This is a genomic window from Streptomyces sp. NPDC001822 (genome assembly GCF_042892135.1).
In the GTDB taxonomy this organism is placed as follows: Bacteria; Actinomycetota; Actinomycetes; order Streptomycetales; family Streptomycetaceae; genus Streptomyces.
On sequence record NZ_JBIATW010000002.1, the window covers coordinates 133,453 to 245,019 of the forward strand.

A 111,567-nucleotide genomic window follows, 5' to 3' on the forward strand; every position below is an offset into this window, starting at 1 on the left:
GGACGTCACTTACACGAAGGTCATCGGTACGGGTTGGGGTTCGATGACGAATCTTGCCGTGGGTGATGTGACGGGTGACCGCAAGGCGGATGTGGTCGCGAACCGTGCGGATTCAGGTGAGTTGAATCTGTATGCGAGCACCGGCAGTGATGTGAATTTCACGAAGCAGATCGGTTCGAGTTTTCACCTGATGAATCGCCTCACGCTTGCCGATGTCAATGCGGACGGCAAGGCCGATGTCGTGGCGACGGGGCGTACGACAGGTGATCTGAACCTCTACACGAGCAGTGGTGACGACATCACCGGTGCCGGCGTCATCGGCCACGGTTGGAACACCGTCAAGCACCTCATCTGAGCGGGCTGCGGAGACTACGAAGTGCCGGCCGGGCTCCGGCCAGCACTTCGAGCGGGCTCGAAGCAAGGGGGCTCTTCACGCGCGCTCGGCGAACCGGTCCAGGGCGGCCAGCACCGCCCGCGAGGTCGCCGCGCCGCCGAGGTGGCCCGCGTCGGGGATCACGGTCAGCTCCGCGCCGGGCCAGGCCCCGGCCAGTTCCCACGCGGTGCCGAGCGGACCTCCCAGGTCGAGGCGGCCGTGCACCAGGACGCCGGGAATGCCCGCCAAGCGGCCCGCGTCGCGGATCAGTTGGCCCTCCTCCAGCCAGGCGCCGTGCGAGAAGTAGTGCGCGCAGATCCGGACGAACGCCTGCCGGGCGCGGTCCGGTCTGCCGCTGTACGGCGCCGGGCCGGTGTACGTCTCCGCGGACAGCACCGCGTCCTCCCAGGCGCACCAGTCGGCCGTGGCCCTGGCCCGCACCCGGGGGTCCGGGCTCTCCATCCGCCGGGCGTACGCGGTGACGAGCGCGTGCGGGCCCTCGGCTTCCGGGACACCCGCGCGGAACAGGTCCCAGGCCTCGGGGAAGATCTGCCCGACGCCCCGGTACAGCCAGTCGATCTCGCTGCGCCGGGTCGTCGTCACCGCCGCGATCACGATCTCGGAGACCCTGCCCGGGTGCTCCTCGGCGTACGCCAGGATGAGGGTGGAGCCCCACGAACCCCCGTACAGCAGCCAGGTGTCGATACCGAGGTGGATGCGCAGGCGCTCCATGTCGGCGATCAGGTGGGCCGTCGTGTTGTGCCGCATGTCCGCGGCGGGGTCGCTCGCGTGCGGGGTGGAGCGGCCGCAGTTGCGCTGGTCGAAGAGCACGACGCGGTAGAGGTCCGGGTCGAAGTACTGCCGGGGCCGTGCGGTGCACCCCGAGCCGGGGCCGCCGTGCACGACGAGCGCGGGCTTGCCGGCCGGGTTCCCGCAGACCTCCCAGTACACGAGGTTGCCGTCGCCGACATCCAGCATCCCGCGGTCGTAGGGCTCGGCCGGCGGGTACTTCTCGTCGGGTTTCCGGTCCATGGCGCCGGAGCCTACGGGGCGATGGGCAGCCGGCGCTTGTGGTCGGTGAGGCGGAAGCGGGCGAGGATCGTCTCGAAGGCCTGGTCGTCGACCGGCTTGCCTTCGAGGAAGTCGTCGATGGTGTCGTAGGTGACGCCGAGGGCGTGCTCGTCGGCCTTGCCCGGGTCGAGCGTCTCCAGGTCGGCCGTCGGCACCTTGCCCACGAGCTCGGCGGGCGCGCCCAGCGCCTCGGCGACCGCGCGCACCCGGCGCTTGGTCAGGCCGGTCAGCGGGACCAGGTCGGCGGCGCCGTCCCCGAACTTGGTGAAGAAGCCGGAGACCGCCTCGGCGGCGTGGTCCGTGCCGACGACCAGGCCGTCGTGCGCCCCGGCCACCGCGTACTGGGCGATCATGCGCTGCCGCGCCTTGATGTTGCCGAGCACGAAGTCCTCGTGGTGGGAGTCGCGGAAGCTGACGTCGGCGGCGAGCGCGGCCGCGAGAGCGGCGTCGCTCGCGGGCTTGACGTCCACGGTCAGCACCTTGTCGGCGCGGATGAAGGAGAGGGCGAGCTGGGCGTCGTGCTCGTCGGCCTGGACGCCGTAGGGGAGCCGCATCGCGTAGAACCGCGACTCGTGGCCGGCGGCGCGTGCCCGCTCGACGGCGAGCTGGCACATCCGGCCGGCGGTGGTGGAGTCGACCCCGCCGCTGATGCCGAGCACCAGGGAACGCAGACCCGAGGACGTCAGCCGCTCGGTGAGGAACGCCACACGGCGCTCGATCTCCTTCTCGGCCTCGAAGGTCTCCGCGACCTCGAGCTCGCGGGCGATCTCCTGCTGCAGGGCGATGGCCGCCGACTCGCTCACGTCTGCTCCCGGTTCAGGTTCACGATGGGTGTCGCGCCCACCCTACCCAGGGGCTCCACCGCCTCCGGGGCCGGTCCGCCGGGGCCCCCGGCCGCTCCCGCGAGGTGCCGTACGGTCAGCCCCTGACGGCCACGTGGTACGCCGACGCCCACAGGGTCGCCGCGGCTGCGAGGCCCACCACCGCCTGCACACCGCCGTCCGGCAGTCCGGCCGCGGCGAGCGCGAGTCCCACGACCGCGACGGCGCTCAGCACGCCCGCCGTCACCCTGTACTGCCACTGGTCGTAGAGCCGGGCGAGGGGGAAGAAGTGCAGGCCCACCACGAGTGCGACGGCCGGCGGGACGAACCCGGGGTGGCCCGAGGCGTTGGACACCGCGACGGCTGCGAAGACCGCCGCCAGCTCGACGACGTTGACGACACCGACGGACCGCGCCCAGTTCCGCGGCAGGCTCACCACGCGGGGCGAGGGTGCGGCCCCCTTGCGGTAGGCGAGGAGGACGGCCGCCACGGCGAGCGGCACGGCGGCGGTCTCGATCGTCAGGGCAAGGGCCGGGGAGGTCAGGCCGGACGCCCCGGCGAAGGCCCACACGAGGGCGAACACGGACAGGACGACGGTGCCGCGGCGGCGCAGGGTGCGGGTGAGTGCCACGCACTCGGCGTCCGGGGCCGTGGGGGTCGACGGCGCGGGGGTCGAGGGCGTGGGCTGGGTCATCCGGCCGACGGTACAGCGCTCACCGGGCCGGTCAGGCGGTTTCCGCAGGGCGGGGCGACGCCTCCACTTCCGGAGGCGGCCCATCCACCCCGGCCTGCGGGTTCGGGGTGCCGGGAGCGCCGTTCCCGTATGCCGCCTTCGGCGGGCGGGTGGCGGCCGCCCCCGTCCCGCAACCGCGGGGGAGTTACCCTCCGAAGGTGAGGACGCCCCGCGACGTGCGCGGGCCACTCGTGGGCAGGACCGGAGGAAGAAGGACCATGTCGACCCGTACACCGGCGCACTCCGGCCGGGCCCGCGAGGCCCGTGGGCGGTTCGGGGAGGTGGCCGCGTGAACGCCACGCCTGAGGTGCTCGCCGTCCTGGACGAGATCCTGTCTTCCGCCGCGCCCGGCGAACGCGGAGCCCTGTGGCATCTTGCCGAACAGGGGCGGGAGTTGGACGCCAACGTCGTCCGTCTGCCGCCGGACGCCTCGGTGGGCGAGCACCAGGAGGACGTCCTGGACGTGCTCCTCGTCGTCCTCGCGGGCGGCGGCGGTCTGCGTACCGGCGGCCGCACCCTCGACCTCGTACCGACCGCGGTCCTGTGGCTGCCCCGCACCTCGCGCCGTGCTCTGGAGGCGGGGCCGGACGGGCTGACCTACCTCACGGTGCACCGCCGTCGCCCCGGCCTCGCCGTCAAGCCCGCTGTGCGGACTCCGGCGTACGAGGGCGGCGAGGGCCCCTGCATGCTCGACCTGGTGTGCCCGGAGTGCGGGCGGCTGTCCGCGGACCGCGCGCCGAGGTTCTGCAGCGCCTGCGGTGAGGCGTTCCCGCGGGGCTAGAGGGCCGGTCCGGCGGGTCGGCGCGCAGGGGCACGGTTGCTTCACGTCTTCCTGGCCGCCGTGGTCCCCGTGGTGTGGTCGTTGATGTTGGTTGTCATCCGGCGGGCGAGGTCCTGGAGTGTGGTGACTTCGTCGTGGGTGAGTCCGGCGGCTTCTCCGATGGCGGGTGGGACGCTGGAGAGGCGGCTGTGCAGGTCGGTGCCTTGTTCGGTGAGTGCGACGTGGACGATGCGTTCGTCGTCGGCCTGGCGGCTGCGGGTGAGGAGGCCGTTGGCCTCCAGGCGCTTGATCAGCGGGGTGACGGTCCCGTAGTCCAGTTGGAGGAGGGCCACCAGCTCCTTGACGGTCAGGGACCCGTGTTCCCCGAGGGTGATCATGACCAGGTACTGCGGATAGGTCAGGCCCAGGGGTTCGAGCAGGGGCCGGTACACGCCGGTGATGGCGCGTGAGGCCGCGTACAGGGTGAAGCACAGGTGCTTGTCCAGCAGCGGCATGGCATCGCGCGACTCGGTCGCGGGGCTCTGGTCACTCATCTCTCGACTCGTCCTTCCATCGGTGCGCCCCTGCTCCGCAGGAGGCGTGTGCCTGGGTCGTCACGCGTGTTGCTGACATGACCACATCTTCTACAGCCCACCATACGCTCGTCTTCGCTTGTCTCGCGCACAAGTAACTTGCGCACGAGATGAAAGCTCGCTAAGTTTCTGGTTGTCGCCAACCGGACGGGGTCACCCGGACGGAGACACCACCTGGTGGGCGACAGCCGAAGCCGCACAGTCACAAGGAGATCCGCCATGAACGCCCAGAACGTCTTCCCCCTCAACAGCAAGCGCGTCGCGGGTGCCGAGGCCGGGAGTGCGGCGCTGTCCGTCGCCGCGGACGCGGACCGTCCTTCGGGCGACAAGCCGACGGTCGTCCTGGTGCACGGCGCCTTCGCGGACTCCTCCAGCTGGAACGGTGTGATCCAGCGGCTGCGCCACGACGGATATCCCGTCGTCGCCCCCGCCAACCCGCTCCGCGGCCTCACCAGCGACGCCGACTACCTCCACAGCTTCCTCAAGAGCGTCAAGGGCCCCGTCGTCCTCGCCGGCCACTCCTACGGCGGCGCCGTGATGAGCCGGGCAGCCGCCGACGCACCCAACGTGAAGGCCCTCGTCTACATAGCCGCCTTCGCCCCCGACAAGGGCGAGACCGCCCTGGCGCTCTCCAACAAGTTCCCCGGCAGCACCCTCGGCGACGTCCTGAACCCGGTCTCCTTCCCCCTCGCCGGAGGCGGCACCGGCACCGACCTCTACATCAAGGCGGACGCATTCCAGCGGCAGTTCGCCGCCGACGTCCCCACGGCGACGGCGGACCTGATGGCCGCCACCCAGCGCCCGGTGGCTGTGTCCGCGCTGGAGGAAGAGGCCACCGAGGCCGCCTGGAAGACCATCCCCTCCTGGAACCTGGTCACCACCCAGGACCTCAACATCCCCGTCGCCGCACAGCGCTTCATGGCCGAGCGCGCCCAGTCGCACACCACGGAGATCGACGCGTCCCACGCGGTCACGGTCTCCCGCCCGGACGCCGTGGCGGATCTGATCGTGCAGGCCGCGCGCTCCACCGCCCGCCGCTGAGCCCCGCGCAGGCCCGTACGGGCGCCGCGGCCGCCCGGGCTCGCCCGCACGCCGGCGTCGCCCGGGATCAACGGGACGCGGCGACGCTCCGGATCATCCGGACGCCGGTGCCGCTCAGGCCAGGGAGAGGAAGAGCTTCTCCAGGCGGGCGCGCATCCGGTCCTTGTCGGCGGGGGACTGCCCCTCCTCCGCCAGGCACTGTTCGAGTCCCGTCGCGATGATGGAGAACCCCGCCCGGTCCAGCGCGCGGGACGCCGCGGCCAGTTGTGTGACGACCTCCTCGCAGTCCCGGCCCTCCTCGATCATCCTGATCACCCCGGCGATCTGCCCCTGGGCCCGGCGAAGCCGGTTGAGGACGGACTTCAGCTCGTCGGCCGCCATGTCGAGTCGCACGGTTCCTCCCGCGTTCGATGCATACCCCTGGGGGTATGTTACGGGGCGCCCCGTCCCCGTGGAGGCGAGACGCGGGTACCCCGGCCTCGGGTGGGCGCTGTGGGCCCCCACCCGCCAGGGGCACCTACGCCGGCTTCTCCCAGACCGAGACGTGCCGCCCGCTCTCGTTCGTGAACGGCTCCCGTCCCCAGTCCTCCCAGCGCTCGCGCAGCCGCAAGCCCGCGATCCGGGCCATCAGGTCCAGCTCCGCGGGCCACACGTAGCGGAAGGGAATCGACCGGAAGGAGCCCCGGCCGTCCTCGACCTCGATGTAGTTGGAGCTCATGGCCTGGGTGGCCACGTCGTACAGGTCGTACGCCCAGCGCGTCGGGGTCATCCGGAACGGCACCGCGGTCTGGCCGGGCGGCAGCTTGCGCAGTTCGGGGACCACCACCTCGACGACGAAGCGGCCACCGGGGGCGAGGTGTGCGGCGACGTTGCGGAAGCAGTCGACCTGCGCGTCCTGGGACGTGAGATTCATGATCGTGTTGAAGACCAGGTAGGCGAGGGAGAACTCCCCGTCGACCCTCGTCGTCGCGAAGTCGCCGATGGTGACGCCGATGTCGTCCGCGCCGCCGCCCGGCTTGGCCCGCAGCCTCCGCACCATCGCCCGCGACAGGTCGATGCCGTGGACCGGTACGCCGCGTGCCGCGAGCGGCAGGGCGATGCGGCCCGTCCCGATGCCCAGTTCCAGGGCCCTTCCGTCGCCCGCCAGTTCGGCCAGGAAGTCCGCGGCCGCGTTCACGGCGCCGGGCCGGAACATCTCCCCCTCGGACTCGTCGTACGTCGCCGCTGTCTGTTCTCCGAAGTATCCGTCCTCGTCGTCCACCGCAGGACCGTACTGCCGGGTGCCGCCCGGGCGCGCCCGGATTTCGCCGGGCCGGGGTCGGATCGAAGGTGCGCGCCCGAGCGGTCCGACCGCCGGTGACCCGTACCGGCGAACGGTGAGTGCGCTCGCGCCTACTGGAGCATCAGCGACGCGCCCACCACGACGAGGACAGCGCCGGCTCCGCCGGCCCGGCCCGGAGGCGCGGGGGCGGCTTCCTCACCGCCTGCCGTCACGGCCTGCGGGCGCCACCTCACGAGCGCCACCTCGCGAGCACTACCTCACGAGCGACATCTCCACCCGCGAGCCGACAGGTGCCGAGCGCTGTTACCACCTACGGGTTCACCGGGGTGCACAACTTGACCCTCTCTGTACACGACAGTGCGCAGTCGGCCTGTGACGCTGGTCACGGTGCGTGTTCGCCGCCAGGCTTCTTCCATGGATCAGAGAAGTTCACTGGACCCGGCACCCTGCTGGGTTCCCGTGTCCGGGCATGCGCTCCGGCACACCGGTGTCCACTTCGACGCCGTGCGCATCGCCGGACCGGCCGGCGACGAAGTGGCGTACGAGCTGATGCAGGTGACCGACTTCCGCGCGGGTCCGATCGTGTGTTCCGGGGTCGGGGAGCCGAGCACCTGTTTCCTCCTCGCCCCCCACAGCGCCGGCGCGTACCGTTGGCCGCCCGGGGCGCGGCTGGTGGGGCGGGACGTGCGGTGCGACGCGTTCGTGGGGATTCCCGCACTGGAGGGGAGGACGTGGCCGCTGGTCTGGCGCTCGCGGCCCACGGAGAAGTCGCCGTTCGTCGACACGGCCCTGCTGCACGAGGTGGCAGTAGCGGTCCTGGCGGGCGGAGTTGACGCATGACCGCACCGGGGGCGGGCGGGAAACGGGAGCCCGTGCGGTGCGGTACCGTGATCGCGTCATTACGTTCCGTGCGCGCACCGTGCGCGGGCGGCCCCCGGGGGTGCTACCAACACCGACCCGAGGGCCTTCACCCACGAGTGGATGGACCTCCACCGAGATGCTTCGGCATGTTATCGCGCCCTCCCGGCGCTATACGAAGGCTTCGCACGACGTCGTACGCCATACGCGGCTGAACAGCGACGCGAAGATTCTGCTCCTGGCCGTCCAGGGGCTCCCCGACGGGCAGGCCGCCCAGGCGCTGAGCGAACACGCGCGGAAACTCGGCATCACGGGGCGGGCGTACCAGAAGTCCAAGGCGCTGCTGATCGCGCACGGTTACGTCCACGAGTGGCGCGGTCAGGGGGTCCGGGGGCGCTGGGCCACGGAGCAGTTGTTCTCCAGCGTGCCCCTCACGCCCGAGGAGGCGGCCCTCCTGCGCCAGGGGCTGTCCGAGGGGCGACCGAGTGCGCGGGAACCGGCGGTCGGTCGTCCGGCCGCTCGGGTGACCGGTCGTCAACTACCGGTGGAGGAAGAACAGGGGAAGACCATTCCCCACCCACCCACCGAAGCGGAGCCCGGCGCCGAGCCGGGACCGGAGGTCGCGGAGGGGGAGCGGGTCCTGCTCTCGCTGCGGCATGTCAGGCGTGAGCTGTACCTCGGGGCGAAGGATGCCCGGTCCCTGGCGGAACCGGCCGCCCGCTGGCTGCTGCGCGGGGTGTCGGCCGACGAGCTGCGCAGCGTGCTGACCAGCGACCTTCCGGGTGACGGCGTGCGGTCGGCAGTCGGATTCCTGCGCTTCAGGCTGCTGCACGGGATGCCGCCGGAATCGCCTCCCGGGGCGTCTTTGGACCCCGTCGCGCCGTCGCCCGTGGCGGAGTTGAGGACCTGCACGGCTCAGGGGACGGAGGAGCACGTCTTCCGGCCGCTCGCCGACGAGACCGAGTGCGGGGAGTGCCGCAGGCAGGCGGCGAGGGCGCACTGGGAGGCCCGGCGGGCGGAGGCCGAGGCCGACCCGGGCGGCCCACAGCCCTGGCGCGAGCGCTTCGCGCGCCTGGGGGAGGCTGCCGTACCGGGGTGAGATGCGGGCCGGTGCGTGCCGCCGGGTCGCCCGCCCGCTCGGAGCCCGCCCGCTCGGAGACTCAGAGGCGTTTCAGCACGGCCTGCTTGGCCGTGGTGAACTCCTCGTCGGTGAGGATGCCCGCCCCGTGCAGTTCGCCGAGCTCGCGCAGCCGTCGCAGCAGGACGTCGTGGTCGTCGGCGGCCGGGGCGTCGGCCGGGACGAGCGCCGGGACTTCCTGCGGGGCCCCGGGTGCGAGCGCCCGGCCGGGCGAGTGCAGCCGCACGAGCACGGCGGCCGCGACGAGCACGGCGGTGTACTCCCGCTTGGACAGCCCCCACAGGTCCAGGGAATACGGGTCGTACTTCGGCTGCGAGGTCGCGGTGACTCCCGCGCGGTCGAAGCGCAGGGAGCCGTTCTCCAGTCCGATGGCCGGTATCCAGCGCACTCCCGTGACGTCCGACAGCGGGAGGGCGACGGCGCCCCCGGTGGTCTTCGACTCCTCGGCCTTCCAGTTCCAGACGAGGCGGACGGTGTGCCCGTCGAAGGACGCGGTGCCGTCGCCGCCTCCGCCCGACACCGGAACCGACGGTCCCGGCAGCAGGAAGCGGTCCACCGGCCCGTCCGGTACCTGCTCGATCAGCAGGGCGTCGCGGATCTCGTCGACGAGGTATTCGGCCACGCCCGTGCGGTCCTTCTCCACCAGCAGCTGATACGGGTCGGCCGCGTCGCGCAGCCGTCCGTCGGCGGCCCGCAGGACCGGGCAGGCACCGGTGCGCAGCCGGAGCCGCAGGCGGCCGCCCTTGCGGTCGGGTTCGAAGGAGGCGCCCGCCACCGCTTCGAGGGGCACGGCGAGTTCGCCGAGATCCTGCCGGACGGGGTGCACCTTGCTGCCGGGGACGATGCGCACCGTCTCCCCGTCGAAGCTCCATGTGCCGTCGCGCGTGATGATGTCCGCCATGCGGCGGATTCTGCCAGCCGCGCTCCTGTCCGCCGAGGGGCTGGAGGCGCGGGCCGCCGGGTGCCGGGTGCTCCGGGCCCCTTCGGGCTCGCTTCCGACGGCGGCTGTACTGATGTGCGAGCGCTCACCGGTCCTGGCGGTCTATGGGCCCGGCGGCGTGCCGAGGGGTGCGCACGGCCGGACGAACCAGGACAATGGCGCACGCGCCATCCAGAGGCGACCGAGCCCCCACCGGCCCGCGCGGACCCGCTCAACCGCAGCCGCGAGCACCGGAGATGTGGCAGACGAAGGAGGACCCGTGGTGGATGTCCCGGTGGACCAACTGACCGGAGCGGTCGACGGCAGGCGCACCCGGGCACGTGCGCAACTCCTCGAAGCGGGCCTGGAACTGTTCGGTGTGTACGGCTACGCGGCCACGTCGGAGCAGGCCCTGTGCGAGGTGGCCGGGGTCCCGGAGGAAATGCTCTGGGAGGAGTTCGGCTCCCGCGAGGGCGTGCTCATGGCCCTCCACAACCAGATCACGACCAGTGGGCTGCGCGCGGCCGAACAGGCCCTGCTGTCCGAGGGCATGGACGACTGTCCGGTCGCGGAGCGTTTCCGGCGGCTCTTCGACGCCTACGTGTCGGCCGTGACGCGGGACCTGCGCGAGGCGCGGATCACCTTCGTCGAGGTGCTGGGCGTGAGCCCCGCCGTCGACGCCCACTGCAAGAAGTGGCGCGACCTGTGGGGCGACTTCCTCACCGGTGAGGCCGAGCGCGCGGCGGTGCGCGGCGAGGCGGAGGAGCGCGACCACCGTGTGGTGGTGATGGTGATGGTCGGGACGGTCCACGAGCTCATGGCCCACCACGCCCGCCGCCCGCGCAGGGCCAGGCCCGACGAGGTGTCCGAGGAACTGACCAAGCTGGGACTCGCCATGCTGGGCGTCGAGTTGGTCGGCTGACCTGGGGGACCCACCGGTGTGTGCGCGGGTCACAGGTGTATGCGGGCCGCTATCGGGAGGTGGTCGCTCCCGGTCGCGGGCAGCGGCCGGATACGGGTGACGTGCGCCGACCGGGTCAGCACCTGGTCGATCCTGGCCACCGGAAGCCGGGCGGGCCAGCTGAACGCGAAGCCCGGCCCCGGTGGCTCCATCAGCGAGGTGACCGGGTCCAGACCCCGGTCGTCCAGCGTGCTGTTGAGGTCACCGAGGAGGATCACCCGGTCCACGGGCTCGGCGGCCACGGCCGCGCCGAGGAGCCTCGCGCTCTCGTCCCGCCTGCCGGAGGCGAGCCCGCTCGACGGGCTGATGCGCACCGAGGGCAGATGGGCGACGTACACCGCGATCTCACCATGGGGTGTACGCGCGGTCGCCCGCAGGCCCCGGTTCCAGCCGGCGCCCACGCCCTTCGGCCGGATGTCCACGGGACGTACCGCGGTCAGGGGGTACTTCGACCAGAGTCCCACCGTGCCGCTCGTCGCGTGGTGGGGGTAACGGGGCGCCAGGACCTCCTCGTACGCGGGCAGGGCGGGGGCCGTCAGCTCCTCCAGCGCGATGAGGTCGGCGTCCGCACCGGCCAGCGCGTCCGCCGTGGCGGCGGGGTCCGGGTTCACGTCGCTGACGTTGTGCTGGACGACGGTGAGGCCGCCCTCCGGCACGTTCACCGGGAGCAGTTGGCCGCCGAAGAGGACCAGCCAGGCCAGGGCGGGCATCAGCAGCGAGACCGCGGCGAACCGGGACCGGCGCAGGAGCGCAGGGACCAGCAGTGCGGGCACGGCCAGGCCGAGCCAGGGCAGGAAGGTCTCCAGGAGACTGCCCGCGTGCCCAGGGGTGTTGGGGACCACCCCGGGGAGGACCAGCAGGAGGGTCACCAGGACCGCGAGCGCGGCGACCGCACGGCCGCGGGCCCGGCGCCCGTGCGGGCCGCCGCGGTCACCGCCCTGCGCGTCGCCGTCCACCGCCGCGCCGCCCGGATTCCTCGTCGCCCGCCCGTACGTCACTCGCCCGTGCTCCAGTCCAGTTCCGGACAACCCGCGTCGCCCCGTACGGGACGAGGACGCGGGGCCGGAGCCGCGTGGTTCCGGGCGCTCCGGCGCGCGGCCGGGCGGTCAGGCCGCTGCCAGGGCTCCCGCGTACGCGCCGCCCACGCCCCAGGACTGGTGCATGGCGTCGGCGAAGGCGGCGGCCAGCTTGTGCTCGCCGGTGGGGCCGGGGTGGGTGCCGTCGTAGGTGTCCGTGCGGATGTCGTAGCCCACCGGGTGCGGGGCCAGCAGGACCGGGGAAGCGGGGGTGTGCAGGTCGGCGACGGCCTTCGTGAGCAGGACGTTGAAGCGGTCGCACTCCGCCGCGAAGGGGGCGTCGGACTCGGCCCGCACATTGGGGATCACGGGGAGCAGCACCAGCCTGATCCGAGGGTTCGCCGCGCGGGCCGCGGTGACGAAGGCCCGTGCGTTGGCGGCCGTCTGCTCGCTGTTCGTGTAGAAGCCGAGGTCTATCAGGCCCAGCGAGACCAGCAGGACGTCGGCGCGGGTCACCGTGACCGTGTCCGCGATGACGGGTGCCATGTGGAGCCAGCCCTCGCCCCAGCCGGCGAGGTGGCGGCGCGCGGGGGCGGGGAACGCCGGATCGCCGTAGGTGTGGGAGAGCGGGGCGTTCGCCTCGGTGTCGTACAACTCGGTGCGCGGACCCGTGATCGCGTAGCCGTCGCGGCCGACGGTCGCCTCCAGGTGCTGCCACATCCGGTAGCGCCAGGTGAAGTCGCCGGAACGCCCGATGGTCATGGAGTCGCCGACGAAGAGAAAACGCATGGCGACATCATGGCGGATCACCGCTCCGGCCTGCGACGTGACAGTGGACACTTGTGCCATGAGATCGCTGCTGACCTTCTCCGCCGCCGCTGCCCTGCTGTTCCTCACGGGGGCGACACCCGCCGTCGCGGACGAGGGGGACGGAGCGGACCGCACCTTCACCATCGAGGACCCCCGGATCACCGAGTCCAGCGGCCTGGCCGCCAGCCGGATCCACCCGGGCGTCTACTGGACGCACAACGACAGCGAGGACGGGCCGTACGTCTACGCCGTCGACTCCCGGACCGGGAAGACCGTCGCGACGATCACCATGAAGGGCGTCGGGGAGCCCCGCGACGTCGAGGCGATCTCGCTCGGGCCCGACGGGAACCTGTACGTCGGTGACATCGGTGACAACCTCGACGGCTCCTGGGACCACGTCTGGATCTACCGCTTCCCGGAGCCGGAGAAGCTCGCGGACGCCACGGTGCGGGCCACGCAGTTCGACGTGAAGTACGCCGACGGGGCGCGCAACGCCGAGGCGATGATGGTGCACCCCGTGACGGGGAGGGTGTACATCGCCTCGAAGAGGGAAGGCGGCGGCGGGCTCTACGAGGGCCCCGAGAAGCTGACGGCCGGCGGGACCAACGTGTTCCGGCCGGTCGGTGAGGTGCCGTGGGTGACGGACGGCGCGTTCTCCCCGGACGGCAAGGAGCTGGTGCTGCGCTCCTACTTCAGTGCCCGGCGCTACGCCTTCGACAAGGGCCGGCTCGGCGCCGACCACGCGGTGAGCGTGCCGCTGCAGGGACAGGCGGAGTCGGTGACCTACACGGCGGACGGCTCGGCGATGATGTTCGGCTCCGAGGGCGAGCGGAGTGAGGTGCTGCGCGTCGACGTGGAGGGTGGCGGCAAGGCTGCCTCGCCGAACAGCGGTGGCGGCGGGACGTCCTCGGGGGACGGCGATGACGGCGGTCCGGGGAAGAGCACCGTGACGGGCGGGGCCGTCGCGGTCGTCGTCGCCGTGCTGGCCGTGTTCATGGCCAAGCGCAGGCGCGGCTGAGGGCGGGACAGCCCTTGGACCCGCGCCACGCCTCATCCGTCCCGTCGCGCGGCCCGTCGTGCCGCCCTGTTCGCGCGTGGACGGCCGCCTCCGCGGGGTCTCTCGGGCGGCGCTCTTCGGCGACCTGATTGCTCCGAGCTGATAGGACCAGGCTCCCACCGCAGGTGAGAGTGCCCTTCGGATGGTTCGCGGACAGGAATCCCGGCGGCTTTCGAGGAATGTCCTGGACTGGTCAACTGGTTGACAGGGGCGCTGGTCGCAACCGACCGGTCCGCTCACCCCTTGGAGTCCGTCAATGAGTACCCCCACCCAGAAGGTCGCCGTCATCACCGGCGCGTCGCAGGGCATCGGCGCCGGCCTGGTCGACGCCTACCGCAAGCTCGGCTACGCCGTCGTCGCCACCTCCCGCAGCATTGAGCCCTCCCAGGACCCGGACGTCCTCACCGTGCGGGGTGACATCGCCGACCCCGCCACCGCCGAGCGCGTGGCCAGTGCCGCGATGGAGCGTTTCGGCCGTATCGACACGCTGGTCAACAACGCGGGCATATTCGTCGCCAAGCCGTTCACCGAGTACACGCTGGACGACTACGCGGCCGTCACCGGCATCAACCTGAGCGGCTTCTTCCGCCTCACCCAGCTCGCGCTGGAGCAGATGCTCGTCCAGGGCGGTGGGCACGTCGTGCAGATCACCACCAGCCTGGTCGACCACGCCAACTCCTCCGTCACGTCGGTCCTGGCCTCGCTGACCAAGGGTGGTCTGCAGTCCGCGACCAAGGCCCTGGCCATCGAGTACGCGAGCCGCGGCATCCGCAGCAACGCCGTGTCCCTCGGTGTCATCAAGACGCCGATGCACAGCGAAGAGCACCACGAGACGTTCGCCGCGCTCCACCCGGTCGGCCGGATGGGCGAGGTCAGCGACATCGTCGACGCGGTCGTCTACCTGGAGAACGCCCCGTTCGTGACCGGTGAGATCCTGCACGTCGACGGCGGCCAGAGCGCCGGTCACTGACCCGCGCCGGTCCGCCATGAGGGACGGGCTCCGTCGCACCGCACACGGAGCCCGTCCCCCTTCCGTCTTTCGCGGTCCTGCCGGAAACGCGTCGCGTCCTCGCCGAACCGCGGTGACGGCGCCGGTCATGCGGGCCGACGGCCCCCTCGTGTCACGAGGGGGCCGCACCCGCGGTCGCCGGATCACTCCGTCCGCAGGCCCTCCGGCCTCATCATCCGCAGCAGCGGCGGGATGCTGAGCAGCGTCACTGCCGCGACGACCGCCGCGCCCGCGCCGACCATGGCCAGCACCGCTCCCCAGTCGACGGCCACGGCTGTGGCCGTCATCTTCAGCAGGACCGCGCCCAGTGCCAGGCCGACCACCGTGGCCAGGGCCAGCCCCAGCAGGACGGGAATCGCGGTCTGCCAGAGCACGGACATGCTCAGCGTCCGGCGGCGGGTGCCGAAGGCGACCAGCGCCGACAGCAGCTTCTTGCGCTCACGCAGCTGCTCCAGCTGCGTGACCAGCAGGCTGAGTCCGATCAGGGCCAGCACACACGCCGCCCCGACCAGCAGTCCCGACCGGATGCCGGCGTACGTTCCGTCGATTCCCGAGCCCCGGCGCACGGTGGTGACCGCCCGCGGATCGATGGTGGCCACGGTGTTCCGCACCAGTTCGCCCGCGTCCTTCACCGAACCGTCCACGCGGACGTAGGTGTGCCCGGTCATGGTCGACACGGCGTCGTCCGGCAGTGCCGCGCGGGTGATCAGGATGCCGCCCGACTCCCATGTTCCCGCCAGACCGGACCGGGGCTGCCCGGTCTTGACGGTCTTGGGCAGTGACCAGGAGGCCGCCTTCGAGGTGTGTGGGGTACCGGGGAAGGCCGGATCGAAGTACACCCGCTTCCCCGGCTTCGCCAGCTCCGCCGCGTCGGGCGAGGCGAACTCGGTGTGCCCGGGAGCGAGGAGGAAGGCATCGCCGGGCCGGCACGAAGGGAGCGTGGCGATCTCCCGCAGGTCCGCGCAGTCGCCCACCGAGACCTGTGCGTAGCGGCTCGGATTGTCGGCGCGGTCGCCGACGTTGCCCTCGCTGAGGCTGACCACGGCCTTGACGCCCTCGGTCGCGCGCAGCTTCTGCGTGGCCGGTGCGAGCGGCACGTCGCCGGGCACGGTGACTTCCATCTGCGCACGCGAGGTGTCCAGCCCGGTCGAGTGCGTGTAGGAGGCCTCGACCCCGCCGAAGAGCATCTGCAGCGCGATGGCTCCGGCCACGGCCACGGCGATGCCGTTGACCATGTTGGTCGCCGCGCCGCTGTTCATCTGGAGGCGCCGAACGGCCAGTTGCTGTGCGACACCACCGGAACCGAGCCGGGCGACGACCGCTCCGACGACCCACGGCAGCAGCGCCGTCACACCGATCAGCAGCAGGATGACGCCGAACCCGGTCCGCGGTCCGCTGAACTGCCCGTTGTCCTTGCCCTGGCCCATCATCGGCGCCAGGAGGGCCAGACCGATCAGCGACGGCAGCAGCCGCCACCACAGCTTTCCCTTCGACTGCCGGCCCGAACGCACCACACCGAGCGGCTCGATGGCGACGTTACGCAGGGCGAGCACCGTCACCGCGACGGCTGCCACCGGCACGGCCACCACCACCAGCAGCGCCAGGAAGGGCGAGGGGGACAGATAGTCCGGGAAGACACTGATGTTGCGGATCTCGAGGGAGCCTGCCGCCTGGCGGCCCACCACGAAGAACCCGGCGCCGACGAGGAGCCCCAACAGCGCACCCACCAGAGCCTCTCCGGCCGCGACCCGCCGGACACTGTGACTGTCCGAGCCCACGAGCCGCAGGGCCGCGAGCCGCCGGTCACGTCGCTCGCTGCCGAAGCGCACGGCCGTGGCGATGAAGACCGCCACGGGCATGAGCAGGACCACGAGCATGACGAGAATCAGCAGGGCCTGGATCGGATCGAGCTTCTGCGCGTCCGGGGACGGGTTGCCGAACTCCTTGATCCGGTGGACGCTATCGCCGTCGATGTGAGAGGCCAGCCCCTCGGCACCACGGTAGAAGGCGAGTTCACGCGGACCGGCCAGACCGTTGTCGCCGATCGTGGCGACGATCCGGCCGGGCAGCCGCTTGCGCAGCAGCGCACCGGAGTCCGATGTCAGCAGGTCCTTCAGCGCGGGGGAGACCACCATCTCGCCCTGCGCCGGGAACTTCGCCACACCAGGCGGCAGAGGCGCGCCCGGTCCCTCGGCCTCCAGCTCACGGCCCCTGACGCCGTGACTGCGGAATTCGGTGTCGACAGTCGCGACCACCACCGTGGCATTCGACTTGTGCACCGTGGACGACGTGCTGATGTCGGCCCGCGCGTTCTCGTGCGCGTCCCGCAGTTCGAGCGCGTGCGGAATCGCGGTCGTGAGCAGCAGCATGGCCACACCCAGACCGACGCCGACAGCCGTCAGCAGAGCCCGCACCCAGCCCTCACGCCCGCCGGACACCGCGAAGCGGACGCCCATGGTGAGGTCGCGGGCCCATACGCGGGCGGTCATACCGCACGCTCCATGTCCCGTGCCCGGCCGTCACGGACGACGACCTCCCGGTCGGAGTACGCGGCCACACGCGACTCGTGGGTGACCAGCACGACGGCCGCGTTGGTGGATCGCGCGGCTTCCGTCAGCAGCTCCATCACGCGCTCGCCGTTGAGGGAGTCCAGTGCACCGGTCGGCTCGTCGGCGAAGATGACCCTGGCTCCGGTGACCAGGGAGCGTGCCACCGCGACGCGCTGACCCTGACCGCCGGAGACCTCACCGGGACGCTTGCGGGCGAGACCTTCGACCTCCAGGCGCTCCATCCAGCTCAGTGCCGTCTGCTCGGCCGTCTTGCGCGGAGTGCCGTTCAGACGAAGGGGCAGCGCGACGTTCTCGACGCAGGTGAGTTCCGGCACGAGCTGGCCGAACTGGAACACGAACCCGAACTCGCTGCGCCGCAGTGCACTGCGCTGTGAGTCGCTCATCGCGGACAGCTCGCGTCCGTCGTAGCGGATGGTTCCGGAGTCGGGGGTCACGATGCCCGCGAGGCATTGCAGCAGCGTCGACTTGCCGGAGCCGGACGGGCCCATCACGGCGACGACCTCGCCGGGGTGGATGGAGAATTCGGCGCCGTCGAGCGCGGCGGTGGGGCCGTAGGCCTTGTGCAGGTCTTCGGCCGCCAGCAGTGAACCAGCGGGGGGAGTCATCGGACTACCGTCTTTCGGAGATGGTCGAGGCGTGCGGCGGTGAGCTCCAGCCAGCGCAGGTCGGCCTCCATGTGGAACAGGGCGTGATCGCAGATGAGCTGGTCGGCCAGGTCACCGTCGCGCTTGCGTCCGGTGAGCACGCGCATGCCGCGCAGGTGCTCCGAACGCTGGGTGTCCAGGACGCCGGCGGCGTCGCGGTCGGTGAGAAGGGCGAGGACGACCTTGGTGTACAGCGTCGACTGCAGGTAGGTCTCGGGCGTCTCGGGTGTGGAGAGCCACTGCTCGACGTCGGTGATCCCCGCGTCGGTTATCGCGTACCGCTTCCGCTCCGGACCCGCGCCCGTCTCGACGCCGTCGACGACGACGAGGCCGTTCTTCAGCAGCCGGGACATCGTCGAGTAGACCTGGCCGTAGTGCAGCGGCCGGTCCTGGCCGAACCTCGCGTCGAAGGACCGCTTCAGGTCGTAACCATGGGACGGCCCCGACTCCAGTAGGCCGAGGAGTGTGTGACTGATAGACATGGGGTGACTATACATGGCATGTATACGTGTTGTGTATACGCGACGTGTATAGACGCCCGGAGTGTGCTGCGCGATCACGGTTTGTAGATCTTGCCCGGCTCGGCCTTGCCGGGGGCGAGCAGCTGGGGCACGGTGACGAACGTGTAGCCCTTGGCCTTCAGCTGGTCGATGATGCCGGGGACCGCGGGCACGGTGTTCTTGTAGATGTCGTGGAGCAGGATGATGGAGTCACGCTTCGCGTGCTGCACGGCGCGCTCGGTGATGGTGGCGCTCGGCGGCACCTTGTAGTCCTTCGTGGTGACGTCCCACAGTATTTGCGCCAGGCCCTCCTCCTTGGCGAGTTCGCCGACGTGGTTGTCCGTGCGTCCCTGGGGCGGCCGCATGAGCGTGGGGCGCTTGCCCGTCAGCTTCTCCACCGCGTCGTCGGTGCGCTTGAACTCGTCGCGGACCTCCGCGTCGCTGATGTCGGTGAGGATCTTGTGGTCCCACGTGTGGCTGGCCAGCTCGTGGCCCTCCCGGGCCATCCGCTTCACCAGGTCGGGGTGCTTGTCTATGTGGCCCTTGCCGAGCAGGAAGAACGTGGCGTGCACCTTCTCCGCCTTGAGGATGTCCAGGAGGCGGGGGCTGTTCTCGCTCGGTCCCGCGTCGAAGGTGAGGGCGATGCACTTGGCTTCGCGGCAGTCGACCGCGCCGGCGGCGTTGGCGGCGGACGCGCCCTTGGTGCCGGACGTGCCGGAGGTGGCGGCCTTGGCGGCCTTGCGTACGTCGCTCGGCTTGCTGGTGTCGTAGTGCGTGCACCCGGTGAGGCCCAGGAGCAGGGCTCCGGCCGCCGACAGGGTCGCTATCGCGCGGACACCTTTGGTGATCTTTGTTGTTGTGTCAAATATTGCGGGCATGGAGGGAACTGTACATGGCGTGTATACACGGCGCGTATGTCGATGTTCACGCCGGAGGGCGTGAACCGCGCAGGGGTGTCCGACCGTGCTGCGGCCGGCCCGTTCCGGCCCTGTGTGCGCCCCGGGCTCCGGCCGCGAACGCGGTCAGTCGTCCGGTGTGACCGGGCGCAGCTCGTAGTGCAGGGTCCGGTCCCGCTTCAGCCGGTGGGCGAGGGGGACGACCACTCCGTGCAGGGCGGGGTACTTCCGGGAGAGCGTGCGGGCGGCGTGCAGGTTCTCCTTCGACCCCGGCTGCAGGAGCCGGGCCCACGCCTTCATGGGCGGCCCCGTCGGCGCGCCGCGCACGGTGCACGGGGCGACCTCCACCACCGGGTGGTTGCGCATCCGGTCCACCTTCCACGCCGACGAGAACGTGCGGACGTAGGCGTGGTCGCCCTCGACGGCGATGCTGACGGGGGTGCGGGCGGCGGATCCGTCCGGCCTGCGGCTGCTGAGCAGGACGGTGTACTGCCTCACGAAGGGCTCCAGTTCACGGATCGTGCTCATGTATTCCATGGTGCACCCCGCATGCCCCCGAAAGCACTGAAAGCGGACGCGGCGGCAGGAGTGCGCAGAGGGACGCCGCCGGGTACCCCGCCCGGGGGCCGGCGACCGGCGTAGGCTCCGCCGCATGTACGCCGACGGCGCCCCCGAGCCCTTCTCCACCGCCCGCCTGGACGCACTCCCGCTGGACGTGGCGCACGCGCGGGAGATGGCGGCGGTCCTCTCCGATCCCGCCCTGCACACCTACACGGGGGGCGCCCCGGAGGGCTTGGACGCGCTGCGCGCCCGCTACGAACGCCAGAGCGCCGGCTCCCCCGACCCCGCCGAGCTCTGGTGGAACTGGGTGCTCCGGGTGCGGGCCGAGGGGTGCCTGGCCGGGTACGTGCAGGCCACCCTGCGCGACGGCCGGGCGGAAGTGGCCTGGGTGCTCGGCACCCCGTGGCAGGGCCGGGGTTACGCGACGGAGGCGGCGGCGGGACTGGTCCGCCACCTGCTGGGGCGGCGGACCGTCCGGAGCGTCGTCGCCCACATCCACCCGGACCACGCCGCGTCCGCGGCCGTCGCGGCAGCGGCCGGGCTGACCGCCACGGACGAGTGGGAGGACGGCGAGGTGAGGTGGCGGCGGGACGTCTCGCGTGAGGCCGTGCCGGGCTCCGCGGACCGGCTCTGATCACGACATCACCGTGTTTGTCTTATACCTTCGAAGAGCGGCGTACGTGCGCCGGGGCTCCGGCCACCACCTCTACGAAAGGCCCCCTGGTGGGCGAACTGGGGAGGATGGAAGCCCTGCGGCTCGCAGGGCTCACAGCGGCGGCCGATCCCGGCATGGAGCGGTTCGCACGCCTCGTCACGCGCTTCCTGCGCGTCCCCGTCTCCCTGGTCTCCCTGCTGGAGGCCGACCGTCAGGTCTTCCCCGGCATGGTCGGCCTCGCCGAGCCCTGGGCCACACAGCGAGGAACCCCGCTCAGCCACTCCTTCTGCCAGCACGTCGTCGCCACCGGACGACCGCTGATCCTGACCGACACGCGGCTGGACTCGCTCACCTGCGCCAGCCTGGCCATCCCCGACCTCCAGGTCATCGCCTACGCGGGAATGCCGCTGACCGACGCCGACGGGCACGTCCTCGGGTCGCTCTGCGCCATCGACCACCGCCCCCGGGACTGGACGGCGGACGAGCTGCGGGACCTGGAGGACCTCGCCGCCGCCTGCTCGGTGGAACTGCGGCTGAGGATCGCCAGCGAGCGGACCCGCCGGGACCGCGACCACGCCCGCCTGCTGCTGCGCGCCTCGGTCGAACTGGGACACTCCCACGACCTGACGGACCTGGCCCGCCGCCTGCGCAGTCTGTTCCACGGCCCCACCGAACCGTCCTACGTCGGCCTGCTGCTCGCTGACGGCCGGGGCCTGTGGCGCGTGGTGGATCCCGAGCACGTCCGGGCGGTCGAGGTGTCGATCGACCGGCTGGACATGGACGCCGACTTCCCCAGCACGAAGGCCATGAGGGAGCAGCGCACCGTCTTCGTGCCGGACCGCGACGCGCTCGTGGCGGGCTTCAGTCCCGAAGCCGTCGCCGGATACGACTCGTTGGGCCTGCGGTCCGCCCTGTGCGTGCCGCTGATGCTGGGCCGCGGGGTGCTGATGTGGTGCTGGCCGGACGCCCACCTCCTGGAGGTGACCGAGGAAGCCGTCCTCACCGCGGTCGGCGGATACGCGAGCCAGGCCGTGGAGCGCACCCTGTTCGTCGAGAACCGGCTGAGCACCGCCGAACAGCTCCAGGCCGCGATGCTGACCGAACTGCCTTCCGTGCCGGGCCTGGACATGGCGGCCCTCTACCTTCCGGCCACCGACCAGGACATGGTGGGCGGCGACTGGTACGACGCCTACCGGCTGCAGCACCCCGCGGCCTCCGGACACTGGTCCCTGATGCTGTCCATCGGTGACGTCATCGGGCACGACGTCCAGGCCGCCGCAGTGATGGGCCAGGTCCGCAGCATGCTCCGACAGGCCACCCTCGCGCGCGCCGCACACTCGCCCGCCGCCGCACTGAAGGCGGTCGACAGTGCCTTCGAGGCACTGCCCCTGGGCCCCGGTGCCACAGCGGTCCACGCCCGCCTGGACCAGCGCGATGGCCGGTGGCTGCTCACCTGGTCCAACGCGGGCCACCCGCCACCCCTGGTGCGTACGCCCGACGGCGACGTCTCGACGCTCGGCGAGCACGACCTGATGCTCCTCGGTGCCCCGGACGGTGTCGCCCGCCACGACCTGGAACGCCGGCTCCCCCGGGGAAGCGTGCTCCTGCTGTACACCGACGGGCTGGTCGAGCGCCGGGACAACGACATCGACGAGAGCGTCCGGGAGACCGCCGCCACGCTCTCGGCCGTCGGAGACCGCCCGTTGCCGATGGTCCTGGAGACGCTCGCCCACCGGCTGGACGACGTGCCGCAGCGCGACGACGTGGCGGTGCTCGTCGTCCGCGTGACCTGAGGAACGCCCCTCGCGGCGGTCTTGGCGGGTGTCCTTCCGAAAACCGCCCCCGGCCGCCGCCACCGCACTACAGTGCCGGACCGTGACCGACACGCTGGATTTCCTGCACACCACCCGGGCGTCGTACGACGCCATCGCCGGCGACTACTCCTCGCTCTTCCGGGACGAGTTGGGCACCAAGCCGCTCGACCGGGCCATGGTGACGGCCTTCGCCGAACTCGTCCTGGCCGACGGAGGAGGGCCCGTGGCCGACGTCGGCTGCGGCACCGGGCGGGTGACCGGATACCTGCACGGACTGGGCGTCGACGTCTTCGGTGTCGACCTCTCGCCGCAGATGCTGGCGGAGGCCCGGCGGGACCACCCCGGCCTGCGGTTCGACGAGGGCTCCATGCTCGGGCTCGACCTCGCGGACGGGGATCTCGGCGGGCTGCTGGCCTGGTACTCGACCATCCATGTCCCGGACGAACAACTTCCTCTGGTCTTCGCCGAGTTCTTCCGTGTGCTGAAGCCCGGTGGCTACATTCTCCTGGGGTTCCAGGTGGGTGACGACGTGCTGCGCCGGGACGAGGCCTTCGGCAAGGACATCGCGCTCGACTTCCGCCGCCGGCGGCCCGAACGGGTCGCGGAGCTCCTGAAGGCGGCCGGGCTGGCCATGCTGGCCCGGACGGTGCGGGAGACCGACACCGAGGGCCCCTTCCCGGAGAGGACGCCCCAGGCGTTCCTGCTCGCCCGGAAGCCGACTGTCAGTGGTGGGCGGCAGGATGGGGGCACCGGCTGAGGAAGGGGGTCCCGTGGGGACCTGGGGGATGGGCCATTTCGACAGCGACACCGCGGCGGACTTCGCGGGGGGTCTCGACGACGCGCGGCCCGGACGGCGCGAGGAGATCATCCGGGAGGCGCTCGCCCTCGCCGCCCGCACGGGCGCGGACGACCACCTCGACGCCGACGACGGTGTGGTGGCCGTCGCCGCGGCGGCCCTGCTCGCCGCCCAGCGCCCGGGAGGCACGCCGGTGGATTCGGTCTACGGCCCCGACGACCCCCTGCCCCCGCTTGCACCCGAGCTGTGCGGCCTCGCCGTCACCGCCCTCGACCGGGTGGTGGCGGGGGAGTCCGAGCTGCTGGAGCTCTGGGCGGACGCGGGTGAGGGGGAGCGGTGGAGCGCGGGGGTGCGGGAGCTCCGCGCCGTGCTGGCCGGAGTCATGGCCCCGCCCGCGGGTCAGGGAGCCGGGTAGGAACCCGTCGCCCCGTCGATCAGCTCACGGACGATGTCCATGTGTCCGGCGTGCCGCAGCACGTCCTCGATCATGTGGATGAGGACCCAGCGCATGGACACCGTGTTGCCGTTCCAGGAGGTCCCGGTGGTGTCCAGCCCGGTCTCCTCGATCGACCGGTCGGCGGCGGCGCGGGCGCGGGCGTAGAACGCGAGGATCCGTTCCGTCGACTCGTCGGGTGCGACGGTCATGTCGTCCTTGGACGTGTCGAACCAGAAATCCTCGGTCGCGTGACCGAACGCGGCGCAGAACCAGCCGTACTCGACGGTGGCCAGGTGCTTCACGATGCCCAGCAGGTTCGTCCCCGTCGGGGTCATGGGGCGGCGCAGCTGCTCGTCGTCCAGGCCTTCGAGCTTCCAGAGCACCACGTCCCGGTGCCGGTCCAGGCTCGTGTGCAGGGACTCCTTCTCGCTCCCGGTGTACGGGACTTGGGCTGTCGAGGAGATCATGCCGCGAACAGTAGCGGCCCGCGCTCTCAGCGCTTGGGGCGGCCCGCCTTCACCAGCTCGGCGACGTCCAAGGACACCTCGGTGCCCAGGACGGAGGGGAGGGGAGCCTCCTGGCCGGGGGCGTACACCTCGTGACGGTCGTAGCCGGAGGGCAGCGGCTCGGTCAGCACGTGGATCCGGCTGTGCTTTCGGTCGACGACGACGTACACGGGGATCTTTGCCTGGGCGTACGCGGTGACCTTGTTGCGCATGTCGTTCTGGTAGTTCCCGGAGGTGACCTCCAGGACCAGGCGAAAGCAGGCGGGGTCGTAGCAGTTGTTCTCGATGAGGTGCTCGTCGAGGTCGGCGTCGACGATGGCCAGGTCCGGGATGGCGTAGTCCTCGGGGCCGGAGGGAAGCCACAGGCCGATTCCCTGGAGGACCTCCGTCTCGCCGTCGTCGAGTCCCGCGGCGATAAAGGGCCGCATCAGCTTGGTGAGCGCGCGGGCGTGCGGGCCGTGCGGGGGTGGTGCCACGGTGATGACGCCTCCGATGATCTCGACGCGATAACCCGGAAGCTGTTCCATCAGCCGGTTGGCTGTTTCGAGCTGCGTCTCCGGCTCATCGTCACAGGGGTGCTCGACTGCTGCTGCAGACATTGCGGTCCTCCTGGAATGGCTGGCGTCGAGAGCATCCTCGTAGGCCGGGACGTGCCCCCGTGCTCCGCAGGACCGTGCTTCACCCGGCCGGGTGACACGGAAGCGGCCCGGCACACAGGACGTGTGCCGGGCCGCTTCCGCGTGCCTGCCTACAGCTTGTCGATCACGTAGTCGATGCACGCCGTCAGTGCCTGGACGTCCGCCGGATCGATGGCCGGGAACATCGCCACGCGCAGCTGGTTGCGGCCCAGCTTGCGGTAGGGCTCCGTGTCGACGATGCCGTTGGCGCGGAGCACCTTGGCGACCGCGGCGGCGTCGACGCCGTCCTCGAAGTCGATCGTGCCGATGACCTGCGAGCGCTTCGCCGGGTCGGTGACGAACGGGGTGGCGTACTTGGAATCCTCGGCCCAGCCGTACAGGTTCCGGGCGGAGGCGGCGGTGCGGCCCGTGGTGAAGTCCAGGCCGCCCTGGGTGTTCATCCACTTCAGCTGCTCGTTCAGCAGGAACAGGGTGGCCAGCGCCGGGGTGTTGTACGTCTGGTTCTTCAGGGAGTTGTCGATCGCCGTGGGCAGCGAGAAGAACTCCGGGATGTGCCGGCCGGAGGCGTGGACGCGGGCGGCGCGCTCCAGGGCCGCCGGGGAGAACACGCCGATCCACAGGCCGCCGTCGGAGGCGAAGGACTTCTGCGGGGCGAAGTAGTAGACGTCGGTCTCGGTGATGTCGACCGGGAGGCCGCCCGCACCGGACGTGGCGTCCACGAGGACGAGCGAGCCCTCGTCGGCGCCCGCCACCCGCTTCACCGGGGCCGCGACACCCGTCGAGGTCTCGTTGTGGGTGAAGGCGTAGACGTCGACGCCGGCCTCGGCACGCGGGTCCGGGTGGGTGCCCGGGTCCGAGGCGATGACGGTCGGGTCGGCCAGCCACGGCGCGAGCTTGGCGGCCTTCGCGAACTTCGACGAGAACTCGCCGAAGTTCAGGTGCTGCGACTTCGACTCGATCAGGCCGTGTGTCGCGACGTCCCAGAAGGCGGTGGAGCCGCCGTTGCCCAGGATGACCTCGTAACCCTCGGGAAGGGAGAAGAGGCTGCGCACACCTTCACGTACCTCGCCGACCAGGTTCTTGACCGGGGCCTGGCGGTGGGATGTTCCGAGCAGGGAGGTGCCGGTCGCGGCCAGCGCGTCGACCGCCTCCGTCCGCACCTTGGAGGGGCCGGCGCCGAAACGTCCGTCGGCGGGCTTGAGGTCAGCGGGAATCTGGATGTCAGCCACGATCCGGAGCGTAGCCCCTCGGGGAAGCGGTCAGGGAGCCCTGTCCGTCCGGTGAGACGCACGCTCCGGATCGCGGACGACCCATACGGCTGGAAAGCGATGCCGTGGATCAGCCGAGGTCGACCGGCAGCTCGTGGAGGTCGTTCTGGGTGACGATCGGCTTGTTCCGCAGGTCCTCGGCGGGTACCGCCAGGTCCAGGTCGGGGAAGCGCTCGTACAGCGCGGGCAGTGCGACCCCCGCCTCCAGACGGGACAGCGCGGCGCCCGGGCAGACGTGCGGACCATGGCCGAAAGCGATGTGACGGTTGGGGGACCGGGTGATGTCGAACTCACCTGCGGTCGGCCCGTGCTGCTTCTCGTCACGGCCGAGCGCCCCGAAGGAGACGATCAGGGCCTCACCCTTGGGCAGGACCTTGTCGCCGACCTCGATGTCCTCCGTCGCGAAACGGATCAGCACGTGCGAGGTGGGGGTGTTCCAGCGCAGGGTCTCCTCGATCACGTTCTCCCACGGCACCTCCCCGTTCAACACGCGCTTGCGCTGCTCGGGGTGGGTCTGGAGGGCCTCGACGACGTTGACGACCAGGCTGATCGTCGTCTCGTGGCCGGCCGCGATGATCAGCTGCAGCGTGTTGACGATCTCCTCGTTGGTGAGGTGGTCGCCGTCATCGGAGGCCGCGATGAGGGCGCTCGTCAGGTCGTCGCCGGGGTTCGCGCGCTTGCCGTCGACGATCTTCGTGAACAGCTCGCCGAGGTCCGCCATCATCTGCGGGACCTCCTCCGGCGGGGTCTGCGTCGAGAAGAACTTCTCGAACAGCTCCTTGAGCCGGGGGTGGTCGGCCGAGTCCACGCCCATCAGCTCGCTGATGACGTTCATCGGCAGCGGATAGGCGAACTCCGCCTTCAGGTCGACCGCTTCACCCTTGGGGTGCGCCGCGAGCCGGTCCAGGGACGCGTTGGTCAGCGCCTCGATGCCGGACCGCAGCCGCTCCACCCGCTTCACGGTCAGGGCCTGCGCGACGAGGGTGCGCAGCCTGCGGTGGTCGGCGCCGTCGACGGTCAGCATCGAGCGGCCCGGGTTGGCGAGACCGATCAGCGGCCAGTCCATCGGGATCTCGCCGCGCTGCCAGGCGTTCCAGACGTTGATGTCCTTGACGACGCGGCTGTCGGTGAGCAGCTGGCGGGCCTCGGCGTGGTGCGTCACCGCGTAGCAGTGCACCCCGCCGGGGAGCTCCACCTCGGCCAGCGGTCCGGCGGCGCGCAGCGCGGCGCTCTCGCCGTCGAGGTCTGCGACGAGGGGATCGAGGACGATCCGGGTCATTTCTGGCCTCCAAGAGCGGGGGTGGGAGTGAAGTGCACCGGCAGGTCCGTCAGGCCGCGCAGCCACGGGGACGGACGCCGGGTCAGCTTGTCCGCGGGGACGGCGAGGTCGACGTCCGGGAGCCGGTCCAGGAGCACCTCGATCCCCGTACGTGCGATGACCTCCGCGGTCTCCTGGGCCGGGAACGGGCAGCGGTGCTCGCCGTGGCCGAAGGAGAGGAAGGCGTTGTTGCCGCCGGTCAGGGCCGAGCCGTCGGTGCGCACCTGCGGGTCGCCGTTGGCTGCCGCGATGCCGAGGAGCAGCAGGTCCCCGGCGCGGATGTGCTGTCCGCCGAGGTGGGTGTCGCGGGACGCCCAGCGGCCTGCCACGTTCTGGGTGGGGGTGTCCTCCCAGAGCACCTCGTTCATGGCCTCGGCGACGCTGTGCCGGCCGCCGGAGAGCGACGCGGCGAAGCGGTCGTCCGTCAGCATCAGCCGCAGGGAGTTGCCCATCCAGTCCGCGGTCGGCTGGTGGCCCGCGGCCATCATCACCATGAGGTCCTGGACGACCTCCTCGTCGGTGAAGCCGCCGGGGTCCTGGAGCATCCTGGTCGCGACGTCGTCGCCGGGCTCGGCGTGCTTGTCGATGAGGAGCTGGAACATCGACGCACCCAGGTGCTGCTGTCCGGCCAGGGCCCTCTCGCGGCCGTCGATCATGTCGTTGAGCGCGCCGACGAGCGTCCCGCCGACCTCGTCGCTGAACCCGTAGATCTTCGCGAGCACCCGTGCGGGCAGCAGCATCGCGTACTCGGCGATGATGTCGGTCCGGCCGGAGGAGCAGAAGCGGTCGATGAGGTCGTCCGCGAACTCCTCGGCGTACCGCTTGAGCGCGAAGGGGTCCACGGCCTCCAGCGCGTCGCTGATCATGCCGGCGCGCACGGTGTGCCGCTCGCCGACCGTGTAGAGGATCGACGGCTGCTTGCGCCCGATCATCGGGAGCAGCGGCCAGTCGTCCGGGATGTTCTCCCACTGGTTCCACAGGTCGGAGTCCCGGCTGAAGAGGACCGGGTCGTTGGTGACCTGGTGCAGTTCGCGGTACCCGAGGATCAGCCACGCGGGTATGTCGCCGTCGAGCACCACCGGGGCCACGGAGCCCTGGTCGCGGCGCATCTCGCGGTACAGCTGCACGGGGTCCGTCTGGAAGCGCGGGCCGGACAGCGGGGTGGCGGTCCCGTTCACGGGGCACTTGGTCACAGCGTGGGCTCCGGGGTCATCGCCGGGGCGGCGGGACCGCCCGCCAGTGCGGCGTCGGCGTTCTTCTCACGCGCGAGGGACAGCGCGTAGAGGTGCTCGACGAGCGTGATCAGGACGTACTTGCTGGAGGACCGGTCTCGGGCGTCGCACTCCACGAGCGGGACGTCGGGGGAGAGGTCGAGCGCCTCGCGGATCTGCTGCTCGGTGTGCAGCGGACCGCCGAAGTCGTTGCACGCCACGATGAACGGCGTGCCGTGGTGCTCCAGGCGGTCGATCGCGTACCAGGAGTCGGCCAGCCGCCGGGTGTCGACGAGGACGACGGCGCCCAGGGTGCCGGAGAAGAGCCGGTCCCACAGGAACCAGAAGCGCTCCTGTCCGGGCGCGCCGAAGAGGTAGAGGACCGATCGCGCGTCGAGCGTGATCCGGCCGAAGTCGAAGGCGACCGTGGTGGACGTCTTGGAGTGCACACCTTCGAGGTCGTCGACGGCCTCGCCCGCGCGTGTCATGGTCTCTTCCGTGTTGAGCGGACGGATCTCGCTCACGGATCGCACCATGGTGGTCTTGCCGACCCCGAAGCCGCCGACGACGACGATCTTCAGTCCGTTGTCGGCCGTCGCCTGCAGGGCGGCACGGTCAGAGGTTGCGGAGTCCAACGAGCACCTGTTCCAGGGTGTCGGTGTCGGGGAGCCGGTCCTCGACACGTGCAGTACGGGGGTGGCGGGCGCTGATCCGGCCGGTGTCGAGCAGGTCGCACAGCATGATGCGCACGATGCTGACGGGCAGGTTCAGGGTGGCCGAGATCTCGACGACCGCGGTGGGGAGTTGGCACATCCGCAGGATCGCGACGTGCTCCGACTGCATCCCTGGGGTGGGATCGCACTCGGCGACGACGAGCGTCACCAGGTCGAACGCGGCCGAGTCCGACCGGCTGCGGCCACCCGTCAGGGTGTACAGCCGGTCCGGATCGTCGTCGCGTCCCGGGCGGGGGCGCGGTACGGACGTCATACGTCCGCTGTTTCCGCCGCCGGGGCCGATGCCTCGCGCGGCGGTGCCACGAGGTACTCGCCCAGCTGCTCGACGAGTTCACTCATGTTGTGGCCGACGAGACCGACGTCGGAGTCCTCGGCGGCCACGACCGCCAGGTGGGCGCCCGCGCCCGCCTCCACGATGAACAGCACGCCGCCGTAGAACTCGGTCATCGCGGACCGTACGCCGCCGGTGCCGTCGCCGAACTCGATGGACGCGCCGTGCGACAGGCTCTGGATGCCCGCCGAGATCGCGGCCAGCTGGTCCGCCTGGTCGACGGAGAGCTCGGGGGTGCGGCACAGCTTGAGACCGTCCCTGGACAGCACGAGGGCGTGCCGGGCGCCGGGCGTCCGGTCGAGCAGCCCCTCCAGCAGCCAGTTGAGCTTCTCGTCGGTGGTCGCGCTCATCGGGTGTTGCCTTCCGGGTGCGGGGAGTTGGCTCGTACCGCCTGGCTGAAGGTGCTGAAGCGGGCTGCTTGGACCTTCGGGTCGGTGGCACGGGGCCTGGGGGAATCGGCTCCGCCTGGTTCGGCATTGCCGGTACGGGCTTCGGCGGCGGCGAGGGTGCGGCCGCGGCGGCGCTTGGGGAGGCCGCTGTCACCGAACTGGGGGAGGGAACCGGTGGTCTCCGACTCGGACCCCGCCGTCTGCGGCTGGGTGCCGTCGCGCCGCGCGTGCTCGGAGCCGTCCGCGCGCGCCGGCTCGGCGGCCGTCCGGTCGGTGCCGGGCATCGCGTGGTCCGGCTCCGGCTCGGGCGGTCCCACGGGCTCGGGGGCGGGCGCGGGCAGGAGGGCCGGCGTACGGGAGATGAGCTCCTGCGGGAGCATCAGCAGCGCGCCCGTGCCACCGCGCGCCGAAGGCCGGAAGGAGACGGTCAGGCCGTGCTTGCGGGCCAGCCTGCCGACGACGGCGAGGCCGAGCCGGGTGCCGGAGATGGCGGTGAGGTCCTGGTTCTCCGCGGACACGGCCCGCTCGGCGCGGCGCAGCTGCACGTCGCTCATCACCAGACCGCTGTCCTCGACGGTGACCACGATGCCCGCCGGGACCTCCTCGACGTACACGTGCACCTCGGCCGTGGGCGGCGAGAAGTTGGCAGCGTTGTCAAGCAGCTCCGCCAGGGCGTGCATGACGCCTTCGGCGGCGTGGCCGGCGATGGCCACGTCGCTGGTCGAGTGGAGGCGGATGCGCTGGTAGCCGCCGATGCGGCCCATCGCCCCGCGCAGGATCGACTCCATGACGATCGGCTTGGCCCAGCGGCGACCGGAGCGCGCGCCGGTCAGTACGGCGATGGAGTCGGCGAGGCGGCCCGCCTGGGCGGTGCGGTGGTCCAGGTGCAGCAGGTCGCCCAGCACGTCCTCGCCGGTGTGCCGGTGCTCCATCTCGCGGAGGTCGGCCAGCATGCTCGTGGACAGTGCCTGCATGCGGCCCGCGGCGTTGGCGCACGCCGCGATCGCCGCGGAGCGTTCGGTCTCGCTGCGCCGGGCGCGGGCGGTGAGCCGCGCGGTCTCGGCGGTGAGGCGCTCATGCTGCTCGGCGGCCTCGGAGGTGGCGCGTGCGACCCGCTCGTCGGCCTCCGCGGTGGTCCGCGCGACCTCGGCGGCGGCGGTGGATCTGATCCGGGCGGTCTCGGCCGTGAAGCGCTGCGCCTCGGCGGCCGAGGTCGAGACGAGGCGTGAGGTCTCGGCCGTGAAGCGTTCGGCGTCCGCGGCCCGCAGGGCCCGCAGGTTGCGTGAAGTGGCGAGGGTGTAGACGGTGACGGCGACCGCGACGCTCACCACGAGTGCGGCGCCGCCGGCTCCCCAGGACAGCGGGGTCCGTACCGAGGCGGGGGCGGCGGCGATCGCCCAGAGGCACAGGGCGCCGGTGGCGGCTGCCGAGACCAGCAGGGCGAGCGCGGTCGGCCGGAGTGAAGGGCGCAATCGGAGTCCTCGGGACGGACGGTGCAGGGAAAGGGACAATCCGGATCTTCCGGTGCGGTGTCGGTGAAAGAACCACAACTGGAGCTGATTGTTCCCGATCAAGTCGAGGCAACTATAGGAGAATTGGCGACTTGTTTGGGGATTCCTTGTGGCCACTTCTGTTTGAAATCTGGCTTGAAGTGATTCCTTCAGTGGCTTGAGGGCGCCGTCAACTCCGGTGTCCGGTGGTGCGTGTGGGCAACTGGAGGCGAATGTGACGTTATGTCCCCCAGGGGGGCCGTGATTTGCCTCGATCGTCGCCCGTAGGCCGGTGGGCGGCTAGTGTGAGCGCTCCGGTGCAGACGGCCTCCCAGGTCGGCACTGCCGTAAGACACGCCGCGCGCCTTGAAGGGGGAGGCGCCGCGGGGCCCCGACGGAGGACGCAGCAACCGTGGACGCGCAAGGCCGTGGGCGGGACGAGGGCATCGACCCCGCAGACCAGTGGGTACTGAACCCGGACACCGGTGATTACGAACTGCGACTGACCCCCTCCTCAGGGCGATCAGCCGCACCGGCCGGCCCCGGCGCCCCCCGCTCGTCCGGAGCCAGAGCGGCCGGCCCGCGCCGTAAGCCGGAGCCCGAGACCCCGCCGCAGGGCGAACGGGCCTCGGTGCCCGGCCAGCGCGGCGGGCGCAGGGGCGCCGGCGGCGGCCGCGGAGGCAAGGACGAGCCGCGCAGGCAGGGCGGCCGGGCCGCCGCGCCGGCCACCGGACGCCGCAAGGTGAAGGCCAAGTCCGGCAAGAAGAAGGCGCTGATCTGGACGGGCGGTGTGCTCGCCTTCCTCCTCGTGGGCGTCGGCACCGCGGGCTACGTCGCCTACCAGCACTTCAACGGCAACATCACCGCCGTGTCCACGGACGGCGCCGGTACCGGCGGGTTCAGCAAGGACCGGGCGATCAACGTCCTGGTGATCGGCACGGACAAGCGGACCGGCGAGGGCAACGAGGGCTACGGCGACAAGGGGAGTGTCGGCCACGCCGACACGAACATCCTTTTCCACGTCTCCAAGGACCGCACGAACGCCACCGCGCTGAGCATCCCGCGCGACCTGATAACGGACATCCCGGAGTGCCCGACCCAGCTGGAGGACGGCACCGAGAAGGACATCCCCGGGACGACCGGCGGGCGCTTCAACACCAGCCTGGGACAGTCGGAGCGCACCCCCAGCTGCACGATGCGGACCGTCACCGAGCTCACCGGCCTCAAGGTCGACCACTTCATGGTGGCCGACTTCAACGCCGTCAAGAGCCTGACCAGCGCCGTCGAGGGGGTGGAGGTCTGTCTGGCCAAGGACATCAACGACAAGGACTCGCACCTGAAGCTGTCCAAGGGCAAGCACACCATCGAGGGCGAGCAGGCACTCTCCTTCCTGCGCACCCGGCACTCCGTCGGCTTCGGCAGCGACCTGAGCCGGATCGAGATCCAGCAGCAGTTCCTGGGTTCGCTCATGCGGAAGCTGAAGTCCAACGACACGCTGACCAGCCCCACCAAGATGTTCAAGCTCGCGGACGCGGCGACCAAGGCGCTCACCGTCGACGACAAGATCGACGACATCAACAAGCTGCGCAAGCTGGGCATGGAACTGGCGTCCGTCGACCCGAAGAACATCACGTTCACCACGGTGCCCGTGCTGGACAACCCCGACGACAAGGCGACCGTCATCCTCGACGAGTCCAAGGCGCCCCAGGTCTTCTCGATGATGCGTGAGGACGTCTCCTTCACCGCCGTGGCGAAGCAGGAGAAGGCCGAGGAGAAGGCCGCCGAGGCCGCGAAGCTGAAGGGCCCCAAGGCCGACCCGGCGGACGTCCGCGTCGACGTGTTCAACGGCGGCGCCCCGCCCGGTTCCGCCCAGGCCGCACTGGACTGGCTGCAGAACGAGAAGAACGTGCTGAAGTCCACCAACAAGGCGAACGCCCCCCAGGACGTGAAGAAGACCCAGCTCGTCTACGGCCCCAACCAGGCCGACCAGGCGCGCAGCCTGGCCGAGATGATGGGCATGTCGGCCTCGGCCCTCAAGCCGACGACCACGGACGCCGCCGACATGGAGCCGATGGTGCTGACCCTGGGCCCGGACTTCAAGCAGGCGGGCAGCGCGCTCTCCGCCCCGCAGAAGGCGCCGGAGAACATCCAGCGTGTCGAGGCGGACAAGGCGGTCTGCGCCAAGTAGCCCCGGCCTCCGCGACTGCACGCGAGAGCCCCCGCATGCCGTCCGGCGCGCGGGGGCTCTCCGCGTACCGGGCCGGAACGGGGCGTTGCCCGACAGGGAGTGCGCGTTGCGCGACGGGCCGAGCGGGGCTCCGGTCCGGCATGCTGGCCCCATGCCCGACCCGCACCCGCATCCCGGTCTCGTCCGGGCCCTGGCCCGCGCCGTCCGGGGCGACGTGGAGTCCGACGCCACCGCCCGCGCGCTGACGACCATGGACGCGTCCAACTACCGCCGCGTCCCGGTGGCCGTCGTGGCCCCCCGCGACGCCGAGGACGTCGCCGAGACCCTGCGCGTCTGCCGGGAGCACGGGGTGCCGGTCGTGCCCCGGGGCGGCGGCACCTCCATCGCGGGCCAGGCCACCGGCACCGGTGTCGTCCTGGACTTCACCCGCCACATGCGCAGGATCACCGCGCTCGACCCGGCATCCCGCACCGCCGTCGTCGAGCCCGGTGTCGTGCTGGACGACCTGCGGGCCGCCGCCGCCCCGCACGGGCTGACGTTCGGCCCCGACCCGTCCACCCACAGCCGCTGCACGCTCGGCGGGATGATCGGCAACAACTCCTGCGGCGCGCACTCCGTGGCCTGGGGCACCACCGCCGACAACGTGCGCAGCCTGCGCGTCCTGCGCTATGGCGGCGGTTCGCCCCTGCACCTCGGAAGGGATCTGCCCGACACACCCCCCGGACTCGGGGACTTCGCCGGGGCCCACCTGGCGCTGCTGCGCACCGGCTTCCCCGAACTCCCGCGCCGCATCTCCGGATACGCCCTCGACGCCCTGCTCCCCGAGAACGGCCCGGACCACGCCCGCGCGCTGTGCGGCAGCGAGGGGACCCTGGCCGTCGTCACCGAGGCGACCGTCCGCCTGGTCGAGACCCCGGCCGCCCGGGCGCTCGCCGTCCTCGGGTACGCCGACGAGTCCGCCGCCGCCGAAGCCGCCCCCGGCCTCCTCCCGTTCGGGCCGCTCACCGTCGAGGGCATGGCCGCCGACCTCGTACGGGAACCGGCCGGCCTGCCGCGCGGCGGTGCCTGGCTGTTCGTGGAGACGGGCGGCGCGACCCCCGCCGAGGCCCGCGCGCACGCCGAACGGATCGTGCGGGCGGCCGACGCCCTGGACGGCACCGTCGTCACCGACCCCGCCGGCATGCGCGTCCTGTGGCGCATCCGCGAGGACGCCGCGGGGACGGCGACCCGGATGCCGGACGGCGGGGGAGAGGCGTGGCCCGGCTGGGAGGACTGCGCCGTGCCGCCCGCCCGACTCGGGCCCTACCTGCGCGACTTCCGCGCCCTGCTCGCCGGACACGGTCTGCGCGGCACCCCGTACGGGCACTTCGGCGACGGCTGCATCCACGTACGCATCGACTTCGACCTGCTCACCGCCCGGGGCGTCGCCCGCTTCCGCCGGTTCTCCGAGGAACAGGCCGCCCTCGTCGTCGCACACGGCGGGTCGCTGAGCGGCGAACACGGCGACGGGCAGGCGAGGGCCGAGCTGCTGCCCCGGATGTACGGGGACGAGATGGTGGGCCTGTTCACCCGGTTCAAGGACCTCTGGGACCCGGACGGCGGCCTGAACCCCGGCATCCTCGCCCGTCCCGCGCGCCTCGACGAGAACCTGCGCTTCGCGGTGCTCCCCGGCCGCCCGGTGGACGTCACCTTCGGCTACCCGCAGGACGAGGGCGACTTCTCCGCCGCTGTACGCCGCTGCGTCGGCGTCGCCAAGTGCCGTACGTCCGGGCCGGGGACGGGCCCGGACGTCATGTGCCCGTCCTTCCGGGCGACGGGCGAGGAGGCGCACTCCACGCGGGGCCGGGCCCGGCTGCTCCACGAGATGCTCGCCGGCGAGGTGATCACGGACGGCTGGCGCTCCACCGAGGTGAGGGACGCGCTCGACCTGTGCCTGTCCTGCAAGGGCTGCCGCACCGACTGCCCGGTCGGCGTCGACATGGCCACGTACAAGGCCGAGTTCCTCCACCACCACTATCGGGGCCGGCTGCGCCCCGCCTCCCACTACGCGATGGGCGGGCTGCCGCGCTGGCTGCGGACGGCGGCCCCCTTCGCCCGCGCGCTCAACGCCCTGGCCCGGACCGCCCCGGTCGCGGCCCTCGTCAGACGCCTCGGCGGCATCGCCCCGCAACGCGCGCTCCCCGTGCTCGCGCCGCGGACCTTCCGGTCCTGGGCCCGCGCGCGACGGGTTCCCGCGGCGGGTCCCGCCGTCACCCTGTGGCCGGACACCTTCACCGACCACCTCTCGCCCGGTGTCGGCCGGGCAGCGGTCCGGGTCCTGGAGGCGGCGGGCCGCACACCGGTCCTGCCCGGTCGTGCGGTGTGCTGCGGGCTCACCTACGTGTCGACGGGACGGCTCGGCGCCGCCCGCGCCGTCATGCGCCGCACCCTCGACCGGATGGGGCCGCTCCTCGGTGGCCCGGTCGTCGTCCTGGAACCGAGCTGCGCCGCCACGCTCAGGACGGACCTGCCCGAGCTGCTGGCAGACGACCCGCGCGCGGCCGCCCTGGCCGCGTCGGTGCGCACCCTCGCCCAGTACCTGGAGGAGTACGCCCCCGACTGGACGCCGCCCCGGCTCGACCGGCCGGTCGCGGGCCAGACCCACTGCCACCAGCACGCGGTCCTGGGCGACGCGGCCGAGCGCAGGCTGCGGGACAGAGCGGGCCTGACCGGGGAGCTGAGCGGCGGCTGCTGCGGGCTGGCGGGCAACTTCGGCTTCGAGAAGGGGCACTGGGACGTCTCGGTGGCCTGCGCCGAGGACCGGCTGCTGCCCGCCGTGCGCGCGGCGCCGCCCGGCACGGAACTCCTGGCCGACGGCTTCTCCTGCCGCACCCAGCTGGACCAGCTGGCCGGCCGGCGGGCGCGGCATCTGGCGGAGGTGCTGGCTGAGGGGCTGGACGGGCCGTAGTCCCGGGCGGCATCCCCCGATAGCCGCCGCGGCCGGGGGCCCCTCCGCTGATCCGCACGAGAAGCTCCGGCGGTCTCCCGCCCGGCCGCCGGACCGGAGGCCGGGCGGGACACGCGTCCGATGAGGCCTCACATCTCCGCGACGGCCCTGCTCACGGCCGCGGAGAGGCGCTCGTTCTCCGGTGCGGCGCCGCCCGGAAGGGCGAAGCGGCGGCGGGTGTAGCCGTAGGCCACACCGTGAGCGGGGTCGGCGTACGCCTGCGATCCCGCGGCGCCCGCGTGGCCGAAGGCGCCGTCGCCCAGGGCCGGATAGAGCGTTCCCACCGCCTCGAAGCCCTGCGCGAAGTTGTCGATCGCACCGGTGACCAGGTCCGTTCCCTTCCAGTGCACCCGCCCCACCTCGGCGAGCGTGTCCGGCCGGAGCAGGGGCGGCCTCCCGTCGACCTCGGAGATCGCCGCCGCGTACATCCCCGCGAGGCCACGCGCCGAGCCGACCCCGCCGACCGACGTGGGGCCGAGCGCGCGTACCACCCGGGTGTTGACGAAGGCGACCATGTCGAGCGGAGGGTCCTGCGCGAAGCCGAACGCGAGGGCCCTCGGGCTCGCCGGGTCCAGGGGCTCGGCCTCGACGGCCTGGCCGGGGGCGGGGACGCCCGGGCGGATGTCCACGTAGCGGGGTTCGAGTTCCTCGGGCAGGCCCAGGTGGAGATCGAGGCCGTAGGGCGCGCGCACCCGCTCCTCGAAGATCTCCTGGATCGACCTCCCGGTGACCCGGCGGACCACCTCGCCGGTGAGGGCGCCGATCACCAGGGCGTGGTAGCCGTACTCCGCTCCCGGCGTCCAGCGGGGCCGCGCGCCCGCCAGCCGCCGTGCGATGACCCGGTCGTCGGCCAGCTCGTCGACGGTGAACCCGCCGTCCGCCCAGATCAGGCCGGCGCGGTGCGCCAGCAGTTCACGTACCGTCAGCCCGTCCTTGCCCTCCGCGGCGAACTCGGGCCAGTAGGAGGCCACCGTGCGGTCCGGGTCGATGACCCCGTCCTGGATGAGCAGGGCGACCACGAGGTGGGCGGCGCCCTTGGTGGAGGAGTAGACGGCGGGCAGCGAGTCCCCGGCGACACCCTCCCCGGCCCACAGGTCCACCGCGAGGCGCCCGTGGCGGTACACGGCGAGCTGGCTGCCGGGTTCGGTGTGGTCGTCGGCCAGTACGGCGGCGAACTCCTCCCGCACGCCCTCGAAACCGGGCGCGACCGTGCCGTGCACGGTGATGGTCCCGTTCGTTCCTGTCATGACGCTGACTCCCCCTGGAATGATCGGCGAACGGCCCGGTGCGTGACCGGCCCGATCGGTATACCTCCCCCAACTCCCGTACTCACACGCGGCATTCCCGCTAACGGGCGGTGGCCGGGGGTGGCCGGTGCCCGTCCCCGACGATCTCCCGGGCGAGCGCCGCCAGGCGGGGCAGGGCGGGATGGCCGGGGCCGTCCCTGCGGGCGAGCAGCACGGGCAGCGGCGGGGCGTCGTCCAGCGGCACGTAGGCGACCCCGGCGTGCGGGTGCATTCCGACGGTGGACGCTCCCGACACCCCGCTGCCGCGTCCGGCCGCGATGGCGGTGAGCCAGTCGTCGGTGTTCGCGACCGTGACGGTGGCCTCGGGCCGGATCTGCGGCGGCCACAGGCCGAGCGTGGTCGCTCCCGAGACGGTGTTCAGGACGACGGGGCCGTCCGCCAGGTCGGCCAGCGACAGCGAGGCGCGGGCCGCGAGCGGCCCGTCGGCGGCGACTGCCGCCACCCGCTCCTCCGTGAACAGGACCTCGGTGACGAGTCCCGGTGTGTCCACCGGCCCGCGCAGCAGTGCCGCGTCGACCTCACCGCGGGTGAGCCCGGCCGTGCGGTCGTCGATCCGCAGGAGTTCCAGCGGGGTACCCGGATGGCGTTGCTGCCAGGTGCGCAGCAGCGGTGTGGTGTAGGGGCCGAACGCCGACCAGGCGTGTCCGAGCCGCAGCGGCCGATGGCGCAGCCGCCCCGGGGTGAGCGCCTCGTCGAACGCGCCGACCGCGTGGGCGGCCTTGTCGCGGAAGGCGACGCCCTCGGGGGTGAGGGCGAGGTGGTGGGTCGAGCGGTCGACGAGGCGGACCCCCAGGTGCCGCTCCAGGGCGGCCAGGGTGCGCGAGACGACGGGCTGGGTGACCCGGAGCATGGCGGCCGCGCGGGTGACGCTGCCCTCCTCGGCGATGGCGAGGAAGGCGCGCAGATGCCGGATCTCGATACCGCGCCCGGTGGTCCCGGCGCCCTGTCCAGTGCTCATGCCTGCGGAGCATAACGGGAGCACAATCGGCATTTCACGGGAGGCGCGCAGGTCTCTACCGTGGGGACGTGTCCGGCCCCGGAGCGGTGCCGTACTCTCGACTGCGTAGTGCATTGCATTGGACTGTGGCACGGACTGTGGCACTGAAGGAAAGGTTTCCCGGTGAGCGACCCGCGCGCTGCAGCGGACTCGGCCGCGGCCGTCGCCCTGCCCGAGGCCGTGTCCGCGCTCGACGAGGCCGGCCGGGACGGTTCCGGGCCGCGGCGCGCACTCGGCCCGGTCGCGCTGGTGGTGGCGGGCGGGCTCTCCGTCCAGTTCGGCGCGGCGGTGGCCGTCCTGCTGATGCCGAGGGCGGGAGCGCTGGGCGTCGTCACCCTGCGTCTCACCGCGGCGGCGCTCGTCCTGCTCGTCGTGTGCCGGCCGAAGCTGCGGGGGCACTCGCGCGCCGACTGGGGCACCGTCGTGGCGTTCGGCATCGCGATGGGCGGGATGAACACGCTCTTCTACCAGGCCGTCGACCGCATCCCGCTGGGCCCCGCCGTCACCCTGGAGGTGCTGGGGCCGCTCGCCCTGTCCGTCGTGGCGTCCCGCCGCCTGGTCAACCTCGTCTGGGCGGGCCTGGCCCTCTGCGGCGTCGTCCTGCTCAGCGGCGGGGGCTTCGACCGGCTCGACCCGGCCGGAGCGGCGTACGCCCTGGGCGCGGGCGCCATGTGGGCGGCCTACATCATCTTCAGCGCCCGCACCGGCAGGCGTTTCCCGCAGGCGGACGGCCTGGCGCTGGCCATGGTCGTGGCGGCGGTCCTCTCGCTGCCCCTCGGGATCATGCAGGCGGGCTCGAAGCTCCTGGTCCCGAGCACGCTGGGGCTCGGCGCGGCGGTGGCGCTGCTGAGCTCGGTCCTTCCCTACACCCTCGAACTCATGGCGCTGCGCCGGCTGCCCGCGCCCACCTTCGCCATCCTGATGAGCCTGGAACCGGCCATCGCGGCCACGGCGGGTTTCCTCGTCCTGGACCAGGCGCTCTCCACGACCGACGCCCTGGCCATCGCCCTGGTCATCGGGGCGAGCATGGGAGCTGTGCGCAGCCAGGCGGCCCGCACCGCGTCACCGCGCCGGGATCGGGCGCGCGGGGCACGATGGAGGGGAACCCAGGAAGGAGGCCCGCGCATGGGATCCGCCAAGGAAACCGACGGGTACGAGGGGCTGTACTCGCACACCCCCTCGCAGGCCGAGGGCGAACGCGAGGAGCCGGCCGTGCGCGGCAAGGCCCCCGAGACGCACCCCGACGTCCCCCGGACCGAACCCTCGCAGGCCGAGGGCGAACGCGTGGAGTAGGGCCGGGCGTGCGGCTCAGCCGTCGACGGGCAGGATCCTGAACGCCGTGAGGCCGGGCGTCAGGGGCGTGATCGCCCGGAAGTCCCGCTGGTCGAGGGTGAAGATGCGGTCGGTCCTGTACCGGTCCGCGAGGGCGACGCCCACCGCGTCCGCGAGGTCCAGCCGGAGCCCGGGTGGCACGCGGGGGAGTCGTCGGCCGCCTGCTACGTTCGCTCCCATGATCGACGGCGTGTACGTGGGCCGCGCGGCAGCGGACGCGGCGCTGGACCACGGCTGGCTGCTGGGCCACTTCAAGGACCCGTCCGACCCGCGCCACAGCGAGGCCCTGGAGATCAAGTGGGGCGTCCATCCCCGGGGCGACGAACGCGCCCGGTGGGTGAGGGGCGAGGAGCGCACCGCCCTGCTCGTCCTGGTCAGCGGCCGGTTCCGCCTTCGCTTCCCCCGGCGTGACGTGCTGCTGGAGCGCCAGGGCGACTACGTCGTGTGGGGCCCGGGCGTCGACCACTCCTGGTGCGCGGAGGAGGATTCCGTCGTGATGACCGTGCGGTGGCCCTCCGCCCCCGGCTACCGGGCCGCCCCCCACGACTGATCCCCGCTCCGCGCGGGCGCGCGGAGCCCGGGCGGAGCGCGCGGCCAAAAAATCATGCAAGCACGCTTGCTTGTTTTGTGGGGCGCTGGCAGGCTCCGGGGCACACCGCCACGCCCCGAGGGGAGCGCACCGTGCCCGATGCATCGGCCGTGACCGCCGCCGTGCTCGACGACCTGCGTCAGGAGAGCGACGAACTCGACCTGCTGGTAGCGGGGTTGAGCGTGCGGGAGTGGGCCTCGCCGACACCCGCCGAGCGGTGGACCGTCGCCCATCAGATCGCCCACCTCACCTGGACGGACGAGGTGGCGCTGACAGCGGCGACCGAGCCCGACGCCTTCGCCGCCGAGGTCGAGAGGGCGCTCGCCGCTCCCGGCACGTTCGTCGACGAGGCGGCCGGGGAGGCGGTGGCCGCACTGGCCCCCGAGGCGCTGCTGGTGGAGTGGCGGGAGGGCCGGGCGCGGCTCCAGGAAGCCCTGCGCGCGGCCCCGGCCGGGACGAAACTGCCCTGGTACGGCCCGCCGATGAGCGTCGCCTCGATGGGGACGGCGCGGCTCATGGAGACCTGGGCGCACGGCCAGGACGTCGCCGACGCGCTCGGTGTGACGCGGAAGCCGACCGGACGCCTGCGGCACGTCGCCAGGATCGGCGTGCGCGCCCGCGACTACGCCTACTTCGTACGCGGTCTGCAGCCCCCCGGCGAGCAGTTCCGGATCGAACTCCACGGCGAGGAAGGTGAGTCGGTGGTCCACGGACCCGAGGACGCCGCCCAGCGGGTCACCGGGCCGCTCCTCGACTTCTGCCTGCTCGTCACCCAGCGCGCGCACCGCGACGACCTCGCCGTCGAGGCGACGGGACCGGACGCGGACCGCTGGCTGGACATCGCGCAGGCCTTCGCCGGACCGCCCGGAGCCGGACGGCCCCCGAAGGCGGACCGGTGACGCGCCCCCTGCGCATCGGCAACGCCTCCGGCTTCTACGGCGACCGCTTCGACGCGGTGCGCGAGATGCTCACCGGCGGCCCGCTGGACGTCCTGACCGGGGACTACCTCGCCGAACTCACCATGCTGATCCTGGGGCGCAGCCGCCTCAAGGACCCGAAGCGCGGATACGCCACGACGTTTCTGCGGCAGCTGGAGGACGGCCTCGGGCTCGCCCACGAGCGCGGCGTGAAGATCGTCACCAACGCCGGCGGGCTCAACCCGGCCGGACTCGCCGACGCCGTACGCGAGTTGGCCGACCGGACCGGTGTGCCGGTGCGTGTGGCGCACGTCGAGGGCGACAGCCGCCCCGTGCCGGACGGCCACCTCACCGCCAACGCCTACCTGGGCGGCGGAGGCATCGCCGCGTGCCTGCGGGCCGGGGCCGACATCGTCGTCACCGGCCGCGTCACCGACGCCGCACTCGTGACCGGCCCCGCCGCCGCCCACTTCGGCTGGTCACCCGGCGACCACGACGCCCTCGCGGGGGCCGTCGTCGCCGGGCACGTCCTGGAGTGCGGGACCCAGGCCACCGGCGGGAACTACGCCTTCTTCCGGCAGCACGACGTGCGACGGCCCGGCTTCCCCCTCGCGGAGATCCACGAGGACGGAAGCAGCGTCATCACCAAGCACGACGGCACGGGCGGCGTCGTCGACGTCGGCACGGTCACCGCACAGCTGCTGTACGAGACCGGCGGGGCCCGCTACGCCGGACCCGACGTCACCGCCCGCCTGGACACCGCGCGCCTGGCGCAGGACGGGCCCGACCGGGTGCGGATCAGCGGAGTGCGCGGCGAGGCCCCGCCGCCCACGCTGAAGGTGGGGCTCAACCGGCTCGGCGGGTGGCGCAACGAGGTCGTCTTCGTGCTGACCGGTCTCGACATCGAGGCCAAGTCCCGCCTCGTGCAGGGGCAGTTCGCCGACGCCCTGGACCGTTCGGGCACGAAGCCCGCCGAGGTGCGGTGGGAGCTCGCCCGCACGGACCGGGCCGACGCCGGCACCGAGGAGACCGCGAGCGCCCTGCTCCGGCTCGTCGTGCGTGACCCGGACGCGGAGGCCGTCGGCCGCGCGGTGTCCGGGGCCGCCGTCGAGCTGGCGCTCGGCAGCTATCCGGGCTTCCACGTGACCGCCCCGCCCGGGAAGGGCGCGCCGTACGGCGTGTTCGAGGCCGCGTACGTACCGGCCGGGGACGTCGCCCATGTGGCGGTGCTGCCCGACGGGACGCGGCAGGACGTCCCGGCCACCGGGCCGTACCAGGAGCTCGCCGACGTGCCGGAGCCGGTGCTGCCCGAGCCGCTGCCTGACGGGCCCACCCGCACCCTGCCCCTCGGACGCGTCGCCGGTGCCCGCAGCGGCGACAAGGGCGGCGACGCCAACGTCGGCGTGTGGGTCCGCACCGACGACGCGTGGCGGTGGCTGGCGCACGAGCTGACCGTGGCCCGGTTCAAGGAACTGCTGCCGGAGACCGCCGGGCTCACCGTCGAGCGCCATGTCCTGCCCGGGCTGCGGTCCCTCAACTTCGTCGTCCGCGGCCTCCTCGGCGAAGGCGTCGCCGCGCAGGCCCGCTTCGATCCGCAGGCCAAGGCGGTGGGGGAGTGGCTGCGCTCCCGCCACGTCGACGTACCCGTGCAGCTGACGGACGAACCGGAGGCGAATGCATGACCGTCCTGCCCACCGCACTGGACACCGCGGGCCCCGAATACGCCGCGCACCGCGCAGCCATGCTCGCCAAGCTCGCCGAACTCGACGCCGAGCACGCCAAGGCCCTCGCGGGCGGCGGCGAGAAGTACGTGACGCGCCACCGGGGGCGCGGCAAGCTCCTCGCCCGTGAGCGGATCGAGCTGCTGGTCGACCCGGACACGCCGTTTCTGGAACTGTCCCCGCTGGCGGCCTGGGGCAGCGATTACGCAGTGGGTGCCTCGCTCGTCACCGGCATCGGGATCGTCTCCGGCGTGGAGTGCCTGATCACCGCCAACGACCCGACCGTGCGGGGCGGCGCCTCCAACCCGTGGACGCTGAAGAAGGCCCTGCGCGCCAACGAGATCGCCTTCGCCAACCGGCTGCCCTGCATCTCCCTCGTGGAGTCCGGCGGCGCCGACCTGCCGTCCCAGAAGGAGATCTTCATCCCGGGCGGCGCCCTGTTCCGCGACCTCACCCGGCTGTCCGCCGCCGGAATCCCGACCGTGGCCGTCGTGTTCGGGAACTCGACCGCGGGCGGCGCGTACGTGCCGGGCATGTCCGACCACACCGTGATGATCAAGGAACAGTCCAAGGTCTTCCTGGGCGGCCCGCCCCTCGTGAAGATGGCCACCGGTGAGGAGAGCGACGACGAATCGCTCGGCGGCGCCGGGATGCACGCCCGCACCTCCGGACTCGCCGACCACTTCGCCGTCGACGAGCACGACGCGCTGCGCCAGGCCCGGCGGATCGTCGCGCGCTTCAACTGGCGCAAGGCGCACGCCGACCCGGGACCCGCCGAGCCGCCGAAGTACGACGAGGACGAGCTGATCGGCATCGTCCCCGGGGACCTGAAGACGCCCTTCGACCCCCGCGAGGTCATCGCCCGGCTCGTCGACGGATCGGACTTCGACGCCTTCAAGCCGCTGTACGGCACCAGCCTCGTCACCGGCTGGGCCCGGCTGCACGGCTATCCCGTCGGCATCCTCGCCAACGCCCAGGGCGTGCTGTTCAGCGAGGAGTCGCAGAAGGCCGCGCAGTTCATCCAGCTCGCCAACCAGCGCGACATCCCGCTGCTGTTCCTCCACAACACCACCGGCTACATGGTCGGCAAGGAGTACGAGCAGGGCGGCATCATCAAGCACGGCGCGATGATGATCAACGCGGTGTCGAACTCCCGGGTCCCGCACCTCTCCGTGCTGATGGGCGCCTCCTACGGGGCCGGGCACTACGGCATGTGCGGACGCGCCTACGACCCCCGCTTCCTCTTCGCCTGGCCCAGCAGCAAGTCCGCCGTCATGGGCCCGCAGCAGCTCGCCGGCGTCCTCTCGATCGTCGCGCGCGCCTCCTCCGCCGCGAGGGGCCTGCCCTACGACGACGAGGCCGACGCCGGGCTGCGCGCCATGGTCGAGCAGCAGATCGAGTCGGAGTCCCTGCCGATGTTCCTCTCGGGGCGGCTCTACGACGACGGGGTCATCGACCCGCGCGACACCAGGACCGTCCTCGGGATGTGCCTGTCCGCGATCCATACGGCCCCGGTCGAAGGCGCCCGCGGCTTCGGCGTCTTCCGGATGTGAGGAATCGGATGATCACCGCACTGCTTGTCGCCAACCGGGGCGAGATCGCCTGCCGGATCTTCCGCACCTGCCGTGAGCTGGGCATCGCCACCGTCGCCGTGTACTCGGACGCCGACGCGGGGGCCCTGCACGTGCGGGAGGCCGACACCGCCGTACGCCTGCCGGGCGCCGCGCCCGGCGACACCTATCTGCGCGGCGACCTGGTCGTCGCGGCAGCGCTGGCCGCGGGCGCCGACGCCGTCCACCCGGGGTACGGCTTCCTCTCGGAGAACGCCGGCTTCGCCCGGGCCGTCCAGGACGCGGGCCTCCTCTGGGTGGGGCCTCCGCCCAAGGCCATCGAGCTGATGGCCTCCAAGACCCGCGCCAAGGAGCTGATGGCCGCCGCCGGCGTGCCCCTCCTGGCCCCCGTCGACCCCGCTGCCGCCACCGTGGCCGACCTGCCGCTGCTGCTGAAGGCGGCGGCGGGCGGCGGCGGCCGGGGGATGCGCGTCGTACGCGAACTGGATTCTCTGCCTGCGGAGTTGACCGCTGCCTCGGCTGAAGCTGCCGGTGCCTTCGGGGACGGCGAGGTCTTCGCCGAGCCGTACGTCGAGGGCGGCCGGCACGTCGAGGTCCAGGTCATGGCTGACGGACAGGGCACCGTGTGGGCGCTCGGCACCCGCGACTGCTCCCTCCAGCGCCGCCACCAGAAGGTCATCGAGGAGGCCCCCGCGCCGGGCCTCGACGAGGCGCTGCGCGGACGGCTGCACGATGCGGCGGTCGCCGCAGCGCTGGCGGTCGGCTACCGGGGCGCGGGGACCGTCGAGTTCCTCGTGTCGGCCGACGGGCGCCCCTTCTTCCTGGAGATGAACACCCGGCTCCAGGTCGAACACCCCGTCACCGAAGCCGTGTTCGGCCTCGACCTCGTCGCCCTGCAACTGCGCGTCGCGGAGGGCGAACCCCTTCCCGCCGACGCGCCCCCCGAGCCGTCCGGGCACGCCGTCGAGGCCCGCCTCTACGCCGAGGACCCGGCCCGTGACTGGCAGCCGCAGACCGGAGCACTGCTCGCGCTCGACGTGCCCGGCGCACCCGGCATCCGCCTCGACACCGGATACACCGGCGGAGACACCATCGGGGTCCACTACGACCCCATGCTCGCCAAGGTCATCGCCCACGCCCCCACCCGCGCCGAGGCCGTCCGCCTCCTGGCCCGCACCCTCGAACGCTCCCGCGTCCACGGCCCGGTCACCAACCGGGAGCTGCTCGTACGCTCCCTGCGTCACCCGGACTTCACCGCCGGACGCCTCGACACCGGCTTCTACGACCGGCACCTCGCCGAACTCACCGTCCCCGGCGCCCCGGCGGACCAGCGCCTCGCCGCCACGGCCGCCGCCCTCGCAGCGGCGACGGGCGCCCGGGCCGGACGGGACGCGACGGGCCCCGCCCGCTTCGGGGCCTGGCGCAACCTCGCCTCCGCGCCGCAGACCAGGCGCTATGTCGCCGAGCCCGACGGCACCGCGTACGAGATCGCCTACCGCACCGGCCGCGACGGCACCCCGCTGCCCGAGTCGGGGGAGCGGACCGTCACCGTCCGCCCCGGCCTCGTCGTCCTCGAAACCGGCGGTGTGACCCGGCGCTTCACGGTCACCACGCACGGCGCCCGCACCTATGTGGACACGGCGTCCGGCGCCTACGCCTTCACCTCCCTGCCCCGCTTCACCGACCCCGCCGACCGCACGGAACCCGGCTCCCTGCTCGCCCCCATGCCGGGCACCGTCGTCCGGCTCGCCGACGGGCTCGCCCCGGGTGCGTCCGTCGAAGCCGGGCAGCCGCTGATCTGGCTGGAGGCGATGAAGATGGAGCACCGCATCCTCGCGCCGGCCTCCGGCACCCTCACCGCGCTCCACGCCGCCCCCGGCCTCCAGGTCGAGGTCGGTGCCCTGCTCGCCGTCGTACAGGACGCACCCGAGCACGCACCCGTGCACGCGCCCGAGCACGCACCTGAGCAGGCACCCGTGCACGCATCCGCGCACCAGGAGGAGACGACCCCATGAGCACCGTCCTCGAAACCCAGGAGCACAAGGACCTCCGCGCCGCCGTCGCCGCCCTCGGCAGACGGTTCGGCCGCGACTACACGACCGCCCTCGCCCGCAAGGGCGAGCACCCCCGCGAACTGTGGGACGAGGCGGGCAAGCTCGGCTACCTCGGCGTCAACCTCCCCGAGGAGTACGGCGGCGGGGGCGGCGGCATGGCCGAACTCTCCATCGTCCTGGAGGAGCTGGGCGCGGCCGGCAGCCCGCTGCTGATGCTGGTCGTCTCCCCTGCGATCTGCGGCACCGTCATCGCCCGCTTCGGCACCGAGGCCCAGAAGCGCACCTGGCTGCCCGGGCTGTCCGACGGCAGCCTGACCATGTCCTTCGGCATCACCGAGCCCGACGCGGGCTCCAACTCCCACCGTATCACCACGACCGCCCGCCGAGACGGCGGGGAGTGGGTCCTCAGCGGCCGCAAGGTCTTCATATCCGGCGTCGACATCTCCGACGCGACGCTCGTCGTCGGACGCACCGAGGACGCCAGGTCCGGAAAGCTCAAGCCCTGCCTCTTCATCGTCCCCCGGGACGCCCCCGGCTTCACCCGCACCCGGATCGACATGGAACTCCAGGCGGCCGAGAAGCAGTTCGAGCTGGTCCTCGACGAGGTGCGGCTGCCCGCGGACGCACTCGTCGGCGAGGAGGCGGACACCGGACTGCTCCAGCTCTTCGCCGGGCTGAACCCGGAGCGCATCATGGGCGCCGCCTTCGCCATCGGCATGGGCCGCTACGCCCTCGAACGCGCCGTGGACTACGCGAAGACCCGCACCGTCTGGAAGGGCGCGCCCATCGGCGCTCACCAGGCCATCGCCCACCCGCTCGCCCAGGCGCACATCGAGCTGGAACTCGCCCGGCTCATGATGCAGAAGGCCGCGAATCTCGTCGACGACGGCGACGACATCGGCGCCGGCGAGGCCGCCAACATGGCGAAGTACGCCGCCGCCGAGGCCTGCGTCAGGGCCGTCGACCAGGCCGTCCACACCCTCGGCGGCAACGGCCTCACCCGTGAGTACGGGCTCGCCTCCCTGATCACCGCTGCGCGTGTCGCCCGTATCGCCCCCGTCAGCCGGGAAATGATCCTCAACTACGTCTCCCACCAGACCCTGGGCCTGCCGAAGTCGTACTGAGGCCTCAGGCCTCAGCGCCGATTCCGGTCGCTCCCGGGTCTCCCCATCCGCCCCCGCAGGGGCGATTCTGGCTCTCCACCCGCGTCGAAGGGGACCGCCATGGTGTTCCACAGCGAGTACGCAGACGTCCAGCCCCTCGAAAGACCCATCCACGAAGCCGTCCTCGGAAGCGCGGCGGACTTCGGTGACACGCCCGCCCTGATCGACGGCACCAACGGCATGAGCGTGACGTACGCCCAGCTCGACACCTTCCACCGGCGCATCGCGGCGTACCTCGCCGCGGCCGGGCTGCGCAAGGGCGACGTGCTCGCCCTGCACAGCCCCAACACGATCGCCTACCCGCCCGTCTTCTACGGCGCGACCCGGGCGGGCGCCACCGTCACCACGATCCACCCGCTGGCCACCCCCGAGGAGTTCGCCAAGCAGCTCCAGGACTCCGCCGCGCGCTGGATCGTCACCGTCTCCCCGCTCCTGGACGTCGCCCGCCGTGCGGCGGAGATCGCCGGAGGCATCGAGCAGATCTACGTCTGCGACCAGGCCGAGGGGCACACGTCGGTCCTGGAGATGCTCGGCTCCACGGCGCCCGAACCGGAGATCGCGTTCGACCCGGTGGAGGACGTCGCCGTGCTCCCGTACTCCTCCGGGACCACCGGCACCCCCAAGGGCGTCATGCTCACGCACCGCTCCATCGCCACCAACCTGGAGCAGCTGCGGCCCTTCGTCCCCCTCGGGCAGCGCGACCGCATCCTGGCCGTGCTGCCCTTCTTCCACATCTACGGGCTGACCGCCCTCATGAACGGGCCGCTGCGCTACGGCGCCACGGTCGTCGTCCTGCCCCGCTTCGACCTCGCGCAGTTCCTGGAGACGATCCAGGAGCACCGGATCACCGGCCTGTACGTCGCACCGCCCATCGTGCTGGCCCTCGCGAAGCACCCGCTGGTGGGCGACTACGACCTGTCGTCGCTGGAGTACATCGTCAGCGCGGCCGCCCCGCTGGACGCCGAACTCGCGGCGGCCTGCTCGGCGCGGCTCGGCCTGCCCGCCGTGCGGCAGGCGTACGGCATGACGGAACTCTCGCCCGGGACCCACGTCGTGCCCCTCGACGCGGAGAACCCGCCGCCCGGGGCCGTCGGAAAGCTGCTGCCCGGCACGGAGATGCGGATCATCTCGCTCACCGACCCCGGCACCGACGTCGGCTCCGGCAGCGACGGCGAGATCCTGATCCGGGGCCCGCAGGTGATGAAGGGGTACCTCGGCCGCCCCGACGCGACCGACGCCATGATCGACGCCGAGGGCTGGCTGCACACCGGGGACGTCGGCCGGGTCGACGCGAACGGCTGGCTGTACGTCGTCGACCGGGTGAAGGAACTCATCAAGTACAAGGGCTACCAGGTGGCACCCGCCGACCTGGAGGCGCTGTTGCTGACCCACGCCGGGATCGCCGACGCCGCCGTCATCGGGGTCCACGACGCCGACGGCAACGAGGTCCCCAAGGCGTTCCTGGTGCGGCAGCCCGTGGCGGGGGGCCTCACCGAGGAGGACGTCATCGCGTACGTCGCCGAGCGGGTCTCCCCGTACAAGAAGGTCAGACAGGTGGAGTTCATCGAGGCCGTGCCCCGCGCGGTGTCCGGCAAGATCCTGCGGCGCGAGCTGCGCGACCGGGAGAAGCAGCGATGACCCTGGCACCCGTGGCCCACGGCCGTGGCGTCACCACGCTCACCCTCGACTCGCCGGCCAACCGCAACGCGCTCTCCGCGCGCCTGGTCGGCGAACTGTCCGAGGCGCTGGCGGCATGCGCGGAGGACGACTCGGTGCGGGCCGTCGTCCTCACGCACACCGGCAACACGTTCTGCGCGGGCGCCGACCTGACCGCACCCCCCGAACCGGCCGCGTTCGTCGGGCTGATGCGCGCGATCGTGGCGCTGCCCAAACCCGTCGTGGCCCGGGTCACCGGCCACGTCAGGGCCGGCGGTCTCGGGCTCCTCGGCGCCTGCGACATCTCGGCGGCGGGACCGGACGCGACCTTCGCCCTCACCGAGTCACGGCTGGGCCTCGCGCCCGCCGTGATCTCGCTGCCCCTGCTGCCACGCCTCGACCCGCGGGCCGCTTCCCGCTACTACCTCACCGGGGAGCGGTTCGACGCGGCGGAGGCCGCCCGCATCGGCCTGGTGAGCATCGCGGACGAGGACGTGGACAAGGCGCTCGTACCGGTACTGGACGGGCTCCGCAGGGCCGCCCCGCAGGGGCTGGCCGCCTCGAAGGAGCTGGTCACGGCTAGTGTGCTGAGGAGTTTCGACAGTCACGCCGAAGACCTCATCGCCCGCTCGGCCGCGCTCTTCGCCTCCGACGACGCACGGGAGGGGATGACGGCCTTCCTGGAACGACGGGACCCCTCATGGGTGCTGTGACACCCCCCAGAACCCCCGCCGCGAAGTCCCCCAAGCAGGACCGCAGCCGCGCCACCCGCCAACGGCTGCTCGAAGCCGCGGTCGCCTGCCTCGCCGAACACGGCTGGGCGGGCTCCACGGTCTCCGTGGTCGCGGAACGCGCCGGGGTCTCCCGGGGCGCGGCGCAGCACCACTTCCCGACCCGCGAGGACCTGTTCACGGGCGCCGTCGAGTACGTCGCCGAGGAACGCTCCGCCGCCCTGCGCGCCCTCCCCGTCCAGGGCCGCACGGCGGTGGTCGCCGCGCTGGTCGACCTCTACACCGGCCCGCTCTTCCGCGCGGCTCTCCAGCTCTGGGTCGCGGCCTCCAACGAGGACCAGCTCCGGCCCCGCGTCACCGAACTGGAGGCGCGGGTCGGCCGCGAGACCCACCGCATCGCCGTCGAACTCCTCGGCGCCGACGAGGAGCGCCCCGGCGTCCGTGAGACCGTCCAGGGCCTGCTCGACATGGCCCGCGGCCTGGGCCTCGCCAACGTGCTCACGGACGACCGGGCACGGCGGGAGAGGGTCGTCGCGCAGTGGGCGCGGCTGCTGGACGAGACCCTGGGCTGAGCGGGGCGCACGGGGCGCGCTCAGCGGGACCTGAGCAGATCCCGGACGTGGCCCGCGCGGGCGCGGACGTCGGATTCGCCGAGCGAACCGGCGGGAGAGCCGACGTGCTGCGACGCGTCGGGGCGGCCGCAGGGCCCGCAGAGCCCGTCGGGAAGGGCCTCGGGACGGCCGGGCACACCGCACTTGGTGCACTCCATCATTGCGCGGCGGACGGTCTCGCCGGGGGCGGGAGGTACTGCCGCCTCGGGGACGTACGGCGGGATCTTGTCGACGAGACGGCGGCGGACCAGCCCGACGGGCGACCCGACCCGAGCGGGCAGCCCCGAGGTGAGGGCGTGCGTCAGGTAGTCGACGGTCACGCCCCTGGCCAACCACTCGGCGGCCCGCGCCTCCAGGACCGCGCAGTCGGCGGCCGACAGGGCCAGGCGCGGATCGGTACGACCGAGCTGCGCCAGGGCCAGATAGGCGGGCGAGGGGATACCGTCCGCAACGGGTGCGGGCTCCGGGGCCCGCTGCTGCGGCACGACAGGCGATACGGGCGCTTCGGCCGCCGGGGCCGGGTCCTCCGAGGGCGTGCAGGACGACGGCGGCTGTACGGCGGAGGACGGCGCCGCCTCTCGCCGCTCCGGGGCGAGGCGGGAGCCCCACCACTCGTTGTCGCGCGCGGTACGGGACCAGAACGTGCGGAAGACCCATCGGACCTGGTCGCCCTCACCGACCAGGCAGCGCACGCGACGCAGATACCCGGCGACGGACAGGGTCCGCAGGGCCGAACCGACCGCCTGCTGGCCGTAGAGCGGCAACTGCTTGGCCAGGCTCTTGACGTCCATGGACGCGCCGTCGGGAAGGTGGTCGATGAACCCGGCGATGCAGCGCTCGCGCGGCGGCAGGAGGGTGAAGTCGTCGGCGCACGCGGGGGACTGGTCGGGCATGGACCGCTTGCCGTAACCGGGATTGGCCATCGGGTACGGGCGGGAGAGTGCGGGGGTGCGGGGGTCGGCACTAAGGTGCTGGACAGCCACGGGATCGTCCTCGTTCTTGCGATCTTGCGGTGAGACCCCGGCCGGTGCTGCTAACACCGCGTCGGGGTCGTTCGTTTGGTCGCACCGTAAGCAGTCGTGACGCTTCGCCGCAAGCTGGTCACGATTAGTCATACTTGCTGGCCGTGACGGGGAGGGGAGGTGGGGGAGGTTTCCCAAAACCCTTCTTTTCCCTACCGGTTACAAGAAGGCGCTCGAACCCCGGCGCCCGAGTCCCGTCCCTCGGATCCCGAAGCCCGAGCTTCGGGTGGAGCCTCGATCTCGTACACCCTCAAGAGTGAACCGGTCGTTCCCGGGGCTCGGGGCTCGGGACGCGAGATCCGGGCGTCGGGGGCGAGCGGAAGGAGCGGTCACGCTCCGAAGGAGCCGGACCTGACGGCTTCGACGAAGGCCGACCAGCTCGCCACGGACATCACCACGGCCGGACCGTGGGCGACCTTGCTGTCCCGGACGGGGACGGCGTCGTGGCCGCGGGCGACTTCGAGGCATTCGCCTTGGCTACCGCCGCTGTAGCTGGACTTGGTCCACCCCCCGAGGGTGGAGGCGTCGGAGACGGTGTGCTCAGTGCTGGCCATTGGCGTGTTCCTCCGCTGCCGCCCGGACGGCGGTCAATGATTCCCGGCGCGACATCGCGTCACTCAGCGAAAGAGCGTAGGCGGTCTGGCTGGCACTCACCAGAGACGGATCGTCGAGAAGGTTTCCGGAGAGGAAGCCTTCGACGTAGGCCACGGGTGCGGAGTCCTGGAAGCTCATGAGGGTGAGCAGCCCTTCCTGGAGTGCGTATGCGCCTGCTCCGAAAGGCAGCACGTGCAACCGAAGGCGGCCTGACTCGGCCATGTCCGCGATCCTGCCGAGTTGCTCTGCCATGACCCGAGGCCCACCGACCTGGCGCCGGAGTACGGCTTCGTCGAGGACGGTCCAGACGACGGGCTTGAACGGGCCGTCAAGGATCTGGGCACGCTCCGTTCGGATGACAACGGCCCTGTCAAGTTCCGCAGGCTGGTGGTTCGGCTTGTAGGCGCTGAACAGTGCACGGGCGTAGCTCTCGGTCTGGAGGAGTCCTGGGACGAGGGCGGGGGCGAACTGCCGGATCTCCGTGGCCTGTCGTTCCAGTTCCGCCACCGCCGCGAAGTGGTCGACGAACTTGGTGTCCAGATCCTCCAGCCACCGCGCGAAGAAGCCGTCCGTGTCCAGCGCCCGGTCGATCCGCTGGGCGTCGTCCGGATTCGGCAGACGGCGGCCCGCCTCGAAGTGGCTGATGAGCGTCGGCGAGCACACGATCTGCTCGCTCAGCGCCTCCTGGGTCAGGCCTGCCGAGGTGCGCCTGAGCCGCAGCTCCTCGCCGTACTTCGCTCGTGCCGTACGTGGCCTGTGATGCGACGCCATGCGACCAACTCCCCCGGGATGACAGGCGCGCTGTCAGGTGCGAACCCCTGGAAGCGTAGCGACGAGCGGCCCCAATCTGTGAAGAGTTGAGGACGGAGCGTAGCCGCACCCGAGGAAAGCAGGAAGACATGAGCAACCGCCCGTACCAGCCACCCGCGCACGGACGGGGTGCCGCGGCGTGAGGACGAGCTCCGGAAGTGCGCGGTTGCTCCCGTGGACGACGGCGAGCGGTGATCCCTGCTATCTCCTCGGGGACGGGGCGGGCAAGGTGTCCCGGATGGCCGACCGGGTCGAGGGCGCCCAGTTGTCCATGGCCGACGAACTGCTCGGCCACGCGGCGGACATGCTCGCCGACCGGCGGTCGACGAGTGCCCAGGTGCACTATCTCGCCTGCCGCCTGGCCGAGTCGCTGCACGACGTGCGGCGCGTGGCCGAGAGCCGGGGCCGACGGCTGGGTGGCACTGTGAAGAATCAATAGCCGTGCCGTGAACGGTGGTTCAGGGCCGGCCGACCGTTCAGCGGTCGGCCGGTGGCCCGTGTACCACCGGCATGCGCTGCCGCACGCCCGGCGCGCTCCGCCAAAGGGTTGATACCACGTCAATTCGCTTGGTGAGAGCTCACTCCGATGGGTCAATTCAGGTATCCGCCCCCACGGGCGACGGCCCGTCGAGGCCCCGCGGGAAGTCGCGCTCCCGGGCTGACTCATCTCGTCCGAACGGGCCTTCGTGGATCACATCTGCCGTCGGCCGAACGCGTCGGCCTGGGCCGGTTCGGGACGTCCGCGCACCCGAACACCCGGTCGCCGCTCGGAGTAGGCGTCCGAGTGAGAGGAAACCGTCATGCCCATCAGCCCCAACCAAGGCTCCACCGGCGGTGGAACGACCATCACCATCACCGGCGTGAATCTGTCCGGCGCCACCGCCGTCCACTTCGGGTCCCGTACGGCCACGATCACCGCGAACACCCCGACCTCGATCACCGTCATCACCCCCGCGGGCTGCGGCGTCGTCGATGTCAGCGTGACGACCGCGGGAGGGACCAGCAACTCGCTCGCCTTCTTCTACATCAGCCCGCCGATCGCGGTGTCCGTCAGCCCGGATTCCGGTCCCACCGCAGGCGGCAACACGGTCACCGTCGACGGCTACGGCCTCTCCACTGCCACCACCGTGTCCTTCGGCTCCAACAGCGCGACCCCAACGGTCGTCTCGGACAGCCGGCTGTCGGTGGTCGTCCCGGCCGGCGGCTCCAGCGGTTCCGTCGACGTCACCGTCACCACCACGGGTGGCACGACCGCTCCGCTCACCTACGCCTATGCCGACGCGCCGACACAGAGCTCGCTCACACCCGCCTCCGGACCGGCGTCCGGCGGCACCTCGGTGACCGTCAGCGGCACCGGCCTGGCATCGACCACGGCCGTCACCTTCGGCGGCGTCACCGCGTCCTTCGCGGTGCTGAACAGCTCCACGCTGGTGGCTGTCGCACCGCCCGGCACCGTGGGCTCCGCCGATGTCGTCGTGACCACCGACGGCGGCAGTGCAACGGCCGTCGCAGGCTTCACCTACGTGTCCGGTCCCGGCATCTGACGGCGTCTCGCCGGCACAGCCCCCCCCCGCACGGATCGGTGTCCTCCCGGCCCACCGGCCCGTGCCCAGCGGAAGCGGTGGGAGCCCGCCTACGCCCGCCCGCATCGCTTCCGTGCCCCAGCCCGCGGCCCAGCCAGGCCGACCACACCCCCCTGGAGTCACCGTGGCCCCTCCCGTCCTCACCTCGGTCGCACCCAACACGGGTCCGGCGGCGGGCACCAATCCCGTGACCCTCAACGGAAGCCAGTTCACGGGCGCCATCGCCGTCATGTTCGGATCCGCGGCCGCCCTGTCGTACACGGTCAGCACCCCGTCGACGATCACGGCGACCGTCCCGCCCGGAACCGGCACGGTGAACGTCACCGTGCGCACACCGGCCGGGCTCAGCAACACGGTCGCCTACACCTACGCGCCCACCCCTTCTCTGAGCGCGATCGCGCCGAACCAGGGCCCGACGTCCGGCGGTACCGGCGTGGTCCTCACGGGTACGGGCCTGACGGGGGCCACCGCCGTGACCTTCGGCAGCACCCCCGCGACCTCTTACACCGTCAACTCGGCCACCCAGATCACCGCCGTCACCCCGGCGGGCACCGGCGCCGTGGCGGTCACCGCGACCACCCTCGGCGGCACCTCGGGACCGGTGTTCTTCTACTACGTCAACGCGCCCTCGCTGCTGTCCGTCTCGCCCGCCGAGGGTCCGGCGTCCGGCGGTACCGGCGTGGTCCTCACCGGTGCCGGCCTGACGGGGGCTACCGCCGTGACCTTCGGCAGCACCCCCGCGACCTCCTACACCGTCGACTCGGCCACCCGGATCACCGCCGTCACCCCGCCCGGCACCGGCTCCGTCGCGTGCACCGTCACCGGTCCCGGCGGCATCAGCAACTCCGTGATCTACACCTATCTGGCGGCGCCCACGCTCACCGCGCTCTCTCCCGCGCAGGGGCCGACGGATGCCGGCACCTCGGTGACCCTGACGGGCACCGGACTGAGCACGGCATTCGCGGTCCGCTTCGGTACCGCGCCGGCGGCCTTCACCGTGGTGTCGGACACGACTGCGGTCGCGATCGCCCCGGCAGGTCCGGCGGGTCCGGTGCCGGTGAGCGTCACGACGTCGGGGGGCACCAGCAACTCGCTCGCCTACCAGCGCGTCGCTCCTCCCGCGATCTAGCCTTCGGCACCGGCCCTACCCGCCCGCGTCACCCGCCCGCGTCACCGGCCCGCTCCGGCCCATTCGAGGGAGCCGGTGACTCGGGTGGGTTCGCCGGTACCCGCGCCTCCCGCCCAAGCCGTGAGAAGCGACCTAAGGTCACGGTCCGAAGCGTCGGGCGAACCCCCGCCCGACGATCAGACCGGGGAGGCACTCTCAGTGAAATCGTGTCTGGCGCGCAAAATCGGAGTCGTGATCGCCGTGGCGGCGGCCACGGTGCTGTCCCTCGCTCCCTCGGCCGCGGCCGCCGATCCGTCGTCGACCACGGTCCAGGCCACGCCCTCCTCGGCGGCGACCGGGCAGCTGGTGACCCTCGACGCGACGGTGACCTGCGGCTCCGACCCGAGCGGCGGCCTCGGCGTGTCGTTCTTCGACGGTCCGGACCTCCTGGCGACCGCCCCCGTCTCCGCCGACGGGCACTCGACGCTGACCACCGGTTTCACGACCACCGGCACACACACCATCACCGCCGCCTACAACGGCGACGACAGTTGCGACGCTTCGAACGGCACCACCACCGTCACCGTGTCCCAGGCGCCGTCTCCGCCGTCCGGCAACCCGGGCTGCCTGCTGTGCGGGCTGATCGGCTTCCACGTCGGGGACGTCCGCAACGAGGTCAACGTCAACAGCCAGAACGTGACGCGCATCCACAAGTGAGCCCGGCCCGCCGGGCGCTGGACGGGGGCGGGGGACGCCACGTGCCGTGGTGCCCCCCGCCGCCTCGCCACTCCCGTCAGTTCGCCAGGTCCGCCAGCTGGTCGTAGCCGGGGATCGAGCGCGGGTCGCGGGTGCCCGGGCCGACGTACGTCGCCGAGGGGCGCACCAGACGGCCCGTCCGCTTCTGCTCCAGGATGTGCGCCGACCAGCCGGCGGTGCGGGCACAGCTGAACATCGACGTGAACATGTGCGCCGGGACCTCGGCGAAGTCCAGGACGATCGCCGCCCAGAACTCCACGTTCGTCGCCAGGACGCGGTCCGGGCGGCGGGCGTGCAGTTCCTCCAGGGCCGCCTTCTCCAGGGCCTCCGCCACCTCGAAGCGCGGGGCGGCCAGTTCGCGCGCCGTACGCCGCAGGACGCGGGCGCGCGGGTCCTCGGCCCGGTAGACGCGGTGGCCGAAGCCCATCAGGCGCTCGCCCTTGTCCAGCGCCTGCTTCACGTACGCCGTGGCGTCTCCGGTCCGCTCGATCTCCTCGATCATGCCGAGGACCCGGGACGGGGCGCCGCCGTGCAGCGGGCCCGACATCGCGCCCACCGCGCCGGAGAGGGCGGCCGACACGTCCGCGCCCGTGGACGCGATGACGCGGGCGGTGAAGGTCGAGGCGTTCATGCCGTGCTCGGCGGCCGAGGTCCAGTAGGCGTCGACGGCCTTCACGTGCTTCGGGTCCGGCTCCCCGCGCCAGCGGATCATGAACCGCTCGACCACGGACTCCGCCTTGTCGATCTCGCTCTGCGGAACCATCGGCAGGCCCTGGCCGCGGGCCGACTGCGCCACGTACGACAGGGCCATCACGGCGGCCCGCGCCAGGTCGTCGCGCGCGGTCTGCTCGTCGATGTCGAGCAGCGGTTTCAGACCCCACACCGGGGCCAGCATGGCGAGGGCGGACTGGACGTCGACGCGGATGTCGCCGGAGTGGACGGGGATCGGGAACGGCTCGGCGGGCGGCAGGCCGGGGTTGAACGCCCCGTCGACCAGCAGACCCCAGACGTTGCCGAACGACACGTGTCCGACGAGGTCTTCGATGTCGACGCCGCGGTAACGGAGCGAGCCGCCCTCCTTGTCGGGCTCGGCGATCTCCGTCTCGAACGCGACGACTCCTTCAAGTCCGGGTACGAAGTCGGACATCGGGCGGCTCCCTCGGCTCGGCGGCTGATGACGGCCACGAAGGCCTGTCCACGATACTGGCGGGTACCCACGACCGCGGGGAAGGGTGACGTCCGGCACAGCCTCCCGGCCCGCCCTCCGGCGATCTCGCCCCTGTCCGCCGGGAACACCGATCCGCTGCGGCAGGATGGCCCCGTGCCCACAGCTGATGCCACTCCGTCCTCCGCTTCCGCCTCCTCTCGCGCCTCTGCATCCGATTGCACCACCGATCCGGCCGTGATGCGCGAGCAGTACCGTTCCGAGGACTTCACCGAGAAGGACCTCGCGGCCGACCCCATGGACCAGTTCGCCCGCTGGTTCGGCGAGGTCGCCCGGGGCGGTGTGCTCCACGAGCCGAACGCGATGGTCGTCTCCACCGCCGCCCCCGACGGCAGGCCGTCCTCCCGCACGGTGCTGCTGAAGCAGTACGACGGCCGCGGTTTCGTCTTCTTCACCAACTACGGGTCCCGCAAGGGCCGCGAACTGACCGCGAACCCGTACGTCTCGCTGCTCTTCCCCTGGCACCCGCTGGCCCGCCAGGTCGTCGTCACCGGCACCGCGGCCCGGGTCGGCCGCGAGGAGACCGTCGCCTACTTCCGCACCCGCCCGCACGGCTCGCAGCTCGGCGCCTGGGCGAGCGAGCAGTCGTCGGTGATCGGCTCCCGCCAGGAGCTCGTCGAGCGGTACGACGAGCTGGCGGCGCGCTACCCCGAGGGCGAGAAGGTCCCGGCGCCGCCGCAGTGGGGCGGTTTCCGGGTCGTGCCGGACTCGATCGAGTTCTGGCAGGGCCACACGAACCGGCTGCACGACCGGCTGCGGTACGTGCGGGAGGACGCCGGGTGGCGGGTGGAGCGCCTGAGCCCCTGAGGTGCGCTCCCGGTCCGGGGGCCCGCTCCCGTCCCGGAGCGGGCCGGGAGCGCGCCGGGAGCGGCAACGCAGAAACCCGCAGGCTCTGGTCCCTCCTTGCGGAGGAGCCGGCCGGACTTACCGGCGAGCCTGCGGGTCGGTGACTGCTTGGGTTTCGGCAGACAGCCTGCCGAGGTGCACAGTGTGCGACGACGGGCTGTCAGCCCGCAGCCACCTCACGAATCCGATAAGACTGCACTTTTCGGATCACCTCCTTTCAACGTGTACGCACAGCCTAGGAACCTCCCTGCGGCCGCACAAGCGATTTATCCGGGGCCGCGTCCTTACACCTCCCGTCGCCGGTGGACACCGGATTTCCGGGAAGTGGCTGTGTGGTGGCTCACGTTCGAGTTCAATGGTCTGACGTGCGGCAATGCGGAACACGGCGCGGAACACGCCCTGTGGGAGGTGCGGAGTGAGTGCTTCCAGGAGCACCGGGACCACCGACGCGCTCGGTCCCGACGAGGATCCGGAGCGGGAGCCCTCCGCGGCGCCGATCCCGGGGTCGCGACTGCTCGCCGCGCTCCTCGACGGCATGGACGCCGCCCTCTGCGCCTTCGACGCGCAGGGCGCCGTCACCCACTGGAACCGTGAGGCCGAGCGCATCCTCGGCTGGTCCGCGGCCGAGGCCGTCGGGCGTCGGGGGTTCGCGGGCTGGGCCGTGCGGAGCGCGGACGCGGGCGACGTGCAGAAGCGGCTGATGTCGGCCATGGACGCCCCGGGACGGCAGGTCCACGAGTTCGCCCTGCTGCGCAAGGACGGCGGGCGGGTCCTCGTGCGGACCCAGTCGTCGCGGGTGCGCGGCGAGGACGGCAGGCCGGCCGGGGTCTACTGCGCGTTCAGCGAGGTGCACGCACAGATCGACCTGGAGCGGTCCATCGCGCTCAGCGAGGCCCTCTTCGAGGACGCGTCCTGGGGTGTGGTCCTGGTCGACGTGGACCTGCGGCCCACCGTGGTCAACGCCTACGCGGCCCGCGCGCTGGGCGGCGGGCGCATCACCCCGCTGGGGCGTCCGCTGGGCGAGCTGGTCGTCCAGGGCGTCGAGGACCTGGAGGGCGCCCTGCAGCACGTCCTCGCCGAGGGCGCCCCGTCCTCCCCGGCCGAACTCTGGGTGACCCTGCGGACCGCGGACGGCGACCGGCGGCGCTGCTGGCGCAGCGGGTTCCTGAGGCTTGCCTCGCCGCTGGCGGAGGAACCCGTGCCGCTCGGGGTCGGCTGGCTGTTCCGGGACGTCACCGCGTCGAAGCTCGCGGCGCAGGAGGCGGACCGGGTGCGGTTCCGGGCGAACCAGCTGCACCGGGCCGCCCGCCAGGCGGCCGAGTGCGAGGACCCGATGGAGGCGGCGACCACGTCGCTGGACTACGCGCTGGCGGGATTCGCCGACCACGTGGTCGTGGACCTGCTGAAGGACCACGCGTCGGGGGAGCGGCTCGTGCGGGCCGCCGCCACGCCGTCGGACGCCCCCGGCCCGTGCCTGCCCGTCTCCGGCGGGTCGATCCCGGTGCGGTACGGCACGGGGCACCCCGCTCTCCAGGCGGTGGAGCGCACGGGGTCGGTCCGTGCCGCGGCTCCGGCCGGGGCGGGCGAGTCGTGGGCGGCGGAGCACCGGTGGCCCCGCGACTCGGTGCACGCCCTGAGCGCGGTGCTGCGCAGCCGGGGGCGGACGCTGGGCGTGGTGACGTTCCTGCGCGCCGCGAACCGCAGCGCCTTCGAGCGCCCCGACGTGATGTACGCGGAGAGCGTGGCCGTGCGGGTCGCCTCGGCCGTGGACCTGGCCCTGCTGACCGCCGGGACGGACGCGGACCGGGAGACGCCGTAGGCCGTACGCGGCCCGGGCCCGGGTCAGGCCCGGGGTCTCAGTGGCGGTAGAAGATCCTGTCCCCGTACTCCTGCATCACGCGGCCGTTCCACTCGTGTCCGCCGTCGACGTTGCCGGAGCGCAGCAGGGGCGGTTCGATTCCCCGGGCGACGAGCTCCTCCGCCGCGGTGGCCATCATGGCCTGCATGAGTGCGCTGGTCACGACCGTCGACGCGGGTGCGAAGGGGGCCTCGACACCGTCCGCCGTCAGCTCCGCGTCACCGATCGCGATCTTGCTGTCCAGCACGATGTCGCAGTGGTCCCGCAGGAACCCGCCCGAGGCGTGCCGCGACTTCGTGCCCGTCGTGTAGGCGACCGAGGTGACACCGACGACCGTGAGCCCCAGTGCGCGGGCGTTCTGGGCCATCTCCACGGGCAGGGCGTTGCGGCCGGACAGCGAGATGATCACGAGGAGGTCGCCGGACCGGGCGGGGCTGGAGTCGAGCACGGCGCCCGCCAGACCGTCGACCCGCTCCAGCGCGGAGCCCAGCGTGGCCGGCATGACGTCGACCCCCAGCGTGCCCGGCACGGCGAGCAGGTTCATGAGGGCGAGGCCGCCCGCCCTGTAGACGACGTCCTGCGCGGCGAGCGAGGAGTGCCCGGCGCCGAAGGCGAACAGCCGGCCGCCCGAGGCGACGGTGTCGGCGATCGCGGCACCGGCGGCCGCGACGGCTCCGGCCTCCTCGTCACGCACCCGCTCCAGCAGGCCGATCGCTGCGTCGAAGAACTGACCGGCGAGCTTGCTGTCGCTCATCGAGGAGGCCTTTCCAGCGGAGGGTGGGGTCCGTGCGGCGCCCGTGTCGCGGATCACGTTGCGGTCTGGACCAGTGGACTGTCAATAGGGCTCGGGGCCCGTCCGCTGCACGGGCTTGCGACGGCGAGGCACGGTTGTCGGCCGTATGCGTCAGAATTGGTAAGGGCCATCGCACGACGACTTCATGTCACAGCATCGAGGGGCACGTATGTCCGGACTGATCGACACAACGGAGATGTATCTCCGCACCATCCTCGAGCTCGAAGAGGAAGGCGTGGTCCCCATGCGCGCCCGGATCGCCGAACGGCTGGACCAGAGCGGTCCGACGGTCAGCCAGACGGTGGCGCGCATGGAGCGGGACGGCCTGGTCCAGGTCGCGGGCGACCGCCATCTGGAACTGACGGAGGAGGGGCGCCGCCTGGCGACGCGGGTGATGCGCAAGCACCGTCTCGCCGAGTGCCTGCTCGTCGACGTGATCGGCCTGGAGTGGGAGCAGGTCCACGCCGAGGCGTGCCGCTGGGAGCACGTGATGAGCGAGGCGGTGGAGCGCCGCGTGCTGGAGCTGCTGCGCCACCCGACGGAGTCTCCCTACGGGAACCCGATCCCGGGCCTGGAGGAGCTGGGCGAGAAGGCCGAGGCCGATCCGTTCCTGGACGAGGGCATGGTCAGCCTGTCCGAGCTCGACCCCGGCGCGGAGGGCAAGACCGTGGTGGTGCGCCGGATCGGTGAGCCGATCCAGACGGACGCCCAGCTGATGTACACGCTGCGGAGGGCGGGCGTGCAGCCCGGTTCCGTCGTCAGCGTCACGGAATCGGCCGGTGGCGTGCTGGTCGGGTCGAGCGGCGAAGCGGCCGAACTGAATGCCGAAGTCGCCTCCCACGTCTTCGTCGCAAAGCGCTGACCAGCGTCGACATGAGCACCGGCAGTCTGGCGGCACATGCAGGCGCCGGTGCGGATGCACGTGCAGATGTGAACCGGTAAGCCCGCTTTCTGTTTTCCGCCCGGAATCGCAGCGCCCGGGCGAAACGCGTGCCAGGCTGTGGCCAGGCATATGACCTGAGGGTGCCGGCGGAGTCTGCCGCGCGGTCGGGGAGGGAGCGGGGAATGCGCCCGTCACACTGGCATGTGCGCCGCGAGGCGACTGCCGGGCTTCCCGGTGCCCACGGGGTCGTACGGGCCCTTCCCGGTGCCCATGCGGCGGTGCGGGCCCTTCCCGCCGCTCCGGGCGGCCCCCGGCCCCGCCCGCGAGGGGCACTCGCCGCAGCCCGCGCCGTCGCGCCCGGTGTGTCCATGGCGAGGCGATCCGCCGTGCCCGGCCCGAGGGGGCCCGTCCCCGGGTGTCCCGGAACAACGGAAAGCCCCGGCGCCCATGGGCGCCGGGGCCGGTCCTCCCCTGCGCTGACCCGGAGCCCCGAGCTCTCGAGGTCAGTCCCCGCGAACCCCTGTCCCCGAGTGGTCCGCTTCCCGCTGGAGGTCTCCCCGGGGCGGCGGGCGTCAATCCTGAACTGCTGTCACTCAAACGTGGGATGTTGCGAGCCGAACCCGAGTTTTCGAATAAAGGTTCGATAGCCTGGCGCGCACGACCACACGGTGATCGAGGACCAGAAGGAGGTGCCAGAGCCTATGGCGCGGCGCATCGACGTGACCGGGAACGACGGCGTACGCCTCGCGGCCTGGGAGTTCGCGGATCAGCCCAAAGGCCGTGCCGAGGCCGGTCACGGCGCCGGGATCTTAATGCTGCACGGCCTGATGGGCCGGGCCGCCCACTGGGCCTCCACCGCACGCTGGCTCTCCGAACGCCACCGCCCGGTCGGTCTCGACCAGCGGGGCCACGGCCGCAGCGAGAAGCCGGCGGACGGCCCGTACACCCGGGACGCCTACGTCGCCGACGCCGAGGCCGCGATCGAACAGCTCGGCCTCGCCCCCGTCACGCTGATCGGGCACTCGATGGGCGCGCTCACCGCCTGGCAGCTCGCCGCGAAGCGCCCCGACCTGGTCAAGGCCCTGATCATCTGCGACATGCGGGCCTCCGCCCTCGGAGCCGCCTCGCAGCGCGAGTGGGAGGACTGGTTCAACGCCTGGCCGCTGCCCTTCGCGACCCTCGCCGAGGTGCGGAAGTGGTTCGGCGAGGACGATCCCTGGGTGGAGCGGCCCAATCCCTCGCGGGGCGAGTTCTTCGCCGAGGTGATGGCGGAGAGCCGGGACGGCTGGCGGCCGGTGTTCTCGCGGGAGCAGATGCTCACGTCACGGGCCACATGGGTCCACGACGCCCACTGGGAGGAACTGGCGCAGGTGCGCTGCCCCACCCTGGTCCTGCGCGGCATCGACGGCGAGCTGGGCAGGGCCGAGGCGCAGGAGATGGTCCGCGTCCTGCCGCGCGGGCAGTACGCCGAGGTCGCGGACGCGGGCCACCTCGTCCACTACGACCAGCCGGACGGCTGGCGGAGCGCGGTGGAGCCGTTTCTGGAACAGCTCGCCGAGGACGTCCGGGAACACGTCAGCCCCTGACGGCCGCCGGCCGGGCGCAGGGGCACGGCCCCGGCCGGCGGCGTCACGCGTGGCGCCGGGCCTCAGCCCTTGCTGACCGCGGTCAGGATCTCCGGGAGCCGGTCCGCCGTGCGCGGCGCGGCCAGCCGCACGCCGAGCCATCCGATGAACGTCCCGTACACCGCGCCGACCGGCAGCAGCAGCCACAGCCAGTCATGACGGCCCCCGAGGTGCAGCCAGACCGTGAGCCCGATCACGGGCGCGCTCAGCACGGCCGCCGACACCATGCCCCCCAGGATGGAGATCCAGGCCAGCCCCGCCTGGCCGGGCACGACGTTCTTGAACGCGCCGTCCTGCGGGATCGAGTACGGGAACAGCGCCGACGCCACGGCGCCCGTCGCCAGAATCGCCCCGAGCAGGGCGAACGACAGCCCCATGACCCCGGGCAGCGCCGCCCAGTCACCGAGCACCGCGGCCGTCACCACCGTCACCAGAACCGTGTACGGCAGGGTGATCAGCAGCAACGCCAGCGCCCGCGCCCGCAGTTCGGCGTACGCGTCCCTGGCGGACGAGATCGTCAGCGCCACCATCCAGAAGGCGGAGGTGTCCTGGCCGAACTGGTTGTACATCTGCATGCCGAGCATCCCGGCCGCGAAACACGCGACGTAGAGCGACCCGGCCCCCTGCGCCGCGTTGAGCACCGGCACGATCAGCCCGATCGCCAGTGCCGTCACCCAGGACGCCTTCGTCTTCGGGTCCCGCACGACATACCGCAGGCTGCGCTCGACGACGGTGCCCGTGCGCCCCTCCGGAAGCATCCCGAAGAACCCCGTGCGGCCGGGGCCGGAACGCGTCCCGGACGGTTCCGCGGCGGCGATCGTCGAGCCGTCCGGCGACGTCATCAGCTTCACCAGGCTCCGCTGCCACAGACCCATGAGGACACCCAGCGCGAGCAGCGAGACGAGCAGCTGGGCGAGGGCCGTGCCGTACGCCCCGTCGGACGCCGACCCCACCGCGCCGAGCGCCGAGGCCGGGGGCAGCCAGCGCACCAGGTCCGCCGCCGGTTCGAGCGAGGACAGCCCGCCGGCGGCGCCCAGCCGCTGGGCGCCGAAGTTGACGAACTGGATGCCCACCGCGATCACCAGGCCGCTCAGCACGGCGAGGTCGCGGCCCTTGCGCGAGGTCAGCAGCCGGACGTTGGCCGTGGCGACGGACCGCGCCAGCGCCACGCACACCAGCAGCGTCAGCGGGACGGCGACCACCCCGAACACGGCCGCCACCGTCCCGTGCGCCACCGCGATCACGGAGCCGACGGCCAGGGCGAGCGTGAAGAGCGGCCCGATGCCGATCAGCGAGGCCGCAAGCAGCGCCCCGATCAGCGGCCGGGGACGCAGCGGCAGCATGACCAGCCGGCTCGGGTCCAGGGTCTCGTCGCCGCTCGGGAAGAACAGGGGCATCACCGCCCAGCCCACGGCGACCACGACGGCCAGCAGCACCACCAGCGTGCCCGCCTGCGCGTGCCCGCGCAGCAGGACGAGACCGGTCACCTGCCCGGCCGCGAGCAGCAGCGCGGCGACGAGCGACGCGATGTACGCCGCCCGGCGGCCGGACGACTGGCGCAGCCCGTTGCGCAGCAGGGACAGCTTCAGCCGCACGAAGACCGGGACGAGGCCCCGGCCGCGTACCGCCGGGACCGTGGTTCCCGCAGGAGCGTCCAGCACGGTCATCGGGCACCGCCCAGCCAGTCCAGGGACTCCCCGGTGTCGCGCGCGCCCGCCCCGACCAGTTCGAGGAAGGCGTCCTGCAGCGAGGGGGAGTCCCCGCGGACCTCGGCGAGCGTGCCATGGGCCCGGATCCGGCCGCCCGCCATGACGGCCACCCAGTCGCAGAGCGACTCGACGAGCTCCATCACGTGGCTGGAGAAGACCACGGTGGCCCCGGAGCGGGTGTAGCGCTCCAGCACGCCGCGGATCGTCTGCGCCGACACCGGGTCGACGCCCTCGAACGGCTCGTCCAGGAAGAGGACTTCGGGGTTGTGCAGCAGGGCCGAGGCCAGCCCGATCTTCTTGCGCATCCCGGTCGAGTAGTCCACGACCAGCTTGTGCTGGGACCCCGCCAGGTCGAGGACGTCGAGGAGTTGCGTGGCCCGCTTGTCCACCTCCGCGCCCGGAAGCCCCCGCAGCCGGCCCGTGTAGGCCAGGAGTTCACGGCCCGAGAGGCGCTCGAACAGCCGCAGCCCCTCGGGGAGCACGCCGATCCGGGCCTTCACCTCGACGGGGTCGCGCCACACGTCGTGTCCGGCGACCTCGATGCGGCCCATGTCGGGCCTGAGGAGCCCGGTCACCATTGAGAGCGTGGTGGTCTTCCCCGCGCCGTTGGGGCCCACCAGGCCGATGAACTGCCCTGCGGGCAGCTCCAGATCGATCCCGCCGACCGCGATCTGCTCCCCGAACCGCTTCCACAGCCCCTCGACCCGGACGGCGGGCGGTGGCGTGGAAGCCCCGTCCGCCGTGCCCGTCCCGTCCGCGATGTCCACCTGGTCCGGCATCGGCACTGCCTTTCGCTATCCCCGCGTGTGGGGACCAGCCTACGAAAGGCGTGTCCTGGCGTCCGCCGCCTCGCGCGCACAGGCGTAGGCGAGCGGGCTGATCAGCTCCTCCGCCTCGGGCAGCCACAGGTTGGCGCGGGACGGGCGGCGTGCCCACTGCACGACACCACGGGCCGTCCGGGTCGGCGGCCCGGCGATGTACTCGCCCTCGCCGCGCCCCACGAGGCCGATCACCCGGGCGTCCCAGCCGAGCTGCCGCACCAGTTCGGGCGCCTTGCCCGCGGCGCCGGGGAGGGCGAGGAAGAGCATCCGCCGCTCCGGGGTGCGGGTCACCGGTCCGATCGTGAGCCCCATGCGCTCCATCCGGGCCAGGGCCAGGAACCCGGCGGACTCCGGGACGTCGAGGGCGTCGAAGGTCCGGCCGGCCGGCAGCAGCACCGACGACCCGGGCTGCCGTGCCCACATCCGGCGGGCGGCCGCCGCGCTGCCCGTCGCCTGGCCCGCCCAGTCGGCCCGGGTGGGATGGGCCCCGGGTGCGCCGCAGCCGGCGTCACCGCACGAGCACCGCTCCGTCCCGCCGACGGGTTCGAGCCAGGTGCCCGGGAACACGTCCCAGTGCCGCTCCTGGGCGTACCAGGCAGCGGCCTCCAGTAGCTGTTCACCCCGCTGCTTGGGTACCTCTGCGGCTTCCGTCACTCCGATGGGCTCTTCCACGCACCTCTCAACTACCGGCGCGACCTGGGGTTACGGGCGCACGGCCACCCTTGGCGACGGATCGATCCTGCACACGGGGCGCACGGAGGCATGGGCAGGGGCGCGCGCGAGGCTGCGCACCGATCGGCGGGTAACCACTTCCAGGACTGTGCCAACTCACCACTGCCCGTACCCAATACAGATGAATATGCGCATTTCTTGTGTCGTGCCGGGCAGTGTTCCCAATCACCGGTCACTGCGGTCCCAGGGGGAAAACATGGCAGCCAGGCCTCTCGTCGCCCGCCAGCCGAACGAACGGCTCCAGACGCTCATCCAGGAGGCGGCCTGCTCCAACGCCGGTCTCGCCCGACGCGTGAACATGGTGGGGGCCGAGCGCGGCCTGGACCTGCGGTACGACAAGACGTCGGTGGCCCGGTGGCTGCGCGGCCAGCAGCCGCGCGGCCGGGCGCCGGGCATCATCGCGGAGGCGATCGGCCGCAAACTCGGCCGGACGGTCACGATCGACGAGATCGGCATGGCCAACGGCAAGAGCCTGGCCTCGGGCGTGGGACTGCAGTTCGCCCCCACGGTCCTCGGCGCGATCGAGCAGGTCTGCGAGCTGTGGCGCAGCGACGTGGGCCGCCGTGACCTGCTGTCCGGGTCGGCCGTGGCCGCCTCCGCCCTGGTCGAGCCCAGCCGCGACTGGCTGATCACCGGTGCGGACCCGCAGGTGGCGAGGTCGGCCGGGAGCAGGGTGGGCATGCCGGACGTGGAGGCGGTGCGCGCCATGACCGCCGCACTGGTCGACCTGGACCACCGCTTCGGCAGCGGACACGTGCGCCCCGTCCTGGTGCACTACCTCAACAGCGTGGTGTCCGGGCTGCTTTCGGGGGCGTACCGCGAATCGGTCGGCCGTGAGCTCTTCGGAGCCGTGGCGCGGCTGACCGAACTCGCCGGCTACATGGCCGTGGACACCGGTCAGCCGGGCCTCGCCCAGCGGTACTACATCCAGGCGCTGCGCCTGGCCCAGGCCGCGGGCGACCGGGCCTACGGCGGATACGTGCTGGCGGCGTCCATGAGCCACCTCGCCGCGCAGCTGGGCAACCCGCGCGAGATCGCCCAGCTCGCGCGGGCCGCCCAGGAGGGCGCGCGGGGACGGGTGACCCCGCGCGCGGAGGCGATGTTCCACGCCGCGGAGGCGCGGGGCCACGCGCTGATGGGCGACGCCCGTACCTGCCAGGTGTCCGCGTCCCGGGCGCTCGCCGCCCTGGAGCAGGCGGACCCGGACACCGGGGACGACCCCGCCTGGATCTCCCACTTCGACGCGGGCTACCTCGCGGACGAGCTGGCGCACTGCCACCGCGACCTGGGGCAGGCCGAGCCCGCCGCCCGCCGGGCGAAGGAGGCCCTGGCGGCCCTCCCGGAGTCCCGGGCCCGGCGCCGCGGCATCGGTCTCGTGCTGCTGGCCACGGCGCAGGTGCAGCAGCGCGAGGTGGAACAGGCGTGCCACACGGGCCTGCGGGCGATGGAACTGCTGGGGACGGTGCGCTCCAGCCGGGGTGCCGAATATCTCGACGACCTCCAGCAGAGGCTGGAGCCGTTCGGGAGCGAGCCCTCGGTCCGCGAATTCGGCGCCAGGCTCGAACTCCAGGCCGCCTGAACCCGCCCCGAGGGCGCGTCGCCCGAGAACAGCGTCGCGGGCGTGCGGCGCGTCACCCGCCGTGTGAAGGGGTGGTGAGCGCTCACGGGCACTTGGCGCCCGGCGGCAGCCACCCGGTAGCGTGAGCCGACGATTCCATAGGTTGACACGTAGGAGTCCCGGTGACGCAGAGCGGACAGGGTGACGAGCAGCAGCTCCCTGCTGTACGGCCCGCGCACGAAGGTGTCGTGCTGCCCGCAGAGGGTGGTGCCCCCTGGACCCCGGGGGGCACCGGGGGCGGGCAGCCGGAACAGGCCGCCCCCGCGGGCGGGCAGCCGTGGGGCAGCCCCTGGGGGCCCGGCGGGTCCCAGGACGGCCACGCGGCGCCGGGTCAGCTTCCACCGGAGCAGCCCCAGCAGGGCTACGCGCAGCAGCACGACCCGTACCAGCAGCAGTACGCGCCCCGGCACGACGCGTACCAGCAGTACGCGCAGCCCCTGCCGCCCGAGGCCGGGCACGGCCCCGGGCAGGGCGGGGACGCCGACGCCACGCAGTTCATCGCGCCCGTCCCCGGCGGCCAGGGGCCGGGCGGGATGCCGCCCGAGCGCGCGGCTGAGTCCACGCAGTACCTGCCGCCCACGCAGCCGGGCGACGCCGACGCGACCCAGTACATACCCCCGGTGCCCGGCGGTGCCCCCTATGGCATACGTCCCGGGGCGCCCGGCGACCGCCAGCCCCCCGCGGAGTTCGACAGCCTCTTCCGCAGCGACGAGCCCGCGGCCGGGACGCAGCAGATACCGCGCTACGACCAGGGTCAGCAGCAGCGACCCCAGCAGGCCTACCAGGGCGGTCCGGCGCAGCCGCAGCCGCAGGGCGGGCAGCCCTACCAGTCGGGTCTCCAGGGCCTCCACGGCAGGCAGGAGCCGGAGGACCAGGACCGCGGCCCGCAGCGCAAGCGCTCCGCGCACATCCCGCTGATCGCCGCCGTCGTCATCGGCTGCGCCGTCATCGGCCTCGGCGCGGGCGCGCTGATGAGCGGTGGCGACGACCCCGAGGACGCCAAACAGCCGGTCGCCTCACAGAGTTCGGCAGGGAGCCGGCCTTCCACGCAGGCAGCCGACGACCCGGCGAAGCCGCAGGCGGAGGCACTGGACAAGCTCCTCGCCGACAGCAACAACAGTCGTGCGGCCGTGATCGGCGCGGTGGAGAAGACCAAGAACTGCCGTGCCCTCGACCAGGCGGCCGCCGATCTCTCGGGTGCGGCCGGCCAGCGCCGTGACCTGGTGGCCCGGCTGGAGGCGCTCAGCGTGGACAAGCTCCCCGCGAACGCCGAGCTCAAGGCCTCCCTGACCAAGGCGTGGCAGGCGTCGGCCGAGGCCGACGACGGCTATGCCGCCTGGGCCGGGCAGGCGAAGAACGACAAGAAGGTCTGCAAGGGCGGCCACGCCCGTTCCACCGACGAGAAGGGCAAGGCCGACGCGGCCAGCGGCGAGGCCACGACGGCCAAGCGCGAGGCCTCGAAGCTCTGGAACTCCATCGCGCAGAAGTACGGACTGACCAAGCGCGCCCCCACGCAGCTCTGACACCGGATCGTGCGGGAGAGCCTCCGGCGCCGGGACCGCCGGAGGCCGGCGCCGGAGGAGTGACGGAAGGTCAGCCTGCGTCGAGGAGGGTGTCCGTGACGTCGACGAACCCCTTCTTCGCCGAGGTCAGGCGGCCGTTCCGGACCATCTGGAACGTCACCCGGCCGTTGACGACGCGGGAGTGGTCCCGCGAGCCGACCCCGTCCCGGAAGCGCCAGCGCAGGGGCGGCGTGAGGCCGCCGGTGTCCACCCGGGTGCCGCGGTTCAGATTCACGGAGACACCGCCCGCCCAGATGTCCGGCCGGTCCATGGCCTCGACGACCGCCTCCAGCACGGTGTACGCGATCCAGGTGGTCTGCACCCCGGTGTCCTCGGGGTCCACCCTGTTGTCGCCGAAGGCGTACTTCTGGATCACTCCGCGCATCTTGTTCCAGCGCGCGTCGCCCGGAGCCGGGTACCAGCCGGTGACGTAGGCGCCCTCGAAGGGACTGGAGGGGCCGCCGGTACGGTTGATGAGCGGCTGGCCGACACTGCCGGCGACGGAGGAGATCCGTACGCCGCTGTCCTCGTCCCCGAGCCGGCGGAACGAGTCGAAGAACGTCTCGGTGCCTTCGCCGAGCACCGCCGTCACGCACCCGTCGCCGCCCGCCTCCTCGATGGCCTCGGCCGCCTGGACGTCGTACGACGTGGCCTCCTCGGGCGCGCGTATGTCGTGCGCCTTCGGCAGTCGCCGCGCGCCGAGGCTCGCGTCGAGCAGTCCGGGCAGGCTGTCGCCGACGAGGGTGCCGGGCCGCACGAGGGCCACCCGCCCGCAGTCGTCCGCCAGTTGCTCGCCGTTGCCGGCGACGAGCGCCGCCAGGCCGCCGTTGACCGGGTAGGAGAGATAGCTGGTGAACTCCTCGGCCGAGGCGCCGTACCCGCCGATGTACGGGATCCCGGCGGCCTCCAGCGGCGCGAGGAACGCCCGCCCGTGCCGGCTGTACGAGCCGACGACCGCGGCCACCTTTTTGTCGGCGGCCAGGCGTGCGCACTTCGAGGCGCCCTCGGGGGTGTCCTGCTCGTTGCAGGTGAGCACCCGCAGCTCGTGGCCGTCGATCCCGCCGCGCTCGCCGGTCCAGCGGGCGTAGGCCCGGGCCATGGCCGGCATGCCCGCCATGTTCACCGAGTCGGCCCCGGAGGTGTCCGGGGCCCAGGTCATCACCGTGACCGGCTTGCGGGAGCTCTCGGAGGCCCCGGGGAGGGAACCGCATCCCGACATCAGCAGCACTCCCGCCACCGCCGATGTGAGGAGTCTGTAGGGGCGGTGTGGGCTGAGGCGTCGCCGTCCGGTCATGGGCAAGAACTTTTGCCGCCCACGGACAACGCCGCAGTGTGAGGGGGTCGACACGGAGTGACGCGACGGTGAATTGCGGGGGGCCGTGCGGGCCCGCCGGAAGGGAACGTACGATCGGCAACCGTGCAGCAAGGTTCGGAGAACACTTCCCGTCGCGGCCGTCGCTCCTCCACCATGGGCGGCATGCCGCTCAACGACATGCCGTGGTGGCGCTGGCGCAGCAATGTGCGCTCGGCGCTGCACATGCTCTCCGACCCCGTCTTCCACCACGAGTGCTGGCTGGCCGGCCGGGAGGGGTACGGGGACGTCACCGACGCCGTGTACCGCCTGGTCGAGGACACCTGGCTGGACAACTGGTCCGCCGAGAAGTACGTGGGGACGATCTTCCGCGACTCCGCCGAGGCCGCCCTCGTGGACGTCGCCGCCCTGCGGGTGCTGCGCATCATGCACCAGATAGGCGCCGACGCCCCCGTCTCCGCCTATCTGGAGCATCAGGGCTGGCCGGACGCCGTCCAGGCGGCCCGCGAGGCGCATGTGATGCTCGCCACCAACGACGCCGAGGACCCCGACGTCCCGCCGCGGTCGCTGGACGTGCTCCGCATCATGACCGGATCGGCGTGAGCACGGGGCGGTGTGGCACCCTACGGGGATGACCGCGCCGCAGCCCGCCGAATCCGTGTCCGCTGCCTCGGACGGCCCCGCCGAGCAGTACGTCCTCACGCTCTCCTGCCCCGACAAGCAGGGCATCGTGCACGCCGTGTCGAGCTACCTCTACGTGACCGGCTGCAACATCGAGGACAGCCAGCAGTTCGGCGACCACGACACCGGTCTCTTCTTCATGCGCGTCCACTTCTCGGCGGGCACGGCGGCCGACGTCGAGAAGCTGCGGGCCGGCTTCGCCGCGATCGGCGACTCGTTCCGGATGGAGTGGCAGATACACCGGGCGTCCGAGCGCATGCGGGTCGTGCTGCTGGTGAGCAGGTTCGGGCACTGCCTCAACGACCTGCTCTTCCGGTCCGGCACCGGAGCACTGCCCGTCGAGATCGTGGCCGTCGTCTCCAACCACACGGACTTCGCCGAGCTCGTCGCCTCCTACGGCATCCCGTTCCGGCACATCCCCGTGACCCGGGAGAACAAGCCGGAGGCCGAGGCGCAGCTGCTGGAGCTGGTGCGCGGGGAGAACGTCGAACTGGTCGTCCTGGCCCGGTACATGCAGGTGCTGTCGGACGACCTCTGCAAGCAGCTGAGCGGGCGGATCATCAACATCCACCACTCCTTCCTGCCGAGCTTCAAGGGCGCGAAGCCCTACCACCAGGCCCACGCGCGCGGTGTGAAGCTGATCGGCGCGACGGCGCACTACGTGACCGCCGACCTCGACGAGGGGCCGATCATCGAGCAGGAGGTCGAGCGGGTCGGGCACGGCGTCACGCCGGACCAGCTCGTCGCGATCGGACGTGACGTGGAGTGCCAGGCACTGGCCCGCGCCGTCAAGTGGCACGCCGAGCGCCGCATCATGCTCAACGGCCGCCGCACGGTCGTCTTCCCGTAGTCCGGGCCGCCGCAGGGACTTTCCGCAGTCCGTCCCCCGGAGGCCCTACAGCCTGCTGAGCGAGGCCGCGGCGAACAGCACGTCGCGGATCGCCTCGCGGTCGCCCTCCTGCCCGGCGGCGGCCTCCGCGGGCGGCACGTGTCCCGCGACCAGCCGGCAGAACTCCACGCCGTCGAGCGCCACCTGCGCCACCGCGTGGTCGGGGGAGCCGAGGGCGGCCGGCGAGTCCAGCGCGATGTACCAGTCGCCGCCGCCGCGGCCCTCGACCTCCAGGTGGAGGGAACGGCCCGGTGCCCCGGCGCTGACGAGGTGCCTGGCCGGCGCCGCCAGACCGGCGCGACGGCGCCCGGCCAGGGTGGCGGGCAGCAGCCGTGCCGCCAGGTCGATCATCCGGTGGAGGTGGGCGGCCGCCGGCGGCTCGTACGGATAGTCCACGGCGTCCGCGATGTCCCCGCCGTGGACCCAGCACTCGAAGGCCCGCTCCAGGAGCGAGTCCTGCAGCGGAAGGGCGAAGCCCCCGTACGGCACGGAGAGCTCGGCGACGCCGCGGCCCGCGAAGGAGACGGTGCGCACCAGGGCGTGACTCTGGTCGCGCCACGGCTCCCGCACGGTCCGGGTGGGCGGGCGCTGTGCGGCCGACCAGTGCGTCTCGGTGCGCTCGGTCGGTGACAGCGGCACGTCTCCGCCGCCGAGCGGGTCGTCCAGGCCGAGCGCCCTGGACACCAGGCCGTCGACCGCCATCAGGTGGCTGATGACTCCGGCGACCGTCGTCTTCCGGTTCACCTGGCGGTCTTCCTCGAACCACTTCAGCCGTACCGGTGCGTGCCACTCGGAGTCGCCGATGTCCCGGAGCAGCGCGTCGAGCCTGGCCGTCTCCGCGTCGTACGGGGCGGCCCACTCCGGGACGGGGATGCGGGCCGGACGGCGTCCCAGGCAGCCTTCGAGGACCCGGGAGCGCAGCATCGGGTCCAGGTCCAGCGTGCCGTCGGAGTGCAGCAGTCCCACGGCGTCGCGCAGCCGCAGGGCCTCGTCCGCGCACCGGGCGCAGCCCGTGAGGTGCTCCTCGACGGCCGCGGTCTCCTCGGCGGAGCAGGCCGCCAGGGCCCAGGCGCCGAGCAGCGACTTGAGCACGCGGTGGGGGAGCACCGGAGGGAAGGGCACGGGCGTCGCCCGTGTCTCCGCCGGCGGCAGGAACTCGCGGTCGTCCGCGGCGGGCCTCGGGCCGGGTATGCGCCGTTCGGCGGGCACCCGCCCGTCGCGGTCGTCGCCGCCGTCGGCCCCGGTCATGACGCGGGACCGTGTCCGGGCGGTGACGACCCGGCCGGTGTCCGGGCGTCGGCGGTGGACAGCAGCTGCAGTCCGAGCCGCAGCCGGCGCCTGGCCTCGTCCCCGGTGACGCCGAGGTCGGCTGCCGTCTGGCGGTAGTCGCGGCGCTGGATGTAGGCGAGTTCCAGGGCCGCGCGCAGCGGCGCGGGCATCGAGGCGACGATGTAGTCGGCGCGGGCGGCGGCGGTCGCGTGGAGCACCCGCTGTTCCAGTTCCTCGTCCCGCTCGTCCGTGCCGGTTCCGCCCCGGGCGGCCCGGAGCCTGCGCACGGCCTCGCGGTGTGTGAGCCGCGCCACCCAGGAGCGCATCGAGCCGTTCCGGGGGTCGTACGCCTCGGGGTGCTCCCAGACCTGGCCGAAGACCTCGCGGGTCACCTGGTCCGCGGCGTCCTCGTCCTCCAGCATGCGGTGGGCCTGGCTGTGCACGAGCGCGGCGAACCGGTCGTAGAGCTCGCCGAGGGCCGCCGCCTCGCCGCGCGCCAGCCGCTGCTGCATCCGGCGGTCCCAGCGCGGTGGTGCGTCCTTCACCATCCAGCCCCCAGCCCTGTTCCCCGCGTCACGTCGAATGTAGTCCGCGCCCTGGTCCGAGCACGCGTGTTTCCGGCAAGTACGTCCCCCGACTGGCCTCGGATGATAGGGAATACTCCACGCTTTGCCGCTTGTTGATCGAGCAAACGGACTGCAACTGATCGGTTCTGATTGGATCCGGTGTCCGGCCCGAGGGACGAAATGGGGGTTTCGCTCTCGGCCGAACGGGCAGCCGCGAGGAGGAACGGAAACTTCCGGATCCTCCGGAACCCCCGGAACGAGAGGCCGAGGCGCGTGACGCTGAAGGTGTACGAGACCGAGAAGGACGCGTGGACCGTGCTGCGGATCCGCGGCGAGCTCGACCTCGTCAGCTCACCCGTCGTGCGCCAGTCCGTGCACGGGGCGGTCGCCGCGGGCCGCCACGACGTGGTCCTCGACCTCTCCGGCGTCCTCTTCTGCGATTCCAGCGGTGTCAACGTGCTGATCGCCTCCCGCCGCCTCATGAAGTCCTGCGGCGGCCGTCTGCGGCTGATCCTCCCGGACCGCGGCGCGGTGGACGGCTCGCACGTCAACAAGGTGCTCGGAGCCCTCGGCGTGCGCCGCCTGTTCGACTGCTACCCGGACGCGGACGCCGCGACCGACGAGGAGTCCCGGCCGCTCATCGCCTGACGGGGCTGGACGGCCGGGGGGCCGTCACACCTCAGGGGGGATTCGGTGACACGCGACGTCGTCCGGCGTCGTACGCTCCCCGCATGGACAGCGCAGAGTACGAGCGCAAGATCGCGCACCGTTTCGCCGCCTTCGACCAGGACGGCAACGGCTACATCGATCGCGCCGATTTCAACGCCGCGGCGGCCCGCCTCCTCACCGAGTTCGGGACGACGGCCCGTTGCGACAGAGGCCAGGCCCTCTATTCGGGTGCCGAGGCGTTCTGGCAGGGCATGGCAGGCATCGCCGACGTGGACGGGGACCAGCGGGTCACCCGGGGGGAGTTCGTCGGAGGGGCCGTGAAGCGGCTGCGCGACAACCCCGACCGCTTCGCCGAGATCGCGCGTCCCTTCCTGCGCGCGGCGCTGGCCGTGGCGGCCGGGACGGACCCCCAGGGTGCGGCGGGAGCCTCCGCCCCGGTCGCCTCGGTGGAACGCGCCCTGCGGGTGCTCGGCGCGGCCGACGACATCGCGAGCGTCGCCGCCCGGAGCCTGGACACCGACCGGGACGGCCGGATCGCCGAGGACGAGGCGGTCGCCGCGCTCTCCGGGTACTTCACCGTGATCGAACCCGACGCGTAACGAGCGCGCTCAACACGCCCAACCCAGCGAGCAGTTCGCTTCCATCCCCGGGTCGGGTCCGGCCGCCGGCCGACCCGGCCCGAGGCGTCCCTCCGGCGGCGAAGTGGCTGACGGGGGGCCTACGGAACGTCATCGGCGGGTGACGCGGGGCGTCCGGAGCGCGATCCGGTCCCGGGCGCCGGCGGTCACCGGGCGGAGTCGTCGGGCGCCGCTCGGGTACGCTCGGCTGGATGCGAGTGGTACTGGAGCCCGAGGTTCCGGGCGTGGCCCCTGCGGTCGGCCCGGCCGGCGAAGGATGCCCTGCTCGCGGCCCACGCGGCTGCGCCGGATCGGCCGGGGGTCCGCTTCCCCGGGCGCGGAGGCGCGGCTGTTCGACTCTCCGCAGCACGCGTCGCACAGTATGCACCACGCGTACTCCTTCGCGCTGGAATATGCCCGAAGCGCTTGTTGCGGTGACTGTACGTCAACCATGCTGTGTCGCAGGGGAGTCACGTTCCGTGACCCTGAGGAGGCGCGAGGCGATGTGTCCGCCGGTTCGGATGGTGTGAGCGGTGCAGGTGCTTCAGGTGCAACTTGAGGTCGGCGCGGATCCCGCGGAAGTGGGCCGGGCCCGCAGATGGGCGCGCTCCCGGCTGATCGGGTCCGGGCTGGAGGACGACGAGCCCCTCGCGGAGACGCTCATCCTGCTGATCTCGGAGCTCGTCACCAACGCGGTCGTCCACACAGGCTGTCCGGCCGTGCTGCGGATGCTGTTCGGTTCCACGGGTTCCTCGGAGACGGTCCGGGTCGAGGTGGCCGACACCAGTTGCCGGCCGCCGCAGCCGCGTCACGCGCGGGGCGAGGACACCGGGGGCCGCGGCCTGGAGCTCGTGGACGGCCTGGCGGACCGCTGGGGCTGGCAGCCGGAAGGCGCCGGGAAGCGGATCTGGTGCGAGGTGGACCGCGGCGGCCCCGTGATGGTCCCGGTGATCCAGGAGCAGCCCGGTGACCGGGCGCGCTTCTGAAGGGCTGTCCCGCGCGCAGGCGTGGCCCCGTCGTCTCCCGGCCGCGTCGTCTCCCGGTCCTCAGCGCCCGGTCCCTCAGCGCCCGGCCGTCGTCGACCGGAACGTCCGCCGGTAGACCGTGGGTGACACCCCCAGCGCCGCCTGCACATGCTGCCGCAGAGAGGTGGCCGTGCCGAACCCGGCCTCCCGCGCCACCTGGTCGACCGACAGGTCGGAGCACTCCAGCAGGTGCCGCGCCCGCTCGACCCGCTGCTGGGTGATCCACTGCCCGGGGCTGACGCCCACCTCGTCGCGGAAGCGGCGGGTGAAGGTGCGCACGCTCATCGACTCCTGCCGTGCGAGGTCGCGCAGCAGGATCGGCTGTTCCAGCCGCCCGAGCGCCCACGCCCGCGCGGCCGTCGTCGCGGCGGACCCCCGCTCGGGGACGGGCCGCCGGATGTACTGCGCCTGACCGCCGTCCCGGTGCGGGGGCACGACGGTGCTGCGAGCCACCGCGTTGGCGACGGCGGTGCCGTGGTCGCGGCGCACGAGATGCAGACAGAGATCGATCCCGGCGGCCACCCCGGCCGAGGTCAGGACGTCGCCGTCGTCGATGAACAGCACGTCGGGGTCGACGCGGACCTCGGGGAACAGCCGCTGGAAGTGTTCCGCGGACGACCAGTGGGTGGTGGCGGGCCGGCCGTCGAGGAGCCCGGCCGCGGCGAGGACGTAACCCCCCGTGCAGATGGCGACCAGCCGAGTGCCGGGCCTGATGTACGCCAGCGCCGAGGCGAGCTCCCCGGTCAGTACGCCCTCGTCCTGCACGGGGCCGAGTTCGTACGAGGCGGGTATGACGACCGTGTCGGCGGTGGCCAGGACCTCCGGCCCGTGCTCGACCAGGATGCTGAAGTCGGCATCGGTGCGGACCGGTCCGGGCGGGCGGACCGAACACGTCACGACCTCGTACAGGGCGCGGCCCTCGTCGAGCGGACCGGCGCCCAGCGCGCTGCCGAAGATCCGCTGCGGGATGCCCAGTTCGAAGGGCAGGATTCCGTCCAGGGCGAGGACGACGACCCGGTGCGGCATGCGGTCTCCTGGATCTCGTCGGACTGGCCACCGGCCGCTCCGGGCTGATAGACGTCGTGCCATGAAGGTGAAGCCGGTGGGCCGTCCGTTCATTCCCGCTCCGTCGGCGCACCGCGCGGCGGCCGCGACCGCCGCCCTCGTGACGGTGGCCGCGGGGCTCGGCGTCCGGGCGCTGGCGGGCGGGGACTTCGCGAAGTACGCGGGCGACGCGCTCTACACCGTGCTGGTCCACACGGTCGTGGTGTGCCTCGCCCCGAGGGTGCGCCCCCGGGTGGCGGCCGGTACCGCGCTGGCGTTCAGCTGGGCGGTGGAACTGGCCCAGCTCACGGGCGTACCGGCGGAGTTGTCCCGCGGGAGCGTGGTGGCGCGGCTGGTGCTCGGCTCGACGTTCAACGCCCCGGACCTCCTCTGGTACGCGGTGGGCGCCGGGCTCGCCTGGGCCGTGCACGCCCGGCTGGTGTCCCGGCGCCCCGAGGCGCGGCCGTGACCCGCTTGGCCCGATCCCTGCGAAGGGTGTCTGTCCGGCCACTCGTCGGCGCGGCGCACCGGGCCCGATGCTGGGCCGCGTGACTCAGACAACCGACAGCGCGGCCGCCGCCGGCACCCCGCAGGGGCTCCCCGGCCGACGACGTGTCCACCGGGCGTGGATCGTCGCGGCCGTCACCTTCGTGACGATCATCGGCGGCGCGGCCTTCAACTCCCTTCCCGGGCTGCTCATCGACCCCCTCCACACGGAGTTCGGCTGGTCGCGGGGCGAGATCGGTCTCGCGGTCTCCATCGACATGGCGCTGTACGGGCTGACCGCGCCGTTCGCCGCCGCGCTCATGGACCGGTTCGGCATCCGCAAGGTCGTGGTCGTCGCGCTGAGCGCGGTCGCGGCCGGGGCGCTGGCGAGCGTCTGGATGACGGCGTCCTGGCAACTGATGCTCTACTGGGGACTGCTCGTCGGCCTGGGCACCGGATCGATGGCGCTGGCCTTCTCGGCGACCGTCACCAACCGCTGGTTCGTCGCCCGCCGGGGGCTCGTCACCGGCATCCTGACCGCGGCCGGGGCGTCCGGCCAACTGGTCTTCCTGCCGCTGTGCGCCTGGATCGTGGAGGAACACGGCTGGCGCCCGGCCTCGGTGACCGTGGCCCTCGCCGCGGTCGTCGTCGTGCCGTTCGTCTGGTTCCTGATGCGCGACCACCCCGCAGACGTCGGTCTCGCCCCGTACGGCGGCCCCTTCGTGGAGAAGCCGGCCCCCGCGACCGGGGCCGCGACCCGCACCGTGCGCGTCCTGCTGGACGCGGCCCGCACCGGCCCGTTCTGGCTGCTGGCGGGCTCGTTCGCGATCTGCGGCGCCTCCACGAACGGTCTGATCCGCACGCACTTCGTGCCCTCGGCCCACGACCACGGCATGGCGATCACCGCGGCGGCCTCGCTGCTCGCCGTCATCGGTGTCTTCGACATCATCGGCACGGTCTTCAGCGGCTGGCTCACGGACCGCTTCGACGCCCGCCGCCTGCTGGCCGTCTACTACGCGCTGCGCGGTGTGTCGCTGCTGTTCCTGCCGATGCTGATGGCACCGGCGGTGCATCCGCCGATGGTGTTCTTCATCGTCTTCTACGGTCTGGACTGGGTGGCCACGGTCCCGCCGACGCTGGCCCTGTGCCGCGAGCAGTACGGCGAGGACAGCGCGATCGTCTTCGGCTGGGTCCTGGCCTCGCACCAGGTGGGGGCGGCCCTGGTGGCCTTTCTCGGAGGCGTGGCGCGTGATGCGACGGGCTCGTACGACATGGTCTGGTACGCCTCGGGAGCACTGTGCGCCACGGCGGCGCTGATGGCCCTGATGGTCCGGCGGCGGAGGGAACCGGCGGACGCCGGCTGACACGGCCGTCCGCAACCGACCGCAGAGAGCGGCGAGTTGGGTCCATCCGTCACACAACCCTGCGGCTTCCTTGACCGTCCGACCGCGACCGCGACCGGCGGCCCCGAGGGGACGCTGGAGGCACCGGAGGACTCCTTCGGCACCGCGGTCACCATCGGCTCGGGACCCGACCTCGCCCTGAACACCATCGCCCCCGTCCAGGGCGTCCAGCCCGGCACGGTCAGGACCCTGCCGCTCTCGGTGACGAACGAGGGCGCCGGACCGGCCCGGGGATTCATCCTCAGCACGACCGCGTCGTACGGCCTCGCATTCGACTCGGCCCACGACGCGTGCGTGTACACGCGGACGGGCGGTGACGACGCGCCCATGTCGTACGCCACCTGTACCTTCGACGAGGTGCTCGCACCCGGGCGGCACCTTCACCCTGCCGGAGCCGCTGCGGCCCGTTCAGTGCTTCGCCAGGCGCGCGGCTATCTTCCGTGCGTCCCGGGCGATTTCGCGGAGCATGCCGCTGATCGGGTTGGTGAATCCGGTGAAGTAGAGGCCCGGTGCGCCCTCCGGGGTGCGGGCGCCGTGGACCACGGGGCGGCCCCGGGCGTCCAGTACGCCGAGGTGCCCGACCATGCCTTCCAGGGCACGGTCGTAGCCGGTCGCGGCGATCACCGCGTCCGGCGTGATCCGGCTGCCGTCGGCCAGCACCACCGCGTCCCCGTCGAACGAGGCGACGGCCGCGACGGGCACCACCGTGCCGCGCTTCACCGCGTCGATCAGGCCGACGTCCTGGACCGGGATCGCCCCCTCCTTGACCCGGGAGTACAGCCCCGTGTCCGGACGGGGCAGGCCCTGCGCGGCCAGATCGGGCACGGAGACACGGGTCATGAGACGCCCGGCCCGGTCGACCAGCCGGACCGGCAGCCTGCGGACCAGGACGGCGGTCGCCTGCGCGGGCCAGCCCGCCGTGGAGCGGCGCACGATGTGCGGGGCCGTGCGGACCGCGATCCGCACCCGGGCCGCGCCCCCCTCGACCAGGTCGACGGCTATCTCGGCCCCGGTGTTGCCGATGCCGACGACGAGGACGTCCTTGCCCGCGTACGGCGCCGGATCGCGGTAGCGCGAGGCGTGCGCCAGTTCGCCGGTGAAGTCCTCGCGGCCGGGCCAGGCGGGCACGCGCGGGGTGTGGTTGAAGCCGGTGGCCACGACGACCGCGCGCCCGGTCAGCACCCGGCCGCCGGTCGCGCTCAGCTGCCAGCCGGTGCCGTCCGCGGTGCGGTCGATCCGTGACACCTCGACGCCGGTGACGACCTCCAGCTCGTGGTGCGCGGCGTACTTCTCCAGGTAGCGCACCATGTCGTCGCGCGACACCCAGCGGCCGAACCGCCGTGGCATCGCCAGTCCGGGAAGGGCCGACCAGCGGCGGATCGTGTGCAGGTGCAGCCGGTCGTAGTGGCGGCGCCAGGACGCGCCGACGTGGTCCGACTTCTCCAGGACCACCGCCCGTACGCCCTGTTCCCGCAGGGTCGCGGCCGCGGCGAGGCCGCCGGGGCCGCCGCCGATCACGTAGACCGGCCGGCCGTCGGCGCGGTCGGCGGGGGCGGGTCGGGCGTCACGGGGGGTGGATGTGCTGTCTGGCATGGTTCGGAGCGTAATCGGACATGAACATGATGGGTTCCGGGTACGGGCCGGAATCGGTTGCGAAATGATCACGGGCGGGCGATTCGGCGCGTATCGCCGCCAGTTCAGAGTCCAGGGGCGCCCCAGACCGGGAACCAGCGTGCGAGGTCGGCCTCCACCCGGAGGTCGTCACCGAGCACCGCCCTTACCTGGAGCTCCAGTTGGCTGTCGCGCTTCTCGCCGCCGCCCGGCACGGGGGCGAACGGGTAGAAGGCGCCCCGCTTGTAGAGATAGACGAGTGCGAGCGAGCGCCCCCGCGGATCACGGAATCCGACCAGGGAGCAGAGCAGCTGCGGCCCGAAACCGGCGTCCTGGAGCAGGGTGTTGACCGCGTGCAGGTCGTTCACCAGGCCCGCCGTGTCGTCGGGTGCCCGGCGGGCCAGGAGCCAGGTGTATCCGTAGCCGTCCCGGCTGAATTCCACCGGGGCGCCCGATCGCCCGGCATCCGCGTCCAGCAGGTCGAGGACGTCCTGCCGGACGCGGGCGAACGCGCCGCCCTCCACCCCGGCGAAACACACCGAACCGAGTCCGGTGGGCGTGAAACCCGTCCCGGCCTGGAGGGTCAGCGCCGCGGAGGGCACGGCGAAGAGCTGGTCGAGGTCGGGGTGCACGGGCTTGCCGCGCCCCAGGATGCTGTCGAGCAGGCCCATCGGAACTCCTCACGGGCGGGACAGGCCGGCGGAGATGCGGGCCAGCTGGTCCAGACGCTGTTCGAGGGTCGGGTGGGAGGAGAGCAGCCGGCTCAGGCTCTCCTTGGCGGCGAAGGCGGGCACGAAGTAGAAGGCGTTGTACGGCTCGGCCTTCCGCAGGTCCTCGGTGGGGATCCGGGCCATCTGCCCGCTCACCTTGGTCAGGGCGGAGGCGAGTGCCGAGGGGCGGCCGGTGAGCAGCGCTGCCGTGCGGTCGGCGGAGAGCTCGCGGTAGCGGGACAGCAGCCGGGTCAGCAGGAAGCTCAGGGCGTAGACGACCGCGCTGATCAGCGGGATGAGCATGATGATGATGCCCGTCGGATCGTTTCCCCTGCTGTTGCGGGCGAGGCCGCCCCACAGGGCGACCCGCGTCACGATCCCGGCGAGGACCCCGAGGAACGAGGCGATCGTCATCACCGCGACGTCACGGTGGGCGACGTGCGACATCTCGTGGGCCAGGACGCCTTCGAGCTCCTCGGGCTCCAGCCTGCGCAGGAGCCCGGTCGTGGCGCAGACGAGGGCCGATCTCTCGCTGCGGCCGGTCGCGAAGGCGTTCGGCACGTCGCTCCGCGCGACGGCGACCCGGGGTTTGGGCATGTCGGCCAGGGCGCAGATCCGGTCGATCGCGCCGTGCAGTTCCGGTTGCTCCTGCGGGGTGACCTCCCGCGCGCCCATCCCGTAGGCCGCGATGCGGTCGCTGAACCAGAACTGGGCGACGAAGAGTCCGCCCGCGACGATGAGGACGACCGGCCAGGCGCCCCGCAGCACGGCGAGGAGCACCCCCACCAGGACGACGTACAGCAGCCCGATGAAGAACATCGTGCTCACCATGCGGGTGGTCAGCCCGCGGTCCGGGGCGTAGCGGGAACGGGATCGTGCCATGGGTGCCTCCAGTGGCTCACCTGCCACCTGCATCCCATAGTGCTCCTTTCGCGGGCGAACCGGACGGGTGCGTAAGGCACGGGACCGTCCGCACCCCGCTCACGGCCGGAGCGGCTCGCGGGTCCGTCCGTACCCGCTCACGGCCAGAGCAGCTCGCGGGTCCAGGTCCCGCCCTCCCGCCGGTAGCGCAGCCGCACGTGCCGCCGCCGTGCGTCCCCCTGGAAGAACTCCACCTCCTCCGGCTCGACCACGTAGAGCGTCCAGGTGCCCGCCTCGGCGTCCGGTTCGGCCCTCGCGCGCTCCCAGGCGGCCTCCGAGGCCCGTACGAGGTCGTCGAGGGACGGCAGCACCTCGCTCTGCGAGCCGGTCAGCGCGGAGGCCAGCGCGCCGGCCGACCGGGCCCGCAGATCCGCCCGGCTCTCCTCCCGGCCCGCGGCGACGACCGTGCCGCGCACCCGCACCTGGCGGCCCTGGGCGGGCCAGTAGAAGCCGAGCGCGGCATAGGGGCGGGCGGCGAGCTGGCGCCCCTTCGCGCTGGTGGAGTGGGTGCCGAAGTGCCAGCCGTGTCCGTCCGCGTCGTGCAGCATCAGGGTCCGCACGTCGGGACGGCCCTCGGCGTCCGCCGTGGCCAGGGTCATGGTGTGCGGCTCGGTCTGCCCGGCGGCCACCGCCTCGGCGAACCAGGTGTGGAAGAGGGCGAGGGGCCCGGCGGGCGCGGTGGACGGGTCGAACCGGGGGAGGGACACGTCCCAGACGCGCTGGGCGCGGAGCTGTTCGCGGAAGGCCTGCTGTGCATCGCTCATGACCCCATTCCATCGCCCCCGCACCCGTCCGGGCGCGGAAACGCCGAAGGCGGACCACACGAGTGGTCCGCCTTCGGCGCGACAGGACTGGGGGAGCCGCGAGGAGGTGCGGTTCCCGGCGTGAGGAGGGGGAGTCCTGGCCGGCGCCTACCTGGCCGGCTTCTTGCCGGTGATGCCCAGGTGGACCAACAGGGCGAGGTTGGAGCGGAGTTCCGCCTGCTTCACGCCCCAGGTGGTGAAGCCCTTCTGGTGCGAGGCGGCCCCCGCGAGCATGACGACCAGGGAGCCCGCGACCGCCGCGGGACTGACGTCCTTGTCCACCCTGCCCTTGCTCTGCAATTCCTTGACCGCATCGGTCAGGGAGCCGGTGACCGAGTTGAGGACCTTCATTCGGATCTTGTAGAACCGCTTGTCGCCCTCGGCCGCGCCGAGGTCGACGACCCGGAGGATCGCGTCGTGGCGGCGCCAGAAGTCGAGGAATCCGTCGACGAGTTCTTCGGAGGTCTGCCAGCCGGCCTTGCCGACCCAGGAGCGTCCGCCGACCAGTTCGGTCAGTCCGGTAGCCTCCTTGGCCATTTCCTCGGCGAGTTCGAGAACGGCGCCCTCGACATCGGGGAAATACTGGTAGAAAGTCGCGGGTGAAGTCCCCGCCTTCCGGGCCACGTCGATGACTTTGACGTCCCGGTACGGCGAGGAGCTGAGCATCTCGCTGAGGCAGTCGAGCAGCTTCTGCCGCGTCTCCTGACCTCGCCGACCAGCCACGCGGCCGTCGACGGTGCGCACTTGTCCTGTCATGCCGTCAGCTTACCGAGGGGTGATCCGAGCGCGATCTGACCGACTGCAAATGGGGAACGGGCCAGTGCGCACGGGGTGAACGGGATAATTCCCGGAGGCGCCGGAGTGTCTTTCGCGCCGGTGCGACGGGTAATTGAATTGTGGTTCTTTTCGCGCCGGAGAGCGCGCCGGTGTGATGTTGTTATCAACAGGCTGTGGATAACTTCGGTGGACAACGTGCGTCCACCTGCCATGAGGAACCTTCACGATTCGGGCAAAGGTTCTATACGGCCTGCTCGGGGCGCGCCGCGCGGCACTCGACGTTAGGTTGAGTGTGACGGGGATCACCGCTGCCCTCGTGGCGGTGTGCCGGGAACCCGGCCGTCCCCACCCCGAACGGGACCCCTGCGACCCCTCTGCGACATTCCGTGACATTCCGATTCCGCGACGGAAGGATCCGGGCCATGGCCGTATTCGCGTCGGTGCCGTGCTGGGTGGACGTGCAGCTCTCCGACCTGGAGGCGGGCAAGCGCTTCTACGGCGGGCTCTTCGGATGGACCTTCCGCGCGGGTGACGGCATGCCCTTCGCCGACGCGTACAGCGAGGGAAGGCTCGTCGCCGCCCTGGCCGCCAAGAAGGACGGCCGCATGCCGACGACCTGGGGCGTCTACTTCTCCACGGACGACGTCCTCGCCACCGTCGCAGCCGTCCGGCAGGCGGGCGGCCGGATCATCACCGACCCGGTGCGCGCGGGCCGGGCCGGTGTCCTGGCCCAGGCCGCCGACCCGGGCGGCGCGGTGTTCGGCCTCTGGCAGGCGGGCGACCGCGCCGGATTCGAGCGGCAGAACGAACCGGGCGCCTTCTGCTGGACCGAGGTGTACACCCGGCAGCCGGAGCGCGTGGACGCCTTCTACGAGGAGGTCCTGGGCTTCCGGGGCACCGACATCGAACTCCCGGAGCCCTCCGGCGGCACGGGAGGGGCCCAGAAGTTCCGGATGTGGTCCCCCGCCGGGTCCGAACCGGGCGACGACACCGCGATCGGCGGACGCGCCGTCATCACGGACGCGTTCCCCGAGATGTTGCCCAGTCACTTCCTCAACTACTTCGCCGTCAAGGACTGCGTCCGCACCGCCGAGACCGCCGTGCGCCTCGGTGGCCGGATCACGGCCCCGCCCATGGACATCCCGTACGGGCGGATGGCCGTGCTGCAGGACGACCAGGGCGCAGCCTTCGCCGTGCTCCAGCCCACCGAGTTGCTGCCCTGAGCCGTGAAGTGACGTAAGGCGCGGGCGCCTCGGCCCGTCGGTGCGTCAGGTCCCCGGACCGTCACGGCACTGTCCTGAAAGGTGCGGAGTGCCACAGGACACCCCGATCCGCCCCCGGGTTCGCAACCGGGCCCCGAGCCAGGAAGAATCAGGGTGCGCACCGCCATGTGGTGTCCAGTGGTGAGACGCTGCATGGGGCGTGATTTCGCGGGCTTCTGTTCCTGAGGCCCGTACGGGGAGGTGGCAGGCAAGTGGAACAGCTGACGCAGCATGACCCGCGGCGGATCGGCCCGTTCGAGGTGCTGGGACGGCTCGGGGCCGGGGGCATGGGGCTGGTCTATCTCGCGCGGTCGGCGTCGGGCCGGCGCGTGGCGATCAAGACCGTGCGTACGGAATTGGCCGAGGACCAGCTGTTCCGGGTCCGTTTCACGCGTGAGGTGGAGGCGGCCCGCGCGGTCAGCGGCTTCTACACCGCCGCCGTGGTCGACGCCGACCCGAGGGCCGCCGTGCCCTGGCTGGCGACCGCCTACGTCCCCGCTCCCTCCCTCGAGGAGATAGTGAATGAGTGCGGGCCGATGCCGACGCAGGCCGTGCGCTGGCTGGCCGCGGGGATCGCGGAGGCCCTGCAGTCGATCCACGGCGCCGGTCTCGTGCACCGCGACCTGAAGCCGTCCAACGTCCTCGTGGTCGAGGACGGGCCCCGGGTCATCGACTTCGGCATCGCGTCCGGCGTCTCCAACACCCGTCTGACCATGACGAACGTCGCGGTGGGCACCCCGGCCTACATGTCGCCCGAGCAGGCCCGTGACTCGCGCAGCGTGACGGGCGCGAGCGACATCTTCTCGCTGGGCTCCACCCTCGTCTTCGCGGCGACGGGGCACGCCCCCTTCCACGGGGCGAATCCGGTCGAGACCGTGTTCATGCTGCTGCGGGAGGGCCCCGACACCCACGGGCTGCCCGACGACCTGCGCCCGCTCATCGAGTCCTGCATGCAGATGGACGCGACCCGGCGGCCCAGCCCGGCCGATCTCCAGGCGCAGCTGGCCCCGCACCTGTTCGGGTCCGGCAGCGACGACAGCGGGACCGCCTCGGCCTGGCTGCCGACCGTGGCGACCGCGATGATCGAACGACGCCGAGGTGGCGGCCGCACCGTCGCCGCCCCGCCCGCCCCGGTGGCCGCGCCGCCGCCCCCGCGGCAGCCGCCGGCCGCGGCCGGCCGCGGGACGGCGTGGGGCAGCGAGGGTGAGCCCCGGACCGCGCCCGCCCCCGTGCCGGCGCCCGACGGGGGTCCCGTCCGGCTGACCGGGGCGAAGGTGCCGATCGGGCCCGGCCCCCGCCCCGTGGACGTACGCGGGCCCGCCGCCGCGCACGCCGACCCGGCCACCGGCTGGGTGCGTCCGCCCGGTGGGCACGCCGCGACGCCGCCCACGGCGCCCGTCGTCCCCGCGCCCGCCCACGACGGGACGACCGCCGCACCGGAACGCTGGCGGCCGTGGCGCTTCCGCATGTCGAACGACGTGTGGGGCACGCCCGTCGTCGTGGGCGACCTGCTGTACGTGACGTCCTTCGAGATCCACGCCCTGGACGTGGGCAACGGGCGGCGCCAGTTCAAGACCAGGGACGTGGCCTGGTCGATGGCCGTCGACGGCGGCCGGATCCACGCCTCGGACGGCCCGTCGCTGTACGCGCTGGACGCGGCGACCGGTGCCGAGCGCTGGCGGCTGCAGACGGACGCCTGGGTGTACTCCCTCAAGGCCGACCGGGGCACCGTCCTGACCGCGACTCGCGGGGGCGGAGTCCAGGCGTGGGAGGCCTCCAGCGGCGAGAAGCTGTGGGAGACCGGGGGCGCCCAGACGGACTTCGAGACACCGGAGGCGGGGCCCGTCATCCACGACGGCACCGTGTTCCTGTGGCAGGAGTCGCGGCTGCGGGCCGTGGACGCGCGCACCGGCGCGGAGCGCTGGTCGTACCCCGTCGGCGACGCCGCGTCCTGCGGCGGGGTGCCGGTCCGGGTGACCCCGGCACCGGACGGCTCCGTGTACATCGCGGCGGGCACCCGGGTGCTTGCCGTGGACGGTGTCTCGGGACGCGTGCGCTGGCACTTCGAGTCGCCGGCCGTCTTCCTGTCCCCGCCCGCCTTCGCACCCGGCCCGGCGGTCACGGGCGGCGGGGTGTACCTGGCCGACTACCTCGGCACGGTGTACGCCCTGGACGCCTCGACCGGCAAGGACCGGTGGCGGATCGCGACGGAGGCCCGCCAGTCCGTCGAGCCGGTCCTGGTGGGCGCCGGAAACGTCCACGTCGGCAGCGGCAGCGCGCTGTACACGCTGGACGCGGTCACCGGGACGCCCAAGTGGCGCTTCGCCGCGGGCGGCGAGGTCGTCGGCTCCCCGGTCGTGGCCGACGGCCGCGTCCACTTCGGTTCGGCGGACCACGTGCTGTACACCCTGGACGCGGCGGGCGGCCAGCTCCGCTGGAAGCTGGCCACGGGGGGCGAGATCACGGGTTCCCCGGTGGCGCAGGCGGGCGTCGTGTACGCGTGCAGCAAGGACCGCTGCGTGTACGCCCTGGACGCGCTGAAGGGCACGGGGACGGGCAGCCGGGCCCACGCCTGACGGCCGCGGCGGTTCAGGGGTGCGGCGGGTGGTACCGGTCGCGCTCCCGGCCGCCGGGCCGTCCGGGATACGTGTCCCCGTCGTGGACGTCCTGGGCTGGATACGCCGCCGTGTCCTCGTCGGCCGGCGACGCCCGGTGGCGGCCCGGCCCCGTGTACGGGTCCGCCTCCGGTTCCGGCCCCGGTGACGTCATGGCGGCCGGACCCGGCTCCTGGGTGGGAGGCCAGGTGTCCGGACGGTCGTCCGGCGGTACGGGATACGGCTCGACGGCGTTCCGCCGGCGGGGCGCCCCGCGCCTGCCCGACATCAGCAGCGCGCCCAGCAGGAGCAGCACACCGCCCGCCAGCGCCTGCGCCACACCCCACTGGAGCCCGGAGCCCTCGCCGCCGACCGTCAGGCTTCCCGCCGCCTGGCCCTGGCGGACCATCCACAGGACGGTGAAGCCGAGCACGATCAGGCCCGCGACGGCCACCGTCCACCGCGAGCGCAGGACGACCCCGACGAGGGTCACCAGGGCGGCGAAGAGGAAGGGCAGCAGGATCGAGCCGATCACGGACGACGAGACGCCGGTGATGCCGCCGAACAGGTCCTGGATCCGGTAGTCGCGGCCCAGGCGCTCGCCGTACCAGCTGTGGAAGGGGCTCTGAACCGCCGCGGCGGCGCCGACGAGGGCGACGACGGAGCCGAGGACATTGCGGACCATCGTCAGCCTCCCGGGCCTTGGCGCACGGCTGTGCGCTCCGCTCCCCGGACCGACGCTACGCCTGGCCGATCGCCCCTGCCATCGGAGACCATGACGAGACCGTGACAGGGTCATGACCGGACTGCGGGTGAGCGCCCGGAATGCTGTGCGTTACGGTGTCGCGTTCGTGCGACGGCCGGTGAGGCCGACTACAGCAAGGGGGGCTGCGTCGATGATGCGGCGACGGATCAGGTTCGCGGCGGTACTGGTCGTGGTGGTGCTCGCGCTCACCGGGTTCTCCACGTCCAGTCACGGCGGCAGGAGCGGCAAGAGCCGCAGCGGTGGCTCCGGAGGTGGGGGATGCTCCAACTCCAGCAAGAGCAACGGCAGTTATCACGACTATGACGACGACTACGACGACACGTCGTCGGGCTCGTCCGGCGGTTCCGGCTACGAGTCCGCCACTCCGGCGGCGACCGCCTCGGAGGAACCCGCGCTCCGCGTGATCCGCTGCGCCGGGCCCAGGAAGGGCAGGCGCGCGGGGTCGAAGTCCTCGTCGGTCGAGATCCGCTCGACCGCCATGAGCGGGCACCTGTACGACGTGGTCGTGACGTTCGTCGACGCGAAGGGCCTGACGGTCGACACGGGCAGGATCGAGGCCGAGGTCAAGGCCGGCGAGTCGAGGATCGTCCAGGTGCCCATGGACAGCCCGCGTCTGGTCTCCCGCGTGAAGCGCTGCCTGGTCACGGCGGAACTGCGCCACTGACCGCGCCGGTGGGACAGGCAAGGGCCCGAGCCGTCCGGCTCGGGCCCTTGCCGTAGGCGCACACGCCACGGCCGCGACGGCTCCCCCTCCGCGCCGCCGCGGCCGTTCCCCGTGCGGTTGAGGTCTAGTTGGCCGGCTCCGAGGTCGCGTGCATGTCGTCCGTGGTGGCCTCGCCACCGGTCGCGTGCATGTCCTTCGTCGTGATCTTGCCGGCGTCGCCGCCCGTGGCGTGCATGTCCTGCGGCTTGATCTCAGGGTTCTTCTTCGCTGCGTCCGCCATGCTGATCCGCTCCCGTTGTGTCGAGTGGCTGAGGCCCGCCCGGCTGTTCCCCCGTGGACTGCCGGGCGGGCGTACCAGGGCCGTTCACGATAGTGCGACGGCCTCGACGTCAGCCCGCCTGCCCCCCGATGCGACGGGTTGACGTGGTCGAGACTGCCTGACCGCGATAAACGAATGATGAACGGCGCTGCCCGAGCGGCCCCCGGACCGCCGCACGGCAGCGCCTCCGGAGGGCCGTCCGCATCCGGGGTACCGGGCGGTCCCGGCCCTCAGACCGTCACGGAGTCGCCGGAGGAGAGCAGGGCCCGTACGACGCCGGCCTCCTGCGACCCCAGCTCGTCGTAGAGGGCGAGCGCCTCGTGCCAGCAGGCCTCAGCCCGCCCGATCTGACCGATGCCCGCGAGGGCGCGGCCGAGCACCGTGAGGACGTTGCCCCGCCGCCACGCACCGCCGATGCCGCGCAGGGCGGTCAGGGCCTGCTCCGCCTTGGTCGCCGCGTCCGCCGCCGCTCCGGCCGCCAGGTCCACCTCGGCCAGACGGAAGAGGGTCATCCCCTCCCACAGGCGCTGACGGCTGTCGCGGAAGACGTCGAGCGCCTCCAGGAGGCTGTCCGCCGCCTCGGCGAACTGGCCGCTCTGCGTGTGGGCCATGCCCAGCGCGTAACGGCCGTTGGCACTCCGCAGGGCGTGCCCCATCCCGTCGTAGATGGCCGTGCCCGCCTGGGCCAGGGACACCGCGCTCGTGATCCGGCCCGTCGCCAGGTGAATCCGCGACAGGTTGCACAGCGCGCTCGCCTCGCCGGGCCGGTCGTCGATGCGCCGGAAGCTGGCGATGGCCTGGGTGAGGTACTTCTCGCCGTCCTCGTGGCGGCTCTGGTAGAGCGCCATGATGCCGCGGGCGTTCGCGGCCCAGCAGCCCGGCAGCGGGTCCGTGTCCGCCTCGACGAGCCGCATCACCTGCCGCGCCTCCTCCTCCGCCCGGTCGAACCGGCCCGAGGTGTGGTGCACGTCCGCGAGCGTCATCAGCGCCCTGACCTCGGTCCGCCGGTCGCCGCCCGCGCGCGCGGCGTTCCGCACCGAGATGGCGACCGTCTCGTACTGCTTCGAGACCGCGCCGGACTCCCCGAGGTCGAGGGACGCCCACAGCAGGTCCACGGCCCTGCTCAGCGTGCCGGGGCCGTACGACTGCTGCACGCAGGAGAGCAGGGGCCCGGCCTCGGCGTACAGCCAGTCCAGTGCCGCGTGCCGGTCGCCGAACGACAGGCCGGGGTACTCGGTCGGCTCCAGGTGGTCCACGAGACGGTCCCCGGGCCGCTCCAGCGCGTAGACGCCCGCGGCCGTCGCCAGATAGAAGTCGAGCAGCCGCGAGAGCGCCAGGTCCCGCTCGGCAGGCGGGTGTTCGTCGCGCTCCGCGCATGCACGCGCGTAGAGGCGCACCAGGTCGTGGTAGCGGTAGCGGCCCGGGGCCGCGGATTCCAGGAGGCTGGTGTCGACCAGTGACTCCAGGAGGTCCTCCGCCGTGTGGGTCTCCAGGTTCAGGAGTGCGGCCGCCGCGGCGAGGGAGATGTCGGGACCGTCCGCCAGGCCCAGCAGGCGGAAGGCGCGGGCCTGGGGCGGCTCCAGCTGGCCGTAGCCGAGCTCGAAGGTGGCCTTGACCGCGAGGTCGCCCGCCTGGAGTTCGTCCAGCCGGCGGCGTTCGTCCGCGAGCTTCGCCGCGAGGACCGAGACGGTCCAGGTGCGGCGCGAGGCGAGCCGGGACGCCGCGATGCGGATGGCCAGCGGCAGGAAGCCGCAGGCGGCCACCACGTCCAGGGAGGCCTCGCGCTCGGAGTGGACGCGCTCCTCGCCGACGATCCGGGTGAAGAGCTGCAGCGCCTCCTCGGGCGACATCACGTCCAGGTCCACCAGGTGCGCGCCGGCCAGGTCGACCATGCGGACCCGGCTGGTGACCAGCGCCGCGCAGCCCTCGGTGCCGGGGAGCAGGGGGCGGATCTGCGCGGCGTCGTGGGCGTTGTCCAGCAGGACCAGGACGCGTCGGCCGTCGAGGGTGGAGCGGTAGAGGGCCGCCCGCTCGTCCAGCGAGTCCGGGATGGCGGAGTCGGCTGTTCCCAGAGCCCGGAGGAAGGCGCCGAGCACGGTCTCGGGCTCGGCGGCCCGCGCCCCCGCGCCCTGGAGGTCGACGTAGAGCTGACCGTCGGGGAAGTGCGGCCGGGCCTGGTGCGCGACGTGCACGGCGAGCGTCGTCTTGCCGACCCCGCCGATGCCGGCCAGGGCGGACACCGCCATGACCGACCCCTCGGAGGTCGCCAGCCGCCCGCACAGTTCGCGGACGAACGACGAGCGGCCGGTGAAGTCCGGGACGGTGGCGGGCAGCTGGGCGGGCCGGAGCGGCGCGGGTGCCGGGGCCGTCTCGTCGGCCGCGCGGGCCAGATCCTCGTCGGCCCGCAGGATCCGCTGCTGGAGCGCGGCCAGTTCGGGGCGCGGATCGACGCCCAGTTCCTCGGCGAGCAGCCTGCGGGTGTCGGCGTACACGGCCAGGGCCTCGGCCTGCCGGCCGCTGCGGTAGAGGGCGACCATCAGCAGTTCGCGCAGCCGCTCGCGCAGGGGGTGCGCCGCGGTGAGCGCGGTCAGTTCGGAGACGGCCTCGGCGTGGGCGCCGACCTCCAGATCGAGATCGAGGCGGGTCTCGACGAGCTGCAGGCGCCACTCCTCCAGGCCGGCGCGCCGGTTGTCCGCGTACGGGCCGGGGAGGGAGGCCAGTGCCTCCCCGTCCCAGAGTCCCAGCAGCTTGTTGATGAGGGTGCGGGCCTGGGCCCGGTCGCCGCCGCTCCGCGCCTTCTCCGCCTCGGCCGCGAGGTCCTGAGCGAGCGTCAGGTCGAGTGCTTCGCGCGGGACCCGGACCGCGTAGCCCCCGGCCTCGCTGACCAGGGTGTCCTGGCCCAGCGTCTTCCGGAGCCGGGAGGCATAGGTCCGTACGGTCGCCAGGGCCCTGGCCGGGGGGTCGTCACCCCAGAGGGCGTCGATGAGTTCGGCGGCCGTCGCGGTGCGGCCGTCGCGCAGGAGGAGGGCCGCCAGCAGGGCCCGCTGCTGCGGTGACCCGGACGGCAGGGCGTCGCCGCCGCGCCAGGCGCGCACAGGACCGAGCACGGTGAAGCGCAGTCCGGTGCCGGCCGCGCGTTCCCCCGGAGCGCGCTGCTCCGGCACGCGCATTCCGGGCCCGTCGTCGCGGTCCATGATGCCCCCTGTCCTGCTTGCCCCGCCGGTCCTGCCGTCCCCGCCCGCTCCGTACCGCTGGTATCGCGTTCACCAGTCTGCCTTGTCGCGGGCGGGCTCGTCAGCATCGGGTGAGGCTCTGCACAGGGCCTCGACAACGAGGGGTGGACGGCGCCTCGTCCTGTGCGGCGGGCACCGCGTCCGACGGGGCGCCGGGGACGGGTGGGCTCACGGGCGACCGGCCGGGACGGTGAGGGCGGAAACCGCGCGAGCCCGGGAAGCGCGAGCCCCGGAAGGGCAGGAGCCCCGCTCCTCCGCCGGGGCGGGGGAGCGGGGCTCCTTGGGTACTGCTCACTCGGCCGCGATCGGCCGACCCGGGCAACTAGGCCGGGGTGACGTTCTCAGCCTGCGGACCCTTGGGTCCCTGAGTGACGTCGAAGTTCACGGCCTGGTTCTCCTCGAGGGAGCGGAACCCGGACGCGTTGATCGCGGAGTAGTGGACGAAGACATCCGGGCCGCCGCCGTCCTGGGCGATGAAGCCGAAGCCCTTTTCAGCGTTGAACCACTTGACGGTTCCGGTAGCCATAAGCCCTCCTTGGGCCAAAGGGTTGCCCTGCTCCAGAACCTGCATACAAGTCTGAAAACTACAAAAGCCTGCGGGTTACATGCTCCGCAGGCTCTGTACTGCAAGGGAAACCAAACTGCAACTTGCGGGCGAGCCTAGCACGCAGTCAGCGGAGAGCGGTAGAGGGAAAGATCACTTCACCCGGATGTCTGATCGGCCCGTCGGAGGGGTGACGGACAAGGCTCCCGGAGGGCGTCCGGCCGACCCGATGACGCCCGCCGGCGGGCACGGGTCTAGCCTCGCGATGTGGACAATTCAACCGTCTCTCCCGTAGAAGGCGACGACCGTCGCAGCAGGCCGCGCGTCGGCCACATCCAGTTCCTGAACTGCCTCCCCCTCTACTGGGGCCTGGCACGGACCGGGACCCTGCTCGATCTCGAACTCTCGAAGGACACCCCGGAGAGACTCAGCGAGCAGCTGGTGCGAGGGGACCTCGACATCGGTCCCGTCACCCTGGTCGAGTTCCTGCGCAACGCCGACGACCTGGTCGCCCTGCCCGACATCGCGGTGGGCTGCGACGGGCCGGTCATGTCGTGCGTGATCGTCTCGCAGCTGCCGCTGGACCGGCTCGACGGCGCCCGGGTGGCCCTCGGCTCCACCTCCCGCACGTCCGTGCGGCTGGCCCAGCTCCTGCTCGCCGAGCGCTACGGGGTCACCCCGGACTACTTCACCTGCCCCCCGGACCTCGGCGTGATGATGCAGGAGGCCGACGCCGCCGTCCTCATCGGCGACGCCGCGCTCCGCGCCAACCTCCACGACGCCCCACGGCTCGGCCTGCAGGTCCATGACCTGGGCGAGATGTGGAAGGAGTGGACGGGGCTGCCGTTCGTCTTCGCCGTCTGGGCCGCCCGCAAGGACTACCTGGCCTCGCACCCCGACTACGTGGAGAAGGTGCACGAGGCGTTCCTGGCCTCGCGCGACCTCTCCCTGGAGGAGGTCGCGAAGGTGGCCGAGCAGGCCGCGCGCTGGGAGTCCTTCGACGCCGAGGTGCTGGAGCGCTACTTCACCACCCTGGACTTCCGCTTCGGCCCGGACCAGCTGGCGGGCGTGCGCGAGTTCGCGCGGCGCACCGGTCCGACGACCGGTTTCCCGGCGGACGTGAGGGTCGAACTGCTCGGCCGCTGACGGCGGCGGCCGCCGGCACCGGGGGCCGCCCGGAGCCCCGGACCGTCCGGAACCCGGGCCATCCGGAACCCCGGGCCGTCCGGGATTCCGGGCGGCCGGGAACGGCGCGCGGGAATGGTGCGGGAGAAGAAGATGAATCCTGTACTTTCCCGCGCCTCCCCCGAGCATCCCGCTTTCCTCCCGGAGCGCTGTTCCTCCAGGCCCGCGGAGGAGTTCCGATTGCCGTCGCGCGGAACTCCGCCCGCGCCGCCGCAAGGCTCCGGCATTTCCGTCCCCCGGGAAAGGGGGTGAATGCCCGGAGTCGCGACGCGGTACCCCTTCCCGGCATCCGCGCGGCGAATAGCGGATGGCCCCGCGAATGCCTTCCGGTATCCACCCGGCGAACCCCGAAGCGCGCGGACGAAGGGCGTATTCGCGCCTTTCGGTGTGGCGAAATCCCTGCTTCGTGCCCATAGGGGCGAAATCGTCGTACGCGGTTTCGGTGACCGCGCGACCCCGGCCCCCTAGGCTGCCGTGCGAGTCCCGGGGTCCACAGGGGGAGACGTATGCAGCCGCTGGAAGCCGGCGAACCGCACACCATCGGTGCCTACCGGCTGCTCGGCAGGCTCGGCGCCGGCGGGATGGGCCGCGTCTATCTGGGGCGCAGCGCGGGGGGCCGCACCGTCGCGGTCAAGGTCGTCCACCCCCACTTCGCCCTCGACGAGCAGTTCCGCGCCAGGTTCCGGCGCGAGGTGGAGGCCGCCGGACGCCTCGGCGCCCGCTGGACCGCGCCGGTGCTGGACGCGGACCCGGACGCGGCCGTGCCCTGGGTGGCGACCGGTTACGTGGCCGGACCCCCGCTCTCCGACGCGGTCACCCGCTACGGCCCGCTGCCCGAGTACGCGGTGCGCGCCCTGGGGGCCGGGCTCGGTGAGGCCCTCGACGCGGTGCACGGCCACGGCCTCATCCACCGGGACGTGAAACCGTCCAACGTCCTGCTCGCGCTCGACGGCCCCAGGCTGATCGACTTCGGGATCGCCCGCGCGCTCGGGGCCACCGTCTCCCTCACCTCCACGGGGGTCTCCGTCGGCTCACCCGGCTACATGGCCCCGGAGCAGATCCGCGGGCTGGACGTCTCCGGGGCGGCCGACGTCTTCTCGCTCGGCGCCGTCCTCGCCTACGCGGCGACGGGCAACGCCCCCTTCCCCGGCGACTCGTCCGCCGTACTCCTCTACAAGGTGGTGCACGAGGAGCCCGAACTGGGCGATCTGGAGGGCGAACTGCGCGAGGTGGTCGCCGGGTGCCTCGCGAAGGACCCCGCCGGCCGGCCCGCCCCCGCCGAGCTCGCCCGCAGGCTCGCGCCCGGCGGGGCCGCCGCGCTGGTCGCGCCCGGCTGGCTGCCCGATCCGCTGGTGCGCGAGGTCAGCCGGTCGGCGGTGGCCCTGCTGGACCTGGAACCCCAGGACGAGCCGGTGCGCTCGGGTCCCGTGCCCTTCAGCAGCGCGTCGCTGGGCAGCGCCGCGCCCGGCGTGTTCGGCCCGCCGCCGCCGCCCCCGCCGGACGGGCCCCCCGCCCGCGCGGACACGAAGGACGGACGCGGACCCGGTGCCCGCGTCGCCGTCACGATGGACGCCGGTCCGCAGTCCGGCCGCCGGCCGGGGCGGCGGGTCAGCTGCACCGTCGCTCTCGCGGTCGCGGGCGCCCTCGCGGTGGTGACCGTCGGGGCGGCGACGCTCGGCGACCTGTTCACCGGCGGCGGGGGCGACAGGGACCACAGCAACGACGGGGCCGCGCAGCCCCCGTCGAAGACGACGTCGCAGAAGCCGCCGGACGCCGCCCAGGAGACCCCGGCGGGCACCCCGACCGCCTCCGCCCAGGTGACCGCGCTCCCCAATGCGTTCGCCGGCACCTGGGAGGGGCCCACGACCGAACGCAACGGCTCCCCGCACGGCACGCTCACGGCCGTCTTCAGCGAGGGACGGAAGGGCGAGGACGTGGTCCGGCTGTCCTACGAACTCGACCTGTTCGGGACCAGCATCGTCTGCAAGGGCATCGGCACCCTGGTCTCCGGCACGGCCACCGAGCTCAGGATCAGGGAGCGCCCCGACCCCGCGTCCGCCACCGGCTCCCTGTGCACGGGCGGCGAGGCCGACCTGGACTTCACTCTCACCTCGGCCGACGCCCTGGGCTACATCTCCCACGAGAAGGCGGCGGGCACACCGAAGGGCACGCTCACCCGGTCCCGCGGCTGACCCCGGCAAGGGCTGGCGTAGGCTGGATCGGTCCGCGGATCCGTAGAAAAACCGCCGAAAGGTGACAGCCCGGTGACCGAGAAGGCCGACCTCCAGCCCATCCTCGACCGCGCCGCCGAGGGCGGGCGGATCACTCCCGAGGAGGCGCTCGACCTGTACAGGTCGGCACCGCTGCACGCCCTGGGAGCCGCGGCCGACGCCGTCCGGCGCCGCCGTTACGCCGGTACGGAGCACATCGCGACGTACATCATCGAGCGCAACATCAACTACACGAACGTGTGCGTCACGGCCTGCAAGTTCTGTGCGTTCTACGCCCCGCCCAAGGACACCGACAAGGGCTGGTCCCGCGGCCTCGACGACATCCTGCGCCGCTGCGCGGAGACCGTCGAGCTCGGCGGCACGCAGATCATGTTCCAGGGCGGCCACCACCCGGACTACGGCGTCGAGTACTACGAGGAGCACTTCTCCGCGATCAAGAAGGCCTATCCGGAGCTGGTCATCCACTCCCTCGGTGCCTCCGAGATCGAGCACATGGCCCGGATCTCCGGCGTCTCCGCCGAGGAGGCCATCAGCCGGATCCACGCCGCCGGCCTCGACTCCTTCGCGGGAGCCGGCGCCGAACTCCTGCCCGCCCGGCCGCGCACGGCGATCGCCCCGCTCAAGGAGTCCGGCGAGCGCTGGCTGGAGATCATGGAGATCGCCCACGGCCTCGGCGTCGAGTCCACCTCCACGATGCTCATGGGCACCGGCGAGACCAACGCCGAGCGCATCGAGCACCTGCGGATGATCCGCGACGTCCAGGACCGCACGGGCGGCTTCCGCGCCTTCATCCCGTACACCTACCAGCCGGAGAACAACAAGCTGAAGGGGCAGACGCAGGCCACGCTCTTCGAGTACCTGCGCATGATCGCCATCGCCCGGCTGTTCCTCGACAACGTCGCCCACATCCAGGGCTCCTGGCTGACCACGGGCAAGGAGGTCGGCCAGCTGTCCCTGCACTATGGCGCGGACGACCTCGGCTCGATCATGCTGGAGGAGAACGTCGTCTCCTCGGCCGGCGCCAAGCACCGCTCGAACCGGCTGGAGATCATCGACCTGATCCGCAAGGCGGGCCGCGTCCCCGCCCAGCGCGCCACGACGTACGAGCACCTGGTCGTCCACGACGACCCGGCGAACGACCCCGTCGACGCGCGGGTCGTCTCGCACATCTCGTCCACCGCGATCGCGGGCGGCACGGCGCACCCGGAGCTGAAGCTCCTCGACGCCAACTGACGCAGACATGCTGACCGTTCACGCCGCGCCACTGGTCCTTCCGGCCGGCGCGGCGGCCGTACCCGAGGGCGCGGTCGCCGTGGAGGGTGACCGGATCGTCGCGCTCGGGCCGTACGACGAAGTCGTCGGCGCCCACCCGGCAGCGCGCGTCCGGCAGTGGCCCGGGGTACTCACCCCGGGACTGCGGCAGTGGCACGCCGTGTGGCTCCTGACCTGCTGCTACCACCCCGATCCGCGCGAGGCGGACGAGCTCGGTGACCGGCCGCTGTGGGGCGAGCCGTTGGAACGGCTGGCCGCCGGGATGGACGCGACGCGGTGGGCGGGCAGCGTACGGCGGGGGCTGCAGCAGATGCTGCGGAACGGCACGACCCATCTCGCGGGCAGGTTCGACGACCCGGCCGTCCGTACCGCCGTCGCCCGCTCGGGTCTGACGGTGGTCTCCCCCGTCAGGGCCCCCGGCATCCTGGTGGGCGAACCGAGCCCGGACCCCTTCGCGGAGGGCTTGGACCTGCGTGGTTCGGTGCACAGCCCGCTCGTGGTCGGCGGCCGGGCCGACCTCGCGGTCTTCGACGTGCGGGACGAGGCCGAGCTGTGCGCGGCGGGCGGCGCGGCGTGCGTGGCGACGGTGCTCGGCGGACGGCTGGTGCACCGGCGGCGGTGAGGCCGCCGGTGCGCGGACCCGGGAGGCGGGTGCCGCGGCCGTCCCCGCCACCCGGGTGCGGAGGCACGGCGTCACGGTGTCCGAGGACCGCCCAGGTAGGTTCCCTTCCCGTCGTAGGGCCAGGCGTTGGACACGCACCCCTTCAGGCCCTTGATCTGCTGCATCATGGCGGGCGCCGGTCTCCCCGGCCCGGGGCAGGTCTCATGGCCGTGGCCCAGCCAGTGGCCGACCTCGTGGTTGATGATCAAGGCGCGGTACTCGGCGGGCGGCCCGTCGAACTCCGGCGAACCCAGCTGCCAGCGGCGCAGGTTGACCATGACGTTCTTGGAACCGCGGCAGTTGAGCTCGCCGTGCGTCTTCAGGCCGTAGCGGCCGCACAGCCGGTCCGTCGTCGCGGGGGTGCCGATGCGGATCACCAGCCCGGCCGAGCCGTCGGCGACCTGGCGGAAGGCGCGGGTGCCGCCCTTGTTCCAGCCGCGCGGGTGGGCGAGTATCTCCGCGACGTCGGCGGCGGCCTCGTCGGGATCGACCCCGCTGCCGTTCTCCACCTCGACGCGGTAACGGCTTCCCGGGCCCGTGGCCGTGACGCCCTCGCGGGCGACGGAGAAGGTGCCGGGGCCCGACTCCGGGACCTCCGCGGCGGCGGGCGGAGCGGTGGCCGGCGGGATGTCGGGGGCGATCCGTGCCGGGGCCTGACGTTCCACCCCGGTGGGCGCGGGCGCGGGGTCCCCCGAGCCGGCGGCGACGGCCGGCCCGGAGCTCCGCCACGGTGGTTCGACACCGAGGCAGTAGGCCGTGCCGGCCGCGAGCAGGACGAGCAGCGCGGCCGCGTGTCTTCGGCGTCTGCGGACACGCTGTCCCTGCCGGCGGAGTGCGGCCCGGCCGCGTGCCCGGGCTAAGTCCCGGCGGCGGGGTGCGGCTGCGGTGCGTATGTGGTGGGTGTCGTTGCTCTGCATGGTCCCGTGAGTATCCGTGATCTTGGTGCGGGCCGTGCCCGGGCAGCCCTCCCCATCCCTCTCCGGTCCGTAGGTGCGGCCCGGGCGGGCCGGGTGCGTGTACTGCGACACCTGTACGGAGTGCTTCCGGGCCGGAAAGGTTCACGCCGCCTCGGGACACCGTGGGCGGGGCTGCTTGAATAAGAGGGTGACCCGAGCATCCCTGGACAAGCAGCCGCACGAAGTCGCCTCGATGTTCGACGACGTGGCGGCGAACTACGACCTCACCAACGACGTGCTGTCGCTCGGACAGGCGCGCCTCTGGCGCAAGGAGGTCGCCCGGGCCGTCGACGCCCGCCCGGCCCAGAAGATCCTCGACCTGGCGGCCGGGACGGCCACCTCCTCGCAGCCCTTCGCGCAGGCCGGCGCCTACGTGGTGCCGTGCGACTTCTCGCTCGGGATGCTCCGGGTGGGCAAGCGGCGCCACCCCTGGATGCCGTTCACCGCAGGGGACGGCATGCGGCTCCCCTTCAAGGACGAGACCTTCGACGCGGTCACCATCTCCTTCGGTCTGCGCAACATCCAGGACACCGCCGCCGCGCTCGGCGAGCTGTACCGCGTGACCAGGCGAGGCGGCCGGGTGGTGATCTGCGAGTTCTCGCAGCCGACCTGGGCGCCCTTCCGGACCGTCTACACCGAGTACCTGATGCGCGCGCTCCCGCCGGTCGCGCGGGCCGTGTCGTCCAACCCCGACGCCTACGTCTACCTCGCCGAGTCGATCCGCGCCTGGCCCGACCAGGCCGGCCTCGCCGCACTGCTGCAGAAGGCCGGCTGGTCGGACGTCGCGTGGCGCAACCTCACCGGCGGCGTGGTGGCGCTGCACCGGGGCGTGCGCGACTGATCCCGGCATGCGCGCGTGACGCGCGGGGGCTCTGACCCCGGGCACGCGCGCGTCACGCGCGGGGGCTCAGAGCTCCAGCCGGAAGCAGCACACCACCTGCTCCGTCACCGGCTTGGTGTACGTCTCGGCCCGCCGCATGCCGAGGCGTTCGGCCACCGCCGCCGAGCGGGTGTTCCGCGGGTCGACCACCGCGACGACCTCCGGCACCCCCAGCGCCCTCAACCGCTCCAGCGCGGTCCGCGCGGCGGCGGTCGCGTAACCACGGCCCCACGCGGCGCGGCCCAGCCGCCAGCCGATCTCCACCTCGCCCACCGGGCCGAACGACCGGTGCGGCCACGGCTGGGCGCCGGTGAAACCGAGCACCGTCCCCGCGTCGTCCAGCACCGTCCACAGGCAGTGGCCGAGCTCGGCGTCGTGCCTGCGCTGGCGGGCGGTCAACTCCTCGTACGCGGAGTACTCCGCCCGGCTTCCGCCGAGGTACTCCATCACCTCGCGGTCGTCGAAGACGCGGTACCAGGCGTGGGCGTCCTCGTCGGTGGGGACACGCAGACGTACGGACGGTGTCGGGTCAGGTACACGAGGCATCGGGGAGCCCTTCGGGAGGTTGATCAGCAGCCACCCATAGACTGCACGCGACATGTGCCGCGCGGCACGCGAATTCGAGTCTTCGGGAGATCCGACCGTGACCGAGCCCCTCTCCGAACACAGCGCGGACGTGATTGTCGTCGGAGCGGGCCCAGCCGGCTCCACGACCGCGTACTACCTCGCCAAGGCAGGTCTCGACGTCCTCCTCCTGGAGAAGACGGCCTTCCCGCGTGAGAAGGTCTGTGGCGACGGCCTCACCCCGCGCGCGACCAAGCAGCTCGTCTCCATGGGCATCGACATCTCCGAAGAGGCCGGCTGGCTGCGCAACAAGGGCCTGCGCATCATCGGCGGCGGCGTCCGCCTCCAGCTGGACTGGCCGGACCTCGCCTCGTACCCGGACTACGGTCTCGTGCGCAAGCGCGACGACTTCGACGAGCAGTTGGCCCGGCAGGCGCAGAAGGCGGGAGCCCGGCTCCACGAGCGCTGCAACGTCGGGGAACCGATCAGGGACGAGCGCACCGGCCGCATCACCGGCGTCCACGCCAAGCTCGGCGAGGAGAAGACCCCGGTCACCTTCCACGCGCCGCTCGTCGTCGCCGCCGACGGCAACTCCACCCGGCTCTCCCTCAACATGGGGCTGCACCGCCGCGAGGACCGCCCGATGGGCGTCGCGGTCCGCACCTACTTCACCTCGCCCCGCCACGACGACGACTACCTGGAGTCCTGGCTGGAGCTGTGGGACCGCCGCGGCGCCGAGGACCGGCTGCTGCCCGGCTACGGCTGGATCTTCGGCATGGGCGACGGCACGTCCAACGTCGGCCTCGGCATCCTGAACTCCTCGTCGGCCTTCCGGGAGCTCGACTGGCGCGAGGTCCTCAAGGCCTGGTGCGCGTCCATGCCCGAGGACTGGGGCTACACCCCGGAGAACATGACGACGCCGATCCGCGGCGCCGCCCTCCCGATGGCCTTCAACCGCCAGCCGCACTACACCAAGGGCCTGCTGCTCGTCGGTGACGCGGGCGGCCTGGTCAACCCGTTCAACGGCGAGGGGATCGCCTACGCCATGGAGTCGGGCCAGCTCGCCGCGGACGTCATCGTCCAGGCGCACGCCCGTGCGACCCCGGCGCAGCGCGAACTGGCGCTGCAGCACTACCCGAAGATCCTGAAGGACACCTACGGCGGTTACTACACGCTGGGCCGCGCCTTCGTGAAGATGATCGGGAACCCGAAGGTCATGAAGATCGCGACCCAACGCGGTCTGTCCCACCCCGTCCTGATGAAGTTCACGCTGAAGATGCTCGCCAACCTCACCGATCCCACCGGCGGCGACGCCATGGACCGCATCATCAACGGCCTCTCCAAGGTGGCCCCGAAGGCCTGAGCGCCCGTGCCCGGCCGCCCCGGGCCCTGCTCCCGGGGGCATGTCCTGAGGTAGGTTCTCGGCCCATGCGGGCATTGGGGGCACGGAGCGCCGGCGGCTGCCGTCGGCTGGGCGCGGCGGGATCGGCGGCTGCCGCACTGGGGGGCTGGGCCGTCGGCACGCTGCCGGCCCACGATCCATGGGGACTGTGGGTGCCCCGGGGAACCGCCCTGACGGCGGTGGGTTTCGCGGCGGCGTACGGCGGGCTGACGCTGCTCGTCGTGGCCTGGTGGCTGTACGGGCGCACCGGGGCCTCCGTGCGCCACACTCTCGTCACCCTGGTGTGGTGGGCGGCTCCGTTCGTCCTGGCGCCCCCGCTGTACAGCGCGGACGTCTACAGCTACGTCTCGCAGGGCGTGATGGTCATGCAGGGGCACGACGTCTACAGCGTCGGGCCCTCGGTCCTGGACCCCGGCGGACCGGGCGGGGACGCCGCGGCGAGCGTCGGCGGTCACTGGACGGACACCCCGGCGCCGTACGGGCCGTTCTTCCTGCTCCTCGCGCGGGGCGTGGCCGGGGCGACCGGCGGCACGGTCGTGCCGGCCGTGCTGGGAATGCGCCTCATCGCCCTGGCGTCCCTGGTGCTGATCGTGTGGGCCCTGCGCAACCTCGCCCGGGAGCACGGCCGCCGAGAGAGCGCCGCGCTGTGGCTCGGGGCACTGAACCCGCTGCTGCTGATCCACGTGGTCGGCGGTGTCCACAACGACGGGCTGATGACCGGCCTCATGCTGGCCGGTGCGCTGCTCGCCCTGCGCGGGAGGTGGATCAGCGGCTCGGCGCTCATCGGGCTCGCGGTGATGGTCAAGTCCCCGGCGGCGGTGGCGCTGCTGTTCGTCGGCGTCGTGGTGGGCAGGGCCGCGAGCGGCTCCACCGCGCGACGGGTGGCGAAGGGGCTCCTGGCGCCGGGGCTGGTCGCCGGAGCGGTGGCCGCCGGCGCGACGGTCGTGTGCGGCACCGGTTTCGGCTGGCTCGGGACCCAGGGCGTCGCGGGGCGCATCCACACCGCGCTGTCGCTCAGCAGCGACCTGGGCCTCGGTCTGGGCGAACTCCTGCGGCTGCTGGCGGGCGTGGACCCGGATCCCGTCAGGTCCGCCGTGCAGCACGTGGGACTGCTGGTGGCTCTGGTCCTCGTCGGCCGCCTCGCGTGGCATGCCGCCACCGGCCGGACCGAACCCGTGCGCGCGCTGGGCCCCGCGCTGCTGGCGCTGGTCGCCCTCTCCCCGATGGTCCAGCCCTGGTACCTGCTGTGGGCCACGGCCGTGCTCGCCGCCACCGCGTCCGGGGGCCGCGCGCTGGACGCGGTGGCCGTGCTGTCGGCCGCGCTGGTCTACGAGACGCAGCCCTCGGGGTCGACGCCCCCGTACGGATTCGTGCTGGCCGCGCTCGCCTGCGCGGCGTGCGTGCTGCACCTGCGCCGTGAGCGTGCCGCGGTGACGGGCGGGAAGGTGCCGGGCCAGCGGCGTCCGGTGGACGGGGCGGCGGTTTCGGACTCCCGGCACGCGACACGATGACGGGCCGTCACTCCCGGTGGGGGAGCGACGGCCCGCGGTCGTGCTCGCGCGTGCGGAGCTTGTGAATCAGAGAACGCGGACGGCGCCCGACGGCGGGTCGTAGTCCAGGGACTTCTGCACGACGCCCGTGCTGGAGTTCTGCGCGCCGACGAACTGGCCGCCGCCCACGTAGATCCCGACGTGGTAGGCGCTGCCCGCGCCACCCCAGTACAGGATGTCGCCGGGCTGCAGGTTGTCGAGCGAGACCTGGGTGCCGGCCGTCGACTGGTCCTGGGAGACGCGCGGCAGGTCGACGCCCACCGTGCGGAAGGCGGCCTGGACCAGACCCGAGCAGTCCCACGAGTTGGGGCCGGTGCCGCCGGAGACGTACGCGTCGCCGACGTGGGACTGCGCGAACGCGACGACGGACGCGGCGGACCCGGTGGCGCTGGAGGAGACACGGGCGGACGAGGACGACGACGAACCCGTGGAGGCGCTGAGCGTGGTGCGCTCGGCGGTGCGGGAGGCGCGCTCGGCGGCCTCCGCCTTGGCCTCGGCGGCGGCCTTGGCCTTCTTCTCGGCCTCTGCCTTGCGTACGGCGTCGGCCTTGGCCTTCTTCGCTGTCTTGGCGGCGGCTGCCGCTGCGGCGTCCTCGGCGGCCTGCGTCTCGAGGTCGAGAGCGACGGCCTGGGTCGCCTGCGCGGACGCGGCGACGGAGGTGGAGAGCCCGGCCGTGATGGTGGGCATCTCGATGGTCCGGGTCACCGGCTCGGCCTGGGCCGGACCGGCGGCACCCGCGACCGCGATGGTGCTGAGGACGCCACCGGCAACTCCTGCCCGCAGCGCCGTCTTCGAGGCGCGCTGGCGGGGCTTCCGGTGGCTGGGTATGTGAGCGGTGTGGGACATGGGTACTAGCGCTATCAGGGCTGTAGGGGTCCCATCAAGAAACGTGTGTTGCGACACAGTTACGTTCGGAATCTGTGAATCCGCTTGGTTGGGGCCCTTATTGACGCCCTAACGGGCAAAACGGGCACTGCTGATCAGTGCCGTGATCACGGGGTTCTCTCAATACGTCCGAATTGCCCGTCACTTACCATCCGTTCACACCGATGGCCAAGCCCGCCTTTATTGGAGCTTGAATGGAGTGACGCAGGTCACATTATGAGTCTCCTGTGAGGGGCAACCACGCGTCCGCGCGTCGCGTGGAGGGATGACCCGCCCGTCAGCCGGCGCACTCGTGACCTATTGGTGAGTCATGTCCCCTTATGCTCCCGCCCGTCGGCCGCCTCTCCGCCGGCAACTCCGCCGGCAACTCCGCCGGCCTCGGGGTCGCCGTCCGCGCGTCCGCCCGCGGGGTGCCTCCCGTCGTGGCGGGGCGGGCCGGGTGATCGCTCCCTGTCGCGCACCCTCCCGCCGCGGTCGTCCGGAAGATCGTGAATGCGGGCGCAATGTCCACATCGGTACCGGCGGCCCCTCGTCCGGGTGGCCCCCTTCTGAGGGCGATTCCTATATCACCACCTCCGCACCTACCGCCAATTTGCTTGTACGGCACCTCGGTTGATAGTGCCACGCGCCCTTGACCAGCGGTAACGCCGCGAGATGTCACGTCTCGTAACCGCTCGGCCGCTTCGCGTACGAAGATCACCGCTCATCCGACTTCATGATCGTTCGTCAGGTGGTGGAGATCACAAAGACGGTGGTGTACCCCGTGTCGCAGATCACAGGACGGCAGGCATAGGATGCGGGGCAGTCGGGCTTGTGAACTGCCTCACATGTGCACGATCTTGGTGAGGCGGCGAGCCGGTCGCCCGATGCGGTCCAACGGTCAAGGACGACTGGAAGGAGCGAGGAGCGTGAATGCCTACGCGCCCATCCTCGTGCTCGGCGCCCTCGGGGCAGGGTTTGCGATCTTCTCCGTGGTCATGGCCACGCTTATCGGCCCCAAGCGGTACAACCGGGCAAAGCTCGAAGCGTACGAGTGCGGCATCGAACCCACCCCGACCCCGGCTGGAGGCGGCCGCTTCCCGATCAAGTACTACCTGACGGCGATGCTCTTCATCGTCTTCGACATCGAGATCGTCTTCCTCTATCCCTGGGCGGTCAGCTTCGACGCCCTGGGGATCTTCGGGCTCGTGGAGATGCTGCTCTTCGTGCTCACCGTCTTCGTCGCCTACGCGTATGTGTGGCGCCGGGGCGGCCTGGAATGGGACTGAGGGGCTGAGGAGCACACCATGGGACTCGAAGAGAAGCTGCCCAGCGGCTTCGTGCTGACCACTGTCGAACAGGCCGCCGGCTGGGTGCGCAAGTCATCCGTCTTCCCGGCCACCTTCGGCCTCGCCTGCTGCGCCATCGAGATGATGACGACCGGCGCGGGGCGGTACGACCTGGCCCGTTTCGGGATGGAGGTCTTCCGCGGATCACCGCGGCAGGCGGACCTGATGATCGTCGCCGGACGGGTCAGCCAGAAGATGGCGCCCGTCCTGCGGCAGGTCTACGACCAGATGCCGAGCCCCAAGTGGGTCATCTCCATGGGGGTTTGCGCGTCATCGGGTGGAATGTTCAATAATTACGCCATTGTTCAGGGTGTTGATCATATTGTCCCGGTCGATATCTATCTGCCGGGATGCCCGCCGCGTCCCGAGATGCTGATCGACGCCATCCTCAAGCTCCACCAGAAGATCCAGGGCTCCAAGCTCGGGGTCAACGCGGAGGAGGCCGCCCGCGAGGCGGAGGAAGCGGCGCTCAAGGCACTCCCCCTGATCGAGATGAAGGGGCTGCTCCGGTGAGCGACGAGAAGAACGGTGCACCGCTGCCCACACCGCGCGACGACTCCGGTGAGGTCATCGGCGTACGCAAGGGCATGTTCGGCGCGAACAACGGCGGCGACACCTCCGGCTACGGGGGCCTCGTCCGCTCGGTGACCATGCCGGGCGCCGCCTCGCGGCCGTACGGCGGCTGGTTCGACGAGGTGGCCGACGAGCTGGAGGGCGCGCTGGAGGAGCAGGACCTGCTCCCCTCCGAGGCGATCGGGAAGACCGTCGTCGACCGGGGCGAACTCACCTTCCACATCGAGCGCGAGCACCTGGTCCGGGTCGCCCGCACCCTGCGCGACGACCCCGCCCTGCGCTTCGAGCTCTGCACGGGCGTCAGCGGCGTCCACTACCTCGGGGACAAGGGCCGCGAACTGCACGCGGTGTACCACCTGCGTTCACTCACCCACGGGCGGCTGATCCGCCTGGAGGTGTCCGCGCCGGACAGCGACCCGCACATCCCGTCGCTCGTCGGGGTCTACCCGACCAACGACTGGCACGAGCGCGAGACCTACGACTTCTTCGGGCTGATCTTCGACGGGCACCCCGCCCTGACCCGGATCATGATGCCGGACGACTGGCAGGGCTTCCCGCAGCGCAAGGACTACCCCCTCGGCGGCATCGCCGTCGAGTACAAGGGCGCCCAGATCCCGGCTCCGGACCAGCGGAGGTCGTACAGCTGATGAGCACTCCCCATTCCCACGCGACGCCCGGCGTGTCCGGGACACCGCTCTCCGACGCCCGCGCCACGACCGAGGGGACTGTATATACGGTCACCGGCGGCGACTGGGACGAGGTCGTCGAGTCCGCGGCGAAGTCGGACGACGAACGCATCATCGTGAACATGGGTCCCCAGCACCCCTCCACGCACGGAGTGCTGCGGCTGATCCTGGAGATCGACGGCGAGACCGTCACCGAGGCCCGCTGCGGCATCGGCTACCTCCACACCGGCATCGAGAAGAACCTCGAATTCCGGAACTGGACGCAGGGCACGACCTTCGTGACCCGCATGGACTACCTCACCCCGTTCTTCAACGAGGCGGCCTACTGCCTCGGGGTCGAGAAGCTCCTCGGCATCGAGGACCAGATCCCCGACCGGGCCACCGTCCTGCGGGTGCTCCTGATGGAGCTCAACCGGATCTCCTCCCACCTGGTGTGCATCGCCACCGGCGGCATGGAGCTCGGCGCCACGACGATCATGATCTACGGCTTCCGCGACCGTGAACTCGTGCTCGACCTCTTCGAGCTGATCACCGGCCTGCGGATGAACCACGCGTTCATCCGGCCCGGCGGCCTCGCCCAGGACCTTCCCATGGGCGCGATCGACCGGCTCCGCGAGTTCGTGAAGACCATGAAGAAGAACCTGCCGGAGTACGACAAGCTCGCGACCGGCAACCCGATCTTCAAGGCGCGTATGCAGGACGTCGGATACCTCGACCTGACCGGCTGCATGGCGCTCGGCGCCACCGGCCCGATCCTCAGGTCCGCCGGACTCCCGCACGACCTGCGCAAGACCGATCCGTACTGCGGCTACGAGACCTACGACTTCGACGTGCCGACCGCGGACACCTGCGACTCCTACGGCCGCTTCCTCATCCGGCTGGAGGAGATGCGGCAGTCGCTCAGGATCGTCGAGCAGTGCCTGGACCGGCTGGAGCCGGGCCCGGTCATGGTCGCCGACAAGAAGATCGCCTGGCCCGCCCAGCTCGCGCTCGGACCCGACGGCCTCGGCAACTCGCTCGACCACATCAAGAAGATCATGGGCACCTCCATGGAGGCCCTGATCCACCACTTCAAGCTGGTGACCGAGGGCTTCCGGGTCCCGGCCGGGCAGGCGTACACCGCCGTCGAGTCCCCCAAGGGCGAACTCGGCGTGCACGTCGTCTCGGACGGCGGCACGCGCCCCTTCCGGGTCCACTACCGCGACCCGTCCTTCACCAACCTCCAGGCCATGGCGGCGATGTGCGAGGGCGGCCAGGTCGCCGACGTCATCGTCGCCGTCGCGTCCATCGACCCCGTGATGGGAGGCGTCGACCGGTGACCGCGTCCAACCGAGAAGTCAGCCTGGGGATGCCGCAGCTCCCCGCCCCCGCCTACCCGGCCGACGTGCTCGCCCGGCTCGGAGCGGACGCGAAGGAGGTGATCGCCCGCTACCCCGGCAGCCGTTCCGCGCTGCTCCCGCTGCTGCACCTGGTGCAGTCCGAGGAGGGGTACGTCTCGCGCACGGGCATGGCCTTCTGCGCGGACCAGCTCGGCCTCACCACCGCCGAGGTCACGGCGGTCGCCACCTTCTACTCGATGTACCGCCGCCGTCCGAGCGGCGACTACCAGGTCGGGGTCTGCACCAACACCCTCTGCGCGGTCATGGGCGGCGACGCCATCTTCGACCGGCTCAAGGACCACCTGGGCGTCGGCAACGACGAGACGACCGACGACGGCAAGATCACCCTCGAACACATCGAGTGCAACGCGGCCTGCGACTTCGCGCCCGTTGTGATGGTCAACTGGGAGTTCTTCGACAACCAGACGCCCGAGAGCGCCACGAAGCTCGTCGACGACCTGATCGCCGGCCGCACCGTCGAGCCCACCCGCGGCGCCCCGCTGTGCAGTTACAAGGAGACGGCACGCATCCTGGCCGGTTTCCCCGACCAGCGCCCCGGCGCCGTCGAGGCCACCGGCGGAGCGGGCGCGGCATCCCTGGTGGGGCTGAAGCTCGCCAGGGGCGAGGGCGTCACGGCGGCACGCGTGGTCGGGCCGCGAGGCGAGTCCCCGCAGGACTCCGTGACGCACGACCCCTCACCGACCGAGCACCTCAGCTCGCATGACGCGCCGCAGCAGACCTCGGCCTCCGACCCGGCGAACCCGGCCGGGCCCACCGCCGAGGAGGGGGAGTGATGACCTTGGCAGCCGAGATCGACAAGAACGGGACCAGCCCGGAGAAGCTCCTGGCCCCCGTCCTCTCCTCCTTCTGGGACGAGCCGGAGTCCTGGACCCTGGAGACCTACCGCCGCCACGACGGCTACGAGGGGCTGCGCAAGGCCCTGGCCATGGCTCCCGACGACCTCATCGCGTACGTCAAGGACTCCGGTCTGCGCGGGCGCGGCGGCGCCGGGTTCCCCACCGGGATGAAGTGGCAGTTCATCCCGCAGGGCGACGGAAAACCGCACTACCTCGTCGTCAACGCCGACGAGTCGGAGCCCGGGACCTGCAAGGACATCCCGCTCCTCTTCGCCAACCCGCACAGCCTGATCGAAGGCATCGTGATCGCGTGCTACGCGATCCGCTCCTCGCACGCCTTCATCTACCTGCGCGGCGAAGTCGTGCCCGTGCTCCGGCGGCTGCACGAGGCGGTGCGCGAGGCCTACGAGGCCGGCTACCTCGGCA

Annotated in this window: 106 protein-coding genes and 2 pseudogenes (1 of these 108 only partly in view); 57 read left to right on the top strand and 51 right to left on the bottom strand. The window is 72.3% G+C overall.

Annotation, left to right across the window (positions count from 1 at the left end; translation table 11 throughout):
- Window positions 1-355: FG-GAP repeat domain-containing protein (locus ACFYY2_RS04885; RefSeq protein ID WP_388737108.1), on the top strand; the 355-nt coding region annotated here is incomplete at its 5' end.
- A 75-nt stretch (window positions 356-430) separates the two neighbouring features.
- On the opposite strand, the gene pip is transcribed toward ACFYY2_RS04885, so the two are convergent.
- The 3 genes from pip to ACFYY2_RS04900 form a co-directional block, all read right to left on the bottom strand.
- On the bottom strand, window positions 431-1,405 hold the full coding sequence (pip, locus tag ACFYY2_RS04890; protein ID WP_388737110.1) for a prolyl aminopeptidase: 975 nt from the start codon (window positions 1,403-1,405) through the stop codon (window positions 431-433).
- A gap of 11 nt (window positions 1,406-1,416) precedes the next feature.
- Window positions 1,417-2,247, bottom strand: coding sequence for an ammonia-dependent NAD(+) synthetase (gene nadE, locus ACFYY2_RS04895; RefSeq protein ID WP_388737112.1), 831 nt, complete (start codon window positions 2,245-2,247; stop codon window positions 1,417-1,419).
- Window positions 2,248-2,362: 115 nt separating this feature from the next.
- A complete protein-coding gene (locus ACFYY2_RS04900) occupies window positions 2,363-2,959 on the bottom strand; it encodes a hypothetical protein (RefSeq protein WP_388737114.1) in 597 nt (198 codons plus the stop codon).
- 328 nt (window positions 2,960-3,287) lie between these two features.
- On the opposite strand from ACFYY2_RS04900, the gene ACFYY2_RS04905 reads away from it, so the two are divergent.
- The gene (locus tag ACFYY2_RS04905; RefSeq protein ID WP_388737116.1) at window positions 3,288-3,779 is read left to right on the top strand and encodes a hypothetical protein; all 492 of its coding nucleotides are present in this window, start codon (window positions 3,288-3,290) and stop codon (window positions 3,777-3,779) included.
- A 41-nt stretch (window positions 3,780-3,820) separates the two neighbouring features.
- On the opposite strand, the gene ACFYY2_RS04910 is transcribed toward ACFYY2_RS04905, so the two are convergent.
- Window positions 3,821-4,312, bottom strand: a complete 492-nt coding sequence (locus ACFYY2_RS04910) for a MarR family winged helix-turn-helix transcriptional regulator (RefSeq protein ID WP_388737118.1) — start codon at window positions 4,310-4,312, stop codon at window positions 3,821-3,823.
- 258 nt (window positions 4,313-4,570) lie between these two features.
- Between ACFYY2_RS04910 and ACFYY2_RS04915 the strand changes: the two genes are divergently transcribed.
- Window positions 4,571-5,392, top strand: a complete 822-nt coding sequence (locus tag ACFYY2_RS04915; RefSeq protein ID WP_388737121.1) for an alpha/beta fold hydrolase — start codon at window positions 4,571-4,573, stop codon at window positions 5,390-5,392.
- Between the two features lie 114 nt (window positions 5,393-5,506).
- Here ACFYY2_RS04915 and ACFYY2_RS04920 read toward each other — a convergent pair whose 3' ends face one another.
- From ACFYY2_RS04920 to ACFYY2_RS04930, 3 genes are all read right to left on the bottom strand, one after another.
- Window positions 5,507-5,785, bottom strand: a complete 279-nt coding sequence (locus ACFYY2_RS04920) for a metal-sensitive transcriptional regulator (protein ID WP_388737124.1) — start codon at window positions 5,783-5,785, stop codon at window positions 5,507-5,509.
- 124 nt (window positions 5,786-5,909) lie between these two features.
- A complete protein-coding gene (locus ACFYY2_RS04925; RefSeq protein WP_388737126.1) occupies window positions 5,910-6,653 on the bottom strand; it encodes a class I SAM-dependent DNA methyltransferase in 744 nt (247 codons plus the stop codon).
- A 131-nt stretch (window positions 6,654-6,784) separates the two neighbouring features.
- On the bottom strand, window positions 6,785-6,907 hold the full coding sequence (locus ACFYY2_RS04930; protein WP_388737128.1) for a hypothetical protein: 123 nt from the start codon (window positions 6,905-6,907) through the stop codon (window positions 6,785-6,787).
- 181 nt (window positions 6,908-7,088) lie between these two features.
- Between ACFYY2_RS04930 and ACFYY2_RS04935 the strand changes: the two genes are divergently transcribed.
- Both ACFYY2_RS04935 and ACFYY2_RS04940 read left to right on the top strand, forming a co-directional pair.
- Entirely contained in the window at window positions 7,089-7,514 is a 426-nt protein-coding gene (locus tag ACFYY2_RS04935; protein ID WP_388737131.1) for a hypothetical protein, read from the top strand.
- Window positions 7,515-7,671: 157 nt separating this feature from the next.
- A complete protein-coding gene (locus ACFYY2_RS04940) occupies window positions 7,672-8,631 on the top strand; it encodes a hypothetical protein (protein ID WP_388737133.1) in 960 nt (319 codons plus the stop codon).
- A gap of 61 nt (window positions 8,632-8,692) precedes the next feature.
- On the opposite strand, the gene ACFYY2_RS04945 is transcribed toward ACFYY2_RS04940, so the two are convergent.
- On the bottom strand, window positions 8,693-9,571 hold the full coding sequence (locus tag ACFYY2_RS04945; RefSeq protein WP_388737136.1) for a DUF4429 domain-containing protein: 879 nt from the start codon (window positions 9,569-9,571) through the stop codon (window positions 8,693-8,695).
- A 298-nt stretch (window positions 9,572-9,869) separates the two neighbouring features.
- Here ACFYY2_RS04945 and ACFYY2_RS04950 point away from each other — a divergent pair, with 298 nt between their 5' ends.
- A complete protein-coding gene (locus ACFYY2_RS04950; protein ID WP_327115977.1) occupies window positions 9,870-10,511 on the top strand; it encodes a TetR/AcrR family transcriptional regulator in 642 nt (213 codons plus the stop codon).
- Between the two features lie 29 nt (window positions 10,512-10,540).
- Here ACFYY2_RS04950 and ACFYY2_RS04955 read toward each other — a convergent pair whose 3' ends face one another.
- Together ACFYY2_RS04955 and ACFYY2_RS04960 are read right to left on the bottom strand one after the other, a co-directional pair.
- Window positions 10,541-11,506, bottom strand: coding sequence for an endonuclease/exonuclease/phosphatase family protein (locus ACFYY2_RS04955; protein ID WP_388738570.1), 966 nt, complete (start codon window positions 11,504-11,506; stop codon window positions 10,541-10,543).
- Window positions 11,507-11,656: 150 nt separating this feature from the next.
- Complete coding sequence (locus ACFYY2_RS04960) at window positions 11,657-12,415, bottom strand: GDSL-type esterase/lipase family protein (RefSeq protein WP_388737138.1); 759 nt, start codon at window positions 12,413-12,415, stop codon at window positions 11,657-11,659.
- Between ACFYY2_RS04960 and ACFYY2_RS04965 the strand changes: the two genes are divergently transcribed.
- A complete protein-coding gene (locus tag ACFYY2_RS04965) occupies window positions 12,414-13,394 on the top strand; it encodes a WD40 repeat domain-containing protein (RefSeq protein WP_388737141.1) in 981 nt (326 codons plus the stop codon). The two genes, ACFYY2_RS04960 and ACFYY2_RS04965, sit on opposite strands and share 2 nt — an antisense overlap.
- A gap of 295 nt (window positions 13,395-13,689) precedes the next feature.
- Window positions 13,690-14,403, top strand: coding sequence for an SDR family NAD(P)-dependent oxidoreductase (locus tag ACFYY2_RS04970; RefSeq protein WP_388737144.1), 714 nt, complete (start codon window positions 13,690-13,692; stop codon window positions 14,401-14,403).
- Between the two features lie 182 nt (window positions 14,404-14,585).
- Here ACFYY2_RS04970 and ACFYY2_RS04975 read toward each other — a convergent pair whose 3' ends face one another.
- The 5 genes from ACFYY2_RS04975 to ACFYY2_RS04995 form a co-directional block, all read right to left on the bottom strand.
- A complete protein-coding gene (locus ACFYY2_RS04975; RefSeq protein ID WP_388737148.1) occupies window positions 14,586-16,931 on the bottom strand; it encodes an ABC transporter permease in 2,346 nt (781 codons plus the stop codon).
- Complete coding sequence (locus ACFYY2_RS04980; protein WP_388737150.1) at window positions 16,928-17,617, bottom strand: ABC transporter ATP-binding protein; 690 nt, start codon at window positions 17,615-17,617, stop codon at window positions 16,928-16,930. The genes ACFYY2_RS04975 and ACFYY2_RS04980 overlap by 4 nt, the downstream gene beginning before the upstream one ends.
- Window positions 17,614-18,138, bottom strand: coding sequence for a PadR family transcriptional regulator (locus ACFYY2_RS04985; RefSeq protein ID WP_388737153.1), 525 nt, complete (start codon window positions 18,136-18,138; stop codon window positions 17,614-17,616). The genes ACFYY2_RS04980 and ACFYY2_RS04985 overlap by 4 nt, the downstream gene beginning before the upstream one ends.
- Window positions 18,139-18,212: 74 nt before the next feature.
- Complete coding sequence (locus ACFYY2_RS04990) at window positions 18,213-19,034, bottom strand: polysaccharide deacetylase family protein (protein WP_388737156.1); 822 nt, start codon at window positions 19,032-19,034, stop codon at window positions 18,213-18,215.
- Window positions 19,035-19,178: 144 nt separating this feature from the next.
- Window positions 19,179-19,580, bottom strand: coding sequence for a PPOX class F420-dependent oxidoreductase (locus tag ACFYY2_RS04995; protein WP_388737159.1), 402 nt, complete (start codon window positions 19,578-19,580; stop codon window positions 19,179-19,181).
- Between the two features lie 124 nt (window positions 19,581-19,704).
- On the opposite strand from ACFYY2_RS04995, the gene ACFYY2_RS05000 reads away from it, so the two are divergent.
- From ACFYY2_RS05000 to ACFYY2_RS05015, 4 genes are all read left to right on the top strand, one after another.
- A complete protein-coding gene (locus ACFYY2_RS05000) occupies window positions 19,705-20,247 on the top strand; it encodes a GNAT family N-acetyltransferase (RefSeq protein ID WP_388737162.1) in 543 nt (180 codons plus the stop codon).
- A gap of 89 nt (window positions 20,248-20,336) precedes the next feature.
- A complete protein-coding gene (locus tag ACFYY2_RS05005; RefSeq protein ID WP_388737165.1) occupies window positions 20,337-22,061 on the top strand; it encodes a GAF domain-containing SpoIIE family protein phosphatase in 1,725 nt (574 codons plus the stop codon).
- A gap of 82 nt (window positions 22,062-22,143) precedes the next feature.
- A complete protein-coding gene (locus tag ACFYY2_RS05010) occupies window positions 22,144-22,839 on the top strand; it encodes a class I SAM-dependent DNA methyltransferase (RefSeq protein ID WP_388737167.1) in 696 nt (231 codons plus the stop codon).
- Between the two features lie 13 nt (window positions 22,840-22,852).
- The gene (locus ACFYY2_RS05015) at window positions 22,853-23,293 is read left to right on the top strand and encodes a DUF4259 domain-containing protein (RefSeq protein WP_388737170.1); all 441 of its coding nucleotides are present in this window, start codon (window positions 22,853-22,855) and stop codon (window positions 23,291-23,293) included.
- Here the strand turns inward: ACFYY2_RS05015 and ACFYY2_RS05020 are convergent.
- The 9 genes from ACFYY2_RS05020 to ACFYY2_RS05060 form a co-directional block, all read right to left on the bottom strand.
- Complete coding sequence (locus ACFYY2_RS05020; RefSeq protein ID WP_388737172.1) at window positions 23,278-23,781, bottom strand: DinB family protein; 504 nt, start codon at window positions 23,779-23,781, stop codon at window positions 23,278-23,280. The genes ACFYY2_RS05015 and ACFYY2_RS05020 overlap by 16 nt on opposite strands.
- Window positions 23,782-23,807: 26 nt before the next feature.
- Complete coding sequence (locus tag ACFYY2_RS05025; RefSeq protein ID WP_388737175.1) at window positions 23,808-24,419, bottom strand: Uma2 family endonuclease; 612 nt, start codon at window positions 24,417-24,419, stop codon at window positions 23,808-23,810.
- A gap of 149 nt (window positions 24,420-24,568) precedes the next feature.
- Window positions 24,569-25,687 carry a phosphoserine transaminase gene (gene serC, locus ACFYY2_RS05030; RefSeq protein ID WP_388737178.1) on the bottom strand — a complete coding sequence of 373 codons (1,119 nt, stop codon included), beginning with the start codon at window positions 25,685-25,687 and terminating at the stop codon, window positions 24,569-24,571.
- A 109-nt stretch (window positions 25,688-25,796) separates the two neighbouring features.
- Window positions 25,797-27,005, bottom strand: coding sequence for a cytochrome P450 (locus ACFYY2_RS05035; protein ID WP_388737180.1), 1,209 nt, complete (start codon window positions 27,003-27,005; stop codon window positions 25,797-25,799).
- The gene (locus ACFYY2_RS05040; RefSeq protein ID WP_388737182.1) at window positions 27,002-28,237 is read right to left on the bottom strand and encodes a cytochrome P450; all 1,236 of its coding nucleotides are present in this window, start codon (window positions 28,235-28,237) and stop codon (window positions 27,002-27,004) included. Before ACFYY2_RS05040 ends, ACFYY2_RS05035 begins: the two co-directional genes overlap by 4 nt.
- A complete protein-coding gene (locus ACFYY2_RS05045; RefSeq protein WP_327115949.1) occupies window positions 28,234-28,890 on the bottom strand; it encodes an ATP/GTP-binding protein in 657 nt (218 codons plus the stop codon). The genes ACFYY2_RS05040 and ACFYY2_RS05045 overlap by 4 nt, the downstream gene beginning before the upstream one ends.
- Complete coding sequence (locus tag ACFYY2_RS05050; RefSeq protein WP_384061234.1) at window positions 28,871-29,242, bottom strand: DUF742 domain-containing protein; 372 nt, start codon at window positions 29,240-29,242, stop codon at window positions 28,871-28,873. Before ACFYY2_RS05050 ends, ACFYY2_RS05045 begins: the two co-directional genes overlap by 20 nt.
- Window positions 29,239-29,670, bottom strand: coding sequence for a roadblock/LC7 domain-containing protein (locus ACFYY2_RS05055; RefSeq protein ID WP_388737184.1), 432 nt, complete (start codon window positions 29,668-29,670; stop codon window positions 29,239-29,241). The genes ACFYY2_RS05050 and ACFYY2_RS05055 overlap by 4 nt, the downstream gene beginning before the upstream one ends.
- Window positions 29,667-31,181 (bottom strand): sensor histidine kinase, encoded by a 1,515-nt coding sequence (locus ACFYY2_RS05060; RefSeq protein ID WP_388737187.1) that lies wholly within the window; start codon window positions 31,179-31,181, stop codon window positions 29,667-29,669. Before ACFYY2_RS05060 ends, ACFYY2_RS05055 begins: the two co-directional genes overlap by 4 nt.
- A 430-nt stretch (window positions 31,182-31,611) precedes the next feature.
- Between ACFYY2_RS05060 and ACFYY2_RS05065 the strand changes: the two genes are divergently transcribed.
- Together ACFYY2_RS05065 and ACFYY2_RS05070 are read left to right on the top strand one after the other, a co-directional pair.
- A complete protein-coding gene (locus ACFYY2_RS05065) occupies window positions 31,612-33,387 on the top strand; it encodes an LCP family protein (RefSeq protein WP_388737189.1) in 1,776 nt (591 codons plus the stop codon).
- A gap of 151 nt (window positions 33,388-33,538) precedes the next feature.
- Window positions 33,539-36,334, top strand: a complete 2,796-nt coding sequence (locus ACFYY2_RS05070; protein WP_388737191.1) for an FAD-binding and (Fe-S)-binding domain-containing protein — start codon at window positions 33,539-33,541, stop codon at window positions 36,332-36,334.
- Between the two features lie 128 nt (window positions 36,335-36,462).
- On the opposite strand, the gene ACFYY2_RS05075 is transcribed toward ACFYY2_RS05070, so the two are convergent.
- Together ACFYY2_RS05075 and ACFYY2_RS05080 are read right to left on the bottom strand one after the other, a co-directional pair.
- Window positions 36,463-37,620 carry a serine hydrolase domain-containing protein gene (locus ACFYY2_RS05075; RefSeq protein WP_388737193.1) on the bottom strand — a complete coding sequence of 386 codons (1,158 nt, stop codon included), beginning with the start codon at window positions 37,618-37,620 and terminating at the stop codon, window positions 36,463-36,465.
- A 100-nt stretch (window positions 37,621-37,720) separates the two neighbouring features.
- Window positions 37,721-38,638, bottom strand: coding sequence for a LysR family transcriptional regulator (locus ACFYY2_RS05080; protein WP_388737196.1), 918 nt, complete (start codon window positions 38,636-38,638; stop codon window positions 37,721-37,723).
- Window positions 38,639-38,800: 162 nt separating this feature from the next.
- Between ACFYY2_RS05080 and ACFYY2_RS05085 the strand changes: the two are divergent.
- Window positions 38,801-39,748: pseudogene (locus tag ACFYY2_RS05085) on the top strand (DMT family transporter); the annotation flags it as partial.
- Between the two features lie 237 nt (window positions 39,749-39,985).
- Here the strand turns inward: ACFYY2_RS05085 and ACFYY2_RS05090 are convergent.
- A pseudogene (locus ACFYY2_RS05090) lies at window positions 39,986-40,141 on the bottom strand (VapC toxin family PIN domain ribonuclease); the annotation flags it as partial.
- A gap of 46 nt (window positions 40,142-40,187) precedes the next feature.
- Here ACFYY2_RS05090 and ACFYY2_RS05095 point away from each other — a divergent pair.
- From ACFYY2_RS05095 to ACFYY2_RS05135, 9 genes are all read left to right on the top strand, one after another.
- On the top strand, window positions 40,188-40,559 hold the full coding sequence (locus ACFYY2_RS05095) for a signal peptidase I (RefSeq protein WP_388737199.1): 372 nt from the start codon (window positions 40,188-40,190) through the stop codon (window positions 40,557-40,559).
- A 131-nt stretch (window positions 40,560-40,690) separates the two neighbouring features.
- Complete coding sequence (locus ACFYY2_RS05100; protein ID WP_388737201.1) at window positions 40,691-41,497, top strand: TIGR03084 family metal-binding protein; 807 nt, start codon at window positions 40,691-40,693, stop codon at window positions 41,495-41,497.
- Window positions 41,494-43,197, top strand: a complete 1,704-nt coding sequence (locus ACFYY2_RS05105) for an acyclic terpene utilization AtuA family protein (RefSeq protein WP_388737203.1) — start codon at window positions 41,494-41,496, stop codon at window positions 43,195-43,197. Before ACFYY2_RS05100 ends, ACFYY2_RS05105 begins: the two co-directional genes overlap by 4 nt.
- Window positions 43,194-44,789: an acyl-CoA carboxylase subunit beta gene (locus tag ACFYY2_RS05110; protein WP_388737205.1), complete on the top strand. Its 1,596-nt coding sequence runs from the start codon at window positions 43,194-43,196 to the stop codon at window positions 44,787-44,789. The genes ACFYY2_RS05105 and ACFYY2_RS05110 overlap by 4 nt, the downstream gene beginning before the upstream one ends.
- Window positions 44,790-44,797: 8 nt before the next feature.
- Window positions 44,798-46,822, top strand: coding sequence for a biotin carboxylase N-terminal domain-containing protein (locus ACFYY2_RS05115; protein WP_388737207.1), 2,025 nt, complete (start codon window positions 44,798-44,800; stop codon window positions 46,820-46,822).
- Window positions 46,819-47,985: an acyl-CoA dehydrogenase family protein gene (locus tag ACFYY2_RS05120; RefSeq protein ID WP_388737210.1), complete on the top strand. Its 1,167-nt coding sequence runs from the start codon at window positions 46,819-46,821 to the stop codon at window positions 47,983-47,985. Before ACFYY2_RS05115 ends, ACFYY2_RS05120 begins: the two co-directional genes overlap by 4 nt.
- 99 nt (window positions 47,986-48,084) lie before the next feature.
- Window positions 48,085-49,662: a 4-coumarate--CoA ligase family protein gene (locus ACFYY2_RS05125; RefSeq protein WP_388737212.1), complete on the top strand. Its 1,578-nt coding sequence runs from the start codon at window positions 48,085-48,087 to the stop codon at window positions 49,660-49,662.
- Entirely contained in the window at window positions 49,659-50,393 is a 735-nt protein-coding gene (locus ACFYY2_RS05130; protein ID WP_388737214.1) for an enoyl-CoA hydratase family protein, read from the top strand. Before ACFYY2_RS05125 ends, ACFYY2_RS05130 begins: the two co-directional genes overlap by 4 nt.
- Window positions 50,381-50,983 (top strand): TetR/AcrR family transcriptional regulator, encoded by a 603-nt coding sequence (locus ACFYY2_RS05135; RefSeq protein WP_388737217.1) that lies wholly within the window; start codon window positions 50,381-50,383, stop codon window positions 50,981-50,983. The genes ACFYY2_RS05130 and ACFYY2_RS05135 overlap by 13 nt, the downstream gene beginning before the upstream one ends.
- Window positions 50,984-51,003: 20 nt before the next feature.
- On the opposite strand, the gene ACFYY2_RS05140 is transcribed toward ACFYY2_RS05135, so the two are convergent.
- From ACFYY2_RS05140 to ACFYY2_RS05150, 3 genes are all read right to left on the bottom strand, one after another.
- Entirely contained in the window at window positions 51,004-51,945 is a 942-nt protein-coding gene (locus ACFYY2_RS05140) for a MarR family transcriptional regulator (protein WP_388737219.1), read from the bottom strand.
- A gap of 428 nt (window positions 51,946-52,373) precedes the next feature.
- Entirely contained in the window at window positions 52,374-52,598 is a 225-nt protein-coding gene (locus ACFYY2_RS05145; protein ID WP_388737222.1) for a DUF397 domain-containing protein, read from the bottom strand.
- A complete protein-coding gene (locus tag ACFYY2_RS05150) occupies window positions 52,585-53,409 on the bottom strand; it encodes a Scr1 family TA system antitoxin-like transcriptional regulator (protein WP_388737225.1) in 825 nt (274 codons plus the stop codon). The genes ACFYY2_RS05145 and ACFYY2_RS05150 overlap by 14 nt, the downstream gene beginning before the upstream one ends.
- 178 nt (window positions 53,410-53,587) lie before the next feature.
- Between ACFYY2_RS05150 and ACFYY2_RS05155 the strand changes: the two genes are divergently transcribed.
- From ACFYY2_RS05155 to ACFYY2_RS05170, 4 genes are all read left to right on the top strand, one after another.
- Window positions 53,588-53,887: a hypothetical protein gene (locus tag ACFYY2_RS05155; RefSeq protein WP_388737230.1), complete on the top strand. Its 300-nt coding sequence runs from the start codon at window positions 53,588-53,590 to the stop codon at window positions 53,885-53,887.
- Between the two features lie 361 nt (window positions 53,888-54,248).
- Entirely contained in the window at window positions 54,249-54,992 is a 744-nt protein-coding gene (locus ACFYY2_RS05160; protein WP_388737233.1) for an IPT/TIG domain-containing protein, read from the top strand.
- Window positions 54,993-55,155: 163 nt separating this feature from the next.
- Complete coding sequence (locus ACFYY2_RS05165; RefSeq protein WP_388737235.1) at window positions 55,156-56,160, top strand: IPT/TIG domain-containing protein; 1,005 nt, start codon at window positions 55,156-55,158, stop codon at window positions 56,158-56,160.
- Window positions 56,161-56,391: 231 nt separating this feature from the next.
- A complete protein-coding gene (locus ACFYY2_RS05170) occupies window positions 56,392-56,856 on the top strand; it encodes an Ig-like domain repeat protein (protein ID WP_388737237.1) in 465 nt (154 codons plus the stop codon).
- A 76-nt stretch (window positions 56,857-56,932) separates the two neighbouring features.
- Here ACFYY2_RS05170 and ACFYY2_RS05175 read toward each other — a convergent pair whose 3' ends face one another.
- Complete coding sequence (locus ACFYY2_RS05175; RefSeq protein WP_388737241.1) at window positions 56,933-58,042, bottom strand: citrate synthase 2; 1,110 nt, start codon at window positions 58,040-58,042, stop codon at window positions 56,933-56,935.
- 258 nt (window positions 58,043-58,300) lie between these two features.
- Here ACFYY2_RS05175 and pdxH point away from each other — a divergent pair, with 258 nt between their 5' ends.
- Both pdxH and ACFYY2_RS05185 read left to right on the top strand, forming a co-directional pair.
- Complete coding sequence (gene pdxH / locus ACFYY2_RS05180; protein WP_329039927.1) at window positions 58,301-58,927, top strand: pyridoxamine 5'-phosphate oxidase; 627 nt, start codon at window positions 58,301-58,303, stop codon at window positions 58,925-58,927.
- Window positions 58,928-59,381: 454 nt separating this feature from the next.
- Entirely contained in the window at window positions 59,382-60,785 is a 1,404-nt protein-coding gene (locus ACFYY2_RS05185; RefSeq protein ID WP_388737243.1) for a PAS domain-containing protein, read from the top strand.
- Window positions 60,786-60,822: 37 nt separating this feature from the next.
- Here the strand turns inward: ACFYY2_RS05185 and ACFYY2_RS05190 are convergent, their stop codons facing one another.
- Window positions 60,823-61,578, bottom strand: a complete 756-nt coding sequence (locus tag ACFYY2_RS05190; RefSeq protein WP_388737246.1) for an SIS domain-containing protein — start codon at window positions 61,576-61,578, stop codon at window positions 60,823-60,825.
- A 208-nt stretch (window positions 61,579-61,786) separates the two neighbouring features.
- On the opposite strand from ACFYY2_RS05190, the gene ACFYY2_RS05195 reads away from it, so the two are divergent.
- The gene (locus ACFYY2_RS05195) at window positions 61,787-62,479 is read left to right on the top strand and encodes a metal-dependent transcriptional regulator (RefSeq protein WP_327115894.1); all 693 of its coding nucleotides are present in this window, start codon (window positions 61,787-61,789) and stop codon (window positions 62,477-62,479) included.
- A 722-nt stretch (window positions 62,480-63,201) separates the two neighbouring features.
- Entirely contained in the window at window positions 63,202-64,086 is an 885-nt protein-coding gene (locus tag ACFYY2_RS05200; RefSeq protein WP_388737249.1) for an alpha/beta fold hydrolase, read from the top strand.
- A gap of 62 nt (window positions 64,087-64,148) precedes the next feature.
- Here the strand turns inward: ACFYY2_RS05200 and ACFYY2_RS05205 are convergent, their stop codons facing one another.
- From ACFYY2_RS05205 to ACFYY2_RS05215, 3 genes are read right to left on the bottom strand one after another with little or no spacing between them, the layout of a single operon-like run.
- On the bottom strand, window positions 64,149-65,792 hold the full coding sequence (locus ACFYY2_RS05205; protein WP_388737251.1) for a transporter: 1,644 nt from the start codon (window positions 65,790-65,792) through the stop codon (window positions 64,149-64,151).
- Complete coding sequence (locus tag ACFYY2_RS05210; protein ID WP_388737254.1) at window positions 65,789-66,613, bottom strand: ABC transporter ATP-binding protein; 825 nt, start codon at window positions 66,611-66,613, stop codon at window positions 65,789-65,791. Before ACFYY2_RS05210 ends, ACFYY2_RS05205 begins: the two co-directional genes overlap by 4 nt.
- A gap of 39 nt (window positions 66,614-66,652) precedes the next feature.
- Window positions 66,653-67,327: a bifunctional DNA primase/polymerase gene (locus ACFYY2_RS05215; protein WP_388737256.1), complete on the bottom strand. Its 675-nt coding sequence runs from the start codon at window positions 67,325-67,327 to the stop codon at window positions 66,653-66,655.
- A gap of 256 nt (window positions 67,328-67,583) precedes the next feature.
- On the opposite strand from ACFYY2_RS05215, the gene ACFYY2_RS05220 reads away from it, so the two are divergent.
- Both ACFYY2_RS05220 and ACFYY2_RS05225 read left to right on the top strand, forming a co-directional pair.
- Window positions 67,584-68,966, top strand: coding sequence for a transcriptional regulator (locus tag ACFYY2_RS05220; RefSeq protein WP_388737259.1), 1,383 nt, complete (start codon window positions 67,584-67,586; stop codon window positions 68,964-68,966).
- Window positions 68,967-69,127: 161 nt separating this feature from the next.
- Window positions 69,128-70,528 (top strand): hypothetical protein, encoded by a 1,401-nt coding sequence (locus ACFYY2_RS05225; protein WP_388737261.1) that lies wholly within the window; start codon window positions 69,128-69,130, stop codon window positions 70,526-70,528.
- A gap of 70 nt (window positions 70,529-70,598) precedes the next feature.
- Here the strand turns inward: ACFYY2_RS05225 and ACFYY2_RS05230 are convergent, their stop codons facing one another.
- Entirely contained in the window at window positions 70,599-71,861 is a 1,263-nt protein-coding gene (locus ACFYY2_RS05230; RefSeq protein WP_388737264.1) for an ABC transporter substrate-binding protein, read from the bottom strand.
- Window positions 71,862-72,035: 174 nt separating this feature from the next.
- On the opposite strand from ACFYY2_RS05230, the gene ACFYY2_RS05235 reads away from it, so the two are divergent.
- Window positions 72,036-72,482 carry a hypothetical protein gene (locus ACFYY2_RS05235; RefSeq protein WP_388738573.1) on the top strand — a complete coding sequence of 149 codons (447 nt, stop codon included), beginning with the start codon at window positions 72,036-72,038 and terminating at the stop codon, window positions 72,480-72,482.
- A 28-nt stretch (window positions 72,483-72,510) separates the two neighbouring features.
- Window positions 72,511-73,410, top strand: a complete 900-nt coding sequence (gene purU, locus ACFYY2_RS05240) for a formyltetrahydrofolate deformylase (protein WP_388737267.1) — start codon at window positions 72,511-72,513, stop codon at window positions 73,408-73,410.
- A gap of 45 nt (window positions 73,411-73,455) precedes the next feature.
- On the opposite strand, the gene ACFYY2_RS05245 is transcribed toward purU, so the two are convergent.
- Both ACFYY2_RS05245 and ACFYY2_RS05250 read right to left on the bottom strand, forming a co-directional pair.
- Entirely contained in the window at window positions 73,456-74,697 is a 1,242-nt protein-coding gene (locus ACFYY2_RS05245) for a zf-HC2 domain-containing protein (RefSeq protein ID WP_388737269.1), read from the bottom strand.
- Window positions 74,694-75,266 (bottom strand): RNA polymerase sigma factor, encoded by a 573-nt coding sequence (locus ACFYY2_RS05250; protein WP_388737271.1) that lies wholly within the window; start codon window positions 75,264-75,266, stop codon window positions 74,694-74,696. The genes ACFYY2_RS05245 and ACFYY2_RS05250 overlap by 4 nt, the downstream gene beginning before the upstream one ends.
- Before the next feature lie 291 nt (window positions 75,267-75,557).
- Here ACFYY2_RS05250 and ACFYY2_RS05255 point away from each other — a divergent pair, with 291 nt between their 5' ends.
- The 3 genes from ACFYY2_RS05255 (at window position 75,558) to ACFYY2_RS05265 (ending at window position 77,556) form a co-directional block, all read left to right on the top strand.
- Window positions 75,558-75,932: an STAS domain-containing protein gene (locus ACFYY2_RS05255; protein WP_388737273.1), complete on the top strand. Its 375-nt coding sequence runs from the start codon at window positions 75,558-75,560 to the stop codon at window positions 75,930-75,932.
- Window positions 75,933-76,015: 83 nt separating this feature from the next.
- The gene (locus tag ACFYY2_RS05260) at window positions 76,016-76,552 is read left to right on the top strand and encodes an EF-hand domain-containing protein (protein WP_388737276.1); all 537 of its coding nucleotides are present in this window, start codon (window positions 76,016-76,018) and stop codon (window positions 76,550-76,552) included.
- Between the two features lie 551 nt (window positions 76,553-77,103).
- On the top strand, window positions 77,104-77,556 hold the full coding sequence (locus ACFYY2_RS05265; protein WP_388737279.1) for an ATP-binding protein: 453 nt from the start codon (window positions 77,104-77,106) through the stop codon (window positions 77,554-77,556).
- 75 nt (window positions 77,557-77,631) lie between these two features.
- Here the strand turns inward: ACFYY2_RS05265 and ACFYY2_RS05270 are convergent, their stop codons facing one another.
- Entirely contained in the window at window positions 77,632-78,621 is a 990-nt protein-coding gene (locus ACFYY2_RS05270; protein WP_388737281.1) for a GlxA family transcriptional regulator, read from the bottom strand.
- 61 nt (window positions 78,622-78,682) lie between these two features.
- Here ACFYY2_RS05270 and ACFYY2_RS05275 point away from each other — a divergent pair, with 61 nt between their 5' ends.
- On the top strand, window positions 78,683-79,108 hold the full coding sequence (locus ACFYY2_RS05275) for a DUF2809 domain-containing protein (protein WP_388737284.1): 426 nt from the start codon (window positions 78,683-78,685) through the stop codon (window positions 79,106-79,108).
- Between the two features lie 67 nt (window positions 79,109-79,175).
- Window positions 79,176-80,489, top strand: coding sequence for an MFS transporter (locus ACFYY2_RS05280; protein ID WP_388737286.1), 1,314 nt, complete (start codon window positions 79,176-79,178; stop codon window positions 80,487-80,489).
- Between the two features lie 447 nt (window positions 80,490-80,936).
- Here the strand turns inward: ACFYY2_RS05280 and ACFYY2_RS05285 are convergent, their stop codons facing one another.
- From ACFYY2_RS05285 to ACFYY2_RS05305, 5 genes are all read right to left on the bottom strand, one after another.
- Entirely contained in the window at window positions 80,937-82,121 is a 1,185-nt protein-coding gene (locus ACFYY2_RS05285; protein WP_388737289.1) for a flavin-containing monooxygenase, read from the bottom strand.
- Between the two features lie 104 nt (window positions 82,122-82,225).
- Window positions 82,226-82,810, bottom strand: a complete 585-nt coding sequence (locus tag ACFYY2_RS05290; RefSeq protein WP_388737292.1) for a hypothetical protein — start codon at window positions 82,808-82,810, stop codon at window positions 82,226-82,228.
- 9 nt (window positions 82,811-82,819) lie between these two features.
- Window positions 82,820-83,731 (bottom strand): zinc metalloprotease HtpX, encoded by a 912-nt coding sequence (gene htpX / locus ACFYY2_RS05295; protein ID WP_388737295.1) that lies wholly within the window; start codon window positions 83,729-83,731, stop codon window positions 82,820-82,822.
- A gap of 137 nt (window positions 83,732-83,868) precedes the next feature.
- A complete protein-coding gene (locus ACFYY2_RS05300) occupies window positions 83,869-84,534 on the bottom strand; it encodes a pyridoxal 5'-phosphate synthase (protein WP_388737296.1) in 666 nt (221 codons plus the stop codon).
- Window positions 84,535-84,681: 147 nt separating this feature from the next.
- Window positions 84,682-85,329, bottom strand: a complete 648-nt coding sequence (locus ACFYY2_RS05305; protein ID WP_388737298.1) for a TetR family transcriptional regulator — start codon at window positions 85,327-85,329, stop codon at window positions 84,682-84,684.
- A gap of 443 nt (window positions 85,330-85,772) precedes the next feature.
- Here ACFYY2_RS05305 and ACFYY2_RS05310 point away from each other — a divergent pair, with 443 nt between their 5' ends.
- Window positions 85,773-86,573, top strand: coding sequence for a VOC family protein (locus ACFYY2_RS05310; RefSeq protein WP_388737301.1), 801 nt, complete (start codon window positions 85,773-85,775; stop codon window positions 86,571-86,573).
- A gap of 251 nt (window positions 86,574-86,824) precedes the next feature.
- On the top strand, window positions 86,825-89,188 hold the full coding sequence (locus tag ACFYY2_RS05315) for a PQQ-binding-like beta-propeller repeat protein (protein WP_388737303.1): 2,364 nt from the start codon (window positions 86,825-86,827) through the stop codon (window positions 89,186-89,188).
- A gap of 13 nt (window positions 89,189-89,201) precedes the next feature.
- Here the strand turns inward: ACFYY2_RS05315 and ACFYY2_RS05320 are convergent, their stop codons facing one another.
- Window positions 89,202-89,891 carry a hypothetical protein gene (locus ACFYY2_RS05320; RefSeq protein WP_388737306.1) on the bottom strand — a complete coding sequence of 230 codons (690 nt, stop codon included), beginning with the start codon at window positions 89,889-89,891 and terminating at the stop codon, window positions 89,202-89,204.
- A 211-nt stretch (window positions 89,892-90,102) separates the two neighbouring features.
- Here ACFYY2_RS05320 and ACFYY2_RS05325 point away from each other — a divergent pair, with 211 nt between their 5' ends.
- Window positions 90,103-90,636 (top strand): hypothetical protein, encoded by a 534-nt coding sequence (locus ACFYY2_RS05325; protein WP_388737309.1) that lies wholly within the window; start codon window positions 90,103-90,105, stop codon window positions 90,634-90,636.
- A gap of 124 nt (window positions 90,637-90,760) precedes the next feature.
- Here ACFYY2_RS05325 and ACFYY2_RS05330 read toward each other — a convergent pair whose 3' ends face one another.
- The 3 genes from ACFYY2_RS05330 to ACFYY2_RS05340 form a co-directional block, all read right to left on the bottom strand.
- Window positions 90,761-90,916 (bottom strand): hypothetical protein, encoded by a 156-nt coding sequence (locus ACFYY2_RS05330; RefSeq protein WP_329039959.1) that lies wholly within the window; start codon window positions 90,914-90,916, stop codon window positions 90,761-90,763.
- 269 nt (window positions 90,917-91,185) lie between these two features.
- A complete protein-coding gene (locus ACFYY2_RS05335) occupies window positions 91,186-94,149 on the bottom strand; it encodes a BTAD domain-containing putative transcriptional regulator (RefSeq protein ID WP_388737313.1) in 2,964 nt (987 codons plus the stop codon).
- 361 nt (window positions 94,150-94,510) lie between these two features.
- A complete protein-coding gene (locus ACFYY2_RS05340; protein WP_023587141.1) occupies window positions 94,511-94,714 on the bottom strand; it encodes a cold-shock protein in 204 nt (67 codons plus the stop codon).
- Window positions 94,715-94,999: 285 nt separating this feature from the next.
- On the opposite strand from ACFYY2_RS05340, the gene ACFYY2_RS05345 reads away from it, so the two are divergent.
- From ACFYY2_RS05345 to ACFYY2_RS05360, 4 genes are all read left to right on the top strand, one after another.
- Window positions 95,000-95,878, top strand: a complete 879-nt coding sequence (locus tag ACFYY2_RS05345) for a menaquinone biosynthetic enzyme MqnA/MqnD family protein (RefSeq protein WP_388737316.1) — start codon at window positions 95,000-95,002, stop codon at window positions 95,876-95,878.
- Window positions 95,879-96,423: 545 nt separating this feature from the next.
- The gene (locus ACFYY2_RS05350; RefSeq protein WP_388737318.1) at window positions 96,424-98,109 is read left to right on the top strand and encodes a protein kinase; all 1,686 of its coding nucleotides are present in this window, start codon (window positions 96,424-96,426) and stop codon (window positions 98,107-98,109) included.
- A 72-nt stretch (window positions 98,110-98,181) separates the two neighbouring features.
- Window positions 98,182-99,381: a cyclic dehypoxanthinyl futalosine synthase gene (mqnC, locus tag ACFYY2_RS05355; protein ID WP_388737321.1), complete on the top strand. Its 1,200-nt coding sequence runs from the start codon at window positions 98,182-98,184 to the stop codon at window positions 99,379-99,381.
- A 7-nt stretch (window positions 99,382-99,388) separates the two neighbouring features.
- Window positions 99,389-100,042, top strand: coding sequence for a hypothetical protein (locus tag ACFYY2_RS05360; RefSeq protein WP_388737323.1), 654 nt, complete (start codon window positions 99,389-99,391; stop codon window positions 100,040-100,042).
- 71 nt (window positions 100,043-100,113) lie between these two features.
- Here ACFYY2_RS05360 and ACFYY2_RS05365 read toward each other — a convergent pair whose 3' ends face one another.
- A complete protein-coding gene (locus ACFYY2_RS05365; RefSeq protein WP_388737325.1) occupies window positions 100,114-100,998 on the bottom strand; it encodes a DUF3152 domain-containing protein in 885 nt (294 codons plus the stop codon).
- Between the two features lie 187 nt (window positions 100,999-101,185).
- Between ACFYY2_RS05365 and ACFYY2_RS05370 the strand changes: the two genes are divergently transcribed.
- A complete protein-coding gene (locus ACFYY2_RS05370; RefSeq protein ID WP_388737327.1) occupies window positions 101,186-101,878 on the top strand; it encodes a demethylmenaquinone methyltransferase in 693 nt (230 codons plus the stop codon).
- A 66-nt stretch (window positions 101,879-101,944) separates the two neighbouring features.
- Here the strand turns inward: ACFYY2_RS05370 and ACFYY2_RS05375 are convergent, their stop codons facing one another.
- Window positions 101,945-102,463, bottom strand: a complete 519-nt coding sequence (locus ACFYY2_RS05375; protein ID WP_388737329.1) for a GNAT family N-acetyltransferase — start codon at window positions 102,461-102,463, stop codon at window positions 101,945-101,947.
- A 97-nt stretch (window positions 102,464-102,560) separates the two neighbouring features.
- On the opposite strand from ACFYY2_RS05375, the gene ACFYY2_RS05380 reads away from it, so the two are divergent.
- Entirely contained in the window at window positions 102,561-103,844 is a 1,284-nt protein-coding gene (locus ACFYY2_RS05380) for a geranylgeranyl reductase family protein (RefSeq protein ID WP_388737332.1), read from the top strand.
- 65 nt (window positions 103,845-103,909) lie between these two features.
- Window positions 103,910-105,394 (top strand): polyprenol phosphomannose-dependent alpha 1,6 mannosyltransferase MptB, encoded by a 1,485-nt coding sequence (gene mptB / locus ACFYY2_RS05385; protein WP_388737334.1) that lies wholly within the window; start codon window positions 103,910-103,912, stop codon window positions 105,392-105,394.
- 66 nt (window positions 105,395-105,460) lie between these two features.
- On the opposite strand, the gene ACFYY2_RS05390 is transcribed toward mptB, so the two are convergent.
- Window positions 105,461-106,279: a C40 family peptidase gene (locus tag ACFYY2_RS05390; RefSeq protein WP_388737335.1), complete on the bottom strand. Its 819-nt coding sequence runs from the start codon at window positions 106,277-106,279 to the stop codon at window positions 105,461-105,463.
- Window positions 106,280-107,226: 947 nt separating this feature from the next.
- On the opposite strand from ACFYY2_RS05390, the gene ACFYY2_RS05395 reads away from it, so the two are divergent.
- The 6 genes in view from ACFYY2_RS05395 to nuoF are tightly spaced (at most 29 nt apart) and all read left to right on the top strand, a layout consistent with a single transcriptional unit that may run on beyond the window.
- Window positions 107,227-107,586, top strand: coding sequence for an NADH-quinone oxidoreductase subunit A (locus ACFYY2_RS05395; protein WP_003967084.1), 360 nt, complete (start codon window positions 107,227-107,229; stop codon window positions 107,584-107,586).
- Between the two features lie 18 nt (window positions 107,587-107,604).
- Window positions 107,605-108,159, top strand: a complete 555-nt coding sequence (locus tag ACFYY2_RS05400) for an NADH-quinone oxidoreductase subunit B family protein (protein WP_014154689.1) — start codon at window positions 107,605-107,607, stop codon at window positions 108,157-108,159.
- On the top strand, window positions 108,156-108,866 hold the full coding sequence (locus ACFYY2_RS05405) for an NADH-quinone oxidoreductase subunit C (protein ID WP_388737339.1): 711 nt from the start codon (window positions 108,156-108,158) through the stop codon (window positions 108,864-108,866). The genes ACFYY2_RS05400 and ACFYY2_RS05405 overlap by 4 nt, the downstream gene beginning before the upstream one ends.
- Window positions 108,866-110,224, top strand: coding sequence for an NADH-quinone oxidoreductase subunit D (locus tag ACFYY2_RS05410; RefSeq protein ID WP_329039972.1), 1,359 nt, complete (start codon window positions 108,866-108,868; stop codon window positions 110,222-110,224). The genes ACFYY2_RS05405 and ACFYY2_RS05410 overlap by 1 nt, the downstream gene beginning before the upstream one ends.
- A gap of 29 nt (window positions 110,225-110,253) precedes the next feature.
- Window positions 110,254-111,078 carry an NADH-quinone oxidoreductase subunit NuoE gene (gene nuoE / locus ACFYY2_RS05415; protein WP_388738576.1) on the top strand — a complete coding sequence of 275 codons (825 nt, stop codon included), beginning with the start codon at window positions 110,254-110,256 and terminating at the stop codon, window positions 111,076-111,078.
- Window positions 111,078-111,567, top strand: partial view of an NADH-quinone oxidoreductase subunit NuoF gene (gene nuoF / locus ACFYY2_RS05420; RefSeq protein ID WP_388737342.1) — the 5' end (the start) only. Its footprint extends 884 nt past the window's final position; only the first 490 of its 1,374 coding nucleotides appear in the window; the start codon lies at window positions 111,078-111,080; its stop codon lies beyond the right edge, outside the window. The genes nuoE and nuoF overlap by 1 nt, the downstream gene beginning before the upstream one ends.

Coding starts and splice junctions, on each gene's coding strand:
- ACFYY2_RS05205 (WP_388737251.1), bottom strand. CDS start 65,792: ATGACCGTGCTGGACGCTCCTGCGGGAACCACGGTCCCGGCGGTACGC.
- ACFYY2_RS05410 (WP_329039972.1), top strand. CDS start 108,866: ATGAGCACTCCCCATTCCCACGCGACGCCCGGCGTGTCCGGGACACCG.
- ACFYY2_RS04990 (WP_388737156.1), bottom strand. CDS start 19,034: ATGCCCGCAATATTTGACACAACAACAAAGATCACCAAAGGTGTCCGC.
- ACFYY2_RS05400 (WP_014154689.1), top strand. CDS start 107,605: ATGGGACTCGAAGAGAAGCTGCCCAGCGGCTTCGTGCTGACCACTGTC.
- ACFYY2_RS05095 (WP_388737199.1), top strand. CDS start 40,188: ATGATCGACGGCGTGTACGTGGGCCGCGCGGCAGCGGACGCGGCGCTG.
- ACFYY2_RS04900 (WP_388737114.1), bottom strand. CDS start 2,959: ATGACCCAGCCCACGCCCTCGACCCCCGCGCCGTCGACCCCCACGGCC.
- ACFYY2_RS05000 (WP_388737162.1), top strand. CDS start 19,705: ATGTACGCCGACGGCGCCCCCGAGCCCTTCTCCACCGCCCGCCTGGAC.
- ACFYY2_RS05200 (WP_388737249.1), top strand. CDS start 63,202: ATGGCGCGGCGCATCGACGTGACCGGGAACGACGGCGTACGCCTCGCG.
- ACFYY2_RS05365 (WP_388737325.1), bottom strand. CDS start 100,998: ATGCAGAGCAACGACACCCACCACATACGCACCGCAGCCGCACCCCGC.
- ACFYY2_RS05075 (WP_388737193.1), bottom strand. CDS start 37,620: ATGACAGGAACGAACGGGACCATCACCGTGCACGGCACGGTCGCGCCC.
- ACFYY2_RS05280 (WP_388737286.1), top strand. CDS start 79,176: ATGCTGGGCCGCGTGACTCAGACAACCGACAGCGCGGCCGCCGCCGGC.
- ACFYY2_RS04975 (WP_388737148.1), bottom strand. CDS start 16,931: ATGACCGCCCGCGTATGGGCCCGCGACCTCACCATGGGCGTCCGCTTC.
- ACFYY2_RS05335 (WP_388737313.1), bottom strand. CDS start 94,149: ATGGACCGCGACGACGGGCCCGGAATGCGCGTGCCGGAGCAGCGCGCT.
- ACFYY2_RS05300 (WP_388737296.1), bottom strand. CDS start 84,534: ATGAGCGATGCACAGCAGGCCTTCCGCGAACAGCTCCGCGCCCAGCGC.
- ACFYY2_RS05305 (WP_388737298.1), bottom strand. CDS start 85,329: ATGACAGGACAAGTGCGCACCGTCGACGGCCGCGTGGCTGGTCGGCGA.
- ACFYY2_RS05320 (WP_388737306.1), bottom strand. CDS start 89,891: ATGGTCCGCAATGTCCTCGGCTCCGTCGTCGCCCTCGTCGGCGCCGCC.
- ACFYY2_RS04915 (WP_388737121.1), top strand. CDS start 4,571: ATGAACGCCCAGAACGTCTTCCCCCTCAACAGCAAGCGCGTCGCGGGT.
- ACFYY2_RS05290 (WP_388737292.1), bottom strand. CDS start 82,810: ATGGGCCTGCTCGACAGCATCCTGGGGCGCGGCAAGCCCGTGCACCCC.
- ACFYY2_RS05115 (WP_388737207.1), top strand. CDS start 44,798: ATGATCACCGCACTGCTTGTCGCCAACCGGGGCGAGATCGCCTGCCGG.
- ACFYY2_RS05220 (WP_388737259.1), top strand. CDS start 67,584: ATGGCAGCCAGGCCTCTCGTCGCCCGCCAGCCGAACGAACGGCTCCAG.
- ACFYY2_RS05245 (WP_388737269.1), bottom strand. CDS start 74,697: ATGACCGGGGCCGACGGCGGCGACGACCGCGACGGGCGGGTGCCCGCC.
- ACFYY2_RS05125 (WP_388737212.1), top strand. CDS start 48,085: ATGGTGTTCCACAGCGAGTACGCAGACGTCCAGCCCCTCGAAAGACCC.
- ACFYY2_RS04995 (WP_388737159.1), bottom strand. CDS start 19,580: ATGAGCACGATCCGTGAACTGGAGCCCTTCGTGAGGCAGTACACCGTC.
- ACFYY2_RS05210 (WP_388737254.1), bottom strand. CDS start 66,613: ATGCCGGACCAGGTGGACATCGCGGACGGGACGGGCACGGCGGACGGG.
- ACFYY2_RS04965 (WP_388737141.1), top strand. CDS start 12,414: ATGAGATCGCTGCTGACCTTCTCCGCCGCCGCTGCCCTGCTGTTCCTC.
- ACFYY2_RS05375 (WP_388737329.1), bottom strand. CDS start 102,463: ATGCCTCGTGTACCTGACCCGACACCGTCCGTACGTCTGCGTGTCCCC.
- ACFYY2_RS04940 (WP_388737133.1), top strand. CDS start 7,672: ATGCTTCGGCATGTTATCGCGCCCTCCCGGCGCTATACGAAGGCTTCG.
- ACFYY2_RS05175 (WP_388737241.1), bottom strand. CDS start 58,042: ATGTCCGACTTCGTACCCGGACTTGAAGGAGTCGTCGCGTTCGAGACG.
- purU (WP_388737267.1), top strand. CDS start 72,511: ATGACCGCGCCGCAGCCCGCCGAATCCGTGTCCGCTGCCTCGGACGGC.
- ACFYY2_RS05035 (WP_388737180.1), bottom strand. CDS start 27,005: ATGACCCGGATCGTCCTCGATCCCCTCGTCGCAGACCTCGACGGCGAG.
- ACFYY2_RS05160 (WP_388737233.1), top strand. CDS start 54,249: ATGCCCATCAGCCCCAACCAAGGCTCCACCGGCGGTGGAACGACCATC.
- ACFYY2_RS05130 (WP_388737214.1), top strand. CDS start 49,659: ATGACCCTGGCACCCGTGGCCCACGGCCGTGGCGTCACCACGCTCACC.
- ACFYY2_RS05135 (WP_388737217.1), top strand. CDS start 50,381: ATGGGTGCTGTGACACCCCCCAGAACCCCCGCCGCGAAGTCCCCCAAG.
- ACFYY2_RS04985 (WP_388737153.1), bottom strand. CDS start 18,138: ATGTCTATCAGTCACACACTCCTCGGCCTACTGGAGTCGGGGCCGTCC.
- ACFYY2_RS05070 (WP_388737191.1), top strand. CDS start 33,539: ATGCCCGACCCGCACCCGCATCCCGGTCTCGTCCGGGCCCTGGCCCGC.
- ACFYY2_RS05195 (WP_327115894.1), top strand. CDS start 61,787: ATGTCCGGACTGATCGACACAACGGAGATGTATCTCCGCACCATCCTC.
- ACFYY2_RS05285 (WP_388737289.1), bottom strand. CDS start 82,121: ATGCCAGACAGCACATCCACCCCCCGTGACGCCCGACCCGCCCCCGCC.
- ACFYY2_RS05235 (WP_388738573.1), top strand. CDS start 72,036: ATGGGCGGCATGCCGCTCAACGACATGCCGTGGTGGCGCTGGCGCAGC.
- ACFYY2_RS05390 (WP_388737335.1), bottom strand. CDS start 106,279: ATGTCCCACACCGCTCACATACCCAGCCACCGGAAGCCCCGCCAGCGC.
- ACFYY2_RS05270 (WP_388737281.1), bottom strand. CDS start 78,621: ATGCCGCACCGGGTCGTCGTCCTCGCCCTGGACGGAATCCTGCCCTTC.
- nuoE (WP_388738576.1), top strand. CDS start 110,254: ATGCCGCAGCTCCCCGCCCCCGCCTACCCGGCCGACGTGCTCGCCCGG.
- ACFYY2_RS05145 (WP_388737222.1), bottom strand. CDS start 52,598: ATGGCCAGCACTGAGCACACCGTCTCCGACGCCTCCACCCTCGGGGGG.
- ACFYY2_RS04960 (WP_388737138.1), bottom strand. CDS start 12,415: ATGGCACAAGTGTCCACTGTCACGTCGCAGGCCGGAGCGGTGATCCGC.
- ACFYY2_RS05330 (WP_329039959.1), bottom strand. CDS start 90,916: ATGGCGGACGCAGCGAAGAAGAACCCTGAGATCAAGCCGCAGGACATG.
- ACFYY2_RS05230 (WP_388737264.1), bottom strand. CDS start 71,861: ATGACCGGACGGCGACGCCTCAGCCCACACCGCCCCTACAGACTCCTC.
- ACFYY2_RS05020 (WP_388737172.1), bottom strand. CDS start 23,781: ATGATCTCCTCGACAGCCCAAGTCCCGTACACCGGGAGCGAGAAGGAG.
- ACFYY2_RS05340 (WP_023587141.1), bottom strand. CDS start 94,714: ATGGCTACCGGAACCGTCAAGTGGTTCAACGCTGAAAAGGGCTTCGGC.
- pdxH (WP_329039927.1), top strand. CDS start 58,301: ATGCGCGAGCAGTACCGTTCCGAGGACTTCACCGAGAAGGACCTCGCG.
- ACFYY2_RS05080 (WP_388737196.1), bottom strand. CDS start 38,638: ATGAGCACTGGACAGGGCGCCGGGACCACCGGGCGCGGTATCGAGATC.
- mptB (WP_388737334.1), top strand. CDS start 103,910: ATGCGGGCATTGGGGGCACGGAGCGCCGGCGGCTGCCGTCGGCTGGGC.
- ACFYY2_RS05250 (WP_388737271.1), bottom strand. CDS start 75,266: ATGGTGAAGGACGCACCACCGCGCTGGGACCGCCGGATGCAGCAGCGG.
- ACFYY2_RS04980 (WP_388737150.1), bottom strand. CDS start 17,617: ATGACTCCCCCCGCTGGTTCACTGCTGGCGGCCGAAGACCTGCACAAG.
- ACFYY2_RS05190 (WP_388737246.1), bottom strand. CDS start 61,578: ATGAGCGACAGCAAGCTCGCCGGTCAGTTCTTCGACGCAGCGATCGGC.
- ACFYY2_RS04910 (WP_388737118.1), bottom strand. CDS start 4,312: ATGAGTGACCAGAGCCCCGCGACCGAGTCGCGCGATGCCATGCCGCTG.
- pip (WP_388737110.1), bottom strand. CDS start 1,405: ATGGACCGGAAACCCGACGAGAAGTACCCGCCGGCCGAGCCCTACGAC.
- ACFYY2_RS05260 (WP_388737276.1), top strand. CDS start 76,016: ATGGACAGCGCAGAGTACGAGCGCAAGATCGCGCACCGTTTCGCCGCC.
- htpX (WP_388737295.1), bottom strand. CDS start 83,731: ATGGCACGATCCCGTTCCCGCTACGCCCCGGACCGCGGGCTGACCACC.
- ACFYY2_RS04935 (WP_388737131.1), top strand. CDS start 7,089: ATGGATCAGAGAAGTTCACTGGACCCGGCACCCTGCTGGGTTCCCGTG.
- ACFYY2_RS05310 (WP_388737301.1), top strand. CDS start 85,773: ATGGCCGTATTCGCGTCGGTGCCGTGCTGGGTGGACGTGCAGCTCTCC.
- ACFYY2_RS05325 (WP_388737309.1), top strand. CDS start 90,103: ATGATGCGGCGACGGATCAGGTTCGCGGCGGTACTGGTCGTGGTGGTG.
- ACFYY2_RS04970 (WP_388737144.1), top strand. CDS start 13,690: ATGAGTACCCCCACCCAGAAGGTCGCCGTCATCACCGGCGCGTCGCAG.
- ACFYY2_RS05140 (WP_388737219.1), bottom strand. CDS start 51,945: ATGGCCAATCCCGGTTACGGCAAGCGGTCCATGCCCGACCAGTCCCCC.
- ACFYY2_RS05050 (WP_384061234.1), bottom strand. CDS start 29,242: ATGACGTCCGTACCGCGCCCCCGCCCGGGACGCGACGACGATCCGGAC.
- ACFYY2_RS05350 (WP_388737318.1), top strand. CDS start 96,424: ATGCAGCCGCTGGAAGCCGGCGAACCGCACACCATCGGTGCCTACCGG.
- ACFYY2_RS05360 (WP_388737323.1), top strand. CDS start 99,389: ATGCTGACCGTTCACGCCGCGCCACTGGTCCTTCCGGCCGGCGCGGCG.
- ACFYY2_RS04945 (WP_388737136.1), bottom strand. CDS start 9,571: ATGGCGGACATCATCACGCGCGACGGCACATGGAGCTTCGACGGGGAG.
- ACFYY2_RS05275 (WP_388737284.1), top strand. CDS start 78,683: ATGAAGGTGAAGCCGGTGGGCCGTCCGTTCATTCCCGCTCCGTCGGCG.
- ACFYY2_RS05150 (WP_388737225.1), bottom strand. CDS start 53,409: ATGGCGTCGCATCACAGGCCACGTACGGCACGAGCGAAGTACGGCGAG.
- ACFYY2_RS05025 (WP_388737175.1), bottom strand. CDS start 24,419: ATGTCTGCAGCAGCAGTCGAGCACCCCTGTGACGATGAGCCGGAGACG.
- ACFYY2_RS05120 (WP_388737210.1), top strand. CDS start 46,819: ATGAGCACCGTCCTCGAAACCCAGGAGCACAAGGACCTCCGCGCCGCC.
- ACFYY2_RS05055 (WP_388737184.1), bottom strand. CDS start 29,670: ATGAGCGCGACCACCGACGAGAAGCTCAACTGGCTGCTGGAGGGGCTG.
- ACFYY2_RS05110 (WP_388737205.1), top strand. CDS start 43,194: ATGACCGTCCTGCCCACCGCACTGGACACCGCGGGCCCCGAATACGCC.